A 115,343-nucleotide genomic window follows, 5' to 3' on the forward strand; every position below is an offset into this window, starting at 1 on the left:
AACCGTTTATTTCAGTTTTGTTCAGGCTTCAGCGTTACACGAGCAAACGACTTCTTGCCGGCCTGGCAAACGTGGGTTGCGCCGAGCTGGAATACAAAACCACGATCCACAACCTGACCATCAACACGCACACCGCCAGAACCCAGCAAGTCACGAGCCACCGCGGCATTTTTAACAAGCGCAGCCTTGTTAAGCACCGACGCAATAGGCATACCCTGATCGGATGTGAGCTCGATTTCCGGGAGATCCTCCGGCAACTCCCCATCCTTCATACGATTGCCCGCCGAGCGATGCGCCGCAGCCGCAGCTTCTTCACCATGGAATCGCGCAACGATCTCCTCCGCCAGCTTGATCTTGATGTCGCGAGGGTTGGCCCCACGATCAACATCCGAACGAAGCTCGTCGATCTCGGCTTGCGAGCGGAAGCTGAGCAGCTCGAAGTACCGCCACATAAGTGCATCAGGAATCGATACGAGCTTGCTGTACATGACACCCGGCAGCTCCTGGATACCCACATAGTTGCCGAGAGACTTGGACATCTTCTTCACGCCGTCCAGCCCTTCAAGCAACGGCATCGTCACCACGCACTGGGATGCCTGCCCATATGCCCGCTGCAGCTCACGCCCCATAAGGAGGTTGAACTTCTGATCAGTTCCACCCAGCTCGATATCGGCTTTGAGCGCCACCGAGTCATACCCCTGCACCAACGGATACAAGAACTCATGGATCGCGATCGGCTGATTAGTCGAGTAACGCTTATGGAAGTCATCCCGCTCAAGCATGCGCGCAACGGTGTACTGAGAGGCCAGACGGATAAAGTCAGCAGGAGTCAGCTTGTCCATCCATGACGAGTTGAAAGCCACCTCGGTAAGAGCGGGATCAAGGATCTTAAAGACCTGCGCCTTGTACGTTTCTGCGTTCTCAAGCACCTGGTCGCGCGTCAGCGGTGGCCGTGTAGCACTTTTGCCACTTGGGTCACCAATCATCCCCGTGAAATCTCCTATAAGGAAGATCACTTGATGTCCCAGCTCCTGCAGCTGCCGCATCTTATTAATGAGCACGGTGTGCCCGAGATGAAGATCCGGGGCGGTAGGATCGAAGCCAGCCTTCACACGCAGAGGTTCGCCCCGCTCAAGCTTGGCGACCAATTCCGATTCGACGAGCACCTCATCAGCGCCCCGTTTGATCACCGACAGTTGCTCTTCAACCGACTTCATGGCAAGCCCTATACCATTATGAAAAGGCGACAACCTTACAAGATCGCTGGACGATTACAAGCCACAGCGTACCGACCAGCAGGTCAGCCGCAGCGAGGGTTGCCTCCGATGGGCTTTGCTTATATTTTAGACAGTTATTTCCCGTACAAAATAATGCCAGAAGCCCAATGATGCCTTCCAAATCAAAAGCTCCGAACTACCCAAAGAGCCATCTTCTGGCTGCGAGTGGTGTAGCTGCGCTGCTGAGCCTGGCGCTCCTCGTATTTCCATCACGCGAAGTCGAGGCCAAGAAGACTTTCATCGATCTCAAGCTTGAGACTTCTTCTGGGCAGATAATCACCGAGCCCGACCACAACGAGCCAAGCCTAGCCCAGTCTCCGTTCTCCTCCGCAAGCCAGCTTCAACCTTCCGCCGAAGCCCAGCATGAAGCTCCGCTGGAAGCGGATGCGGGCCAGGAGGCAAGCACTGCAGTGGATCCTCTGACAAAAGAGGTTGTGGTCGCCAATGGGGATACGCTATCGACCGTATTCGCTAAAGTTGGCTTGCCTCCGTCGGTGATGCACGCGGTACTTGCGAGCAGCCAAGATGCGAAACAACTGTCACGACTGAAGATTGGCCAGACCCTGGAATTCAAGCTGACCGAAGATGGCGAGCTGGCCAGCCTGCGCAGCAAACTCAGCAGCCTGGAAAGCTTGGCACTCGAGAGAACGGCCGATGGATATACGTTCAAGAAAGAGCAGATCAAACCAGAGGTGAGCTCCGTTTACGCCCGGGGCGAGATTGACAGCAGTCTTTTCCTAGCAGCAAAGCGTGCGGGCCTTAGCCATAACCTGACGATGGACCTGGCCAACGTGTTCGGTTACGACATCGACTTCGCCCTCGACATTCGAAAGGGCGATAGTTTCGAGGTCATCTATGAAGAGAAGACCGTTGACGGCAATCGTGTCGGGACAGGCAATATTCTCGCCGCTCGCTTTACCAACCGAGGCAAGACCTACTCCGCCGTTCGCTACACCAGCAAGGACGGCGCTACCAGTTACTACAATGCCGATGGCACCAGCATGCGCAAGGCGTTTATTCGTACGCCAGTGGATTTTGCGCGGATCAGCTCGCGCTTTTCCAACGGACGCAAGCACCCGATTCTGAACAAGATTCGCGCGCACAAGGGTGTCGATTATGCAGCACCGCATGGAACACCGATCAAAAGCGCCGGTGACGGCAAGGTTCTGCTCGCCGGTCGCAAAGGCGGCTATGGCAACACTGTGATTATCCAGCATGGCCAACGCTACCGTACCCTTTACGCACATATGCAGGGCTTCGCAAAAGGCGTGCGTAATGGCTCAACGGTGAAGCAGGGGCAAATCATTGGTTATATCGGCACAACAGGTCTATCCACCGGCCCGCATCTGCATTACGAATTTCAGGTTGATGGCGTGCATGTTGATCCGCTGGGATTGAAGCTGCCGATGGCCGACCCGATTGCGCAGAACGAGAAACAGCGCTTCATGCAGCTGAGCCAACCGCTAATGGCACGGATGGATGAAGAGAAAGCCACCATGCTGGCCCTGAACCAGCAATAAGCATGTCTCTTTATCTGGGAGTGATGTCTGGCACCAGTCTCGACGGTCTGGACATCGCTCTCATAGAGCAGGATACCCACACTCGCCTGATCGCTACGCGCTTTCAGGGTATGCCAGCCGCACTTCGCCAAGAGCTTTTGGCGCTCTGCTCGACCGGAGCGGATGAGTTGGCACGGGCGGCGATTGCCGAGCAACGCTGGGCTACATTGGCCGCCGAAACGATCAACCAGCTACTCGCCGACCAGCAACTGTCCCCGCAGGCAGTGCGCGCCATTGGCAGCCATGGGCAAACCGTACGCCATGAGCCCCAGCTTGGCTTCACCATTCAGATTGGTAACCCAGCCCTTTTGGCCGAGCTCACCGGCATCAGTGTCGTCAGTGATTTTCGCAGACGCGACGTTGCGGCCGGTGGCCAGGGCGCACCACTCGTTCCCGCGTTCCACGAATCCGTGTTTGGCAACAAGGAACGCATCCGCGCTGTTCTCAACATAGGCGGATTCAGCAACCTAAGCCTCCTGCATCCTGGTAGCCCCACCAACGGCTTCGATTGTGGCCCCGGCAACGTGCTCATGGATGCCTGGATCCAGCGCCATCGGAACCAGGCGTTCGACCGCAATGGCGACTGGGCGGCAAGTGGCTCGATCGACGAGGAGTTGTTGGTCAGGCTGCTGAGCGAGGGATTCTTTACGACTCAAGGACCAAAGAGCACCGGGCGAGAGCTGTTCAATCTGAGCTGGCTGGACAAACACCTTACGGAGCGTGGCCACCTCAGTCCCGAGAACGTCCAGGCGACGCTGCTGGAACTGACCGCCAAAAGCGTTGCCGATTCGCTGATGACTGCCCAAGCAGAGACACAGGACCTGCTTGTATGCGGCGGCGGAGCGCATAACATTGCCTTGATGCGGCGGCTGCAGGAATTGCTCCCCAACTGCGACGTAAGAGGTACGGATAGTGCGGGTGTGCCGCCAGACTGGGTGGAAGCGATGGCATTCGCGTGGCTGGCACACTGCTGCCTGGAGCGCATACCCGCCAACCGCCCAGCGGTCACCGGGGCGCGGGGTTATCGGATCCTCGGTGCAATCTATCCGGCCTAAGCGAAAACGCCGTGCATTGCACGGCGTGTCAGGAAGCGGAAACCGTCAGATCGAGAATGACTGACCACACCCACAAGTGGTCGTGGCATTCGGGTTCTTGATGACAAAACGGGAGCCTTCCAGGCCTTCCTGGTAATCGACCTCTGCGCCGGCCAGGTATTGATAGCTCATCGGATCGACTACGAGACTCACTCCCTCGCGCTCGATAATCGTATCGTCGTCGGCTACGTCCTCGTCGAACGTGAATCCATACTGAAAACCCGAGCAGCCGCCTCCAGTGACGAAGACGCGCAACTTCAAGCGAGGGTTGCCCTCCTCATCGACCAGGCTCTTCACCTTGCTCGCTGCCCCCTGACTGAACTGGATGGCGGTGGGCGTGAAGGATTCGACACTCATTCGGTTCTCCTGGCGTGAAACGCCCTACTGCATTGACGGTGCATTATCGGCTTTCCTGACAAAACCGGTCAACTATTAGACCGGCTGCTGTTAAATCAGCACGCCAATCAGGGCAGCAGCGCCACGTTGCCGAGCCCCAGTCTTTCGTCAAGGTCGAACAGGATATTCATGTTCTGGATCGCCTGACCAGATGCGCCTTTCACAAGGTTGTCGATTACCGACAACACCACTACCAGATCGCCACCTTGCGGACGGTGCACAGCGATACGACAGACATTGGCCCCACGAACGCTGCGCGTTTCGGGGTGGCTACCTGCCGGCATCACGTCTACGAAGGGCTCGTTGGCATAACGTTGCTCGTAGAGGTGTTGAAGGTCCACGGACTTATCTTCGACGGTGGCATACAGAGTCGCGTGAATCCCGCGGATCATCGGCGTCAAGTGAGGAACGAAAGTCAGTCCGATATCGCCGCGGGCGGCGCGACGCAGCCCCTGGCTGATCTCTGGCAAGTGGCGATGCCCTTTCACCGCATAGGCCATCATGCTTTCGCCCGCCTCGGTAAACAACGAACCGATCTTAGCCGCACGCCCAGCGCCGCTTACCCCGGACTTGCAATCTGCAATCAAGCGCGAGGCATCGGCCAGTCCGTTCTCGAGCAGCGGCAGGAAACCGAGCTGCGTGGCGGTGGGGTAGCAACCGGGAACGGCAATCAAGCGTGCCTTTCTGATCTGCTCGCGATTGACCTCCGGCAAGCCGTAAACGGCTTCCGGAAGCAGCTCGGGGGCACCATGGGCCTGGCCATACCATGTTGCCCACTCATCGGCATCCTGCAGACGAAAATCGGCAGACAGGTCGATCACCCGTGTTCCGGCTGCCAACAACTCACCGGCCAATGCATGGGCAACGCCATGGGGCGTGGCAAAGAACACGACATCACAAGCACCCAGCGTCGCAGCATCCGGGACGCTGAATGCGAGCTTGTCGTAGTGACCGCGCAGGTTCGGATACATGTCGGTGACTTTGACGCCATCCTCGGAGCGAGAGGTGATAACCCCCACCTCGGCCTGCGGATGCTGGGCAAGCAGGCGCAACAATTCGACGCCCGTATAGCCTGTGCCGCCAACGATACCGACCTTGATCATGACCTGCCCTCGAATGAACATGTAAAAGCGCGATGATAAAGCTGCTTGGCCCCGGGGCCAACCGGCGGGATGACGGAGGCGATCCCAGCCACTACTATCGACGCACTCTTCTTCCCAGGATTCAACTGATGCTCTATCTCTGGCTCAAAGCCTTGCACATCATCGCCATCGTCTGCTGGTTTGCCGGCCTGTTCTATCTGCCTCGTTTGTTTGTCTATCACGCAATGAGCGAGGATCAGCCTAGCCGCGAGCGTTTCAAGGTAATGGAACGCAAGCTTTATCGCGGCATTATGCTCCCATCGATGATTGCAACCCTCGTGTTCGGGATCTGGATGGTCATCCTCAACCCCGGCTTGTTCAGCACGGGTGGTTGGCTGCATGCCAAACTGGCCTTGGTGTTGGCGCTGGTCGGTTACCACCATGTGTGCGGCGCGCAACTGAAGCGCTTTGCACGAGATGAGAACCTCCGGGGGCACGTCTTCTATCGTTGGTTCAACGAAGTACCGGTACTCTTTCTGCTGGCCATCGTGATTCTCGTCGTCGTCAAACCGTTCTGAGCCAACGGCCCTGGCCAGGCTGCCGACAAACATTGTGTTATCCGCGTCCGAGTCCCGATCGATCGCAGTTGTGTCGAGCCGGCCAGGCTTCTAATCTGCACCATCATTTATTTGTGACATGGACGCCACATGCAGGAAGCCCAATTCAAGATCGTCTTCAATGGCGAACTGATGCCCGACATGCCAATCGATACGGTCAAATCGAACCTGGCAAGGCTGTTCAAGACAGAAACAAGCAAGGTCGAACGCCTATTCGGGGGTCAGGACGCGGTGATCAAAACCAGGCTCAGCCAGCAGGAGGCCGATAAGTACCTTGCCGCGCTTCACCGTGCGGGGGCGAAGGCCCGCAAGGAGCCGGAGTGCGTCGTGCCCGCGCTGAGCCTGGTGCAAACGGACGAAGAGCGGACAGCTGCGGAGTCGGAACGACCTGCCACCGTCATGACCTGCCCGAAATGCGGACACACGCAGGGCCAGTCCAGCGAATGCTCGGCGTGCGGCATCATTATTGAAAAGTACTTGGCCCGTCAGGCGCAGCTTCGTGACGCTCCTGCAATGCAAAGCAGAAGCACAGGCCTGTCTCCTTACGCGCCGCCATCTGCAGACGTTAATGAAACCATGCCGCTCTACGGCGAGCTAAAGCCGCTTTCGATCACTGGACGCATCGGCCGACTGCGTTACCTGGCATGGTCGCTGGTAGTCATGCTTACAGCGGTGGGCTTGTTCGCGATAGCGGCGATGGTCATGCCGATCTCCAGCACGCTGGGATTTGTTTGTATGGCCGTGGTCGGCATTGGAATGCTGGTAGTGAGTGTCCAGATTGGTATCCAGCGCTTGCATGATTTTGGTTGGTCCGGCTGGCTGATCCTGCTCAACCTGGTTCCGTTACTGGGCAGCCTTTTTCCCTTCTTCATGCTGCTTATGCCGGGAAACCGGGAGGTCAACCGCTACGGCTCACCTCCACCGCCCAACAGCCGCTCGGTGAAGGTGCTCGCCGCGTTGTGGCTGTTGCTGATCATCTTCGGCCTGGTAGCGGCTTTGACCGTCCCGGCGCTGGTGGACATGCGCCGCGGAGCCGCCCTCTAACCTCTCATCCGAACCCGGCTCAATCGGCTTGCACAGTGCGCCCTTGAGCCCATGCGCGCAACGCCTCCAAACGCTCGGCCATGACGATCGACAGCGGAGATGTTGCTCGAATGCACTCGAGCAACATTGGCTGATCGACCTGCCGCTGCTGAGCCTGCGCGGCATACACAGCACTCACAACAACCTGCTCGATTTCGGCGCCAGAGAAACCGCTGGAAGCCTCTGCCAGCAACGTCACGCCCAGATCATCAGGCCGTAACTCGCGACGCGCCAGGTGAATACGGAAGATTTCTGCACGCGTCGTATCGTCTGGCAAGTCGACAAAGAACAGCTCGTCAAAACGGCCCTTGCGCAACAGCTCCGGCGGAAGCCGATCGATCGCATTCGCCGTGGCAACCATGAATACCGGGGCCGAACGTTCGGCCATCCAGGTCAGCAGCGTACCGAGCACCCGCTGACTGACACCACCATCCATATCGCCCGTCGCCAAGCCTTTTTCGATCTCGTCCATCCACAACACACAAGGCGCCATCTGCTCGGCCAACATCAGCGCCTCACGCAGATTGCGTTCGGTTTCGCCGAAATACTTGTTGTAGAGACAGGCAAAGTCGAGCCGCAGCAATGGCAACCCCCACAGCCCTGCTACGGCCTTGGCGGCGAGACTCTTGCCGCCGCCCTGCACCCCAACCAGCATCACGCCCCGCGGCACATCATCGCCCCGCCCGTTCAAAAATGCCCCCTGCCGCTCCGCCAGCCAACGCTTGAAATTGGCCAGTCCGCCCACCTCGGCAAAACGAGCGGTCTGATACTCGAAGCTCAGCACGCCATCGAGATCCAGCATCTGGAACTTCGCTCGATTAAGCTCGGGCAGATCCTCCTGGGTAATGGCACCGTCATCGCAGATCACGTTGCGCGCCAGCGCCCGCGCTTCAGCGTGACTGAGGCCACGCAGGTTTTTTACAACCTGCTGCAGGGTTCGATTGTCCGTGCGTACACGGGCGCCGCAATTGCGCTCGCTCCATAGAGTGGCCTCTTCACGAACGATGGCAAGCAGCTCCTCCTCTGCTGGTAGCGAAAGGCTGAAGCGTGCCGCATAACGCTGGACCTCCGGCGGAAGCTTGAGCGCATGCGAGACCAATACCAGGGTCGGCGCAGTGGATGCTTCTCGCATCGCGACATCCTTGAGCAGTCTCACCAGCTTCGGCTCGCTGAGAAACGGATGAAGATCGCAGAACACATACAGGTTTGCTCGGAGGTCATGCTTGACCAGCTTCAGCGCAACCTCTGGGGAACAACTGTCTTCGCCACCCTGCTGCTCGCCGTCGAACCCCAGGTGACGCAACCCGTCAGTCGCAGACCACACGTACAAGCCCAGCCCTTGGCGTACGGCGAGCCCGGTCAGGGTCTCAAGCACCCTCCGCTCATCCCATGACTCGACCATCACCAGCTTGACCCGCGAATCCAGAACCAACGCGAGATCATGTATATCGTTCTTCACCCAACCTCCTTGTACGCTCAACGGCGCATAATCGCCCTGATACACTGTGTGACCGAGTCTCCCGTGGAGAACAGTCATGGATTGCTTGTTCTGCAAGATCGTGTGTGGGGATATACCCGCACGCAAGTTCTGTGAGGACGATCAGGTTATCGCTTTCCACGACATTTCCGCGCAGGCACCGGTGCACTTTCTGGTCCTTCCTAAGAAGCACATCGCCACGCTGAATGATCTGAGCGAAGAGAACGACAAGCTGCTGGCCGGGCATATCCTCGTCACCGCCCAGAGGCTGGCACGAGAACAAGGCTGTCAGGATGGCTTCCGCGTGGTGATGAATTGCAACGACCTCGGCGGCCAGACCGTCCATCATATTCACATGCACGTACTCGGGCAGCGACAGATGCATTGGCCGCCAGGCTGAGCCACCACCCCCAGCCCTGCAGCCCAGCAACCTGCCAGCGGTCCAATCTTGTTCCGGAGGACACATGACCAGCCAACGCCACTATTCCCCAGCCGACCGCTTGCTGATGCAAGCCGATGCGGCATTGCGAACCCTGCTGCCCTTCAGCGGGCAGCCCGCACGGCCATCGCCGGCCGTACTGAAGAACGAGACCGAACTCAGCGAAAGCGAAACCCGTCATGTCGCGGGTCTGATGCGCATCAACCACACCGGTGAAGTCTGCGCTCAGGCGCTATATCAGGGGCAGGCTCTGACGGCCCGCCTGCCACAGGTGCGTCAGGCCATGGAACAAGCGGCGGATGAGGAGATCGACCACCTCGCATGGTGCGAGCAGCGCATTCGCCAACTCGGCAGCCACACCAGCGTGCTCAACCCCCTGTTCTATGGGCTGTCGTTCGGTATCGGGGCGTCCGCGGGACTGATCAGCGATCGCATCAGTCTGGGCTTCGTCGCCGCGACAGAAGATCAGGTATGCAAGCACCTGGACGATCACCTCAGCCAACTGCCGGCAGAAGACGAAAAATCCCGCGCCATTCTCGAACAGATGCGTGAGGACGAAGCACAGCACTCGACCGCCGCCATCGCGGCCGGCGGCCTGCGCTTCCCTGCGCCGATCAAGTTCGGCATGAGCCTGGTATCGAAGGTCATGACCAAGGCGACATATCGCATCTGACCATTGAAAAGGGCGCCAAGGCGCCCTTTCTGGTGATCTCGCGATGTCTGGTGACGGCTTGGCGCAATGCGCGACAGCCTGTGCGTCGCTTAGCCGAATTCGACAATCTCGTAGGCGTGGGTAATGTCGATACCGGCACGACCAAGCATGATGGAAGCCGAACAGTACTTCTCGGCCGACAGCTCGACGGCCCGCTTCACTTGCGCATCCTTCAGGGCTCGACCTTTGACGACGAAACGCAGGTGGATCTTGGTAAATACCTTGGGGTCCTCGGTAGCGCGTTCGGCCTCGACAAAGACCTCGCAACTGTCTACCGCCTGGCGCGACTTCTTCAGAATGCTGACCACGTCGAAGTTGCTGCAGCCGCCCAAGCCCAGCAGAAGCATCTCCATGGGGCGCACGCCGAGGTTGCGGCCACCGCTCTCGGGCGGGCCATCCATAACGACCACATGGCCGCTGCCGGATTCGCCAAGAAACATGGCACCGTCGACCCATTGAATGCGCGCTTTCATCGCCAACTCCAATAAAAACAGGATCGATAGCTTAACATGGGCATTCAAACCGGCCGCGACCACGCACGCGACTAAAGGTGCGTTGACCCGCACGTTTCGGTTGTCGCACCTTTGCAGCCGGTCTACCCAGGTCTGTTAAGCTGACGAAAGCTGAATGACAGCCACATATAACAATAATCAGCCTTTATTTGAGTACTTATCCGGGACCCACAGCATGGTAGCTATCACACTTACGCCCAAGATAAAGAATATCGACAAGTTGCTCGCGCACTGCCATAGACGGCGGTACACAGCAAAAAGCACGATCATCTATGCAGGCGACCGTTGCGAGTCGCTCTTCTTCATCGTCAAAGGCTCGGTCACGATTCTTATTGAAGACGATGACGGGCGCGAAATGATCATCGCCTACCTGAACGCCGGCGACTTCTTCGGAGAGATGGGGCTTTTCGAAAAGGAAGGAACGGAAAAGGAACGCAGCGCCTGGGTTCGCGCCAAGACCGAGTGCGAAGTTGCCGAGCTGAGCTATGCAAAGTTCCGCGAACTGACCCAGCAGGACCCGGACATCCTTTACGCACTCGGCAGCCAGATGGCCGAGCGTCTGCGCAATACCACCCGCAAAGTCGGCGACCTGGCCTTCCTGGACGTCACCGGCCGTGTCGCGCGCACCCTGCTGGACCTGTGCAAGCAGCCCGACGCCATGACCCATCCGGACGGCATGCAGATCAAGATCACCCGCCAGGAAATCGGCCGCATTGTCGGCTGCTCCCGCGAGATGGTCGGCCGGGTACTCAAGAGTCTGGAAGCTCAGGGTCTCGTCTACGTCAAAGGCAAGACCATGGTGGTATTCGGTACTCGCTGATCGTGTTCAGCCCGCTGCCTGTCAAACGCGGCGAGCGGGCGGTCACTCCGGATCGGCAACGACAGGAGCCACGCGGCCACGTGAACGATCAGGGTAGAACAGGCGCTGCAGTTCCACGCCTGGCTGTTCGGCACGCATGAATGCCTCGCCCACCAGAAACGCATAGACCTGATTGATCTCCATCAGCTCGACATCGGCACGATTGAAGATCCCGCTCTCGGTCACCACCAGCCGCTCCTTTGGAACCCGTGGCAACAGATCCAAGGTGGTTTCCAGATTGACTTCGAAGGTATGCAGGTTGCGGTTGTTGATACCCACCAGCGGTGTTTCCAGACGCAGCGCACGTTCGAGTTCGGCAGCGTCGTGCACCTCTACCAGCACGTCCAGCCCCTGCTCCTTCGCTACTGCCGCCAGCTCGTGCATGCGCGCATCATCCAGTGCCGCGACGATCAGCAGAATGCAGTCGGCGCCAAGCGCTCGCGCCTCGACCACCTGATACGGGTCGATCATGAAATCCTTGCGGATAACCGGCAGCGAGCACGCTGCCCGCGCCTGCTGCAGGTATTCATCGGCGCCCTGAAAGAAATCGATATCGGTCAGCACTGACAGGCAAGCAGCGCCTCCAGCCTCGTAGCTCGCGGCAATCTCGGCGGGCAGAAACGGATCGCGAATAACCCCCTTGCTTGGCGAAGCCTTCTTCACCTCGGCGATGACGGCCGGCTCCTTGCTGCGTACCCGACGCTCCAGCGCCGCGGCGAAGCCGCGTACCGGATCGGCAACAGCCGCCCGCTGCTCGAGCTCGCTCAACGCGACCTGGCGACTGCGCTGGGCAACCTCCTCGAACTTGCGAGCGATGATCTTTTCCAGCACGGTCGGCACGCTCATTTCTGGTTCTCCTGCTTGAACACTGCGGTGAAGGACACCAGTTCCTCCAGCTTGTCACGCGCCAGCCCGGTGCTGAGCGCGTCATGGGCCATCTCGACACCCTGCTTCAGGCTGCTCGCCAGATCGGCTGCGTAGAGCGCAGCGCCAGCATTGAGCACGATCATGTCGGCAGCCTTCTGACCGTTCTCGCTCTGCCGACGGCCTAGCGCATCACGGATCAAGGCCAGCGAACCCTGTGCATCCTCGACGTTCAGACCGATCAGGCTCTGGCTCTTGATGCCGAAGTCTTCCGGCTGAACGCTGTATTCGCGGATTTCACCGTCTTTCAGCTCGGCGACATGCGTCGGCGCCGCCAGGCTGATTTCATCCAGCCCATCCTGCGCATGCACCACCAGCACATGCTTGCTGCCCAGCCGCGCCAGCACTTCGGCCATCGGCCGGCACAACGCCTTGCTGAACACGCCAAGCACCTGATGACGGACGCCGGCCGGGTTGGCCATGGGGCCGAGGATATTGAACAGGGTACGCAGGCCGAGTTCGCGGCGAGGGCCAGCTGCGTGCTTCATGGCGCCATGATGGGCCGGGGCGAACATGAAGCCGACGCCCACGGTATCGACGCTGCGCGCCACCTGCTCGGGCGTCAGGTCGAGAAAGACCCCGGCCGCCTCGAGCAGGTCGGCGCTGCCGCTCTTGCCGGATACCGCGCGGTTACCGTGCTTGGCGACCTTGCCGCCAGCGGCCGCAACGACGAACGAGGCAGCAGTGGACACGTTGAAGATATTCATCCCGTCGCCACCGGTGCCACAGGTGTCGACCAGCTTGTCGGTATCGAAACGCACCGGAGCGGCCAGCTCGCGCATGACCTGCACGGCGCCGACGATCTCGTCGATGGTTTCGCTCTTCATGCGCATGCCCATGAGGAACGCACCGACCTGCGCGTCTGTGCACTGACCGGTCATGATCTGGCGCATCACCGCCTGCATCTCTTCGGTGGTCAGGTCGAGCTGACCGACGATGCGGTTGAGGGCTTCCTTGATATCCATCAGCGCACACCTCCGGTCTGCTTCAGAAAATTCGCGAACAGCTCATGGCCCTGTTCAGTGAGGATCGATTCGGGGTGGAACTGCACGCCCTCGATGTTCAGTGTCTTGTGGCGCAAGCCCATGATTTCGTCGACCGTGCCATCGTCCAGCTGGGTCCAGGCGGTGATCTCCAGACAGTCGGGTAGCGTTTCGCGCTTGACCACCAGCGAGTGGTAACGGGTGACGGTCAGCGGATTGTTGAGCCCGGCGAACACACCCTGATCATGGTGAAACACCGGGCTGGTCTTGCCGTGCATGGCCTGACGGGCGCGCACCACATCGCCACCGAAGGCCTGACCAATGCTCTGGTGGCCGAGGCAGACGCCGAGAATCGGCAACTTGTCGGCGAAATGACGAATCAGCTCCAGCGACACGCCGGCCTCGTTCGGCGTGCACGGGCCGGGCGAGACGACGATACGCTCCGGATTCAGCGCTTCGATTTCGGCCACGCTCAGTTCGTCGTTGCGCACCACTTTCACGTCAGCGCCCAGTTCGCCGAGGTACTGCACGACGTTGTAGGTAAAGGAATCGTAGTTATCCAGCATCAACAGCATGATCAGTTCTCCTGCTGGTCGCGTTCGGCCAGGGCCACCGCACGGAACATGGCGCGGCGCTTGTTCAGCGTCTCTTCCCATTCGAGCGCCGGCTGCGAGTCGGCGACGATACCGGCACCGGCCTGCACGTGCAGCTCGCCGTCCTTGATCACCGCAGTACGGATGGCGATGGCGGTGTCCATGTTGCCGTTCCAGGCGAGATAGCCGACGGCGCCGCCGTAGACACCACGCTTGACCGGCTCCAGCTCATCGATGATTTCCATGGCGCGGATCTTCGGTGCACCCGAGAGCGTGCCGGCCGGCAGGATCGCGCGCAGCGCGTCCATCGCCGTCAACGGTGCCTTGAGCTGACCGGTGACGTTGGAAACGATGTGCATGACATTCGAATAGCGCTCGATGACCATCTTCTCGGTCAACCGCACCGTGCCGGTCTCGGCGACACGACCGACGTCGTTGCGGCCCAGGTCGATCAGCATCAGGTGTTCAGCAAGCTCCTTGGCATCGCTGAGCAGGTCCTGCTCCAGCGCCAGATCAGCTTCTTCGTTGGCACCGCGTGGACGGGTGCCGGCGATGGGGCGGACCGTGACCAGGCCTTCCTCGACCCGCACCAGCACTTCCGGCGACGACCCCACCACGTGGAAGTCGCCGAAGTTGAAGAAGTACATGTAGGGCGTCGGGTTGAAGCAACGCAGCGCGCGGTAGAGATCGATCGGCGCTGCCTTGAACGGGATCGACATGCGCTGGGAAATCACCACCTGCATGCAGTCGCCGGCAAGGATGTAGTCCTTGATGCGGTTGACCGCCTGCTCGTAATCCTCGCGGCTGAAGCTGGAGCGGAAGGTCGGTTCGGCACCGTTGCTCTTTTCGAAATCCAGGCCCAGGCGCGGCGTGATCGACTGGCGCAGCTTCGCCCGCAGCGCCTGCAGGCGGGCCTGACCTGCCTCGTAGGCTTCCGCCTGCGAAGGGTCGACCAGCACGATGCAGTGCAGCTTGCCGGCGAGGTTGTCGAACACCACCACGGCGTCGGAAACCATCAGCAGGATATCCGGTGTGCCCAGCGGATCCGGGTTGGGGCAATTGCCCAGTTTGCGCTCGACATAGCGCACGCTGTCGTAGCCGAAGTAGCCGACCAGCCCGCCATTGAAGCGCGGCAGGCCTTCGACCGGCGCGACGCGGTAGCGCTGCTGGAAGGATTCGACGAAGGCCAGCGGATCTTCGACCTCGCAGGCCTCGGTCTCGATGCCATCGGTGGCCACGCTGATGCGGTGATCCTGCACGCGCAGTACCGTGCGGCATGGCAGGCCAATGATCGAATAGCGCCCCCACTTCTCGCCGCCCTGAACGGATTCGAGCAGATAGGAGTTCGGCGCATCGGCCAGTTTCAGGTACAGCGACAGCGGCGTGTCGAAGTCGGCAAGGGTTTCGAATGACAGGGGGATGCGGTTATGGCCTTCGGCGGCCAAACGCAGGAATTCTTCGCGGGTCATGTCAGCCTCGTGGTCTGAGGAGGGTTCGAACGAACAACGGCAAACGCGCCGGCCTGGCCGGCAGGAAAAAGTCAGGCGCGCCAGCGCCAACGGGCCAGGGCCTTGATGACTGTCATCCATTGTCTGCGGGTGAGCACCACGAGCGGATCTCTTCGGTGGGTCAGAAAGAGTCCGGCCACACTAGCGCAGCCCCGGAGCCGAAGCAACCAGCTCGCGCAGGTCGTCGAGCACCAGCGCCGGCTGCTCATCCGCGATGGGCTCGCCGTGGTTGTAGCCGTAGGTAAGCGCGACACAGCGTACTGTCGCGGCCTTGGCAGCCCGTACGTCGTTGAGTGAGTCACCGACGAATAGCGATTCGCCGGGCGCAACGCCCGCCTTGTCCATCACCCAGAACAGCGCCGCCGGATCGGGTTTCTGCTGCGGCAAGGTATCGCCGCCGACCAGCCAACCGAAGTAACCGGCCAGCCCCTTTTCCTCCAGCAGCGGTTCGATGAACTGCGCCGGTTTGTTGGTGATGATCGCAAGCTTCACCTCACGCTCGCGCAGCCAGTCCAGGCATTCACGAACGCCCGGATAGACAGCGGTCAGCTCGTGGCCGCCGGCGTAGGCCTGCATGAACAGCGCCAGCGCCTCGTCGGCCAACTCGTCGCCTACGCCGTCATGCTCCAGCCGATCGGCCAAGGCGCGACGCACCAGCACGCGCGAGCCATTGCCGACCCAGTCGCGTACCCGCTCGATGCCGACGGGCTCGCGACCGAGCAGCATCAGCATCTTGTCCACTGCGGCCGCCAGGTCCGGTACCGAGTCCATCAGGGTGCCGTCCAGATCGAACATCACCAGCCGTGGCAGCGTGCCGTCGAACAGTTGCTCCAGGCGGGTCATGGACGGGCCAGCGCCAGCTCGGCGCGCATCTGGTCGATCACCGCCTTGTAGTCCGGCTGGTTGAAGATCGCCGAGCCGGCGACGAAGGTGTCGGCGCCGGCTGCGGCGATCTCGCGGATGTTCTTCGGATTGACGCCGCCATCGATCTCCAGGCGAATCTCGCGGCCACTGGCGTCGATCAGCGCACGCGCTTCACGCAGCTTGTCGAGAGTATTGGGGATGAACTTCTGCCCGCCGAAACCGGGGTTGACGCTCATCAGCAGGACCATGTCGACCTTGTCCATCACGTACTTGAGCACGTCCAGCGGTGTCGCCGGGTTGAACACCAGGCCAGCCTTGGCGCCGCCGTCCTTGATCAGCTGCAGCGAACGGTCGATGTGCTCCGAGGCTTCCGGGTGGAAGGTGATGTAGCTGGCACCGGCTTCGAGGAAATCGCCGATCATGCGATCCACCGGCTTGACCATCAGGTGCACGTCGATGGGCGCGGTGACGCCATGCTTGCGCAGCGCCGAGCAGACCATCGGGCCGATGGTGAGGTTGGGCACGTAGTGGTTGTCCATCACGTCGAAATGGACGATGTCGGCGCCGGCGGCCAGCACGTTGTCCACTTCCTCGCCCAGGCGGGCGAAATTGGCGGAAAGAATCGAAGGGGCGATGGCGAACGGCTGCATGACGACCTCGGGTAGCACGGCAAGATGCCGCGCATTGTACCCGAGGGGTCAGGGTTGCGGCGCGCCTGACATCCGCCACGAATGCCGGCGCGCCAGGTCGGATCAGGTCAGCTCGTCGAAGCACTCGCCAATGATGGCCAGGCCGCGCTCGAGCAGCTCGTCTTCGACGGTCAGCGGCACCAGCACCCGCAGCACGTTGTAGTAAGTGCCACAGGACAGCAGGATCAGCCCCTTGTCCCGCGCCCGGGCGACGATCTGCGACGTGAGCGCCGCGGCCGGTCGCGCCAGGTCGCCATCCTCGAACAGCTCGATGGCGATCATCGCACCGAGCCCGCGCACCTCGCCGATCTCCTTGTGCTTGGCCTGGATCGCCTTGAGGCCGGTGGTCAGCCTCTCGGCTACCGCCTTGCAGCGGTCGAGCAGCTGCTCCTCCTCGAAGATTTCCATGACCGCCAGCGCCGCTGCGCAGGACAGCGGATTGCCGGCGTAAGTGCCGCCCAGCCCGCCGGGCGCGATGGCATCCATGATCTCGGCCTTGCCGCACACGCCGGCGATCGGGAAGCCACCACCGACGGATTTGGCGAAGGTGGTCAGGTCGGCGACCACGCCCATCTGCTCCATGGCGAAGAAGGTGCCGGTGCGCCCGGCGCCGGTCTGCACCTCGTCGGCGATCAGCAGGATGCCGTGCTCGTCGCAGAGCGCGCGCAAACGGGCCATGAAGGCCTTCGGCGCGACGTTGAAGCCACCCTCGCCCTGCACCGGCTCGATGATGATCGCGGCGATGTCGCGTGGCTCGGCGTCGTTCTTGAAGATGCGCTCGATGCTCGCGATCGAGTCATCGACGCTGACGCCATGAATCGCGCAGGGATACAGCGCACGGAAGATGCCGCCGGGCATCAGGCCCATGCCCGCCGAATAAGGCACGACCTTGCCGGTCAGGCCGAGGGTCATCATGGTGCGGCCGTGATAGGCGCCAGTGAAGGCAATCACGCCGGCACGGCCGGTGGCGGCGCGGGCGATCTTCACCGCGTTCTCTACGGCCTCGGAGCCGGTGGTGACCAGCAGGGTCTTTTTGGCGAAATCACCCGGCACCCGCGCGTTGATCTTCTCGCACAGCTCGACGTACGGCTCATAGGCCAGCACCTGGAAGCAGGTGTGGGTGAGCTTGTGCAGCTGGTCTTCCACCGCCTTGACGATCTTCGGGTGCAGGTGGCCGGTATTCAGCACGGCGATGCCGCCGGCGAAATCGATGAACTCGCGGCCCTCCACATCCACCACGCTGCTGTTCTTCGCGTGGTCGGCAAAGATCGGGTGGATCTGGCCGACGCCACGGGGAACGGCGGCGACACGGCGTTGCATCAGCGATTCGTTGGTCTTGCTCATAAGCTCCTCGGTAGCCGCTCATCGTCGGCACGGGTCATGAAGAACGCCAGGAAGCGGGTGCGGCAGCATACGATGATCGACTGCCGCACCCTCCGGAGCGTTCGGATTACAGTAAAACTCCGTGCATTATTTTGCACGCCTGATTTGAGCAGCTTGGTCAGATGCCGCCCAGGCACAGGTATTTGATTTCCACGTATTCATCCAGGCCGTACTTCGAGCCTTCACGGCCGAGGCCCGATGCCTTCATCCCGCCGAACGGCGCCACCTCGGTGGAGATCACCCCAGTGTTGATGCCGACCATGCCGTACTCCAGCGCCTCGGCGACACGGAACACCCGACTCAGGTCGCGTGCGTAGAAGTAGGCGGCGAGGCCGAACTCGGTGTCGTTGGCCTGGCGGATCACCTCGGCCTCATCGTGGAAGCGGAACAGCGGCGCCAGCGGCCCAAAGGTTTCCTCGCGCGCCACGGCCATCTCGGCGGTGACGCCGCCCACCAGCGTCGGCTCGAAGAAGTTGCCACCCAAGGCATGGGGTTTGCCGCCGACCAGCAGGGCGGCGCCCTTGGCGAGGGCGTCCTGCAGATGGCGCTGCACCTTGGCCACGGCCGCGGCGTCGATCAGCGGACCGGTGGTCACGCCCTCCTCCGCTCCGTTGCCGACCTTCAGCCGCGCGACCGCCGCGGAGAATTTGTCGACGAAGGCGTCGTAGATGCCGTCCTGCACGTAGATGCGGTTGGCACAGACGCAGGTCTGCCCGGCGTTGCGGTACTTGGAGATCATCGCGCCCTCGACCGCCGCGTCCAGATCGGCATCATCGAAGACGATAAAGGGTGCGTTGCCGCCCAGCTCCAGGGAGAGCTTCTTCAGCGTCGGCGCGCACTGTTGCATCAGCTTGATGCCCACCGCCGTCGAGCCGGTGAACGAGAGCTTGCGCACCACCGGGTTTTCACAGAGCTCGGCGCCTACTTCGCGGGACATGGCGGCATCGGCGGTGATCACGCTGAACAGCCCCGCCGGGATGCCCGCACGCTCGGCCAGTACGGCCAGCGCCAGTGCCGAGAACGGTGTCTGCGGAGCCGGCTTCAGCACCATGGCACAGCCCGCGGCGAGGGCCGGGCCGGCCTTGCGGGTGATCATCGCGCTGGGGAAATTCCACGGCGTGATCGCCGCGGTGACACCGACCGGCTCCTTCTGCACCAGGATGCGCTTGTCGCCGGCGTGGGCCGGGATCACGTCGCCGTAGAGGCGCTTGCCCTCCTCCGCGAACCACTCGAGGAAGGATGCGGCGTAGGCCACTTCGCCGCGTGCCTCGACCAGCGGCTTGCCCTGTTCGGCGGTCATGATCCGCGCCAGGTCTTCCTGGTTCTCCAGCGTCAGCTCGTACCAGCGCCGCAGGCGCGCGGCGCGCTCCTTCGCAGTCAGCGCGCGCCAGGCCGGCTGGGCTGCCTGCGCGGCTTCGATGGCGCGGCGGGTTTCGCCGCGGCCCATGTTCGGCACGGCGCCGATCAACTCGCCGGTGGCCGGATTGAAGATCTCGGTGCGCGCGCCACTGTCGGCCTCGCACCATTCGCCGTTGAGATAGGCCGTTTGGCGCAACAGATCGGGTTGCCCAAGTTGCAGAGTCATGTGCGTATTCCGTCAGGCAGGTTGTTGGGTGCGCAGCTTCTCGGCGCGGCCTCGCAGCCACTCCAGGGTCAGCAACAGAGCGATGGAGAAGCCGATCAGCAGCGTCGCCGCGGCGGCGATGGTCGGGCTGAGGTTTTCGCGGATGCCGCTGAACATCTGCCGCGGCAGGGTGATCTGCTCGGGGCCGGCGAGGAACAGCGTCACCACCACTTCATCGAACGAGGTGGCGAAGGCGAACAGCGCGCCGGAAATCACCCCCGGCGCAATCAGCGGCAGGGTCACCCGGAAGAACGCCGTCAGCGGCGAGGCGCCAAGGCTCGCCGCGGCGCGCACCAGGTTGTAGTTGAAGCCCTGCAGCGTCGCCGACACCGTGATGATCACGAAGGGCACGCCAAGCACCGCGTGCACGAGGATCAGCGACAGGTAGCTGTTGCCCATGCCCAGCGGGGCAAAGAACAGGTAGCTGGCCACACCGATGATCACCACCGGCACCACCATCGGCGAGATCAGCACCGTCATCAGCAGCGCCTTGCCGCGAAATTCCGCGCGGGTCAGGCCGACCGCCGCCAGGGTGCCGAGCACCACGGCGAGAAAGGTCGCGGCGGGCGCGATAAGCAGGCTGTTCTTCAGCGAGCGCATCCAGTCCGCCGAGGTGAACAGCGCCTCGTACCAGCGCAGCGAGAAGCCCTGCAGCGGATAGACCAGGAACGAGCCGGAGTTGAACGACAGCGGCACGATGACCAGCACTGGCACGATCAGAAACAGCAGCACCAGCGCGCAGAGGATGCGCAGCGCGTAGTACCAGGCCCGCTCGACGGGCGACATATAGGGGCTCAGCATGAACGGTTCTCCTGCCCGGCATGAAGACTCTGAAAAGGCGGCCGCGCCGCGACGTGCGTCATCTCAACCCAGCCGCAGGCGGCTGGCACCGACCAGCCAGCTGTAGATGACGTACAGCAGCATGGTGGCGAGCAGCAGCAGACCGCCCAGCGCCGTGGCCATGCCCCAGTTGATGGTGGTGTTGGTGTAGAAAGCGACGAAGTAGCTGACCATCTGGTCGTTCGGGCTGCCGAGCAGCGCCGGGGTGATGTAGTAGCCGATGGCGATGATGAACACCAACAGGCTGCCGGCACCGACACCGGCCAGCGTCTGCGGGAAGTACACCCGCCAGAAGCTGGCGAACGGGTGACAGCCTAGTGACACCGCCGCACGCATGTAGCTCGGCGAGATGTTCTTCATCACGCTGTAGATCGGCAGGATCATGAACGGCAGCAGGATATGCACCATGGCGATGTACACGCCGGTGCGGTTGAACACCAGCTGCAGCGGCTCGTCGATCAGGCCCATCTTGAGCAGCGCGCCGTTGATCAGCCCGCCCGACTGCAGCAGCACGATCCACGCCGCCACGCGCACCAGAATCGAGGTCCAGAAGGGCAGCAGCACCAGGATCATCAGCAGGTTGCTCTGCCGCGCCGGCAGGTTGGCCAGGAGATAGGCCAGCGGATAGGCCAGCAGCAGGCAGATCACCGTGATCACCAGGCCCATCCAGAAGGTCCGGGCGAAGATGTCCAGGTACACCGCCTGATCCGGCGAGACCTTGGCCAGCTCACCCAGCTCGTCGATGCGGTGATCCAGCGCCGCCAGCAGGTAATAACCGGTCACCGCACTGTCGTTACGCTGGATGATCTGCCAGAACGCCGGATCGCCCCAGCGCTCGTCGAGCGACTCCAGTGCCTCCTGATACGACGCGGGCGTCTCGCGGAACGGCAGCGCCCGCGCGGTCTTGGTCAGCAGGCTGCGATAGCCGGCCAGCTCCATGTTCAGCCGCTTGGACAGATCGCCCAGGCTCTGTTCACGGCGCGCCTGATACAGATCCTCGGCCAACGCCTGGTAGGCGGGCTCGGCCGGCAATCCGCGACCATCCCATGCGGCCAGCGCCGCCAGCGTGCGCGGCAGCGTGTTCACCACCTCGGGGTTCTCGACACTGCGCCAGAGCAGCGAGGCGATGGGCACCAGGAAGGTCAGCAGCACGAACAGCAGCAGCGGCAGGATCAGCGCCTGCGACTTGAGCTTGTTCACCCGTTCGGCCCGTGCCAGTCGCTGTTTCAGATTGGGCTCGGCGATCTCGTTCGCCGGCAGGGATATTGCTGTGGCCATGAAGACTCCGCGATTCGTTCCGATAGCTGGGACCGGCCCCGCCCATGCGGCGGGGCTCCAGGGTCAGCGTGCTGCCCAGGCGTTGAAACGCTGTTCGAGCTGTTCGCCGTAGTCGGCCCAGAAGGTCACGTCCATCGCCACCTGGTCGGCGATGTTCTCCGGCGCGGTGGGCATCTGTGCCAGGCGCTTTTCATCCAGCAACGACACGGCCTGGGTGTTCGCCGGGCCGTAGGCGATGTTCTCGGAATAAGCCTTCTGCTGCTGCGGCTCGACGGTGAAGGCGATGAACTTGCGTGCCTGCTCCTGGCTCTTGGCGCCCTTGGGGATGGCCCAGGAATCGAAGTCGTAGATGCCGCCGCTCCAGACGATCTGCAGGTTGCTCTCGTTCTGCACGGCAGCGATGCGGCCGTTGTAGGCGCTGCTCATCACCACGTCGCCGGAGGCGAGGAACTGCGGCGGCTGCGCGCCGGCTTCCCACCACTGGATATGCGGCTTGAGCTGATCGAGCTTCCTGAAGGCGCGGTTCTGGCCGTCCTTGGTAGCCAGTACCTTGTAGACGTCCTTGACCGGCACACCGTCGGCCATTAGTGCGAACTCAAGGGTGTACTTGGCGCCCTTGCGCAGGCCGCGCTTGCCGGGGAATTTCTCGGTATCCCAGAAATCCGCCCAGTTCGCCGGTGCGCTTTTCAGCTTGTCGGCGTTGTAGGCCAGCACCGTCGACCAGACGAAGAAGCCAACGCCGCAGGGCTGGATCGCGCCTTCGACGAAGTCGTCCGGATTGCCGACGAGGCCCGGGTCGAGCTCCTCGAACAGCCCTTCGTCGCAACCACGGGACAGCTCCGGCGACTCCACTTCCACCAGGTTCCACGACACGCTGTTGGTGTCGACCATCGCCTTGACCTTGGCCATTTCGCCGTTGTATTCGCCGGCGACGATGCGGCCGTGACCGGCGGCTTCCCAAGGCTGATAGAAGGCCTTGACCTGGGCCTGCTTGTTGGCGCCGCCGAAGCTCACCGCGGTGAGGCTGTTGGCAGTGGCTTGACCGGCGCAGACGAGCCCGAGCGCCAGCGCGGACAGTTTCAGGTAGTTGCTCATACCAGTTCGCTCCTTGATGCAGTTGTTTGGGTTTCTTGTTCGCTTCGCTTCAAGCCGCCTGCAGTGGATCGAGCGCGCGAACGTGCTCGACATGCCAGCCGATCGGGACCACGTCGCCGACGCGCAGGGCGCTGTCGAACTCGGCGATCGGCTGCTTGACGAAGAAATCGCTGACGCCGCAGACCTCGAGGCGGATGCGGATGTGGTCGCCCAGGTAGATGAACTCGGCAACGCGCCCGGTGAAGCGGTTCGGGCAGTTGGCACTGGCACCGTTGAGCAGCACCCGCTCCGGGCGGATCGACAGGCTGACCGGCGCTCCCGCCGCACCGACGTTGACGGCCAGCGCCTCGACGGTTTCGCCGCGGCCGAGCTTGACCGTGCAGCTGTCGCCACGCCGGTCGAGCAGATGTGCCGGCAGACGGTTGTTCTCGCCAAGGAAGTTGGCGACGAAGGTGTTCACCGGCTTTTCGTACAGGGTGCGCGGGTCTTCGATCTGCTGGATCTGGCCCTGATGGAACACTGCTACCCGATCGGACATGGTCAGCGCCTCGCCCTGATCGTGGGTGACGTACACCACGGTGACGCCGAGGCGTTCGTGCAGGTGCTTGATCTCCATCTGCATCTGCTCGCGCAACTGCTTGTCCAGTGCGCCCAGGGGTTCGTCCATCAGCACCAGCTGCGGTTCGAACACCAGCGCGCGGGCCAGTGCCACGCGCTGTTGCTGGCCGCCGGAGAGCTGCGCCGGATAGCGGTTGCGAAAGCCCTCCAGCTGGACCATCGCCAGGGCGCGCTTGACCCGTTCCTTGATGTCCGGCTTGGCCATGCCGCGCACGCTGAGGGGGAACGCCAGGTTTTCCGACACGGTCATGTGCGGGAACAGCGCGTAGTTCTGGAACACCATGCCCATGTCGCGCTTGTGCGGCGGCACGTTGTTGATCGCCCGGCCATCGAGGAGGATTTCCCCCGCGGTGGGCGTCTCGAAGCCGGCCAGCATCATCAGGCTGGTGGTTTTGCCCGAGCCGGACGGCCCGAGCAGGGTGAGGAATTCGCCGCGGCGGATGTCCAGATTCAGATCCCTGACGATCAGCGACTCACCGTCATAGCTCTTCTGGATGCCGCGAAAGCTCACCAGGATATCGTTCGCCGTTGACTCGACCATGCTGCTGCACCTGCGTAACCGTTGAACCGTGGCCACAGCGTAGAAGCGCAGCGGCGGCGGAAAAATCGGTACAGCGGAGCGATTGGCCTAGGCGTGCAGGAGAGTCGCGTGTAGGGAACGCCCTACAGACAGGTCCGCGGGAGGGAGCTCAGACCAGCTTGTGCTCCATGGCGTAGCGCACCAGATCGGCCACCGAATGCGCGGCCAGCTTCTGCATCAGGCGGGCCTTGTGGGTGCTGATGGTCTTGCTGCTCAGCGCCAGCTTGCCGGCGATGTCGTTTACCGAATCGCCCTGCACCAGCCGTTCGAACACCGAGTATTCGCGCTCGGAAAGCAATGCATGGGGCGGCCGCGAATCGGTCAGGCCAACCTCGAAGACCATGCGGTCGGCCAGCGCCGGATCGATGTAGCGGCCGCCACCGGCCACCTTGCGCAGGGCGGTGAGCAGCAGCGCCGGCTCGCTGTCCTTGGTCGCGTAGCCGGCCGCGCCGATCTTCAGCGCCCGCGCCGCCATCTGTGCTTCGTCGTGCATCGACAGCACCAGCACCGCCGGCGGCTGGGTGAGCGCGCGGATCCGGGGGATCGCCTCGAGGCCGTTGACGCCGGGCATGGAGATGTCCAGCAGCACCACATCGCAACTGATCTGGCGCAGCTGGTCGAGCAACTGCTGGCCGTTGGCGGCTTCGCCGACCACCTGCATGTCACGCGCCATGCCGATCAGCTGCTTGATGCCCTCGCGGACGATGGTGTGATCCTCGGCGACCATGACCCTGATCATGACGGCAATGCTCCAGTGCTTGCGGCTGATGGAAGCGGCAGCGGGTCCAGTGGAACCCGCGCCGTGATGGTGGTGCCCTCGCCGGGCTGGCTGTCGATTATCAGTTGCCCGCCAAGCATCTGCACCCGCTCGCGCATGCCGACCAGGCCGAACGAACTACCGGCGCCGCGCGCGGCGAGCGGAAAACCGCAACCATCGTCGCTGACGCGCAGACAGAGCATGTTGCCTTCGAGCAGCAGCTGCACACTGACCGTCTGCGCCTGGGCGTGGCGCATCACGTTGGTCAGCGACTCCTGAAGAATGCGGAACAGGCCGATGGCCTTGGCGTTGCCCAGCAGTGGGGGGCATTCCGGCACCTCGACCAGACAGGCCACGCCGCTGCGCTCTTCGAAGCGCCGCGCCTGCCATTCCACGGCCGAGGCAATGCCGGCATCGAGAATCGGCGGGCGCAGCGCGGTGGCGACATCGCGCACCCGCTGGAACAGCTGGGCGATCAGCCGCTTCATGCTTTCCAGCCGCTGCGCCAGGGCCGGATCGAGGTCGGCGAAGCCCAGCTCGCACATCGAGGTCTCGAGCTTGAGTACGGTGAGCACCTGCCCCAGCTCGTCGTGCACCTCGCGGGCGATGTGCGCCTTCTCCTCCTCGCGCACCGTCTCCAGGTGCGCGGCCAGCTCGCGCAATTGCGCCCGCGAGGCATCCAGCTCCAGCTCGATGCGCTTGTTGTCGGTGATGTCCCAGACGATGCCGTCCCACACCTGGCGGCCATCCGGCTGGCCACGCACCGAGGCTCGGATATCGGCCCAGCGCACCTCGCCATCGCGATTGAGGATGCGCCCCTGCCAGCGCCAGTCCTGGCTTTTCTCCAGTGCCAGCTGCTGACTGGCCCAGTAGCCGGCCTCGTCGTCGGCGTGCACCAGGCTGCGGATGCCCTGCCCCGGCTGCAACAGGCGCTCGGCGGAGTAGCCAACCAGGCGCTGGCTGGCTTCGCTGATATAGGCGACCCGTACCGGCGCCTGCGGCCCGTCGCGCTCCAGGCGGAACACCAGCCCCGGCACGTTGCCGGCCATGGCCTTGAGGCGCGCCTCGCTCTCCTGCAGCTGGGCGCTGGCGCGACGCCGCTCGGTGATGTCGGCAAGGAAGACCACCAGATATTCACGACTGCCGAAACGCAGGAAGCTGTAGGTGACCGCCGCCGGAAAGCGCTGGCCGTCAGCGCGCAGCCATTCACATTCGTGCACCTGGCGGTCGTCTTCGCCGGTGCGCGCGGCGCGCCAGCGCGCCAGCCAGGCATCCATGCCCAACGCCGGGTCGAAGGTTTCCAGTGGCTGATCGAGCAACCCCCCGGAGGCATGCCCGAGCAGCACCTCGGCGGCCTGGTTGGCGTAGCGCACGCGGCTGTCCCAGTTGAGCCAGAGGATGCCGACGGTGCTGTGATCGAGACAGAACTGGGTCAGTCGCTGTGCTTCCTCGGCCGCCTCGCGCAGCTCGATGTCGCGGCGGGCGGTCTTCAGCCGGCTTTCCAGCAGGCCGTGCTGGCGGCGCTGCCAGGCCAGCATCAGCAGGCAGGCCAGGAGCAGGACGCCGAGCAGCAGGCTGAGACTGCGCCAGTAGCTGACCTCACGACCGAGGTCGATGCTGCGGGTCTTGAGCCACTGCTCCTGCAACTGACTGAATTCCCGCGCCGGAAATTGCCGCAGCGCCGTATCGAGCACGGCAGCGAGTTCAGGGCTGTCACGCCGCGATGCGATTCGCAGCAGCTGCGGGTTGCCCAGATCACCAACCACCGCCAGCGAGTCGTACTCCACTTGCTGCGACAGCCGCGCGAACACCGGCTCGTCGATCACGGCATAGCTGGCCTTGGCTTCCAGCACCTGACGCAGCGCATCGGCCTGGCTGGTCGCGGTCAGCACGGTGATATTGGGATAGTTGCTGGCAAGGAACTCGGTGATCGGTCCCGGCCCGACGGCGGAAACCAGCTCGCTCGGGTGCAGGTACTCCAGGTCGATGGCGCGCGGACCGCCGCGATCACCGACGAGCAAACGCGGAATGCGCAGGAAGGGATCGCTGTAGCGCCACAGCCGCAGGCCGGCCGGCGTCTGGCGCAGGCCCGGCGCCACATCGATCAGGCCTTCGCGGGCGGCCTTTTCCAGTGCATCTTCGTCAGCGAAGCGGCGCCAGTGCAGGCGCACACCGAGATCGTCCGCCAGATGCTCGATCAGCTGCACATGAAAGCCTGACAGGCGCCGCTGGCGCTGGTCATACTCGGCATAGGGCGCGCCCATCACCACCCCCACACGCCACTCCGGATGCTGCTCCAGCCAGGCGCGGCTGTCGTCGTCGAGCGTCACGGCGCTGGCCGCTAAAGGCAGCATGAGGCTAATGAGGAGAAGGAAACGCAGGGTTGAGGCGAGCATATATTCACGCAATTGATGGGCGTGCCGACACGCTGTTGTAATGCATAACCCCTGCCGGCGCCAGCGTGGTGCCGACACCCATAGCGGAGACAATCCATGCGTCGCTTGCCTGCCCTAGTGCTTTTGTTCGGCGTCGCGCTTGGCGGCGGCGTGCCGTACATGGCCGCGGCGCAGGAACCGGAGGCGGCTCAGGAAGCACCGGCGGACGAGCCGGTAGCAACGCCACGACCCTCGCCGCACACTCGCAGCCAGGCGCTGGCAGAGGGGCTGCAACGGCAGCTCGACGCCGCCGCCCAGCTGCAACTGGGCGATGAGGACAGGTTCCTCGCACTCTGGCACCCGGCCAATACGGCAAAAGCCCGCGGCGTGCTCGTCATCGTGCCAAGCGAAGGCGAAACCGCCGATTGGCCACGCGCAATCGGCCCGCTACGGCGCGGCCTCCCCGAGCATGGCTGGCATACCCTGAGCCTGACGCCCGCCGATTCTGCCCTGACGCCCGGTCCGCGCATTCCCGCAGCGCCAGCAGCAACCGAGGCGCCTGATACGCAAGGAGCACCGGACGCAGACGAGACAGGCCAGTCTTCCGATCCCGGCAGCGCCGGTTATCTACCCGAGCAGACAGCACCTGGGGACAGCGACGAGCCAGCGACGGAACCGCCGCAAGCGGATGAGACCACAGAGCAACCAAGCCACGCCGAACGGATGCAGGCGCGTATCGACGCGGCGATCGAACACGCCCGTACGCTGCAGGCACCGATGATCGTCCTGGTCGGCCATGGCACTGGCGCCTACTGGGCAAGCCAGTATCTGGCGCAACTTCAGACGCCGGATATCGCCCAGCTGGCGCTGATCGATCCACGCACGCCGCTAGTACCGGAGCAGCCATTGGAAACCTACCTTGCGGCGCTCGCCATCGGCGTAGGCGATTTCTACATGAGCGATCGGCCGGCTGCACAAGAGCAAGCCAGGCAACGGCGCAACGCGGCGCGCCGTGCCGGCCACAAGGATTACCGACAGGTCGTGCTGACAAATCTGACCGGCGATCGGGACTACGAACAGGAACAACTGGTGCGCCGCGTACGGGGCTGGCTGGACCGCAAGCCAGCCCGGTAGGTTCGTATCAGCGAAAGCCGCGGCGCTCGCGGATCAGCGCGTAGGCGCTGTGCAGCTCGCGGGTACGCTCGGTGGCGTCGCGCACCTGAGCGGCGTTCGCACCGGCTCCGGCCTGTTTATCGGGATGATGCTTGCTCAGCAGGCGGCGATAGGCCCGCTTGATCAGCTGCGGATCGGTGTCAGAACGCACACCCAGCAACTGCATGGCCTGTTCATAAGCGCCACCCCGACCGGCCGGAGCCTCCTTGCGCCGGGTTGCGCCCGGGTCCAGCGCCGCCACTTCGGCCGCGTCCCAACCCAGCCACTTGCCCCAGAGCAGCACCAGCTCATGTTCGCGCGCGCCGATTTGTCCCTGCGCACGCGCCATGCGCCAGCAGGCCTGGATCAGGCGGCGATTCTCGTCGCGTTGGCCTCGCAGTCGCTGCAAGGTATCGCGCAGGCCATCACCGCTGGACTTGCCCCGATTGAACGCAGCGATGGCTTGCCGCTGCGCGGCGGCATCTAGACCCTGCCGGCGCATCTCGTCACGGGCAGCCTGGATATGCGCCGGGCTCACGCGTCCGCCGCTCTTGGCCAGACGCCCCAACAGGAAGAACAGCAAATCCTGCCCTAGCAGCATCGGTTTGCCAGCCAGGCGGTCACGCAGGCTGGCCCAGGAATCGAGCCCTAGCCGGCGATCCAGCACCTGTCCCAGCAAACCGCCAAGCAGGGCACCCGGAATGCTGGCCAGCAACCAGCCGATCAGCAGCCCCAACAGCGTGATGGGCCAGAACATGTCAGCGTCGCGCCTCCAGTAGTTGCTCGACTTCCGCCAGGCGCTCGTGGGTACCCACGTCGATCCAGGCTCCGTCAAAGCACTCGCCGGACACCTGCCCATCTGCCATGGCGCGGCGCAACAACGGCGCCAGCTTGAACGCACCCGGCTGGCAGCCTTCGAACAGCACAGGATGCAAGACCGAGATGCCGCTGTAGGTCAGCGCTTCACCATTGCCCTCAGGCTCTCTGACGGCCGCATTCACCAGACTGAAATCACCACCTGGGTGATGCGGCGGGTTGTTCACCAGCACCAGGTGGGCGAGCCCCTGAAGGGGTCGTCTCAGCCGGGCGAAATCGTAGTCGGTCCAGATATCGCCATTGACCACCAGAAACGGCTCGTCGCCGAGCAGCCCCAGCGCCCGGTGAATACCTCCGCCGGTCTCCAGTGGCTCACCTTCGGCCGAATAGCGGATCGCCACGCCGAAGCGGCTGCCATCGCCGAGATAGTCCTCGATCTGCTGCCCGAGCCAGGCATGGTTGATCACCAGCTCGTCGAAGCCGGCGGTCGCCAGGGCACGCACGTGATACTCGATCAGCGGCACGCCGGCGGCGCGCACCAACGGTTTGGGCGTATGCAGCGTCAGCGGGCGCAACCGCTCGCCCTTGCCGGCGGCCAGAATCATCGCCTTCATGCGTGCGGCGCCTGCGGCAGCTCGGCCAGCAGCCGCTGCAGCTCGGCCAGCTCCGGCCTGCGCGCCAGCACGGCCTCGATATAGGCGAAGAAACGCGGCACGTCGGCCAGATAACGTGGCTTGCCGTCGCGATGGCAGATTCGCGCGAAAATGCCGATCACCTTGAGGTGGCGCTGCAGTCCCATCAGGTCGCTGGCCCGCAGGAACTCGTCAAGCGATTCGGGCAGCGGCACGCCCGCAGTGCGCGCCTTGCTCCAGTAACCTTCGAGCCAGGCCTGCACCTGCGTTTCTGGCCAGCTGAGGAAGGCATCCTTGAACAGCGAGGTGATGTCATAGCTGACCGGGCCGAGCACGGCATCCTGAAAATCCAGCACCCCGGGGTTCGGCTCGCTGATCATCAGATTGCGCGGCATGTAGTCGCGATGCACCAGCACCTGCGGCTGTGCCAGCGCCGAGTCGATCAGCTGGCAGCAGACACGCTCCCAGGTGGCCTGCTGCGCCTCAGTGAAGGTATGGCCGAGATGGCGCTGCACATACCACTCGGGGAAGAGCTGCAATTCGCGACGCAGCAACGCTTCGTCGTATGCCGGCATCGGCTGTGCCACCGGATGCAGCTGGAACTTGAGCAGCGCCTCGATGGCATCATCGAACAGCTGATCGGCGTTACTCGCGTCGATGACGTCCAGGTAGGTCTGACGTCCGAGATCGGTCAGCAGCAGAAAGCCGCGCTCGAGGTCGGCCGCGAGCACCTGCGGCACATGCACACCGGCGTCATCCAGCATCTGCGCCACCTTGACGAAGGGCCGGCAGTCTTCCTGAGGCGGCGGCGCATCCATCACGATCAGGCTGCGGTCATCGGCTTGCCAGCGGAAGTAACGGCGAAAACTGGCGTCACTACTCGCCGCAGCGAGCTGCGCGACCGGCACTTCGCCCCAGCCGCAACGGGCGAAGACTTCAGGTAGTTGCTGGTCCAGCCAGGCGCTCAGGTCCAGCAGACGTTGATCTTGATGCGGCATCCAGGGGGTCTCCACGGCGCTAGCCGATAGGCGGGTCATGCTTTATTATCCTGCATCTTTCTCAGCCCATCGAGAGGCGTGCGGCCCAGCCGGCCGATGGCTCGCCGCAAGCACGGACCAAAAAACAAGATGGCAGTCAAATACCCCGCGTTTCGTAAAAAATTCCCTCTACTGGTTACTGGCGGTCTGCTTGCATTGCAACCGGTAGCTGTACCTTTTGTCTTCGCAGCCGAACAGTTTGCCTGTCAACCGGATGCATCCGGTGGCTGGAATTGCGCTTCCAATGTGCCGAGCCAGGCACTGCCGCCGCGCCCGGCACAGAGCGGTAGCGTTGCGGGCACGCCAAGCACCAGCAAGTCGACGACTGCCAAGACACAGCAGCCGACCGCCACCACCAAGCTGGTCACCGAAAGCAAGGGCCGCGCCCTCGCCTCGCGCAGCGCCGACTTCAGCCACCTCGACTGGGTGCCGCGCGATCAGCTGACCCCAGCCCAGCTCGCCGAAACCGGCCCGTACTGTGCCGGCACCTATGTCGAGCCAGATCGTCCCGGCAAGTTCGACACCACGCCGATGAGCGAAGCGCCGACCTATGTCTCGGCCAAGGCGACGCGCTACGAGCAGGAGCAGGAAATCGCCACCCTCGCCGGTGAGGTGGTCCTGCGCCAGGGCAGCATCCAGGTCGAGGCAGACGAAGCCAGCCTGCACCAGCTGGAAAATCGCGGCGAGCTGACCGGCAACGTCCGCTTCCGCGACCGCGACGCACTGCTGGTAGGCGATCGCGCCGAAATCTTCCTCGACAGCGGCGAAGCCAAGGTGGAAAACGCCGAATATGTTGTGCACTCCGGCAAGGTCCGCGGCAGCGCGCAGTACGCCAAGCGCGAAGAGACCGCGATCATCCGCCTCAAGGATGGCACCTACACCAGCTGCGAACCGGGCGAAAACACCTGGCACCTGAAAGGCAACAACGTCACGCTGAACCCGGCTACCGGCTTCGGTTCGGCAACCAACGTCACGCTGCGGGTCAAGGATATTCCGGTGTTCTACACACCTTATATCCACTTCCCCATCGATGACCGTCGCCAGTCGGGCTTTCTCGCGCCGAGCATCGGTTCGTCCAGCGACAACGGCTTCTCCGTGCAGACCCCGTACTACTTCAACCTGGCGCCGAACTTCGACGCCACGCTGTACCCGCACCTGATGACCGACCGTGGCCTGCTGATGGAAGGCGAATTCCGCTACCTGACGCGCAGCAGCGAGGGTCAGTTCGGCGCGGCGTATCTGGACGACAGCAACGACGACCGCAAGCTGCAGTCCGAGTACGAAGACCAGCGCTGGATGTACAGCTGGCAGAACCGTACCGGTCTCGACTCGCGCTGGCTCGCCGAGGTGGACTACACCGATATCAGCGATCCCTATTACTTCCAGGATCTGGATACCAACCTCAATATCAACCAGCCCGATCATCTCGACCAGCGCGGCACGCTCACGTATCGCGGGAACACCTATACTGCGCGCTTGAACATGCATGCCTACGAGCGCGCTACTGTCGCAGACATCACGCCTTACGAGCGCCTGCCACAGCTGACCCTGGACGGGCGCCTGCCTTTCCAGCCGGGCGGCCTGAATTTTGCCTACAAGACTGAGTTCGTCAGCTTCCAGCGCAGCCTGCGCAGCGGCAACTTTATCAACGAAGACGGCAATCCGGAGCAGTGGTACGACGATCGCCTGCGCGGCCTGACTCGTGCGGAAGGCGAGCGCCTGCATCTTGAGCCAGGCGTCAGCCTCCCTCTGAACTGGTCGTGGGGCTTCCTCAAGCCTTCACTCAAGTACGCCTACACCCAGTACGACCTGGACCTGGACGGCCGTGGCCAGAGCACACTGGCCAGCTACGAATCATTCGACAGCAGCCAGAATCGCAGCGTGCCCATTCTGAGTGTCGACAGTGGACTGTACTTCGACCGCGACACCCAATGGTTCGGCAAGGACTATCGCCAGACCCTCGAACCGCGCATGTTCTATCTCTACGTACCGGAAGAGGATCAGGACGACATCCCGATCTTCGATACGGGCGAGAGCAGCTTCAGCTATTCCTCGCTGTGGCGAGAGAACCGCTTCTCCGGCAAGGATCGCATCGGCGACGCCAATCAGATCTCGCTTGGTGTGACCAATCGCTGGGTCGAACCCAACGGGTTCGAGCGTCAGCGCTTCAGCATCGGCCAGGCGTTCTACTTTGAAGATCGCAAGGTGCAGCTGCGCGGTATCGATTACCGCACTCGCGCCAGCGCCACCTCGGACGTGTCGCCGTATGCGCTGGAATATATGTATCGCTACAACCGCGACTGGCGCTTCACCTCGACCTTCAACTGGGACCCGGACAGCCACAGCACTCGCTCAGGCAGCGCTATGTGGCATTACCAGCCGGAAGACAACCCAGGCAAGATCGTCAACCTCGGTTATCGCTATCGCAACGACACCATGCGCTTCGACCAAGCGACCGGCGAATGGACCTACGGCGGCGACTACGGCACGCCAGACTCGCCGGAGTACATCAAGGACTACTACAAGATCAACCAGCACGACTTCTCGGTCATCTGGCCGGTGGTCCCGCAATGGAGCGTCATCGCCCGCTGGCAGCATGACTACAGCCGCAGCCGCACCCTCGAAGCCTTCGGTGGCTTCGAGTACGACAGTTGCTGCTGGAAGCTGCGCCTGATCAATCGCTACTGGATCGACTACGACGAGACCAGCCTCAACCCCGACCGCAACGACGAGCCGGACCGCGGGATCTTCCTGCAGATTGTCCTCAAGGGACTCGGCGGTGTAGTCGGCAATGCGACCGAAACTTTCCTCGACGAAGGCATCCAAGGCTACCGTGAACGTGAAGATCAAGCTTTCTGAAGTACTGCGCCCGCTCGCGCTCGGCGCTCTGCTGCTGAGCGGTGCGACTCTCGCGCCTGCGGCCCTCGCTCAGGTGCAACCATTGGACCGCGTGGTGGCGATCGTCGATAACGACGTCATCATGCAGAGCCAGCTGCAGCAGCGGATGCGTGAAGTCCAGCAGACCATCGAAAAGCGTGGCGCCGATGCGCCACCGATGGATGTATTGCAGCAGCAGGTTCTGGAGCGCCTGATCACCGAAAATCTGCAGTTGCAGATTGGTGAGCGCTCCGGCATTCGCATCGCTGACGAAGAGCTCAACCAGGCCATGGGCACCATTGCCCAGCGCAACAACATGTCGCTGGAGCAGTTCCGCGAAGCGTTGTCGCGTGACGGTCTGAGCCTGGAAAGCGCGCGCGAGCAGATCCGCCGCGAAATGGTCATCAGCCGCGTGCGCCAGCGGCGAGTGGCCGAGCGCATCCAGGTTTCCAACCAGGAGGTGCAGAACTTCCTGGCCTCTGACCTCGGCAAGCTGCAGCTGTCCGAGGAATACCACCTGGCCAATATCCTCATCCCGGTGCCAGAAGCGGCTGATTCGGCAACCATCCAGGCTGCCGAACGTACCGCGATGGATACCTACCAGCAGCTGCAGCAGGGCGCCGACTTTGCCCGCCTTGCCGTGTCTCGCTCCGGCAGCGAGAACGCACTGGAAGGCGGCGACATGGGCTGGCGCAAGGCGGCTCAGCTGCCACCTCCGTTCGATGCCGTAGTACGCGAATTGTCGGTCGGCGAAGTGACCGAGCCGGTGCGCACGCCGCCGGGCTTCATCATGCTCAAGCTGCTGGACAAGCGTGGTGGCGAGACGCAGGTGCGTGACGAAGTGCATGTCCGCCATATCCTGATCAAGCCGAGCGCGATCCGTAGCGAAGACGAGGCCCGCCTGCTGGTACAGCGCTTGCGCGACCGCATCAGCGCTGGCGAAGATTTCGGTCAGCTCGCAAAAAGCTTCTCCGAAGACCCGGGCTCGGCGCTCAATGGCGGTGACCTGAACTGGATCGACCCGGCCTCGCTGGTACCCGAGTTCCGCGAAGTCATGGCGAACACGGCGAGTGGCGAGCTCTCTCCGGTGTTCAAGTCGCCCTACGGCTGGCACATCCTCGAGGTGCTCGGCCGCCGTGCCACCGACGCCAGCGAGCAGTTCCGCGAGCAACAGGCGCTGAGCTTGCTGCGCAACCGCAAGTACGATGAAGAGCTGCAGGCGTGGTTACGCCAGATCCGCGACGAAGCCTACGTCGAGATCAAGCTCTAAGCTGCACGCTGCACCGACAAGCAACAGGAACGCGGGGTGATGGCCGAAGGGTCGCCACCCCGTTTTCATTTCAGGCGGTTGAACGCCACACGCCATGCAGAGAGAAGCCTGATGACCGCTCCCCGCCCCTTCGTTCTCACCCCCGGTGAACCGGCCGGCATCGGCCCGGACCTCTGCCTGCTGCTGGCTCGCGAGGCCCAGCCTCAGATCCTGGTAGCCATCGCCAGCCGTTCTTTGTTGGCAGAACGCGCCTCGCAACTAGGACTGAAGATTGAGCTGCGGGACGTCGGGCCTCATGGCTGGCCAAGCCAGCCGGCGCCGGCCAACTGTCTGTACGTCTGGGATACTCCGCTGGATGCACCGGTGATCGCGGGCCAGCTCAACGCGCGCAACGGCCACTACGTACTGGAAACGCTGACTCGAGCCGGGACAGGGTGCCTCGACGGCAGCTTCGCCGGCATGATCACCGCGCCCGTACACAAGGGCGTGATCAACGAGGCCGGCATCCCCTTTTCCGGCCATACGGAGTTTCTCGCCGAGCTGACCCGCACCGAGCAGGTGGTGATGATGCTTGCCACACGCGGCCTGCGTGTCGCGCTGGTGACCACTCACCTGCCGCTCAAGGATGTCGCAGCGGCGATCACCCCGGAGCGTCTGGAGCGGGTTGCGCGGATCCTGCACCACGACCTGGTCAGCAAGTTCGGTATTACCCGTCCGCGCATTCTGGTCTGCGGCCTGAACCCGCATGCCGGCGAAGGTGGCCACCTGGGTCGCGAAGAAATCGAGATCATCGAGCCCGTGCTGGCCAGGCTCCGTGACGAAGGCCTCGACCTGAGCGGTCCGCTGCCGGCGGATACCCTTTTCACGCCAAAGCATCTCGAGCACTGCGACGCGGTGCTGGCGATGTACCACGACCAGGGCCTGCCGGTGCTCAAGTACAAAGGCTTCGGCGCTGCCGTCAACGTGACCCTGGGCCTGCCGATCGTTCGCACGTCGGTGGATCACGGCACCGCGCTGGATCTCGCCGGCAGCGGCAGGATCGACACCGGCAGCCTGCAAGTCGCGCTGGAAACGGCCTACCAGATGGTCGGCAGCCAGAGCTAGCCGGCACCGCACGCAGCTCGAACGATCTTCTGGCCGCCCTCGCCTGCTAAAATATGTGTCTTATCCGTTTCTCAGCTTCGAGCTTCAGGCTTCAAGCTGCTCCCTGGAGCCCCGATGTCCGATTATCAGCACCGCGCGCGCAAACGCTTTGGCCAGAACTTCCTGCACGACGCTGGCGTCATTCACCGCATCCTGCGGGCAATTCATGCCAAGTCGGGTGAGCGACTGGTGGAGATCGGTCCCGGGCAGGGGGCACTCACCGAAGGGCTGCTCGACAGCGGTGCGCATCTGGATGTCGTCGAGCTCGACCTCGACCTGATCCCCATCCTGCAGGGCAAATTCGCCGGGCGCGACAACTTCAATCTGCACCAGGGCGACGCACTGAAGTTCGACTTCGGCCGTCTGAGTGCGGAGCCGAACAGCCTGCGCATCGTCGGCAACCTGCCGTACAACATCTCCACCCCGCTGATCTTTCACCTGCTCGACCACGCGCATCTGATCCGCGACATGCACTTCATGCTGCAGAAGGAAGTGGTTGAGCGCCTTGCGGCTACGCCAGGTGGCGGTGACTGGGGCCGTCTTTCGATCATGGTGCAGTATCACTGCCGCGTGGAGCACCTGTTCAACGTCGGGCCGGGCGCGTTCAACCCGGCGCCGAAAGTCGATTCGGCGATCGTTCGCCTGGTGCCACATGAGACACTGCCGCATCCGGCACGCGACCACCGCCAGCTCGAGCGCGTAGTGCGCGAGGCGTTCAACCAGCGTCGCAAGACCTTGCGCAACACCCTCAAGGGGTTGCTGGACGCGGACGCCATCGCAGCGACGGATGTGGATGGCAGCCTGCGCCCCGAACAACTGGATCTGGCGGCCTTCGTTCGCCTATCCGACCAACTGACAGAACGCAGCTGAAGCTGCGGCCTCTACCTGTCTTCAACAGCGAGCAGTCTCATGTCCGACGATAACCGCTACCGCATCGACGTCAGCGTCACGCCTCGCTATCTGGCCGCGCAATCGGAGCCGGAACAAAACCGCTATGCCTTTGCCTACACCGTAACCATCGAGAACAAGGGCGAGGTGGCAGCACAGTTGCTGTCGCGGCACTGGATCATCACCGATGGCGACGGCCAGGTGCAGGAAGTGCGCGGCGCCGGCGTCATTGGCGAGCAGCCGCTGATCGCACCTGGCGAACACCACGTCTACACCAGCGGAACGCTGCTGGCCACCTGTGTCGGCAGCATGCAAGGCAGCTATGAGATGTTGGCCGAAGATGGTCACAGTTTCGATGCGCTCATTGCGCCGTTCCGCCTGGCCGTACCCGGAGCATTGCATTGACGACCTATGCCGTCGGCGACCTGCAAGGTTGCCTTGAACCGCTGACCTGTTTGCTGGAGCGCGTTGACTTCAGTCCTTCGCGCGACTGCCTGTGGCTGGCCGGGGACCTGGTCAACCGCGGCCCTCAGTCGCTGGAAGCCCTGCGTTTCGTGCGCGATCTCGAAGCCTCCGCAATCACCGTCCTCGGCAATCACGACCTGCACCTGCTGGCGGTGGCTCACAACATCGAACGCATGCGCAAATCCGATACCCTGCAATCGATCCTGGACGCCCCGGATCGGACCGACCTGATCGACTGGCTGCGCCAGCAGAAGCTCATCCATTACGACGCCACGCGGCACACCGCCATGGTGCATGCCGGTATTCCACCGCAGTGGTCGCTGGAGAAGGCGCTCAAGCGTGCCGCCGAGGTCGAGCAGGCATTGCAGGACGACGCACTGCTGATGCCGTTCCTCGATGGCATGTACGGCAATCAGCCATCGAAATGGAACAAGGAGCTGCACGGCGTACCGCGGCTGCGCCTGATCACCAACTACTTCACCCGCATGCGTTTCTGCAAAGCCGACGGCACCCTCGATCTGGAAGCAAAGGAAGGTGCCGACAGCGCCCCCGCCGGCTATGCGCCCTGGTTCAGCCATACCAGTCGCAAGACCCGCAACGTCAAGCTGATCTTCGGCCACTGGGCTGCACTGGAAGGTCAGTGCGACGAGCCGAACGTCTTCGCGCTGGATACCGGCTGCGTCTGGGGTAACGCCATGACCTTGATGAACCTCGACAGCGGCGAAATGCACCGCTGCGAATGTGAACACGGGAAACCCGCATGACAGACTTCAAACGCATCCCGCCGGAACAAGCCCAGAGCATGCGCAGCAGCGGCGCCGTGGTCGTGGATATTCGCGATCCGCACAGCTATGCCAGCGGCCATATCAGCGGATCACTGCATCTGGATAACCATTCCCTGCCGGATTTCATCGCCGCGGCCGATCTCGACCAGCCATTGATCGTGACCTGCTACCACGGCCACTCCAGCCAGAGCGCTGCAGCCTATCTGGTCAACCAGGGCTTTTCAGACGTCTACAGCCTCGACGGCGGCTTCGAACTCTGGCGCCACACCTATCCGGCCGATGTGGAACGCGGCGAACAAGCGTAAAAAATTATTTCCCGTCGATCGCCCGCCACCCGCGGGCTAGGCGCAGTTAACAGCCGAACGGCAGCGCCTAAAATCCTTCCTCGCCCTTGATCTTGCTGAATCCGAACTATCCTTGAGTTCAGGCCATCCAAATAAACGAAGCCGGGAAACGGCTGACGGATTTCAGGGTTACGACCATTAGGTGTTCGGGGGAACTCCACTGGCCGCCACTTCGGCCGGGCCCAGAGTGCCTGATGACGCGCCTATTCGTGCATCGATCGAGGTGAAGTCATGAGCATTTTCAGCCACTTCCAACAACGTTTCGAAGCGACCCGCCAGGAAGAGTATTCGCTCCAGGAATACCTCGATCTATGCAAGGCGGACCCCGGGACCTATGCCAGCGCCGCCGAGCGCCTGCTGATGGCGATCGGCGAACCCGAGCTGGTGGATACCTCCGTGGACTCTCGACTCTCGCGCATCTTCTCCAACAAGGTCATCCGCCGTTATCCCGCCTTCGAGGACTTCCACGGCATGGAGGAGTGCATCGACCAGATCGTCTCCTACTTCCGTCATGCCGCGCAGGGCCTGGAAGAGAAGAAACAGATCCTCTATCTCCTCGGCCCGGTGGGCGGCGGCAAGTCTTCCCTGGCCGAAAAGCTCAAGCAGCTGATGGAGCGCGTGCCCTTCTACGCGATCAAGGGATCACCGGTATTCGAATCGCCACTGGGGCTGTTCAATCCGGTGGAGGATGCGCAGATTCTCGAGGAGGATTACGGTATCCCGCGGCGCTATCTGAACTCGATCATGTCCCCCTGGGCCACCAAGCGGTTGCAGGAGTTCGGCGGCGACATCTCCAAGTTCCGCGTGGTCAAGCTCTATCCGTCGATCCTCAACCAGATTGCTGTGGCCAAGACCGAACCGGGCGACGAGAACAACCAGGACATCTCCTCGCTGGTGGGCAAGGTCGATATCCGCAAGCTGGAAGAATTTCCGCAGAACGATGCCGACGCCTACAGCTACTCGGGCGCGCTGTGCCGGGCCAACCAGGGCCTGATGGAATTCGTCGAGATGTTCAAGGCGCCGATCAAGGTCTTGCACCCGCTGCTGACGGCGACTCAGGAAGGCAACTACAACAGTACCGAAGGCCTCGGCGCGATTCCTTACAGCGGCATCCTGCTGGCCCACTCCAACGAGTCGGAATGGCACAGCTTCCGCAACAACAAGAACAACGAAGCCTTCATCGACCGTATCTACATCGTCAAGGTGCCCTACTGCCTGCGCGTCAGCGACGAGATCAAGATCTACGACAAGCTGCTGACCAACAGCTCGCTGGCCCACGCGCATTGCGCGCCGGACACCCTGAAGATGCTCGCGCAGTTCTCCGTGCTGTCGCGCCTGAAGGAGCCGGAGAACTCCAACATCTACTCGAAGATGCGCGTGTATGACGGCGAAAACCTCAAGGACACCGATCCGAAGGCCAAGTCGATCCAGGAATACCGCGACACCGCCGGCGTCGACGAAGGCATGAACGGCCTCTCCACCCGTTTCGCCTTCAAGATCCTGTCGAAGGTCTTCAACTTCGATCCGCACGAGATCGCCGCCAACCCGGTGCACCTGCTCTACGTGCTGGAGCAGCAGATCGAGCAGGAACAGTTCCCCGCCGAGGTGCGCGAGCGCTACCTGCGTTTCATCAAGGAGTACCTGGCGCCGCGCTACATCGAGTTCATCGGCAAGGAAATCCAGACGGCCTACCTCGAGTCCTACAGCGAATACGGACAGAACATCTTCGACCGCTACGTGCTCTACGCCGACTTCTGGATCCAGGATCAGGAATACCGCGATCCGGAAACCGGTGAGATCCTCAACCGCGTGGCGCTCAACGAGGAACTGGAGAAGATCGAGAAGCCGGCCGGCATCAGCAATCCGAAGGACTTCCGCAACGAGATCGTCAACTTCGTGCTGCGCGCGCGGGCCAACAACAACGGCAAGAACCCGTCGTGGCTGTCCTACGAGAAGCTGCGTGTGGTGATCGAGAAGAAGATGTTCTCCAACACCGAGGACCTGCTGCCGGTCATCAGCTTCAACGCCAAGGCGAGCAAGGAAGACCAGAAGAAGCACAACGACTTCGTCGTGCGCATGGTCGAGCGTGGCTACACCGAGAAGCAGGTTCGCCTGCTGTCCGAATGGTATCTGCGGGTGCGTAAATCGCAGTAAGTGGCTGAACGCCTGAGGCTGGATGCACCGCGGCACGCTCCAGCTTCAGGCCCACGGTTTCAGCCTAGCCCGGAGGGCCTATGAGCTACGTGATCGATCGTCGCCTGAATGGCAAGAACAAGAGCACGGTGAACCGCCAGCGTTTCCTGCAGCGGTATCGCGGGCATATCAAGAAAGCGGTGGAGGAAGCCGTCGGCCGGCGTTCCATCACCGACATGGAACATGGCGAGCAGATCAGCATTCCCGGTCGTGATATCGACGAGCCGGTGCTTCACCACGGCCGCGGCGGCCGGCAGACCATCGTTCACCCCGGCAACAAGGAGTTCGTCGCCGGCGAGCGCATTCCGCGGCCGCAGGGTGGCGGCGGTGGGCAAGGCGCCGGCCAGGCCAGCAACAGCGGAGATGGCATGGACGACTTCGTCTTCCAGATCACTCAGGAGGAATTCCTCGACTTCATGTTCGAGGACCTGGAGCTGCCCAACCTGGTCAAGCGTCACCTGACCGGCACCGACACCTTCAAGACGGTGCGCGCCGGTATCAGCAATGAAGGCAACCCGTCGCGCATCAACATCGTGCGCACGCTGCGCTCGGCCCATGCCCGCCGCATTGCGCTTTCGGGCAGCAGCCGCGCGCAGCTGAGGGCATTGAAGGCGGAGCTGGAGCGCTTGCGTCTGGAGGAGCCGAACAACTTCGGCGACATCAAGGCCACGGAAGAGGAGATCGAGCGGCTCACCGCGCGGATCAAGCGCGTGCCCTTCCTGGACACCTTCGACCTCAAGTACAACCTGCTGGTCAAGCATCCCAACCCCAGCTCCAAGGCAGTGATGTTCTGCCTGATGGACGTTTCCGGCTCCATGACCCAGGCGACCAAGGACATCGCCAAGCGCTTCTTCATCCTGTTGTATCTGTTCCTCAAGCGGAACTACGACAAGATCGACGTGGTGTTCATCCGCCACCACACCAGCGCCAAGGAAGTCGATGAAGAGGAGTTCTTCTACTCGCGGGAAACCGGCGGCACCATCGTTTCCAGCGCGCTGAAGATGATGCAGGAGATCATGGCCGAGCGTTATCCGGCCAACGAGTGGAACATCTACGCGGCGCAGGCCTCCGACGGCGACAACTGGAACGACGATTCACCGCTGTGCCGTGACATCCTGATCAACCAGATCATGCCTTTCGTGCAGTACTTCACCTATGTCGAAATCACCCCGCGCGAGCACCAGGCACTCTGGTACGAGTACAACCAGGTCGCCGAAGCCTTTTCCGATGCGTTCGCCCAACAGCAACTGGTGAGCGCCGCGGACATCTACCCGGTGTTCCGCGAACTCTTCCAGCGGCGCATGACCAGCTGAGGTGTGCAGCATGAAACGACAGCCCATTTCCACCGGCTCGGAATGGACCTTCGACCTGATTCGGCAGTATGACCGCGAGATCGGCCGCATTGCCGAACGCTACGCGCTGGATACCTATCCGAACCAGATCGAGGTCATTACCGCCGAGCAGATGATGGACGCCTATGCCTCGGTGGGCATGCCACTGGGCTATCACCACTGGTCCTACGGCAAGCAGTTCCTGCATACCGAAAAGCACTACAAGCGGGGCCAGATGGGCCTGGCCTACGAGATCGTGATCAATTCCGACCCCTGCATCGCCTATCTGATGGAAGAAAACACCATGTGCATGCAGGCACTGGTGATTGCCCACGCCAGTTACGGCCACAACAGCTTCTTCAAGGGCAACTACCTGTTCCGCACCTGGACCGACGCCAGCTCGATCATCGACTACCTGGTGTTCGCCAAGCAGTACATCATGCAGTGTGAGGAACGCCACGGTATCGATGCGGTGGAAGACCTGCTCGACTCCTGCCACGCGCTGATGAACTACGGCGTCGACCGCTACAAGCGTCCCTACCCCATCTCTGCCGAAGAAGAGCGACGCCGGCAGAAGGACCGCGAGGAGCATCTGCAACGGCAGATCAATGACCTCTGGCGCACCATTCCCAAAGGTGCGGACAAGGGTGACGGGCAGGCCGACAGCCAGCGTTTCCCGGCCGAACCGCAGGAGAACATTCTCTATTTCATCGAGAAGCACGCCCCTTTGTTGGAACCGTGGCAGCGCGAGGTGGTGCGCATCGTGCGCAAGATCGCGCAGTACTTCTACCCACAGCGCCAGACCCAGGTGATGAACGAGGGCTGGGCCACCTTCTGGCACTACACCCTGCTCAACGATCTGTACGACGAAGGCCTGGTCACCGACGGCTTCATGATGGAGTTCCTGCAGTCGCACACCAGCGTCATCTACCAACCCGGCTTCGACAGTCCCTACTACAGCGGCATCAATCCCTACACCCTGGGCTTCGCCATGTATCAGGACATCCGCCGGATCTGCGAGAACCCGACCGAGGAGGACAAGCGCTGGTTCCCGGATATCGCCGGCAGCGACTGGCTGACCACGGTGAAATTCGCCATGAACAACTTCAAGGACGAAAGCTTCATCCTGCAGTTCCTCTCGCCCAAGGTAATCCGCGACCTGAAGCTGTTCAGCATTCTCGACGACGATCGCAAGGATGAACTCTTGGTGCCGGCGATTCATGATGAAACTGGCTACCACACCATCCGCGAGCTGCTTGCTGCGCAGTACAACCTTGGCAACCGCGAGCCCAACGTGCAGGTGTGGAACGTCGACCGCCGCGGCGATCGCTCACTGACCCTGCGCCACACCCAGCACGACCGCAAGCCATTGGGCGGGTCCACCGAAGAAGTGCTCAAGCACCTGCATCGGCTGTGGGGCTTCGATGTGCATCTGCAGTCGATGCAGGACGACAAGCTGGTCAACACCCATCACATGCCGCCGCGCCCGAGCAGCGAGCCGGAAGCCGACAGCCGCTTTCCGGGCATGAACTTCGCCTGACAGTGGGCCGCGGCCAACCTCCGCGGCCTTTCCTCACCCGCCGCGCTGTAGCCTCAGCGCCGTTATCCTTTATCCTCCGCGCCAACGGAGGTGTGGACATGCAGATCTATAAAGTCGGCGGCGCGGTACGCGACCGCTTGTTGGGGCGCACGGTAAGCGAAGTGGACTGGTTGGTGGTTGGCGCCACGCCGGAAGAAATGCAGGCCCACGGCTTCCGCCCGGTCGGCGCCGACTTCCCGGTATTCCTGCACCCGCAAACTGGCGAGGAATACGCCCTGGCGCGCACCGAGCGCAAAAGCGGTCGTGGCTATGGTGGCTTCACCTTCCATGCCAGCCCGGACGTCACCCTCGAGGAAGATCTGCAGCGGCGCGATCTCACCATCAATGCCATCGCCGAAGACGATAATGGCCAGCTGATCGATCCCTATGGCGGCCAGAGCGATCTACAGGCGCGCCTGCTACGCCACGTCTCCCCGGCCTTCGCCGAAGACCCGCTGCGCGTGTTGCGCGTGGCGCGCTTCGCTGCACGCTACGCGGAGCTGGGCTTTCGTATCGCCGACGAAACCCTTGAGCTGATGCGGCAGCTGGCCCGCTCGGGCGAACTATCAGCGCTGACAGCCGAGCGCAGCTGGAAGGAGATTTCGCGTGCACTGATGGAGCCGCGCCCAGACGTGTTCATCCAGGTGCTGCAGGATTGCGACGCGCTGCCCGAGCTATTCCCTGAGCTGGCACCAGTCTTCGTGACCGCGGGCACCGATGCTGAGCAGCTGCTCGGCGCCCTGCACCAATGCGCAGCCCATTACCAGCCGTTACCGGTACGCTGGGCGTGCCTGCTGCTTGGCTGCGCCGCGCAGGACAAGACTCGGCAGAAACGCCTGGCCGCCATCGATGCACTCAACCAGCGCTGCAAGGCGCCGAGAGACTGCCAGGAGCTGGCGATGCTGCTCGGCAGGTATCACGATGACGCCCTCGACGCCAAGAACCTGCAGGCCGATACCCTGCTCGACATGCTGCAGCACTTCGACATCTACCGCCGCCCCGAGCGCTTCGAACAGTTCATTGCTGCCTGCGAGATGTACGCCAGGGCAGTAACGCCGGACCAGCCGTTCCCGCCAGCGGACTTTCTGCGCGGTGCGGCCAGTACAGCGAGGGCCGTAGCGGTCAAACCTCTGCTGGATCAAGGGCTAAAAGGTGCCGACCTGGGCAAGGCGCTGAGTGCCGCTCGGCTTGAGGCGGTGAAAGTTTATTGCCAGCGCAGTTCGTGACAAGCGGACTCAGGCGCTACGCGGCGGATGCTGGCCGATCAGCTCCGCCGGCGTGAGTTCCATGCCCCGCCATTGGAACGATACCGGCCAGAGCTGCTGGTCAATCGAAGAGTGCGCCCACAGGTCGGCGAAGCATTCGCCTACAGCGGGATGCTTCAGCGCTGGCGCCAGCAGTGTCAACGGCCAGAGCACGAACGCGTTCTTCAGAATCTCCGCGCGCGGCAGCAACAAACCGTGGAAATTACCGACCAATTCGTCATACAGCAGCACGTCGATATCCAGCGGCAGGCCCTTGCGATCCGGCGCGTAGCGGCCGTTGTCCGCCTCGATGAACTTGAGCCGGCGATCCAGCTCGGTCAGCGGCAGATCGGTATGACCAGCCACCACCAGGTTATAGAAGTTATCGCCCTTGTAGCCCACCGCGAGGCTCTCGAACACTGGCGAGCAACGCATATCCTGCAACAGCTCGGCCAGCGCATCGAGCCCGGCATGCAGGCGCTCGACGCGCTGCACATTGCTGCCCAGACCGAGCATGACGGGGGTCAGCGGCATCCGCGTTCGATCTCCACGCCCAGCGCTCGGGCGCGCGCATTGACGCCGGGCTTGGTGACCCGCAGGCGCAGCCAGACAATGCCGAACTCGCTCATCAGGCACTGCGCCAGGCGCTCGGCGAAGGTCTCGACCAGCTCGAAACGTGCCTCACTGGCAAATCGCTCGATGGATACCGCCACCTGGGCGTAGTCCAGGGCCTTCTCCAGTTCGTCATGCTCGGCAGCAGGACGGATGTCCCAGCCCAGCGTCAGATCCAGGTGCAGGCACTGGCGAATGCCCCGTTCCCAGTCATAGGCGCCGATTACCGTATCCACTTCCAGGCCTTCGATGAAGACTGTGTCCACGCAACATTCTCCTACGGCACGACAAGCTCGAAACGCGCCGTTAGACTCAGGGACTCCCTGCCCCGGATGGATTCCATGTTCTGGCTGCTGACCTTGCTCGCGTACCTGATCGGCTCGCTGTCATTCGCCATACTGCTCAGCCGCCTGGCCGGAATGCCCGACCCACGTGCCGGCGGCTCCGGCAATCCCGGCGCCACCAATATGCTTCGTCTGGCAGGCAAGCGACTGGCGATCTGCACGCTGTTCGGCGATCTGCTCAAGGGCCTGCTGCCCGTACTGCTGGCCGCATCGCTGGACATGTCCGTCCAGCAACAGGCCTGGATCGGTCTTGCCGCCGTCTGCGGCCATCTCTATCCGCTGTATTTCCGCTTCCGCGGCGGCAAGGGCGTGGCAACAGCCGCCGGCACCCTGCTCGCACTCTATCCACCGGCCGCCTTGCTGGCCATCGTCGCCTGGCTGCTGGTGTTCCGCCTGACCCGTACCAGCTCGCTGGCTGCCCTCATCGCACTGCCACTGTGCCTGCCATTGCTGGCCTGGCAGCAACCGGGCGCGCTGCTGCCGATGAGCCTGCTGGCCACGCTGATCGTCTGGCGCCACCGTAGCAACGTGCGCGACCTGTTGGCCGGCCGCGAGCGTCATTTCTGACCGCCCCACGCGCGTCAGATCGCCGGCAGTGTCTCCATTGACCAGCGCGGCTGCACGGTGATCGCCGGACCATCATGCTGGCCGGCGAGAAGGCGCTGACAGCCAGCGTAGGCGATCATTGCGCCATTGTCGGTGCAGAAACGTGGCCGCGCATAGAACACCTGGCCCTTGAGCTCGCCGAGCATCCGCTCCAGCGATTCGCGCAGCGACTGATTCGCGCTGACCCCACCGGCGATCACCAGTGACTTCAGGCCGGTCTGTTTGAGTGCCCGACGACACTTGATGGTCAGGGTCTCGACCACTGCCTGCTGGAAAGCCAGCGCGATATCGCAGCGGGTTTGCTCGGACTCGTCACCCGCGGCGCGGCACTGCTGCCAGGTATTGAGGGTAAAGGTCTTCAGGCCGCTGAAGCTGAAATCCAGACCGGGCCGATCGGTCATCGGCCGCGGAAAGACGAAGCGGCCCGGAGTGCCCTGCTCGGCCAGACGGGCGATTTCCGGACCACCGGGATAACGCAGGCCCATCAGCTTGGCGGTCTTGTCGAACGCCTCACCGGCGGCATCGTCCACCGACTCGCCGAGCAGCTCGTACTGGCCAATGCCATCCACGCGGACCAGCTGCGTATGACCACCCGACACCAGCAAGGCGACGAACGGGAATGCCGGCGGCTGGGCTTCGAGCATCGGCGCCAGCAGATGACCTTCCATATGGTGCACACCAACCGCCGGCACGCCCCAGGCCAACGCCAGCGCCTGGGCGCAGGAGGCCCCAACCAGCAGCGCACCGACCAGCCCCGGGCCGGCCGTATACGCCACCGCATTGATCTGGCCAGCCTCGCGACCAGCCTCCTCCAGCACCTGACGGATCAGCGGCAGCATGCGCTTCACATGGTCGCGCGACGCGAGCTCGGGCACCACGCCGCCGTAGACGCGATGCAGATCGATCTGGCTGAATAGCGCGTCGGCCAGCAGGCCCTGTTCGCTATCGTAAAGCGCGACACCAGTCTCGTCGCAGGATGTTTCCAACCCCAGCACCAGCATGGGTTCAACCTTTCCGGAGGGCGAATGAAGCCGTGCATATTAATCGTCGGGCCCTGCGACCGACCAGCGCTTTTCGATCAGGGGCTTTGCATTCCGCAATTGGAGCGGGTAACATCCGCAACCCTTAAAACCAGCGTGCTTGCGAGTCATTGCCGAAGCGCGTTGCCACCGGTAATCAAGTGAAGGTAAGTCCTGGATGCCCGCTGTCAAAGTTAAAGAGAATGAACCCTTCGACGTAGCACTGCGTCGCTTCAAGCGTTCCTGCGAGAAAGCAGGCGTTCTGGCCGAAGTCCGCTCGCGCGAGTTCTACGAGAAGCCGACTTCCGAGCGCAAGCGCAAGGCTGCCGCTGCAGTCAAGCGTCACGCCAAGAAAGTGCAGCGCGAGCAGCGCCGCAGCGTCCGCCTGTACTGATCCAGTACAGCTGACGTCGCATCAAGCCCGGCTCAGGCCGGGCTTTGCATTGCATGCATACTCCGCTTCGCCAGCCGGCGAATGGCCGGAGTTTTTTCATTTCCGGCTCATGCAATGCGAGCGTAATCTGACACCCTTATGGCCGGCCTGATCCCGCAATCCTTCATCGATGATCTGCTCAACCGCTCCGACATCGTCGAAGTGGTGGGTTCGCGCATCCAGCTGAAAAAAGCCGGCAAGAACTACAGCGCGCTCTGTCCTTTTCATAAGGAAAAGACTCCCTCGTTCAGTGTCAGCCCGGACAAGCAGTTCTACTACTGCTTCGGCTGCGGCGCCGGCGGCAACGCACTCGGCTTCGTCATGGACCACGACCAACTGGATTTCCCCCAGGCGGTCGAGGAACTGGCCAAGCGCGCCGGCATGGAAGTCCCCCACGAAGACAGCGGACGCAAGCATAAGCCGCGCCAGCCGGTCGACTCGCCGCTCTACCCACTCCTCGCTGCAGCCGCCGACTACTATCGCCAGGCACTAAAGAGCCACCCGACCCGCAAATCGGCCGTGGAGTACCTCAAGGGCCGCGGTCTGTCCGGCGTGATCGCCCGGGATTTCGGCCTGGGCTTCGCCCCGCCCGGCTGGGACAACCTGATGAAGCATCTTGGCGGCGATGCACTGCAGCAGAAAGCCCTGATCGATGCCGGCCTGCTGATCGAAAACGCCGAGAACGGCAAACGCTACGACCGCTTTCGCGACCGCGTGATGTTTCCCATCCGCGACAGCCGCGGCCGGGTCATCGCCTTCGGCGGCCGCGTCCTGGGTGACGACAAGCCCAAATACCTGAACTCCCCGGAAACTCCGGTATTCCACAAGGGCCAGGAACTCTACGGCCTCTACGAAGCCCGCCAGTCCAACCGCGATCTCGACGAAATCATGGTGGTGGAAGGCTATATGGACGTCATTGCCCTGGCTCAGCAAGGCCTGCGCAACGCCGTCGCCACCCTCGGCACCGCAACCAGCGAGGAACACCTCAAACGCCTGTTCCGCATCGTGCCCAGCGTGCTGTTCTGTTTCGACGGCGACGCGGCCGGGCGCAAGGCCGCCTGGCGAGCCCTGGAAGCGACCCTGCCGAACCTGCAGGACGGCCGTCGCGCACGCTTTCTGTTCCTGCCCGACGGCGAAGACCCCGACACCCTCGTTCGCGCCGAAGGCACCGACGCCTTCCGGGCACGCATCCAGCAGCATTCGCAGCCGCTGGCCGACTATTTCTTCCAGCAGCTGAGCGATGAAGCCGATCCACGCTCCCTGGAAGGCAAGGCCCACCTGGCTACGCTCGCAGCGCCGCTCATCGAAAAGATTCCGGGCTCCAACCTGCGCGCCCTGATGCGCCAGCGCCTGGCTGAGATCACCGGTCTCAATGGCGAAGCCCTGCAGCACATGGCGGCTGCACCCGCACCGAACCCCGGCAGCAGCACGCCTGAATACGACGACTCGGCATACTACGAAACCGGCGCGCACTATGCCGAAACGGACTACTTCGAGCCTCCGGAAGCGCCGAAACAGCAACGCAGCGGCAAGAAGGAATGGAAGAAGGACTGGAAAAAAAGCGGACAGCGACCAGACTTCAAGCCTCGCGGACCTCGTACACCAGCCACAGTCGAACCACCGACCCTGACCACACTGCGCACGCTGCTGCATCATCCCGAGCTGGCACAGAAGGTCGAAGACGTCAGCCATTTCGCAGCAGAGGACGACACCTACGCGCAGCTGCTGGTTGCCCTGCTCGGCGCGCTGCAGAAGAACCCGAAGCTACGCAGCCTGCAACTGATCGCCCGCTGGCATGGAACCGACCAAGGGCGACTTTTACGTGCACTTGCAGAGAAAGAATGGCTGATCTCTGCCGATAACCTTGAACAGCAGTTTTTCGACACCATTAATAGCCTTGCCGCCCGACAGCGGGAACGCCGACTCGAGAACCTGCTGCGCAAGGCTCGCCAGGGTGAACTCAGCGCAGAGGAAAAAGACCAACTGCGTAACCTACTGAGCCGCAATGCAATACCCACGACACCGACCTCAACTGGCGCGTGAGGTCTTAGCTCAGCTATAATGCTCAGCTTGTTTTCAGCCCGCCAGAACCTTCAGTGGATAGGGTTATATGTCCGGAAAAGCGCAACAGCAGTCCCGCCTCAAAGAGTTGATCCAGCGTGGCCGTGAGCAGGGTTACCTGACTTACGCCGAGGTCAACGACCACCTACCGGAGGATATTTCCGATCCGGAACAGGTGGAAGACATCATTCGCATGATCAACGACATGGGCATCAATGTATTCGAGGTTGCCCCGGATGCCGATGCCCTGTTGTTGGCCGAAGCCGATACCGATGAAGCCGCTGCCGAAGAGGCCGCCGCCGCACTCGCTGCGGTCGAGACCGACATCGGCCGCACTACCGACCCGGTGCGCATGTACATGCGCGAAATGGGCACCGTCGAACTGCTGACCCGCGAAGGCGAGATCGAAATCGCCAAACGCATCGAGGAAGGCATTCGCGAGGTGATGAGCGCCATCGCTCACTTCCCCGGCACCGTCGACAGCATCCTCGCCGATTACGAGCGAGTGACGACCGAAGGTGGCCGCCTGTCCGACATCCTCAGCGGCTATATCGACCCCGACGATGACGGCGCTGCCGCACCTCAGGAAGTCGAACCGGAAGCTCCGCAGACCGCGGCGAAACCGGCAGCCGACGACAAGGACGACGAGGACGAGGAAGAGTCCGACACCGAGGAAGAAGAAGGCGACGGCGGGCCGGATCCAGAAGTTGCACGCCTGCGTTTCGGCGCGGTCGCAGAGCAACTGGAAAAAGCCAACAAAGCGCTGAAGAAGCATGGCCGTGCCAGCCAGCAGGCCGTCGAGGAACTCGAAGCCCTCGCCATCCTGTTCATGCCGATCAAGCTGGTGCCCAAGCAGTACGATGCGCTGGTCGAGCGTGTACGCAACGCGCTGAATCAGATCCGCGCGCAGGAACGCGCCATCATGCAGCTGTGCGTGCGTGATGCCCGCATGCCGCGTGCCGACTTCCTGCGCCAGTTCCCGAGCAACGAGACCAACCTGGACTGGGCCGAGCAACTGGCCTCAGGCAAGGGCAAGTACGCCGAGGCCATCGGCAATCGCAAGGAAGACATCCAGCGCTGCCAGCAAAAGCTGATCGAGCTGGAGCAGGAATGCAGCCTGGCGATCGCGGACATCAAGGACATCAACCGTCGCATGTCCATCGGTGAGGCCAAGGCCCGCCGGGCGAAGAAAGAGATGGTCGAGGCCAACCTGCGCCTGGTTATCTCCATCGCCAAGAAGTACACCAACCGCGGCCTGCAATTCCTCGACCTGATCCAGGAAGGCAACATCGGCCTGATGAAGGCGGTGGACAAGTTCGAATACCGCCGCGGCTACAAGTTCTCGACCTACGCCACCTGGTGGATTCGCCAGGCGATCACGCGCTCCATTGCTGACCAGGCGCGGACCATCCGCATCCCGGTGCACATGATCGAGACGATCAACAAGCTCAACCGCATCTCCCGTCAGATGCTGCAGGAAATGGGTCGCGAGCCCACTCCTGAAGAGCTTGGCGAGCGCATGGAAATGCCCGAGGACAAGATCCGCAAGGTACTGAAGATCGCCAAGGAACCGATCTCCATGGAAACGCCGATTGGTGACGACGAAGACTCGCATCTGGGCGATTTTATCGAAGATTCGGCCATGCAGTCGCCGATCGACGTAGCCACCGTGGAAAGCCTCAAGGAAGCCACCCGCGAAGTGCTCTCCGGCCTCACTGCCCGTGAAGCCAAGGTGCTGCGCATGCGCTTCGGCATCGACATGAACACCGACCATACCCTCGAGGAAGTCGGCAAGCAGTTCGATGTCACCCGCGAGCGGATCCGTCAGATAGAAGCCAAGGCGCTGCGCAAGTTGCGCCACCCGACGAGAAGCGAGCACCTGCGCTCCTTCCTCGACGAGTAACACCAACAACCCCGGCTCAGGCCGGGGTTGTCGTTTCTGCAGCATCGCTACATCTCCAAGCCTCGCCTGCAAAGCACCAGAACAGCATGCAGCGGCCACAAACCTTGGCGCATGACAAAGCCCATCGGTATAATCCGCCGGCCTTCTGGGGGCCTATAGCTCAGTTGGTTAGAGCAGAGGACTCATAATCCTTTGGTCCACGGTTCGAGTCCGTGTGGGCCCACCACCTTCAAAGCCGCGCACTGCGCGGCTTTTTCGTTTGTTCCTCTCCGGCAATTGAAGTTTTCCGCGAAGCCTCTGCCTGCGCCAGCTTGCCCGACAACACTCACCCGGCAGCTAATAACCAGATCGAATATAAACATCAGGAAAGGTTTCTGGACTCTCTAAGCTGACGTCTCTATCGTGCGCCGCGGGGTCGTTGTTTCGACTTGCCTACTCGCCATCCTTAAGGACGTCCATGCTTCCAGAATCGCTGCCGCTGTTGTTCGTCTGCGCCTTGCTGATCTGGGTGTTGGTGGCGTTCGTCAGGGAGAGCTGGAGCCCGGATATCGTCGTCGCGATCGCGGTGGCGGTGTTGCTGGCCACCCAGCTGCTGACGCCAGGCGAGGTGCTCGGCGTGCTGTCCAACTCGGCGCCGGTCACCATTGCCTGCATGTTCATCATCTCCGCGGCGCTGGAGCGCACCGGCTGTATCGACGCGCTGGGCAACTGGCTCGGCAATCTGGTCGGCACCAGCCCTACCCGCGTCCTGTTCGGCCTAACCATCACTGCACTGGTGATCTCCGCCTGCCTGAACAACACGCCGGTGGTGGCAATCCTCACTCCGGTGGCGATCTCGCTGGCCAAGCGAGCCGGCACTACACCCTCCAAGCTTTTGATTCCGCTTTCGTACGCGACCATCCTCGGCGGCACGCTGACCATGATCGGTACCTCGACGAACATCCTCGTCGACGGGGTGGCTCGCAAGGCGGGCCTCGCCCCTTTCGGCATGTTCGAGATCACCGCGGCAGGGCTGATCATGGCGGCCGCCGGCATGGCCTATCTGCTGACCATTGGCAAGCACCTGCTACCGGAACGCGACACCCTGTCCAAGCTGCTCGGCCCACGCCTGGACCGCAATTTCATGACAGAGCTGCGCGTGCCGCTGAGTTCGCCGGTGATCGGCAAGACCATCGCCGAGGCCAACCTCAATGGCGGCAGCGGCCTGCAGGTGCTGCAGGTGAATCGTGACAGCCAGCTGTTCAGTCGCCCGGAGCACGACTTCACGCTGAACGCCGGCGATCTGCTGATGATTCACGGCCAGGTCAAGGACGTGGTGGAGCTGCGCGAAAGCGGCCACCTGACCTTCAACCGTGGCGACGCTTTCGAAACCATCAGCAGTGAAGATGTGATTCTCGCCGAAGCCATCGTCGGCCGCGGTTCGCGCTACAGCCACCGCCCGATGCGCGACCTCGACCTGTCCGCACGCTATGGCATCAGCGTGCTGGCCGTGCACCGCCAGGACGAGAACATTCAGGGCAACTTCGACGACTTCCAGCTGCAGTTCGGCGACGTGATGCTGGTTGAAGGCACGCCGGCGCAGATCAAGCGCTTCGCCGACAACGGTGAGCTGATCAGCCTCAATGCCGTGCAGGAGCGCGCCTTCCGCCGCGACAAGGCGCCGATCGCGATCATCGCCACCCTCGCGGTCATGGTACTGGCAGCCTTCGGCGTGATGCCGATCGAAGGCCTGGCGATCATTGGTGCGGCGTCCGTGCTGGCGACCCGCTGCCTGGATGTCGAGGATGCCTACAAGGCGGTTGACTGGAAGATTCTCAGCCTGATCTTTGGCATGCTGGCAATCAGCATCGCGATGGACAAGGTGGGGCTGGTGCAGCTGATCGTGCAGAACGTGACGACGCTGACGCCCTGGGCCGGGCCGTTGTTCATGCTGTCGTTCATCTATCTGCTGACCTCGCTGCTCACCGAAATGCTGTCGAACAATGCCGTGGCGGTGCTGATCACGCCCATCGCCATCGGCCTGGCGCAGCACCTGGGCGTCGACCCACGCGCCTTCGTGGTGGCGGTGATGTTCGCTGCCAGCGCCAGCTTCGCCACGCCAATCGGCTACCAGACCAACACCTTCGTCTACAACGCCGGGGGCTATCGCTTCGCCGACTTCCTCAAGATCGGCATTCCGCTGAACCTGCTGCTCTGGCTGGTCGGAACCCTGGTGATCCCGCTGTTCTGGCCGCTCACGCCGATTTGACGGCAAGGCTTGCGCTAGATCATTGACCGGCCAGGTGTTCAGTTTCATGCTCTCGGCCTTTGCCCCGACCAACAAGAAGAAAGGAGCGCGCCATGAAACTGGAAACCCTCGCCATCCACGCCGGCTACAGCCCGGATCCGACCACCAGGGCGGTGGCGGTGCCGATCTACCAGACCACCTCCTACGCCTTCGATGACACCCAGCACGGCGCCGACCTGTTCGACCTGAAGGTGCCGGGCAACATCTATACGCGCATCATGAATCCCACCACCGACGTGCTCGAACAGCGCGTCGCAGCGCTTGAAGGCGGCGTGGCGGCACTGGCCGTAGCTTCGGGCATGGCAGCGATCACCTACGCCATCCAGACCATCGCCGAAGTGGGCGACAACATCGTCTCGGTGGCCAAGCTCTACGGCGGCACCTACAACCTGTTCGCCCACACCCTGCCGCGCCAGGGCATCGAGGTGCGTTTCGCCGCCCACGATGACATTGCTGCCCTGGAAGCGCTGATCGACGGTCGCACCAAGGCCGTGTTCTGCGAATCCATCGGCAACCCGGCGGGCAATGTCATCGATCTCGCCGCCCTGGCCGAAGCCGCGCACCGCCATGGCGTGCCGCTGATCGTCGACAACACAGTCGCCACGCCGATGCTCTGCCGGCCGTTCGAGCATGGCGCGGACATCGTCGTGCATTCGCTGACCAAGTACATGGGTGGCCACGGCACCAGCATCGGCGGCATCGTGGTCGACTCAGGCAAGTTTCCTTGGGCACAGCACAAGGAGCGCTTCGCCCTGCTGAACACGCCCGATGTCTCCTATCACGGCGTCACCTACACCGAAGCCTTCGGCCCTGCCGCCTTCATCGGGCGCTGCCGCGTGGTGCCGCTGCGCAACATGGGCGCGGCAATTTCACCGTTCAACTCGTTTCTGATCCTGCAGGGGCTGGAAACGCTGGCACTGCGCATGGAGCGCCACTGCGAGAACGCGCTCAAGGTTGCCGAATTCCTCCAGGCCCACCCGCAAGTGGCATGGGTGAAGTATGCCGGCCTACCGGATCATCCCGAGCACGAGCTGGCGCGCCGCTATATGGGCGGCACGCCGGCGTCGATCCTCTGCTTCGGCATCGAAGGCGGAATCGAAGCTGGTGCACGCTTTATCGATGCGCTCAAGCTGGTGGTGCGCCTGGTCAACATCGGCGACGCCAAGTCCCTGGCCTGCCATCCGGCGAGCACCACGCACCGCCAGCTGAATGCCGAGGAGCTGGCCCGGGCCGGGGTGTCGCAGGACCTGATCCGGCTGTCCATCGGCATCGAGCATATCGACGATATCCTTGCCGACCTGGCCCAGGCGCTTAGCGCCTCGAAAGGCTGAGAGCGCACAACCGCACGCCGCGCTTGATATCCCGCGGCGAGGCTCCACATTAACGGCAAACCGCCGTGGAGCCTCGCCATGACCGAATCGCTGATCATCCCCTGCGCGCACTGCGCCAGCCTCAATCGCATTCCAACCGAGCGCCTGCACGACGCGCCGCGTTGCGGGCGCTGCAAGGCGGAGGCGCTGCCGGCCACGCCGTTCGATCTGCAACAGAGTCAGTTCGCCAACCAGATCAAGGGCGACCTGCCGCTGCTGGTGGATGTCTGGGCGAGCTGGTGCGGCCCCTGCCGCAGCTTCGCCCCGACCTTCGCCCAGGCAGCGAACCAGCTGCACGGCCGCTGCCGCCTGGCCAAGCTCGACAGCGAGGCCAATGCCCAGCTGTCGGCGCAACTCGGCATCCGCTCAATTCCCAGCCTGATCCTGTTCCGTGACGGTCGCGAAGTGGCACGACAGAGCGGCGCCATGCCGCTGCCCCAGCTGATGGCCTGGCTGGCGCAGCAGGGGATTAGATAACGGCTGCCGGACACTCTGCAAAGCGGCGAGTTCCACAACTATTGCGACCTCCCATCAGGATATGTATCGCAATGTTTGCGTAGCGTTCATGGCACTTGGATAATGCCCGCACTTTTCGAGCGGCACTTCCAATGCAAGCAATACACGGACGTCTGTACGCCGGCCTCGTCACGAGAGCCGCGCGAGCATGAGCGCAATACGCTTCGACATCGACCAATGGCAGGCCTGGGCTCCGGGCCGTACCTGCCAGGACGACTGGTCGAGCTGGGCGTGTGCGAGCCAATGGCAAGACGATCCAGAGGCGCAACCGGACGTATCCTTCCTGCCGGCAATGCAGCGTCGTCGCTTGAGCAGACTGGCACGGATGGTATTCGCTGTCGCCCGTCCACTGGCCGAAGGCCAGCCTCCGATGCCTTTTGTGTACGCATCGCGCCATGGGGAAACCACGCGCAATTTCGCCCTGCTCAGCGATCTCGCCGAACAGCAGCCGCTGTCACCTACCCAGTTCAGCCTCTCCGTGCACAATGCCATCGTCGGACTCTGGTCAATATTCCAGAGCGACACCAGTGAGATGACCGCTATTGCTGCGGAAGGTGATGGGCTGGAGCACGCGGTGCTCGAAGCCGGTATGCTGCTGAATGAAGGCGCGCCGGCCGTCCTGCTGGTGATCGCCGAAGAGTCGCCCCCCGATGCCTATCGTCCCTGGATCGACGAAAACACACCCTATGCGCTGGCGCTGCGACTTACCAAAGGCAATAGCTGGCAACTGCAACTGCAGGCTTCCGAGGATCTGGCGCCGCAGCCGCACGAGCCCCATGCTCTGCAACTGATCCGGGCCTTGCTCCACGACCATTCCCAATTCACGCATCACTGGAAGACGCGCAAATGGAACTGGCAGCGGACACGCTGAAGCGCCCCAACGCGCCGTGGCTGTGGCGCCTGATCGCCACCGGGCTGTCGTTTGCCCTGTTCGGCATCGGCGGCCTGTGCCTGCGGCTGATCATATTCCCGCTGCTTTCGCTGCTTCCGGGGGATGCCGCTACCCATCGTCGCCGTGCGCGGCAGACGGTAAGCAAGCTGTTCTGGCTGTTCGTGCAGTTCATGTACCACAGCGGCGTGCTGACCTATGAGGTCGAAGGCGCCGAGCGGCTGGGGCGTCCCGGCCAGCTGATCATCGCCAATCATCCTTCGCTGATCGACGTGGTAGTGCTGATCGCGCTGATCCGCGACGCCAACTGCGTGGTCAAGCAGAGTCTGTGGGACAACCCGTTCACCCGCGGCCCGATTCGCGCCGCGCAGTACATCAGCAACAACGGCAGCGCCGAGATGCTCGACGAAGCCGCCGAATCCCTGCAGCAGGGCCAGACGCTGATCATCTTTCCCGAGGGCACCCGCACCACGCCCGGCCAACCGCCGCAGTTCCATCGCGGAGCGGCGGCCATCGCCCTGCGCGGCGCGCGGCTGGTGACGCCGGTGGTGATCAGCGTGACACCGACCACCCTGACCAAGGCCGAACCCTGGTACCGCATCCCCTCGCGGCGCTTTCACTTTCATCTGCGTGTGGGCGACGACATCGACCCGCAGGCATTCGCCGCCCTGGGCGCCGCGCCGATCGCCTCGCGCCGCCTTAATGACCATCTGCACCGACACTTCATAAAGGAGCTCGCACTCGATGAGCCAACTGACGCTTGAAATCAAGCAACTGATCATCGACGCCCTGGGTCTGGAAGACCTGGGCCCGGACGACATCGCTGCCGACCAGCCCTTGTTCGGCGAAGGCCTTGGCCTCGACTCGGTGGATGCCCTGGAACTCGGCCTGGCGATTCAGAAGCGCTTCGGTATCAAGATCGACGCCGACGCCAAGGACACCCGCAAGCATTTCGCCAGCGTCGACAGCCTGGCAGCTTTCGTCAGCGCCAGCCGCGCCATCGCCTGAGGAGTATCTGCCGTGAACAGCCGTAACGAGATTTTCCAGACCCTGCGCGACGCCCTGGTGGAACTGTTCGAACTCGAACCCGAGCGCATCACCCTCGAGGCCAACCTCTATCAGGACCTGGAGATCGACAGCATCGACGCCGTCGACCTGATCGACCATATCAAGCGCCAGACCGGCAAGAAGATCGCCGCCGAGGAGTTCAAGGCCGTGCGCACCGTCGGTGACGTCGTGGAGGCGGTCTATCGCCTGACCAGCGCGGAAACCGCCTGACCGGCATCGCGCCTGCCCCGCAGCACAACCACGGTTTTTCGGACTCCTGATGCTTCCACGCTCATCCACCATCCCGCCCGGCCTGGCCCGCATGGCCGGCCTCGCCCTGCTGCTCGCCGGGCTGGCCTATCCGTTCGCCGTCTACTTCGGTATCGAGCACCTCTCGCCGCGGGTATTCGCCGCGCTACTCGGGGCGCTCTGGCTTGCCCGCCTGCTGAGCAGCGGGCGCGCCGCCAGCCGCGCGACGGCTGCTGTCGCCCTGCTGTTCTGCCTTGCCCTGGCGTTGCTCGACGACGATGTCCTGCTGCGCTGGTATCCGGTCCTGATCAACGCCGCCATGCTCGCGCTGTTCGCCGGTAGCCTGTTCGTCGGCATGCCGGTGATCGAGCGTCTGGCCCGGCTACAGGAGCCGGATCTGGCGGAAGCCGGCGTGCGCTATACGCGGCAGGTGACCAAAATCTGGGTGGGCTTCTTCGTCATCAACGGCACCATAGCCGCCGCCCTGACGCTCTGGGCGCCGCTGGCCTGGTGGACGCTGTACAACGGGTTGATTGCCTATCTGTTGATGGGCCTGCTGTTCGCCGGCGAGTGGCTGGTACGTCAGCGGGTCAGAGGCCGCACATGAGCTGGATTGCCCTGTGTGAACTGCTGACTTCAGGCGAATCGCGGCAGGTAACCGATGCCCCCGCGCTGTTGCTCGGCCAGGTGCAACAGCAGGCGTTGCACCTGGCCGGTGGGCTGCAGCGACGCAATGTGCGCAGCCTGGCCGTGCACCTGGAGGATGCCGCGCAGCTGGCGATCGCCCTGCTCGGTGCCTGGCGCGCCGGCGCGCGCGTGCTGCTGCCGGCGGACCTGCAGCCGGCGAACCGTGAGCGCCTGGACGCGCAGGCCGAGCTGTGGCTGACCGATCAGCCTGGTGATCACAGCCTGATGGATCTGCTGGGCGAACCCTTGAGTGCCGCCGAACTCGATCCGCAGCTGCTCGGCCTGACGCTCTGCACCTCGGGCTCCAGCGGCCAGCCCAAACTGATCGACAAGCGCCTGGCGCAGCTCGCCCGTGAGATCGAGACGCTGGAAGCGCTGTGGGGCGCCGACCTCGGAGCTGCCAGCGTGATCGGTAGCGTCGCCACGCAACACATCTATGGCCTGCTGTTCCGTGTGCTCTGGCCGCTGTGCGCCGGCCGTCCCATGCTGCGCCGCCCTCTGCCGTTCGCCGAGGACATGCAGCGGGCCAGCCGTGAACAACCGGCGTTCTGCTGGGTGGCCAGTCCCGCCCTGCTCAAGCGCATGGGCGACAACCTCGACTGGCCGGCGCTGCGCCAGGTGCGTCGGGTGTTCTCCTCTGGCGGGCCACTGCCGGCCGAGGCCGCACAACTGCTGCGGGAGCGCCTCGGCCAGTGGCCGACGGAGATCTATGGCAGCTCCGAAACCGGCGGCATCGCCTGGCGCCAGGGCGGCGAACTGTGGCAGCCACTACCGGGCGTCGAGCTCGGCCAGGACGAGCAGGGCGCGCTGCGCGTGGCCTCGCCCTGGCTCGCCAGCGGGCACGTCGAACAGACCGCCGATGGCGCCGAGTTGCACGCCGATGGCCGTTTCGCCCTGCGTGGCCGGCTGGACCGCATCGTCAAGCTGGAAGAGAAGCGGATCTCGCTACCGATGCTGGAAAGCGCCCTGGCCGAGCACGCCTACGTCAGCGAGGCTCGCCTGGGCGTCATCCAGGACCAGCGGGCCTATCTCGGCGCGTTGGTGGCGCTGAGCGAGGCTGGCATATTCGCCCTGCGCAACCAGGGCCGGCGCGCCGTCACCCAGACTCTGCGCCAGCATCTGAACGACCACTGCGAAGCATTGGCCCTGCCGCGGCGCTGGCGACTGCTGCATCAGCTACCAGGCAATGCCCAGGGCAAACTGCCTCAGGCCGAACTCGACGCTCTGCTGCTGGCGCCGCGCCCGCGCGAACCGGAGCGTCTGCAGCAGCAGTGGCAGGACGATCACTGGCAGATCGAGCTGCGCGTGCCGCTGGACCTGGCGCACTTCAGCGGCCATTTCCCGTGTACGCCGGTCCTGCCTGGCGTCGTTCAGATCGAGTGGGCGATGAACCTCGCGCGCGAACTGATCGACGACCTGCCGCCACGTTTCGGTGGCATGGAAGTGCTCAAGTTCCAGCAGCTCGCTCGCCCGGGCGATCACCTGAAGCTGAGCCTGCGTTTCGATCATGCCCGCGGCAAGCTGTACTTCGCCTATCACAACGCCGGCAAGCCTTGCTCGTCCGGCCGCATCCTGCTGGGAGCTCGTCCATGACCACGCTGAATCCCTTGCCGCCCGTCGAGGAGCAGCCGATCGCTAGCGTGGCGCCCGCCCTGCCCAACGAAGAGGATTGGTTCAAGCCCTGCGCGCTGATCCCGGTTTACAACCACGAGCGCAGCCTGCCGGCAGTGGTCGCCGCGCTGCGGGCGGCGGACCTGCCCTGCGTGCTGGTGGATGACGGTTCCTCCTCTGCCGCGGCAACGGTTATCGACCGACTGGCGGAGCAAGACGGCGTCTTCCTGCTCCGCCATCCGCGCAATCAGGGCAAGGGCGGTGCGGTAATCAGCGGCCTGCGCGAGGCGCGGCGACTGGGCTTCAGCCATGCGCTGCAGGTCGACGCCGACGGCCAGCACGACCTGTCCGGTGTCGAGCTGTTCCTCGACCGCGCCAGCCAGGCGCCGGACGCGGTGATCTGCGGCTATCCGCGATACGACGCCAGCGTGCCCAAGGGGCGCCTGTATGCCCGCTACCTGACCCATGTCTGGGTCTGGATCAACACCCTGTCGCTGGCGATCCGCGACTCCATGTGCGGCTTTCGTGTCTACCCGCTGGAGCCGACGTTGGCATTGCTCGACCGCGTGCGCCTGGGCCGGCGCATGGATTTCGACACCGAGATCCTGGTGCGCCTGCACTGGCAGCAGCAGCCGATGGTCTGGCTACCGACGCGGGTGCATTACCCGGCCGATGGCGTCTCGCACTTCCGCCTCTGGCTGGACAATGCACTGATCTCCGCCATGCATGCCCGGCTGTTCTTCGGCATGCTGCTGCGCGCGCCAAAACTGCTCGCCCAGCGCCTGCAGCGATGAGCGAAGCCCCGATGCCCTCCCACTGGGCGGCGCAGCGCGAGCGCGGAAGTTTCGCGCTGATGCGCCTGACCGCCTGGGCGGTACGGCTACTTGGTCGGCGCACCATGGCGCCGCTGCTGTATCTGATCGTGCTGTATTTCTATCTGTTCGGCCGCAGCGCCCGTGACAGCGCGCGCCAGTATCAGGGCTACCTGGCGCGCTGGAGCGGTCGCGCCGAACTGCAGCCGAGCACGCGCTCGGTCTATCGCCAGTTCATGAGTTTCGCCGAAGCGCTGTTGGACAAGCTGGATGTCTGGAGCGGGCGCGTCGGACGGGAACGCCTGGTGATCCACGACCCGGCCAACCTGCACGCCAGCCTCGCCGGGGCGCGCGGTCAGCTGCTGGTCGGCTCGCACCTGGGCAATCTGGAGATCTGCCGGGCGCTGGCGGAAATCGGCGGCGAAGTGCGGATGAACGTGCTGGTGCACACCCGTCACGCCGAGCAGTTCAATCGCCTGCTGGACCAGTCCGGCGCGGACAACCTGCGGCTGATCCAGGTCAGCGAACTGGACCCGGCGACCATGCTGCAGCTGTCCCAGCGTCTGGAGCGCGGCGAGTGGCTGGCCATCGCCGGTGATCGGGTGCCGCTGCACGGTGGGCGCACCGCCGTGGCGGACTTCCTCGGTCAGCCGGCAGCCTTTCCCCAGGGGCCCTGGCTGCTCGCCGGCCTGCTGGAATGCCCGGTGAATCTGCTGTTCTGTCTCAAGCATGACGAGCGCTTCCATGTGCATCTCGAGCCCTTCGCCGAACGCATCCGCTGGCGCCGCGCCGACCGCGATGCGGTGATCGCGCAGGCAGTGCAGCGCTACGCCGACCGCCTCGCCGCGCGCTGCCTGGAGGCGCCGCTGCAATGGTTCAACTTCTATCCCTTCTGGAACACACAGGACCCGCGTCGTGACTGAGCCCGTGATCTTTGGCGAACACCTTCTGCGCATCGAGGACGTGCTGGCTGTGGCGCAGCGCCGTGCGCCGGCACGGCTGCAGGCGGACGAGACCTTTCGCAGCCGCATCACCCGCGGCGCGCAGTTTCTCGACACCCTGCTGGACCGCGAGGGCGTGATCTACGGCGTTACCACCGGCTATGGCGATTCCTGCGTGGTGGCGGTGCCGCTGCACCAGGTCGAGGCGTTGCCGCAGCACCTGTTCACCTTTCACGGCTGTGGCCTCGGCAAGTTGCTGGACGCCGAAGCCACCCGCGCCGTGCTCGCCGCGCGCCTGCGTTCGCTTACCCATGGCATGTCCGGTGTACGCATCGAGCTGCTGGAACGCATGCAGGCATTCCTCGAACACGATGTGCTGCCGCTGATTCCTGAGGAAGGCTCGGTCGGCGCCAGCGGCGACCTGACCCCACTGTCCTATGTCGCTGCCGCCCTCGCCGGCGAGCGCGAGGTACTGTATCGCGGCGAGCGCCGCAGCGCCGCCGAAGTGCATCGCCAGCTCGGCTGGCCACCCTTGACCCTGCGCCCCAAGGAGGCGCTGGCGTTGATGAACGGCACCGCGGTGATGACCGGCCTCGCCTGCCTGGCCTACGCCCGCGCTGACTACCTGCTGCAGCTGGCGACCCGCATCACCGCGCTGAACGTGATCGCCCTGCAGGGTAACCCCGAGCACTTCGACGAGCGCCTGTTCGCCGCCAAGCCGCATCCTGGGCAGGTTCAGGTCGCCGCCTGGATTCGTCAGGACCTGGCCATCGACGCGCCCGCTGCGCCGCTGCATCGATTGCAGGACCGCTACTCCATCCGCTGCGCGCCCCATGTGCTCGGTGTGCTGGCCGACAGCCTGGGCCTGCTGCGCCAGTTCATCGAGACCGAACTGAACAGCGCCAACGACAACCCGATCATCGATGCCGACAACGAGCGCGTGCTGCACGGCGGGCACTTCTATGGCGGGCATATCGCCTTCGCCATGGACAGCCTGAAGAATCTGGTGGCCAACGTCGCCGATCTGCTCGACCGCCAGCTCGCCCTGCTGGTCGACACGCGCTACAACCACGGCCTGCCGAGCAACCTCTCCGGCGCGCCGGCCGCCACGGCGATGATCAACCACGGCTTCAAGGCGGTGCAGATCGGCGCCAGCGCCTGGACCGCCGAAGCGCTGAAGAACAGCATGCCGGCCAGCGTCTTCTCGCGCTCCACCGAATGCCACAACCAGGACAAGGTGAGCATGGGCACCATCGCCGCCCGCGACGCGCTGCGCAGCCTGGAGCTGAGCGAGCAGGTCGCCGCGGCCACGCTGCTCGCCGCCCAGCAGGGCGTCTGGCTGCGCCAGCGCCTGGACGACGCGCGCCCGCTGCCCGCACCACTGGCGGCCATGCACAGCGAACTGGCGGCGACCTTCCCCCCGCTGATCGAAGACCGGGCGCTGGAAGGCGAACTGCGCCTGTGCCTCGAACAGATCCGCAACCGCCACTGGAGGCTTTATGCGTAAGGACGGCGTACTGCAGGCCGAGGTCGAGTTGCTCGTGCCGTTCTTCGACGTCGACTCCATGGACGTGGTCTGGCACGGCCACTACGTCAAGTACTTCGAGGTCGCCCGCTGTGCGCTGCTCGAGCGTATCGGCCACAACTATCAGCAGATGCGCGATGCCGGCTATGCCTGGCCGATCATCGACGTGCAGCTGCGCTACATGCGCGGCGCGCGCTTCAACCAGCGCATCGTGGTGCGCGCCGACCTGGTGGAGTGGGAGAACCGCCTGAAGATCAACTACCTGATCCGCGATGCCGAAACCGGCGAGCGCATGACCCGCGGCAGCACCGTGCAGGTCGCCGTGGAGATCGCCAGCCGCGAGATGCTGCTGGCCTCGCCACGAGTGTTCGTCGACGCGGTGGAGCGCGCACTGGCATGACGCCGCCCGTCAAGAAATGGCTGGCCGCCGCCGTCCTGCTGATGGTCACCACCATCGCCATGGCGCAGCCCTTCGACCTGCCACAGCTCGCCGAACAACTGAGCGGGCCGGCCGTGGTACGTGGCGATTTCATTCAGGAAAAGTACCTGAGAGCCTTGCCGCAGCCGCTGACCAGTCACGGCCAGTTCACCCTGTCCCGCGACCACGGCCTGCTCTGGCTGCTGCAACAGCCGATCCGCCAGGACTATCGCATTACGCCTCAGGGGATCGCGCGGCGCGGCGAACAGGGCTGGCAGGCGGTCGACCCGCAGGGCGGTTCGGCCCGACAGAACCAGCTGTTCCTCGCCGTGCTGAGCGGCGACACCCAGGCTCTGCAGCGCGACTTCCAACTCGAGCTGAGCGGTGCAGCCACGGCCTGGCGGTTGCAACTGACGCCACGCGGCGCGCTGCTCAAGCAGATCTTTGCCGACATCGAGATCCAGGGCGGTGAGACGGTGACTCGAATCGAGCTGCACGAAACCCAGGGTGATCGCACGCTGATCCGTCTGCTCGACAGCCAGACCGACCTCGCCCTCACGGCCAGCGAGCAACGCGATCTTGCCGACTGAGCGCCTGCAGACCCGGCGCTGGCCGGCCGCGCTGTTCTGCCTGGCGCTGCTCGGCCTGCTGGCGCTGAATGCCTGGCAATGGCGCGACGGCCCGCCGCTGAGTGCCAACCTGCTGCAGCTCCTGCCCGACGCGAGTCACGACGCGCTCGAAGGGCTGGCGACCGAGCGCATGCAGGAGCCGCTCAAGCGCGACCTGATGCTGCTGATCCGGCATGACGACGAGCGTGAAACCTGGCGCCTGACTGAAAGCCTGGCAGCCGAACTGCGTGGCAGCGGCCTGTTCGCCCAGGTGCGCGAGCGGGTACAGCCCGATCTGCCGGCGGTCGCGCGACAGCTGCGCGAGCAGTCCCTCGGATTGCTTGGCGATACCGAGCGCCAGCAGCTCATCGAACAGCCCGTGCGGTTCGTCCAGCAGCGCATCGAGCGCCTCTACGACCCCTTCGCCGCCAGCCCGCTGCCGCTCGAACAGGACTGGTTCGGCATCGCCGGCCTGGCCCTGCAACGGATGCCGCAGCCGGGCAGCCTTCGCACCGGTGGCGATGGCCGTCTGATTGCCGAGCACGCCGGCCAGCGCTGGGCCGTCGTGCACGCGCGCACGCAGGGCGATGCGTTCGATGAGCGCCTGCCACAACAGGTAGCCGCACTCGTCGAGGCCGCCCGCAGCGCTGTCGAAACCGCCGGCGGCGAACTGCTCGCTGCCGGCGGCGTGCTGCATGCCGCCCATGGTCAGCGCTCGGCCCGCGCCGAGGCGAGCCTGATCGGCAGCCTGTCGCTGGGTGCCACCCTGCTGCTGTTGCTCTGGCTGTTCCGCACGCCGCGCATCCTCCTCGCCGCCTTGCCGGTGCTGGTCGGCGCGCTGTCAGGGGCGGCCGCCTGCGTCGCGCTGTTCGGCCAGATGCACGTACTGACGCTGGTGCTCGGCGCCAGCCTGATCGGCGTCAGCCTGGACTTCCCGCTGCACTACCTGTCCAAGAGCTGGACCCTGCAGCCCTGGCACGGCCGGCGCGCGCTTGGTCTGATCCTGCCGGGGCTGGCGCTGGCCCTGTTAACCAACCTGATCGGCTATCTCGCGCTGGCCTTCACGCCCTTCCCGGCACTGACCCAGGTGGCGGTCTTCTCTACAGCCGGATTGCTCGGCGCCTTCCTCTGCACCACCTGCCTGCTGCCGCTGCTGTTCAATGGTCGCCTGCAGCCCTGGCCACGCCCATTGGGTTGGGCGCAGCGCTGGCTGCAGATGCGCCAGGCCCTGCTTGCACGCGTCGGCTCGCCCTGGCTGCTGGCCGTGTTCGGACTGTTCTGCGTAGGCGGCGTGCTGCAGCTGTCATTCGAGGACGACCTGCGCCAGTGGGTCAGCCGCGCGCCGGCACTGCAGCAGCAAGCCGAGCGTATCGGCACGATCACCGGCTTCCAGCCCACCAGCCAGTACCTCCTCGTGCGCGCCGCCGATGCTGACGCGCTGCTCGAACGCCAGGCCAAGCTCAGCCGCCGGCTGTCCGCCCTGCAGGCCGAGCAACGCCTGGGCGGGCACCTTGCCCTGAGCCAGCTGGTTGCACCGACTGCCGAACAGGACCGCCTGCGCGCCGCCCTGCCGCAACTGCTCGAAGCCAGCCAGCCGCTCGCCGCGCTGGGTGCCGCGACGAGCAACCTGCAGGCGGAGATCGAGCGCCTGCAGGCACAGCCACCGGTGACCATCGAGGCGGCGCTGGCAGGCCCGTTGGGCGAGCCCTGGCGCGCGCTCTGGCTCGGCGCGCAGAACGACGGCGTCGCCGGGCTGATCAGCCTGCAGGGCCTGCGCGACGGAGCCGCCCTGGAACACATCGCTGATGACGTGCCCGGCACGACACTGGTCGACCAGCCGGCCCGCCTCAACCAGCTGTTTGCCGCGACCAAGCTTCAGGCCGGCGAACTCAAGCTGCTCGCCAGCCTGCTGATCTTTGCCCTGCTCTGCTTTCCCTTCGGGCCGAGCGGCGCCCTGCGTTGCCTGGCCGTGCCGCTGCTGGCCGCCCTGGCGAGCCTGGCCAGTCTCGGCTGGCTCGGTCAGCCGCTGACGCTGTTTGGCCTGTTCGGCCTGCTGCTGGTCACGGCGATCGGCGTGGATTACGCCATTCTGATGCGCGAGCAGGTCGGCGGCGCCGCGGTCAGCCTGGTCGGCACCCTGCTGGCGGCCACCACCACCTGGCTGTCGTTCGGCCTGCTGGCGGTGTCCAGCACGCCGGCGGTGAGCAACTTCGGCCTCACCGTCAGCCTCGGCCTGGCATTCAGTTTCTTCCTGGCCCCCTGGGCCATCCACCAGCAAGACACACCACCACAGGCAGGGAGGCCGTATGGCGCCGCTTGAGACGCAACACCGCGAAGTCGTGATCATCGGAGCCGGCCCGTCCGGCGCAATCGCTGGCGCGCTGCTCAAGCGCCAGGGCCACGACGTGCTGATCGTCGAACGCCAGCGCTTTCCGCGCTTCTCCATCGGCGAGAGCTTGCTGTCGCACTGCCTGGACTTCATCGAGGAAGCCGGGATGCTCGAGGCGGTGCGCGCGGCGGGGTTCCAGACCAAGCACGGCGCGGCCTTCGGCTGGGGCGAGCGCTACACGGAATTCGATTTTCGCGACAAGTTCACCGCCGGCCATGGCAGCACCTACCAGGTCCAGCGCGCCGACTTCGACAAGCTGCTGGCCGACCAGGCCGAGCTGCAGGGCGTGGAAATCCGCTACGAGGAAGAAGTCACCGCGGTGGATTTCACCGGCGCGCAACCCTGGCTGCAGATTCGTCGGGCAGATGGCAGCGAGTACCGCGTCGATGCCGCCTTCGTGCTCGATGCCAGCGGCTATGGCCGGGTACTGCCGCAGCTGCTGGATCTGGAAGCGCCGTCGGGCTTCCCGGTGCGCCGGGCGATATTCACCCATATCGAGGACCGTATCGACGATCCACGCTTCGACCGCGAGAAGATCCTTATCACCACCCATCCCGAGCTGCGGGACGTCTGGTACTGGACCATCCCGTTCAGCAACGGCCGCTGTTCGCTGGGTGTGGTCGCCAGTGCCGAGCGCTACGAAGGCCGGCCGGTGAACCTCGATGCCTGCCTGCGCGAATTCGTCCAGGAGGCACCGAACCTCAGGCGCATTCTCGCCAATGCCGAATGGGACACCCCGGCGCGCCTGATCGGCGGCTACTCGGCCAACGTCAAGAGCCTGCACGGTCCGGGCTTCGCCCTGCTGGGCAACGCCGCCGAGTTCCTCGACCCGGTGTTTTCCTCCGGCGTGACCATCGCCATGCGCTCGGCACACATGGCCGCCGCCGTGCTGCATCGCCAGCTGAGCGGCGAAACGGTGGATTGGGAACGCGAGTTCGCCGCGCCGCTCAAGCGCGGCGTCGATACCTTCCGGACCTACGTGGAGGGTTGGTACGATTGCAGCTTCCAGGACGTGATCTACTACGAACACGCCCAGCCGGAGATCCGCCGGATGATCAGCTCGATCCTTGCCGGCTATGCCTGGGACGAAAAGAACCCCTATGTCGCCGAACCCAAACGCCGCCTGCGCGTACTGGCCGAACTCTGCGCGGCCGGTGCCGACGCGTGAGCGCGCGGCGATGAGGCGACTGCTGCTGGGCCTGTGTCTGGTCTTGCTGGCCGGTTGCGCGGCGCGCCTGCCGCTGCCTGCCGGCACACCCGAATTGCAGGTACCGCTGCAGCTGCATGTGCAACGCCAGGGCAGCGAGCCGGCCGACTGGTTGCTGGTGATCCAGCGCGAAGGGGCGTCGCTGCGCTGGTCGCTGCTCGACCCGCTGGGCATTCCACTGGCGCGGCAGCAGTTGCGCGACGGCGCCTGGCAGGCTGATGGGCTGCTTCGACCCAATCCGGAGGCGCGCGAGCTGTTCGCCGCCCTGCTGTTCGCCCTGACCGACCGCGACCAGCTGGCCGCGCTGTATGGCGCCGCAGCCGAACAGCCAGGTGCTGGCGAGCGCCGGCTGCGCCAGGGCGACGACCTGCGCTGGCAGGTCCGCTATCGCGCGGCACAGCGCTTCGAACTCGACGTGGCGCCAGGGCTGACCTATCGTGTCGCCCCCTTGCCCGACTCGCCCGGAAGCCAACGATGACCGCCTACCTCGACGCCCTTGGCGTGATCTGCGCGCTCGGCAGTGGCAAGGCCGAGGTGGCTGGGCGGCTGTTCGCCGGCGACACCTCCGGCATGCAGCCCCATACGCAGCCGGTGGCCGGTCGACGCTTACCGGTAGGCGCGGTCCGCTCAGCGTTGCCGGCAATGCCTGATGACGATCCACGCCATGCCACCCGCAACAACCAGCTGCTGCTGGCCGCTGCACTGGAGATCGAAGGCGATATTCGCCAGGCCATCGCCCGCCACGGCCGGCATCGCATCGGTGTGGTCCTGGGCACCAGCACCACCGGCATCCAGGAAGCCGGAGAAGGCATCGCTGGCTTGCTGCACAATGGCAGCTTTCCGCCGGGCTACCATTATGGGCATCAGGAACTGGCGGCGCCGGCGAGCTTTCTCGGCCAATGGCTGCAACTGGGCGGCCCCTGCTATGCCATCTCCACCGCCTGCACCTCCAGTGCCCGCGCCCTGCTCAGCGCCAAACGCCTGCTCGACGCCGGCATTTGCGATGCAGTGCTGTGCGGCGGTGTCGACAGCCTGAGCGACCTGACCCTGCAAGGCTTCACCGCGCTGGAAGCCACCAGCGAGTCGCTGTGCAATCCCTTCTCGCGCAACCGCAACGGTATCAACATCGGCGAGGCGGCGGCGCTGTTTCTGATGACCCGCGAGCCCGCTGATGGCGCCATCGCCCTGCTTGGCGGCGGCGCCAGTTCCGACGCCTACCATATCTCTGCCCCCGAACCGGAAGGCCGCGGCGCGCTTGCCGCCATGCGCCAGGCGCTGGCCACTGCCGGCTGCACACCGGAAGAGGTCGATTACCTCAACCTGCACGGCACAGCCACCGCGCACAACGACGCCATGGAAAGCCAAGCCGTTTCCACGCTGTTTCCTCAGGGTGTCGCCTGTTCTTCGAGCAAGCCGTTGACCGGCCATACCCTCGGCGCCGCTGGCGCGCTGGAGGCGGCGTTCTGCTGGCTTGCGCTATCGCGCTTCAACGCCGACCAGCAGTTGCCACCGCATCGCTGGGACGGCCAGCCGGATCCGGAGCTGCCACCGCTGCGCCTGGTGACCGCCGAACTGCGAATGGGTAGAACCTCGCCGCGCCGAATGATGAGCAACTCCTTCGCCTTCGGTGGCAACAATATCAGCCTGATCCTGGGAGACGCGCCGTGATCGACTGGCCCCTCGCCGAACTGCTACCCCACGCTGGCGACATGATCCTGCTCGACGCTGTCGAGCGCTTCGATGAAGACAGCGTGGAGACACACCTGCAGGTACGCGCCGACGGCCTGCTCAGCGCCGCCGACGGCAGTCTGCCTGCCTGGGTCGGCGTCGAGATCATGGCGCAAAGCGTCGCGGCCTTCGCCGGCTGCCATGCGCGTCAGGCCGGTCAGCCGGTGGAGCTGGGCTTCCTGCTCGGCACCCGTAGCTACCAGTGCAATGTCGAAACCTTCCCGGTCGGCGCTCGGCTGCGCGTCCGTGCCACTCGTTCGCTGCAGGACGACAACGGCATGGGCGTGTTCGAATGTCATCTCGACGGCCCCGGCATCCATGCCGAGGCGCGTCTGAACGTGTTCCGCCCGCCCGAAATGGCGAGTTACCTACAAGAGTCTGCCCCATGAGTGAAACCGTCCTCGTCACCGGCTCCAGCCGAGGCATCGGCCGCGCCATCGCGCTGCGCCTGGCCCGCGCCGGCCATGACATCGTGCTGCACTGCCGCTCGCGCCGCGACCAGGCCGAAGCGGTCCAGGCCGAGATCCAGGCGATGGGGCGCAGCGCGCGCATCCTGCAGTTCGACATCGCCGACCGCGTCGCCTGCCGGCGCGAGCTGGAAGCCGATGTCGAAGCGCATGGCGCCTACTACGGCGTCGTCTGCAACGCCGGCCTGACTCGCGACGGTGCCTTCCCGGCCCTGAGCGACGATGACTGGGACCAGGTACTGCGCACCAACCTGGACGGTTTCTACAATGTGCTGCAGCCGCTGACCATGCCGATGATTCGCCGCCGCCAGCCGGGGCGCATCGTCTGCATCACCTCGGTATCCGGCCTGATCGGCAACCGCGGCCAGGTCAACTACAGCGCGTCCAAGGCCGGCGTCATCGGTGCGGCAAAGGCGTTGGCGGTGGAGCTGGGCAAGCGCAGGATCACCGTCAACTGCGTTGCCCCCGGACTGATCGATACCGAGATGCTCGATGCCGAACTGCCCATCGAAGAAATGCTGAAGATGGTTCCGGCACAGCGCATGGGCACCCCGGAAGAGGTCGCCGGTGCGGTGAATTTCCTGATGTCCGCCGAGGCGGCGTATATCACCCGGCAGGTGATCGCCGTCAACGGAGGGCTGTGCTGATGAACAGCAGACGCGTGGTGGTCACCGGCATGGCCGGCATCACCTCCCTGGGCAGCGACTGGACGAGCATCGAAGCCAATTTCAGTGCCAACCGCAGCGGCATCCGCCGCATGGCCGAGTGGGACCGCTTCACGGAGCTCAACACCCGCCTGGCCGGCCCGGTGGACGACTTCAGCGTGCCGCCGCACTGGACGCGCAAGCAGCTGCGCAGCATGGGCCGCGTGTCACGACTGTCGGTGCTGGCCGCCGAACGCGCGCTCGCCGACGCCGGTCTTTTGGAAGACGCCTCGATACGCGACGGCCGCATGGGTGTGGCCTGCGGTTCGTCCACCGGCAGCACCGAGGAGATCAAGGCGTTCGGCAACATGCTGCTGAACTCGGTGGCCGACGGGCTGAATGCCAACTCCTACATTCGCATGATGCCGCACACCACCGCGGCCAATATCAGCATCTTCTTCGGCCTTACCGGGCGGGTTATCCCCACCTCCAGCGCCTGCACCAGCGGCAGCCAGGGCATCGGTTACGCCTATGAGGCGATCAAGTTCGGCCGTCTGCCACTGATGCTGGCCGGCGGCGCCGAGGAGCTCTGCGCCACCGAGGCCATGGTCTTCGATGCGCTCTATGCCACCAGCCTGAAGAACGACGCACCGCATACTTCGCCGCGCCCCTACGACAGCGGCCGTGATGGCCTGGTGATTGGCGAAGGCGCCGGCATGCTGGTGCTCGAGGAACTGGAGCACGCACTGGCCCGCGGCGCGACGATTCACGCCGAGCTGGTCGGCTTCGGCAGCAACGCCGATGGCCAACATGCCACCAAGCCGGAACAGCTGACCATGCGCCGCGCCATGGAACTGGCCCTGGAAGATGCCGGGCTCGCACCGGCGGCCATCGGCTACGTGAATGGCCACGGCACTGCGACCGAACAGGGTGACATCGCCGAAACCCAGGCGACCCAGGCGCTGTTCGGCAGCGGCATGCCGATCAGCTCGCAGAAGTCCTTTCTCGGCCATACCCTGGGTGCGTGTGGCGCGCTGGAGTCCTGGTTCAGTATCGAGATGATGAACCGCGACCGCTATATCCACACGCTCAACCTGGACGAGGTCGACCTGCGCTGCGGCGATCTGGACTACCTGCGGGATGCGCCGCGCACCATGCAGCACGAGTACGTGATGAATAACAATTTCGCCTTTGGCGGGATCAACACCTCGCTGATCTTCCGTCGCTGGGCCTGAGTTTCACCCACAACCGCAAGGAAAACGCCGATGAAAACAACCGCATGGATAGGCACAGCGCTGACGCTTCTGGTGCTGCCCGGCATCAGCCAGGCCCGTGACACCACCCACTACCTGCCCTTCGATGCCGTGGTTGCCGAAGCGACCCAGGCCGGTCGACTGGATGGCAGCGTCAAGTTCTACCTGGCCGGCAAGACGCCGGGCAATGCCACGATCGTGCGCAGCGGCGTTACCACCAGCAAGAAGACCAATGCGTTCAACAAGACCGACGAAGGCGCCTGCAGCTGGGCGCTGCAATCGGCGCTGATCGGCATGCAGCAGGCTGCCAAGGCCGCCGGTGCCAATGCGGTGGTGAACATCGCCAGCAACTACAAGCATGTCGAATACAAGGACAGTCAGAAGTACGAGTGCCACGCTGGCGCCATCATGGCCGGCGTTGCCCTCAAGGGCGATCTGGCCAACGTCAAGTAAGCGTCCCCGCCGATGCGCAGGCCAAGGCATCGGCTCTACCGCGGCCCGACCGTCTGCCGGAACGTTTGCCGTTGCCGTCGAGTCCACTGAACATCAGTGACCTCCACAGGAGCGGCTCATGTTCGGCAAGTCTTCGCACACCTTCGAAGTCAACTACATCTACCAGAACGACCCGCGCGCCGAGACCTATGACGCCGACGTCGATAGCCTGTCCCAGGGCGAGGCGGCGCGTCACCTCATCGAGCTGCACAATGCCGACGCCGAGAACAGTCTGGTGATGCCGAAGGCCGATGCCGACGAGGCGCAGCTGCTGGAGCAGGCCGAAGTCCTGGGCATCACCGACATTCGCGTGACCCGTGTTCCGAAACAGGACAAGGGCGAAACGCCTGCTCATCACAAGCAGCCCTGATTCACCGTTGCGGTTCGCGCGTTAAGGCTGACTCAACGCCTCGCGCGTCACCAGCTCCATGAAGGCCTGCGCCAACGGCGACTGCTCCTGCCGGCGTTTGACCAGCCAGACCGCGGTGGTCGCATCCTTGTCCAGCAGAGTGCGAAAGCACACGCCGTCGATGCGGATGCGCTGGAACGATGCCGGCAGCACCGAAACCCCCAGCCCGGCGGCGACCAGTCCGATGATGGTCAGCGCCTCGTTCGCCTCCTGGGCGATGCGGGGGTTGAAGCCCGCACGGCGCGCCAGGCTGAGCAACTGGTCGTACAGCCCCGTACCGTAGCTGCGCGGGAAGAACACGAAGGGCTCGTCGGCCAGATCGGCCAGTGTCAGCCCCTCGTCCCCGGCATCCGCCAGCCGGTGTCCCGCATGCATCAGCGCCACCAGCGGCTCACTGAACAGCTCGACGGTCTGCAGGCCCGCCGGCAACGCGAACGGGCGAATCATGCCGACTTGCAGCGTCTCGTCCTGCACGGCATCGACCACCTGCTTGCTGGTCATCTCCTGCAAATCCAGATGCACCGCAGGAAAGGTGCGGCGAAAGGCCAGAATCGCCCGCGGCAGGATCGAGGTGAACGGCGCCGATGAGGTGAACCCCACCTTGAGCTCGCCGATCTCGCCCTGTTCGGCGCGCCGGGCCACGTCCACCGATTTGTCGACCTGCGCGAGCGTGCGCCGCGTTTCCTCGAGAAACAGCCGGCCCGCGTCGGTCAGCGCCACGCGCCGGTTGGTCCGATCGAACAGCCGCACGCCGAGTTCCTGTTCCAGCGCCTGGATCTGTTGGCTCAAGGGCGGCTGTGAAATGCGCAGCTGTTCGGCGGCGCGACCGAAGTGCAGTTCCTCGGCGACCGCCACGAAGTAGCGAAGATGGCGCAGCTCCATGAGGGCTCCTTATGAGTCGCAGAACATATCATTCAGGTCGAATAATATATTGGATAGCTTAAACAAAGCTTCCTATCATTTCGCCCATAAACCCGAACAACAGCAATCGCGCCCGTCGATCGAAAAAGCGATCACAGGCGTAACGGGCCGCTTTTGGCCGGAAGAAAGCGAATCGGACAGAGGTCTTCATCGTGAGCAGTACGCACGACGCCAACGGCGCGTCAGCAGAGATACCGGCGCCTGGCGCGCCCATCAGCCATACCGAGAAAGGCACCCCGCGCTTCGCGCGCACCGCCCTGGCCCTGTTCGCCGGCGGCTTCGCTACCTTCGCCCTGCTCTACTGCGTGCAACCGATGATGCCCATGCTGTCGCAGGCATTCGGCATCAACGCAGCGCAGAGCAGCCTGATCCTTTCGCTCTCGACGCTGACCCTGGCCGTCGGCCTGCTGATCACCGGGCCGATCTCCGATGCCATCGGCCGCAAGCAGGTGCTGGTCGCCTCCCTGCTCGCTGCCGCGGTGTTCACCGTCGGTAGCGCACTGGCGCCCAGCTGGCATGGCGTTCTGCTGATGCGCGCACTGGTCGGCCTGGCGCTCAGCGGTGTGGCTGCAGTGGCCATGACCTACCTGAGCGAGGAGATCCATCCCCACCATCTCGGCCTGGCAATGGGGCTGTACATCGGTGGCAACGCCATTGGCGGCATGAGCGGACGCTTGCTGAGCGGCGTGCTGGTGGACTACCTGTCCTGGCATAGCGTGCTGGGACTGATGGGCGGGCTGGCGCTGCTGGCGGCGCTGCTGCTCTGGCGCTTTCTACCCGAATCGCGGCACTTCCGTCCGCGACCACTGCGCCCGCAGGGGCTGCTGCAGGGCTACAGCCTGCACTTCCGCGATGCCGGCCTAGCCTGGCTGTTCCTGCAGGGCTTCCTGCTGATGGGCAGCTTCGTCACGCTGTACAACTACATCGGCTATCGGCTGATTGCCGAGCCGTTCCACCTCAGCCAGACCATGATCGGTTTGCTGGCGGTGCTTTACCTGTCGGGCATCTACAGCTCGGCTAAGGTCGGCGCGCTGGCCGACCGCTTCGGCCGGCGCCGGGTATTCTGGCTGGTGATCGCCCTGATGCTGGCAGGCGTGGGCCTGACCCTGTTCGACCGGCTGCCGCTGGTGCTGCTGGGCATGCTGCTGTTCACCTTCGGATTCTTCGGCGCCCATTCGGTCGCCAGCAGCTGGATTGGCCGCCGTGCCCGGCAGGCACGCGGCCAGGCCGCCTCGCTCTATCTATTCAGCTACTACCTGGGCTCCAGCGTCGCCGGCACGCTGGGCGGGGTCTTCTGGCACGCCGCCGGCTGGGATGGCGTCGGTCTGTTCATCGTCTCGCTGCTGCTGATCGCCTTCGCCGTGGCGCTGCACCTGGCACGCCTGCGTCCGCTGCCGGAGCCGCAGACGGCACACTGAGCCCGCAATGCAAAACGCCCCGCGGATGCGGGGCGTTTCGTCTCGAGCCGGTGAAAAGTCAGGCGTGGTATTGCGCGGACAGCTCGTGCACCGACTCGATGAAGGCGCCGGCATGGGCTGGATCGACTTCCGGCGTGATGCCGTGGCCCAGGTTGAACACGTGGCCATTGCCATGACCGAAGCTCGCCAGGATGCGCGCTACCTCGGCGCGGATGGCGTCGGGCTTGGCATAGAGCACGCTCGGGTCCATGTTGCCCTGCAGTGCCACCTTGTCACCGACGCGGCGGCGCGCCTCGCCGATGTCGCAGGTCCAGTCCAGCCCCAGCGCCTCGGCGCCGACCTCGGCCATGGACTCCAGCCACAGCCCGCCACCCTTGGTGAACAGGATCACCGGCACGCGGCGGCCGTCATGTTCGCGGATCAGACCGTTGACGATCTTGCGCATATAGGCCAGGGAGAACTCCTGATAGGCCGCGGCCGACAGGCTGCCACCCCAGGAATCGAAGATCTGCACCGCCTGGGCGCCAGCCAGGATCTGGCCGTTGAGGTAGCTGGTGACCGACTGGGCCAGCTTGTCCAGCAGGGCGTGCATCGCCTGCGGGTTCTCGTAGAGCATCGCCTTGGATTTGCGGAAGTCCTTCGACGAGCCGCCCTCGACCATGTAGGTCGCCAGGGTCCAGGGGCTGCCGGAGAACCCGATCAGCGGCACGCGGCCGTTGAGTTCACGGCGAATGGTGCGCACCGCGTCCATCACGTAGCCCAGGTCCTTCTCCGGATCGGGAATCGGCAGCGCCTCGATGTCCGCTGCACTGCTCACCACCTTCTTGAAGCGCGGACCTTCGCCGGTCTCGAAGTACAGGCCGAGCCCCATGGCGTCCGGCACGGTGAGGATATCGGAGAAGAGGATCGCGGCATCCAGTGGATAGCGATCCAGCGGCTGCAGGGTCACCTCGCAGGCGAGCTCAGGATTCATGCACAGGCTCATGAAGTCACCTGCCTTGGCGCGGCTGGCCCGGTATTCGGGCAGGTAGCGGCCGGCCTGGCGCATCATCCACACCGGGGTGACGTCGACAGGCTGCTTGAGCAGGGCACGAAGGAAACGGTCGTTCTTCAGGGCAGTCATGGCAGGGTTCCAGCGTAAAAGTGCCGTGCATTGTCGCAAAGCGGAAAAAAAAAGGCACGGCGAGCGCCGTGCCATTTAGCTATGGGCTTGATTCAAATCAGGCCGCCCCGGGTGCCTGTCGACACCCGGCAGCGCCGGATCAGACGCCGAGATAATCCATGATCCCTTCGGCAGCCTGACGACCTTCGAAGATCGCCGTCACCACCAGGTCGGAGCCGCGGACCATGTCGCCACCGGCGAAGATCTTCGGGTTGCTGGTCTGGTGCTTGAACTTGCCCACTTCGGGCGCAACAACGCGGCCCTGGTTGTCGATCTGGATGCCCTGGGCTTCGAACCATGGCGCCGGGCTAGGACGGAAACCGAAGGCGATGACCACCGCATCGGCCGGCAGCACCTGCTCGGAACCCGGGATCGGCTCGGGGCTGCGGCGACCGCGTGCATCCGGCGCGCCGAGACGCGTCTCGACCACCTTCACACCTTCCACCTTGCCTTCGCCGACGATGGCGATGGGCTGGCGGTTGAAGAGGAACTTCACGCCCTCCTCCTTGGCGTTCTTCACTTCACGGCGCGAGCCCGGCATGTTCGCCGCATCACGACGGTAGGCGCAGGTCACGCTCTTGGCACCCTGGCGGATGGAGGTGCGGTTGCAGTCCATCGCGGTATCACCGCCGCCCAGTACCACGACCTTCTTGCCCTTCATGTCGATGAAGTCTTCGGCAGACTTCTCGAAGCCGAGGTTGCGGTTGACATTGGCGATGAGGAAATCCAGCGCGTCGTACACGCCCGGCAGATCCTCACCGGGGAAGCCGCCCTTCATGTAGGTGTAGGTGCCCATACCCATGAACACGGCATCGTAATCAGCCAGCAGCTGGTCGATGGTGATGTCCTTGCCCACCTCGGTGTTCAGGCGGAACTCGATGCCCATGCCGCCGAAGATTTCGCGACGACGGCTGAGTACGGTCTTTTCCAGCTTGAACTCGGGGATGCCGAAGGTCAGCAGGCCACCGATCTCGGGGTTCTTGTCGAACACCACCGGAGTCACGCCGTTGCGCACGAGGATATCCGCGCAACCGAGGCCGGCCGGGCCGGCGCCGATGATGGCGACCTTCTTGCCGGTCGGCTTGACCTTGGACATGTCCGGCCGCCAGCCCATGGCGAAGGCGGTATCGGCGATGTACTTCTCCACCGAGCCGATGGTCACTGCGCCGAAGCCGTCGTTGAGAGTGCAGGCGCCCTCGCAGAGACGGTCCTGCGGGCAGACGCGACCGCAGACTTCCGGCAGGGTGTTGGTCTGGTGCGCCAACTCGGCAGCGGCGAGGATGTTGCCCTCGGAAACCAGCTTGAGCCAGTTGGGGATGTAGTTGTGGACGGGGCACTTCCACTCGCAATAAGGGTTGCCGCAACCCAGGCAGCGATGGGCCTGTTCGCACGCCTGCTGCGGCTTGAAGGGTTCGTAGATCTCGACGAACTCCTTCTTGCGCTGGCGCAGCAGCTTCTTCTTCGGATCCTTGCGCCCGACCTCGATGAACTGGAAGTCGTTATTCAGACGTTCAGTCATTTCAAAACCTCTCAACAGCAGCCGTAGGCAATACATACGGCCGCAAGACAATCAGGGTAAGCGGCGGCCCCGCCAGGGCTGGGGCCGCCGCCTGAAGCGGCTTCTTGTTATTGCGGGTTGGCCCGGGTGCTCGACAGCAGCGAAGCCAGGTTGGCCGCCTTGGGCTTGACCAGCCAGAATCGACGCAGGTAATCGTCGAGATTATCCAGCAGTTCAGCCCCCCACTCACTCGCGGTTTCCGCAACGTACTCACGCAGCACGCCCTGCAGATGGCTGCGATAGGCTTCCATCGCCTCGCCGGTGATGCGCTGCAGGTTGACCAGTTCGTTGTTCACGCGGTCGACGAAACTGTTGTCCATGTCCAGCACGTAGGCGAAACCACCGGTCATGCCGGAGCCGAAGTTGTGCCCGGTCTTGCCCAGTACGCAGACAAAGCCGCCGGTCATGTATTCGCAGCAATGGTCGCCCGTGCCCTCGACGACCGCGTGGGCGCCGGAGTTGCGTACCGCGAAACGCTCACCTGCGGTGCCGGCGGCGAACAGTTTGCCGCCAGTGGCGCCATATAGACAGGTGTTACCGATGATCGCCGAATCCTGCGAGCGGTAGGCCGCGCCCTGTGGCGGTGTGACCACCAGCTTGCCGCCGGTCATGCCTTTGCCGACGTAATCGTTGGCGTCGCCTTCCAGATACAGGTGGAGGCCGCCGGCGTTCCAGACGCCGAAACTCTGGCCCGCTGTCCCCTTGAAGCGGAAGGTGATCGGCGTGCCAGCCATACCCTGGTTGCCATGCTGGCGAGCAATTTCGCCGGACACACGGGCACCGATGGAACGGTCGCAGTTGCAGATCTCCAGCTCGAACTCGCCACCGCTCTTGGTATCGATGGCGGCCTTGGCCAGCTTGACCATTTCTTCTGCCAGCAACCCTTGGTCGAACGGCGGGTTCTTTTCCACCTGGCAGAACTGAGGCTTGTCGGCCGGGATGTTGCTGCCGCCGAGCAGCGGTGTCAGGTCGAGGTTGTTCTGCTTGGCGGTGTCGCCCGGCAGCACTTCGAGCAGATCGGTACGGCCGATCAGCTCACCGAGGCTGCGTACGCCCAGCCTGGCCAGCCACTCGCGGGTTTCTTCGGCAACGAACTGGAAGAAGTTGACCACCATGTCGACGGTGCCGATGAAGTGATCCTTGCGCAGCTGTTCGTTCTGGGTCGCGACGCCGGTGGCGCAGTTGTTCAGATGGCAGATGCGCAGGTACTTGCAGCCTAGGGCGATCATCGGCGCAGTACCGAAGCCGAAGCTTTCGGCGCCGAGGATCGCAGCCTTGATCACGTCCAAACCGGTCTTCAAACCGCCATCGGTCTGCACCCGGACCTTGCCACGCAGGTCGTTGCCGCGCAGGGTCTGGTGGGTTTCGGCGAGGCCGAGCTCCCACGGCGAACCGGCGTAGCGGATCGAGGTCAGCGGCGAAGCCCCAGTACCGCCGTCGTAGCCGGAAATGGTGATCAGGTCGGCGTAGGCCTTGGCCACACCGGCGGCGATGGTACCCACGCCCGGCTCGGCCACCAGCTTGACCGATACCAGCGCCTGGGGGTTGACCTGCTTGAGGTCAAAGATCAGCTGCGCAAGGTCCTCGATGGAATAGATGTCATGGTGCGGCGGCGGGGAGATCAGGGTCACGCCGGGCACGGCATAACGCAGACGCGCGATCAGACCATTGACCTTGCCACCGGGCAGCTGGCCGCCTTCACCGGGCTTGGCGCCCTGGGCGACCTTGATCTGCAGCACTTCGGCGTTGACCAGATATTCCGGGGTCACACCGAAGCGGCCGGTTGCGACCTGCTTGATCTTCGAGCTGCGCTCGGTACCGTAGCGGGCCGGATCTTCGCCGCCTTCACCGGAGTTCGAACGCGCACCGATGCGGTTCATCGCTGCGGCAATGGCTTCGTGAGCTTCCGGCGACAAGGCGCCGAGCGAGATACCAGCGGAGTCGAAGCGCTTGAGGATGGCATCCAGCGGCTCGACTTCTTCCAGCGCCAAGGGCTGCTCAGCCAGCTTGACCTTGAGCAGATCACGCAGCATCGCCACCGGGCGCTGATCGACCAACGCGGTGTATTCCTTGAAGCGGCTGTAATCACCGCTCTGCACCGCCATCTGCAGCGCACTGACCACGTCGGGGTTGTAGGCGTGATATTCACCGCCGTAAACGAACTTCAGCAGCCCGCCCTGCTGGATCGGCTTGCGGCTGCTCCAGGCTTCAGCGGCGAGCGCCTTCTGCTCGGCCTCGAGATCCTCGAAGCGGGCGCCCTTGATGCGGCTGGCGACGCCGCGGAAGCTCAGTTCGACGATCTCATCGGAAAGACCAACGGCCTCGAACAGTTGCGCGCCACGGTAGGACGCAATGGTCGAGATGCCCATCTTGGAGATGATCTTCATCAGCCCCTTGGAGATGCCCTTGCGATAGTGCTTGAACACTTCGTAGAGATCGCCGAGCACTTCGCCAGTGCGGATCAGGTCACCCAGCACCTCGTAGGCGAGGAACGGGTACACCGCCGTCGCGCCGAAGCCGATCAAGACCGCGAAGTGATGCGGGTCGCGTGCGGTGGCGGTCTCCACCAGGATGTTGCAGCTGCAGCGCAGGCCGGTGTCGACCAGGCGGTGGTGCACCGCACCGACCGCCAGCGAAGCATGCACCGGCAGCTTGCCCGGGGCGATATGACGGTCGCTGAGAACCAGCAGCACCTTGCCACCGCGCACGGCTTCCTCGGCCTGGTCGGCGATGTTGCGGATCGCCGCTTCGAGACCGATGCTCTCGTCGTAGTTCAGGTCGATGACCAGGCGCTCGAACCCCGGGCGTTCCAGGTTCATGATCGTGCGCCACTTCGCTGGCGAGATCACCGGTGTGGTCAGGATTGCACGGTTGGCGTGCTCGGCGGTTTCCTCGAAGACGTTGCGCTCAGCACCCAGACAGGTTTCCAGCGACATCACGATGGCTTCGCGCAGCGGGTCGATCGGCGGGTTGGTCACCTGGGCGAACTGCTGGCGGAAGTAGTCGTAGGGCGAACGCACACGACGCGACAGCACGGCCATGGGCGTATCGTCGCCCATCGAGCCGACCGCCTCCTGGCCCTGCTCGGCCAGCGGGCGCAGCACCTGGTCACGCTCCTCGAAGGTGACCTGGTACATCTTCATGTACTGCTTGAGCTGGTCGGCATCGTAGAAGGCCGAACCGTGATCGTTGTCATCCAGCGTCGACTGAATGCGCAGTGCGTTCTGCCGCAGCCACTTCTTGTAGGGCTGCTGTGCTTTCAGATGATTGTCGATGTCGTCGGTGTGCAGCACCTTGCCGGTAAGGGTATCGATGGCAAGAATCTGCCCCGGGCCGACGCGCCCCTTGGCCAGCACATCTTCCGGCTTGTAATCCCAGACGCCGACTTCGGACGCCAGGGTGATGTAGCCGTTCTTGGTAGTCACCCAGCGCGCCGGACGCAGCCCGTTGCGGTCGAGCAGGCAAACCGCGTGGCGGCCATCGGTCAGCACCACGCCGGCCGGGCCATCCCATGGCTCCATGTGCATGGAGTTGAATTCGTAGAAGGCACGCAGGTCGGGGTCCATGGTCTCGACGTTCTGCCAGGCCGGCGGAATGATCATGCGCAGGCCACGGAACAGATCCATTCCGCCGGTGACCAAGAGCTCGAGCATGTTGTCCATGCTCGAGGAGTCGGAGCCGGTGCGGTTGATCAGCGGCGACAGGCTTTCGAGATCCGGCAGCAATTCGTTGGCGAACTTCAGGCGGCGCGCCTGGGCCCAGTTGCGGTTGCCGGTGATGGTGTTGATTTCGCCGTTGTGAGCAAGAAAGCGAAACGGCTGAGCCAGCCGCCACTGCGGCATGGTATTGGTGGAGAAACGCTGGTGGAACACGCAGATCGCGGTCGCGAGGCGCTCGTCACCCAGGTCCGGGTAGAACTGGGCGAGGTCGGCCGGCATCATCAGGCCTTTGTAGATGATGTCCTTGTCCGAGAGGCTGCAGACGTAGAAGGCGCTGTCGTCCGCCAGTGCGACTTCGGCGCGGCGGCGGGCGAAGAACAGCTTGATGCCGAACTGACGCTCGTCGAGCCCCTCGCCGGAAACGAACACCTGCTCGATGCGCGGCAGACGCTCGAGCGCCAGCTGCCCGAGAACGCTGGTGTCCACCGGAACCTCACGCCAGCCAACCAGCGTAAGCCCCTGTGCCTGAATTTGTTCGCTCAGCTGAGCACGAGCGCGATCCGCCTTGCTGGCGTCCTGATCGAGGAAGACCATGCCAACCGCGTACTGGGCCGGCAGCTCGGCGTTGAAATGCTCCAGCGCCATCGCGCGCAGAAAGGCATCCGGCTTCTGCATCAGAAGACCACAGCCATCACCGGTTTTGCCGTCGGCGTTGATGCCGCCACGGTGAGTCATGCAGGTCAGGGACTGAATGGCAGTCTTTAGCAGGTGATGGCTTGCCTCGCCCTGCATGTGGGCAATCAGACCGAAGCCGCAGTTATCCTTGAACTCTTCAGGACGAAACAGACCTGCTCTCATAGGCACTCCACCAGCTAAATGCGTTGTAAATCAACCCCTTATTGACGGCGCAGCGACTCACCCCGTCATTCACGTGGGCAAAAGGGGGAGCAGTTTACAAAGCCCGCTAGATCGGCACAATTTATTTTTGCAAGCCCCAAAAAGGTGCATTGCGCACTTTTTTGGGGCATTTTTTAACGAGACTGCGCTATTTCCTGCTGAACACTCGCAAGACTTCGCACCCAGGGCTTACCCGCCTGCAGCGAAGCGGGTAGCGACTTGACCGCTGCGACGGCCGCCGCTCGATTAGCAAAATTACCGTAGGTGACGACGTAGAGCGGCTTGCCTTCATGCTGCTTGGCAAAATAGCGGTAACTACCACCATGCTGCTGCACAAGCGCCTGAGCATTCTTCTCGACGCGCGTACCCAGGATCTGAACCAGATAGTTGCTTCCCGGCTGGCTCGCATACCACGCGCCATGACCTGAGCTGGCCGGTGCGGCGGCAGAGGCCGGAGCACGCTCTGCGACATTCGGCCGCACCGGCGCCGTGGGAGCAGGAGCAGGAGCGGCGACGGGTGGAGCAGGAACCGGTTGAGCACGCTCGACGGGGGCTGGGGCTGGGGCTGGGGCTGGTGCTGGCATGGTCGGCGCAGTCACCCCCGGAACGGAAGCTTCGCGGTCGTCCTCACCCCCGGCGGCCGCCGCAAGCGGCTCACGGATCACGGGCTGCGCATCGCCGCCCAACGGCAACGACAGCGGACGCTCCTCACCATCGAACTCGATTGCCGTCTGCCGATCCTGGCCAGCAGAGCCATCGGCCGACGAGCTATTGAGGGGCAGGCTGGTAACTGCTGGCGGAAGGGCTGGCTGTTCGTCGCCACCACGCAGAGCCAGGTAGCCAACCGCGACAACCACAATCACCGCGAGAGCTGCCAGCAGGTGTCGTTTAGGGAGAGGAAAGGCTATTCCGCCCGCCTTACGGCTGCCACGGCGACTCTGCATTGCAGCAAGCAACTCATCACGCGCGACCTGATTGATTGCGCCTGGCCAGCCACTCGACTGCTCATGGATGCGGACGATCTGCTCCTCGCTCAGGCACTCGATTCCGCTGCCAGCTCCCTCGAGCCGCAGCGCAAGATATTCTCGCGTCTCGTCTTCCTCATAGGGCTGCAGAGCGATGGCGTGATAACGCTCTTCCCCCTCGCTCAGGGCCTCCAGACGCGCGGCAAGCGCGGGTTCGCCGAACAGGAAAACGTGCGGGCGCGCCTCGGGACTGCCAGCGGCCAGGCGCAAGAGAGTCTCAACTGCGGCCCCGGTCAAACACTCAGCGTCATCTACCAGCAGATAAACTTCCTGACCCGTGAGGGCCAACTGCGTCACTTGCGCCATGATGCCATCGAAATCGGCAACCGGACTGTTCAACGCCTGGGCGATCTGTGCGAGCAACACGCTGGCGTCCATAGTGCCCTGTGGCGTGATGACCACACTCTGCACCGACTGCTTGTTGCTGCTGGCCACCAAGGCCTGACGCAACAGGGTTTTACCACTGCCTTCCGGCCCGGTTACCAACAGCAGTAACTGGCTGTACCGAGCAAGATGATGCAGCTGCCCAAGCACCGGTTTGCGCTGCGCAGGGAAAAACTTGAAGCCCGGAACGCGAGCAGCGAAGGGATCATGGCTAAAGCCATAATGATTCAGAAACGCGTCGTCCGCAGACAAGCTGGTCATGGAAATCTTCTTATGCTCCCAAAGGTTCCGTCATTGCGCCGTAATCGGCATTCAAGGTCGTCTCTAGCACGGCGCGCGGGAAGTCGCCTGTCACAACCGCCTCACCGAGCTGTCGCAGCAGTACAAGACGAAGCCGGCCATCCAGTACCTTTTTGTCGACGGCCATGTGCTCCAGGAAGTCCCGCGGCTGCATTTGCGCCGGCGGAACGACGGGCAGCGCCGCGCGCTGCAACAAGCGGATAGCGCGATCACGTTCTGCCGCGCCTATCCAGCCAAGCTGACATGACATCTCCAATGCCATCACGGTTCCTGCTGCGACAGCCTCACCATGCAGCCATACGCCATAGCCCATATGAGTCTCGATCGCATGACCAAAAGTGTGACCCAGATTCAGGATGGCCCGCACCCCGGACTCGCGCTCATCGGCGTTGACCACTTTCGCTTTTGCGGCACAGGAACGCTGGATAGCCTCGGTCAGTGCCACAGAATCAAGCGTTCGAATCAGATCGATGTTGTCTTCCAGCCAACTGAGAAACGGCTCGTCGCAGATCAATCCGTACTTGATCACTTCGGCCAGCCCTGCCGACAACTCGCGCACAGGCAGGGTAGCCAGCGTGGTCGTATCGATAATCACCGCACGTGGCTGATAGAACGCACCGATCATGTTCTTGCCCAGCGGATGGTTGATGCCAGTCTTACCGCCGACCGAAGAGTCCACCTGCGACAACAATGTAGTGGGCACTTGAATGAAGTCGACGCCACGCTGATAGCTGGCCGCCGCGTACCCAGCCATGTCGCCGACAACGCCACCACCCAGCGCAATGATCGTGGTGTTGCGGTCATGTCTCGCCCCGAGCAGGGCGTCGAAGATCAGCTGGAGCGTCTGCCAGTTCTTGTGCTCTTCCCCATCGGGAAGAACCACTGGCGTGACAGCGTAATTGGAAAGAGTGCGAGTCAATCGGTCGAGATACAGCGGCGCAACCGTCTCGTTAGTGACAACGGCAACCTGCCGACCGCGAATCTTGTCGCTGAACAGCTCCAGGCGATCGAGCAACCCTTCGCCAATATGGATGGGATAGCTACGCTCGCCGAGATCGACCTGAAGAGTCTGCATGGGGCCCCCAAGAATAAAGGGGGCTAGGATAGCGCAGATTCATCGTGGCTTTCACGGGGCGGTAGTGACGCGAGCCGATCGAGAATTTCCATAACAACAAGCCTCGGCGGGCGCTCGTCGGTCTCGATGATGATATCCGCAATGGATCTATATAGAGGGTCGCGAACCGCCATCAAAGCAGTCAGCACGCTGCGAGGATCGCTAGCCTGCAACAACGGCCGATTGCGATCGCGCGACGTACGCTCGAGTTGCTGATCAACCGACGTACAGAGATAGATGACTCGACCGCCCGCACGAAGCGCCCGCCGATTATCGTCCCGCAACACCGCGCCACCACCGGTCGCGAGCACCACGCCTTCAAGCTGACAAAGCTCCGCAATAGCCGCTCGCTCACGCTCACGAAAGCCTGCCTCCCCCTCGACATCGAATATCAGCGGGATGCTGGCTCCGGTCCGCTGCTCGATCTCCTTGTCGGAGTCTTTGAACGGCAGACGCAGCTCTTTGGCAAGCAAACGCCCGATGGTGCTCTTTCCAGCACCCATCGGGCCTATGAGAATAATATTCTTCAACGACGTCAACGACTCACGGCGACAGCCTGATGGTTGAGGATCTTGGGAGTGAGGAAGATCAGCAACTCGGATTTCGAGTCAGCCACAATGTCTCTCCGGAACATGCGGCCAAGATAAGGTAGATCGCCAAGGAAAGGAACCTTATCAACGGATCGACTCTGGGTGTTAGAGAAAACTCCGCCAATCACCACCGTCTCGCCATCATTGACCAGGATCTTTGCGTTCACCTCGTTCTTACGAATCGTAGGGGTGCCATTCACATCGTTCGCAAAATCGGGCTCATCCTTGGTGACCTTTACCTCCATGATGATTCGATTGTCGGGCGTGATCTGGGGAGTAACCTCCAGTGAGAGCGCCGCCTCTACGAACGTAGTGGACGTAGCACCACTGGAACTTGCTTCCTGATATGGGATTTCGGAGCCCTTCAGGATCTTTGCTGTTTCCTTATCGGCCGTCATCACCTTCGGCTGGGATACAACCTCTCCATTGCCAGACTTCTCCATCGCCGACAGCTCAAGATCGAGGATAAGATTGTCAGTTATGTATCCGATGCCAATCCCAGCAGTGCGGTTGGTCACTCCCATATCGACGAAAGGAAAGTTACCACTGCTTTCGTCGCCCGAGTTTCCACCCTCGTCACCGAAGTCATCGTTGCCGTACACCGCGCCGCGTCCGTTCGCGAACAACTGCGTCCCACCCCAACGCACCCCCAGCGCCTTGTCGTAGTCTACGTTGGCTTCAACGATACGAGCCTCGATCATCACCTGCCTTACTGGAATATCTAACTGCGCCACAATGCGGCGCAGCTCATCCAGGCGCTCCTGGGTCTGATAAGCAATAATATTGTTCGTTCGATCATCAACAGCCATCGAGCCGCGCTCGTCGGTTTGCCCTTGTGTATTGGTCACCGATTGAAACAGCCGAGCAATGTCAGCTGCTTTGGCGTAATTGACCTGCACCACTTCCCGGCGCAGCGGCGCGAGCTCGGCGATCTGGCGCTGCGATTCCAGCTCTTGGCGCTCACGCGCTGCGATTTCGTCAGCAGGAGCCACCAGCAGCACGTTTCCAACCTGACGTTTATCCAGCCCCTTGGTCTTCAGCACCAGATCCAGCGCCTGATCCCATGGCACGTTCTGCAGGCGCAAAGTGATGTTGCCGCTGACTGTGTCGCTCGCCACCAGGTTGAGATCAGTGAAATCAGCGATCAGCTGCAGCACGGAGCGGACGTCGATATCCTGGAAATTGAGCGACAGCTTTTCGCCCGAATAGGCAAAACGATCGGCCTTGCGCTTATCGGCTTCATCTTCGGTGAGAGGCTTGATACTAATGGTCAGCTTGTTATCGGTCTGATAGGCCAGATAGTCATAGCGCCCAGTTGGCTCGATAGCGATGCTAGCCTTACCTGATTGAGCAGTCGAGTCGACGAACCGTACAGGTGTTGCAAAATCCTGGACGTCGAGGCGAACCCGCAAAGATTCCGGCAACTGCGTCTTGTCGAAGATAACGCGAATCTTGCCGCCCTGTTCTTCGATCGTTGGACTTATCGACGGATCAGAAAGACTGATAATGACGTTTCCGGCACCGTCGTCACCGCGACGAAAGTCGATGTTCTCGATTGCCTTACCGACTGGAGCGACCTTTACAGGCGCAGACACCGCCACGGGCGCTGCAGTCGCCGCCGGCACAGCTGCAGCCCCCCCAGCCCCGGCGCTTTCGCCAAGAACTACAAAAAGATTTTTGCCATCCACTCGCGTGGAGTAAGGCACAAGTGACGTCAGATTAACAATGAGCCGCGTGCGCCCCTGCGCCTCGACAACCGTCACGCTTCGTGCGTTACCAACACCCAGCTCACGATTCTTGGCACCCAGATTATTCGAAACGCCAGGAAGATCGAGCGCAATGCGCGCAGGCTGATCCAATGTGTAGCCACGCGGCGATGCTACAGGCTCGTCAAAAGCGAGCTTCAACTCAACACGATCACCAGGCAGTGCAGCGACATCGAGGGCATTGAGCTTGGCCGCAAGCAGTGCAGGCGAAATAAACGCAGCCAGCAGAGAAACGCCCAGACGTGAAAGGGTAGTGTTCATAAATTGCTTCCGTTGTGCAGACCGGTAAAGGTTTTCCATGCTGTTGCCCCGCGCTAGGCGCGCTCTTTCAAAGTCAGACTGCGCGGGCGCTCAAGCCACCCACCCTCTCCATCAGGAACGATTTCCACTACGTCCACCCCGGCTTCACTGATCTCGACTATCCGGCCGTGATTGCGCCCTAGATAGTCACCAATCTTCACGCGATGAACTCCATCACCACCCTTGATAAGCGCGTATCTGCCCCCCCCATTGGTCAGCGTACCGACCATGGTGAAGTTCTCGATATTGAAGCCTTCAAGGAACTGCTTAACGCGCGACTCATCAGGCTGGATATCCTTTGATCCTCTTTGTCGCTGCGCCAGATCAAGCTTTACTGGCGGCTGAAAGGGATGACGCAAAGCCGCCGCGCTATAGGTAAAGGCCTCGTAAGGTATAAATGCGGGGAGCGGTTCGATCGTGCCCTTTGGCTTAGCCCTTACCTCATCCATGTATTGCTGCAGATCGCTGAAGTCAGCATTCCCTACACAGCCCGAAAGCGCCGCCAGGCTTAAACCCAGCGCAATGAGTAGCGCGCCCCTCATTTCTGCAGCCCCTTGTCGTTATAGCGATAAGTCTTGGCAACGATACTCATGCGCAGCTTTGACGTAGCATCGTTCTTATCTGGCTTTATCTCGAAATCATGCAGCGTTACGATTCGAGGAAGGCTCGACACTCCGCTCACGAAAGTAGCCAAGTCGTGATAACCACCGACAACTTTAATATTAATTGGCAACTCGATATAAAACTGCTGAGCTACTTCCGGCTGGAGCTTGATTTCCTCGAACTCCAACCCGCTCCCCAAGCCCGTACGAGTAATGTCTTCCAACAACCCTGGGACTTCAGTATCGCTTGGTAACTGCCGAAGCAAAGCGCCGAACGAAGTCTCCATCTCAGCCATCTGTTCCTTATAAGCTTCCAAATTGGCCGCCTGGAATGCTTTAGTGGAGAATTGCTGCTTCAACGACACTTCCTGAGCCCGCTGCTGTTCCAACTGAAGCTGCATGTCCTGCAAATGAAAGTAATAACCCAAGGCAAGAACTGCAGCGAGCAAAAAAGCTCCTGCAATAAATTTAACCGGCCCCGGCCAAGAGCCGAGATTATTTAGGTCAAGATCCGCAAAGTCGACTTTACGAAGACTATCCAGCGACTCAGCTAAACTCATGGCTTCGCTCCTTCCGTAGAGACACCCGGCTGCGTCTGCTGCACCGTCAGCTGGAACACGTTCTCTTGATCCACAGCGCCAGCGGTGACTGCTTTAACTTCGTTCAGGTTAGGCGCCTGAAGCCAATCGGAACCGTCGAGATTTCTCATTAGATTTGAAACACGATTATTGGATTCAGCGGCGCCGACGATTGCAATGTTCTTGCCGGTCATCTTCAGCGACGTGAAGTAGACCCCGTCAGGCAGCGTTCTGACGAGCTGATCAAATACCCGCCCAATAATTGGCCGATTCCCCTGGAGGTCTTGGATAATCTTCATGCGCTCCAGAAGCTGTTGCCTGCGCTCTTTCAGCTCCTTGATCTCCTTTATCCGCGCATCAAGTACCGCAATTTCCTTTTTGACGAACTCGTTTCGCGCATTTTGGTGTTCTATAGCGCCTTGGAAATAGCGATCAGCAAGAAACACCAAGCCCGCTGCGACAACAAGCACACCGACGAGAGACGCGAGAAAGCGCTGCTTTCGCTCTTCTCGCAACTGTTCACGCCAAGGGAGTAAGTTGATCTGCGCCATCAGTCGAAGCTCCTCAGCGCCAAGCCACAGGCAATCATCAATGCCGGCGCATCACTAGCCAGCGCCCCCGCGTTGACCTTGCTACTCAAAGCCATATCGGCGAAGGGATTAGCCACTAAAGTGTGGGTACCGATCTTCTGCTGAATCATGTGATCGAGACCGGGGATGGATGCAGTACCACCCGCAAGCAGAATGCAATCGACATCATGGAATTGCCCGGCCGCGAAGAAGAATTGCAACGAGCGGGACACCTGCTGTACGACAGCCTCCTTGAACGGAAGAAGCACCTCGCTGTCATAGTCATCTGGAAGACCACCCTGCTTCTTGGCGAGGCCGGCCTCCTCCTGAGAGAGGCCGTAACGTCTCTGTATCTCCTCGGTCAGCTGCCGCCCACCAAAAAGCTGCTCGCGCGTGTAGATCGTGCGACCGTTGTGCAACACGCTTAGCGTCGTCATCGTCGCGCCGATATCCACAACTGCCACAGTCAACTCACCATGCCCTGAGCCCAACTGAGATGAGAGCAGGCCGTACGACCGCTCCAATGCATAAGCTTCGACGTCTACCACTTTTGCGGTGAGCCCAGCCAACGCTAGCGCAGCCTCTCGAATCTCGACGTTTTCTTTACGACAGGCAGCCAACAGCACCTCGACTCTGCCCGGAGCACGAGGAGCAGGCCCTTGAACTTCGAAGTCGATCGCAACTTCTTCAAGCGGGTATGGAATGTACTGGTCGGCTTCAATCTTAAGCTGATTTTCCAGCTCTTCGTCGGACAGCCCAGCATCCATCTCGATCATCTTGGTGATGACCGCAGACCCCGAAACAGCCACAACGGCCGACTTGCATCCCGTTTTGGACTTGGCGACCACGCGCTGCAAAGCCTGACCAACACCCTCGAGTTCGGCGATGTTCTTTTCGACCACGGCATTCGGCGGAAGCGGCTCGACGGCATAGGCCTCAACACGGTACCGATTACCCGATCGACTTAATTCGAGGAGCTTGACTGAGGTCGAACTGATATCGATCCCAAGCAGCGTGTTCGCTTTCTTAGTGAAGAGCCCTAGCACGACCGATTTCCTATCTTTATCCGCAACTTACGGATTAATTATGTTTATCCACATTAGATAACAGCCTTGACAGAAGCGCAAATGGCTACCCGGCAAAAAAAACGCATATAATGTGAACGGTTTTCCCTTTCAGCATCGCCGCCGCTCCTCCCCTCAAAATCCTGGATTCCAAGAACCCCGATGCGTTTTTTGAAATTTCTTCTCTGGTCGTGCTTCGCAGTTTTTTGCGCCCTGCTGCTCAGCATCAGCGGTGCTTTTCTCTACCTCAGCCCAAACCTTCCTTCGGTCGACTCACTTCGCAGCATACAGCTACAGATTCCACTGCGCGTCTACAGCGCTGATGAAAAGCTGATCGCAGAGTTCGGCGAGATGCGACGCTCGCCGATTCGTTTCGAAGACATTCCCCCAGAGTTCATCCAGGCGTTGCTCGCCGCAGAGGATGACAATTTCGCTAATCATTATGGCGTCGACATAACCGGCCTGATGCGCGCTGCCACGCAATTATTGAAAAGCGGGCAGATTCAGACCGGTGGCAGCACCATCACGATGCAGGTAGCAAAGAACTACTTCCTCACCAGTGAACGAAGCTTTTCACGCAAGATCAACGAGATCCTCCTGGCACTGCAAATCGAGCGCGAACTCAGCAAAAACGAGATTCTCGAGCTGTACGTCAACAAGATCTACTTGGGTAATCGGGCCTACGGTATCGAGGCGGCGTCCCAGGTCTACTACGGCAAACCCATTTCCGAACTGAGCGTGGCGCAGCTCGCGATGATTGCGGGCCTCCCCAAGGCACCCTCCGCATTCAACCCGGTGGTCAACCCGGCCCGCAGCAAAGAGCGGCGCGACTGGATCCTGGGGCGCATGTTCAGATTGGGCTCACTGGATGATTCTAGTTATCGGCAGGCGTTGGCTGAACCTGAGACCGCTCGATACCACGGCGCCGCGCCCGAACTGGATGCGTCGTATATAGCCGAAATGGCCCGCGCAGAGATGGTCGGACGCTTCGGCAGCGCTGCATACACGGACGGATTCAGGGTGCAGACCACTGTTTCGAGCGAGCGCCAGGTAGCTGCAAACAACGCACTCAACAGCGGACTCATCGAGTACGACCAGCGCCATGGTTATCGCGGACCAGAGGCTCGCCTTGCCGATGTGCCGCGCGATAACTGGGCGCAAGAACTCGCCAAGTACCGAGGCCTATCCGGCCTGCAGCCGGCCGTTGTGACGCAGGTCGACGCTGGCGGCATCCTTGCCCTAACCCGGGACGGTAAAGAGCAAGCGGTGAGCTGGGACAGCATGAAGTGGGCCCGCCCTTATCTCGGGATCAACAGCATGGGGCCCAGACCGCAGCGCCCGGCAGACGTGGTCAAGGTAGGCGATGTCATACGCATTCGCTGGCAGGATGAGGCAGCCCTGTTCAGCCAGGTGCCGCAGGCACAGGCAGCTCTGGTTTCCCTCGATCCACAAGATGGTTCGATCGAAGCCTTGGCGGGCGGTTTCTCTTTTGGTCAGAGCAATTACAACCGCGCCATTCAGGCCAAGCGCCAGCCCGGCTCTAGCTTCAAGCCCTTCATATATAGCGCGGCACTGGATGCGGGCTACACCGCCGCGAGCCTGGTCAACGACTCCCCCATCGTCTTCGTCGAGCAGGGCATGGATCGTATCTGGCGCCCGAAGAACGATAACAACACTTTCCTCGGTCCAATCAGGATGCGGGAGGCACTTTACAAATCGAGGAACCTGGTTTCGATCCGTCTGCTGCAGACAATGGGCATCGACCATACGGTCGATTACATCAGCCGCTTCGGCTTCAATCCGCAGGACCTGCCGCGCAACCTTTCGCTAGCCCTGGGAACTGCGACCCTGACGCCGATGGAGATAGCCACCGGCTGGACGACCTTCGCCAATGGCGGCTACAAGATCGAGCCGTACCTGATCCAACGCATCGAAGACCGCGAGGGTAATCTGGTATTCGAGGCCAACCCGGCAAGAGTCCCACCACACGATGACCAGCCTGCGGATGCGGACGCCGCCACCTTTGCTGCGCCGGCTAGCGGAGTGCTCGACACAGACGAGCCGACGGACGCCGGACCGCGCTTTGCCGAGCAAGTGCTGGATGAGCGCACCGCCTACATCATGACCAGCATGCTGCAGGACGTTATCAAGCGAGGCACGGGCCGGCGCGCGCTGGCGATGGGCCGAAATGACATTGCTGGCAAAACCGGCACCACCAACGACTCGATAGACAGCTGGTTCTCCGGCTATAACGCCGACATCGTCACCACGGTGTGGGCTGGCTTCGATCAGCCGCAGAGCCTCGGTCGCAACGAGTACGGCGGCACGGTGGCACTGCCGATCTGGATGAACTATATGAGCGCGGTGCTCAAGGACATGCCCGAGCATCCACCGGCGGAGCCGAACGGACTGCTCAAGCTGCGTATCGACCCGATTAGTGGCCGAGCGGCCACGCCGGGCACACCCGATGCCTACTTCGAGGTGTTCAAAAGCGAAGACTCGCCGCCACCGATGGGCGAGTTCGATCCGGGGTATCAGGCACCCGGCAGCCCGCTGCCCGCCGACGAAGCGGCGCCGCTCGATCTGTTCTGATCGCCCACCCATTTATTCAGCCCATAAAAAACCCCGCCAAGGCGGGGTTTTTATTCAACTCAACGCTGGTCAGCCGTTGAACACGTCCTGTACCGACTGCAGCGGGTAGTGCGACGGATAAGGCAGGGTTGCAACGCCACTCTCAATCGCCGCCTTCGCCACGGCATCAGACACCAGCGTGATCAGGCGCGGATCCATGGGCTTCGGGATGATGTACTGGCGGCCGAACTCCAGGCTGTCTACCCCATAAGCGGCGGCCACCTCAGCCGGCACCGGCAGCTTGGCAAGATCGCGCAACGCGATGGCGGCAGCGATTTTCATCTCCTCGTTGATGCGCTTGGCGCGAACGTCCAGGGCGCCACGGAAGATGAACGGAAAGCCGAGTACGTTGTTGACCTGGTTCGGATAGTCAGAACGACCGGTGGCCATGATCACGTCGGAACGCGTCGCATGCGCCAGCTCGGGACTGATCTCCGGATCAGGATTGGAACAGGCGAAAACAACCGGGTTGGCCGCCATGCGCTTGAGCCCCTCAGGGCTCAGCAGGTTGGCACCGGACAGGCCGACGAAAACGTCGGCGCCTTCGAGGGCATCATCCAGGGTGCGCTTGTCGGTTTCGTGAGCGAACACAGCCTTGTACTGATTCAGATCGTCACGGCCGGCGTGAATCACGCCCTTCCGGTCGATCATGAAGATGTTTTCGATCTTCGCACCCATGCTGACCAGCAGCTTCATGCACGAAGTTGCAGCTGCACCAGCGCCGAGGCAGACGATCTTCGCCTGCTCCAGTGTCTTGCCGGCAATTTCCAGTGCGTTGAGCATGCCTGCCGCGGTAACGATGGCAGTGCCATGCTGGTCATCGTGAAACACCGGAATGTCGCACTGCTCGATCAGCGCACGCTCGATCTCAAAGCACTCGGGCGCCTTGATGTCCTCGAGATTGATGCCGCCGAAAGTGATGGAGATACGCTTGACCGTATCGATGAAAGCCTGAGGGCTTTCGGCATCCACTTCGATGTCGAAGACGTCGACACCGGCGAATCGCTTGAACAGCACGCCTTTGCCTTCCATCACCGGCTTGGATGCCAGTGGACCGAGGTTGCCCAGGCCGAGAATAGCGGTGCCATCGGAGATAACCGCCACCAGGTTGCCTTTGCCGGTGTAACGGTAAGCCAGCTCCGCATCACGCGCGATTTCACGTACCGGCTCGGCGACACCCGGGCTGTACGCCAGAGACAAATCACGAGCGGTAGCGGTGGGCTTGGTCAGCTCGACGCTCAGTTTTCCCGGACGGGGTTGGGCATGGTATTCGAGCGCGGCAGTTTTCAGGTCAGTCATGTGGCATTTCCGCTTATTTTACTGGGACAGACAGGCGGTCGAGCATACGCCAAGAACAAGCGCAGTCACAAGCCAGTCGGCAAGCTGGCTGTCAAGCCCGCGCCAATACGACTTTCCGGGTAGACGCGCAGCGCGACCAGCAGACAAAAGAAGAGTCTCAGCGAAACCGGCCAAGCATGGCCGGATGCGTGATCCGCAGCATCCAGCGAGCCTGGCCAGCCGCGACCCGCCCACGGCGATCGACCACCCAACCCCTTGGCTCGAGCCGCTTCCCGATGAGCGCATCCAGCGTGCGAAGATCGAACGCATCGAATGCCTGCGCAGGTATATGCACCACCAGTGGACCGTCCATCTCCAGCCAGTAACCGCTGCGATTGCGCTCTACCCGCGCCACCTTGGCGTCGATCAACGTGAAGCCACCCTGCCTGAGTGACTGCGGGGAGCGCGGCGTCTGCTTGCGCCAGACACCCAGACGCTCATGACGCCCATGCTGCTCCGCCCGCTGATGGCAGGCCACCAGCGCGGTGTTCGGCGCAAGCGCGACCATGAACCCAAGCCCCTCGGCAAGCAGCGACGCCTCGAGATTGATGCCGTTGGCGTCATAGGCGTGAGCCAGGACGCGCCCGTAGCGATCCTTACGCTCCCGCCCCACGACCAGCCCGACCCGGCCATCACTGGCATTCACCAATGCCTGCAGCCTTCGCTGTGCCGCTACAGCGTACGGCTCCGCCCTGCGCCCGTCACGCCCCAGCTCGGGCGTATTGATGCCGATCAGCCGGACGCTGCGGCCATCGGCCAGGCGCAGCGTGTCGCCATCGATCACTCGCGCCACGTCCACCAGCGGCAGACGCCCCGGGGGCGGGCAGAAGAACGCCAGTGTTGACACGTGCCAGAAGACGGAAACGAAAAAGGCGCCCACCAGGGACGCCTTTTTCATGTGCTCGGAAAATCCCATCGGATTCCCGGTACGCCAGATTACTTGGCGCCGAACACACCGAAACGCTGCTTGAAGCGATCGATACGGCCGCCGGTATCCAGAACCTTCTGCTTGCCGGTGTAGAACGGGTGGCACTCGGAGCACACGTCGAGGCTCAGGTTCTTGCCCAGCGTGGAACGGGTCTTGATGACGTTGCCACAGCTGCAGGTGGCCTCGATTTCTACGTAATTCGGATGGATATCGGCTTTCATGATGAAACCTCTAGGATTGTGTGCCGCCACCCGACCCTATGTCGAGTACCGCACGAAGTAGGGCGCGAATCATACCAGAGCGCTAGGGTGATGCAAGCGCAGGCGACCAGCGCAACGCCCGGCCGAAGAGGTGCTTCGCCTCGGCGGCAAACGGTACGATCGTTTACCATCTGCGCTCATTGCCAAGGAACACCGCTTGCCTTCCAGCATCCTCCGCCTGGCGTTACCCTCGCCCTTGCGCCGTCTGTTCGATTATCTGCCGCCGGCAGGCGTGTCGCGCGCCGCCCTGCAACCAGGCGTGCGCTTGCGCGTGCCCTTCGGGCGACGCGAGGTGGTCGGCATTCTGGTCGAGCTGAGCGACCAAAGCGAAGTGCCGGTGGAAAAGCTCAAGCCGGCGCTGGAATTGCTGGATGCCAAGCCACCGCTGCCCGCGCCACTGTTCAAGCTTTGCCTGTGGACCGCGCAGTACTACCAGCACAGCCTGGGCGACACCCTCAGCTGGGCACTGCCAGCCCTGCTGCGCCAGGGCGAGCCGGCCGAGGCGCGCCAGGAGCGCTACTGGCGCCTGGCCGAAGGCGCCAGCCCGGACGATCCACGCCTGGCCCGCGCACCTCGACAGCGCGAAGCCCTGAAAACCATCGCCCAGCATGCTCACGGCGTGCCGCATGCACTGCTCAGCAAACTGCAGCTGAACAAGGACAGCCTCGATCTGCTGCTGGAGAAGGGGCTGGTGCATATCGAATCACGCCGCAGCAAGCCGTCCCGCGGGCACAGTGGCAGCTGGCTGCTGCAGGCCGAACTCACCCTGAACACGCAGCAGCGCGCGGCCTTCGAAGCCGTGAGTGCCGGCCTCGGAGGATTTCAGGCGTTCCTGCTGGCCGGCGTAACTGGCAGTGGCAAGACCGAGGTTTATCTGCAACTGATTCATCGCGTACTGGAAGCCGGCAAGCAGGCCCTGGTGCTGATCCCGGAGATCAACCTTGGGCCACAGACACTTGCCCGCTTCGAGCAGCGCTTCAATGCCCGGATCGCGCTGCTGCACTCCAACGTCAATGATCGTGACCGACTCGATGCCTGGCTTGCCGCCCGCGACGGCGAAGCGGACATCATCATCGGTACCCGCTCGGCGCTGTTCACGCCGATGAAGAATCCGGGACTGATCATCATCGACGAGGAGCACGACGCCTCCTACAAGCAGCAAGAGGGCCTGCGCTATCACGCCCGCGATCTGGCCCTGCTGCGCGCACGCCAGGAAAACCTGCCGATCGTGCTCGGCTCCGCCACACCGTCGCTGGAGAGTCTGCACAACGCCCACAGTGGGCGCTATGCGCTACTCAAACTTACCCAACGTGCCGGCAATGCCCAGTCCCCGCGCTTCTTGCGCCTGGACGTGAAGAGCCGCCCACTGGATGCCGGCATTTCCGGTCCGCTGCAACAGGCCATCGGCCAAACCCTTGCTGCCGGGCAGCAGGTACTGATCTACCTCAACCGACGCGGTTTCGCCCCCACCCTGCTCTGTCATGACTGCGGCTGGCTCAGCCAATGCCCACGCTGCGATGCGCGGATGACCCTGCATCAACGCCACAACGAACTGCGCTGCCACCACTGCGGGCACGTCGAGCGCCCACCGCGCAACTGCCCGGACTGCGGCAAGGTCGACTTGCGCCCGGTAGGGGCCGGGACCGAGCGCGCCGAGGAGCGCCTGGGCATTCTGTTCCCCGACTACCCGGTGTTGCGCATCGACCGCGACAGCACCGCGCGCAAGGGCGCGATGGAACAGATGATTGGCACCATCAACCGCGGCGAACCCTGCCTGCTGGTCGGCACGCAGATGCTCGCCAAGGGGCACCATTTCCCCCGCGTCACGCTGGTGGCGATACTCGACGCAGACGGTGGACTGTTCTCCGCCGACTTCCGCGCCAGCGAACGCATGGCCCAACTCATCGTCCAGGTCGCCGGGCGCGCCGGGCGGGCAGAAGAACCTGGCAAGGTCATCATCCAGACGCATCTGGCCGATCATCCGCTGTTGGTCCAGCTGACCGAGCAAGGCTATTTCGCCTTCGCCGAGCAGGCGCTTTCCGAACGCCGCGCCGCCGGCCTGCCGCCGTTCAGCCACCTGGCGCTACTACGCGCCGAAGCGCAGAAACCGGGCCAGGCCGAAGCCTTTCTCGACGACGCCTGCAGCCTCGCCGAACAGCTGCTCGACCAGCTGCAGCTCAACGGCATCGAACTGCTCGGGCCGGTTCCCGCCCCAATGGAGCGGCGCGCCGGACGCTATCGGGCCCAGTTGCTGCTTCAAGGCAACGCCAGGGCGACGCTGCACCGCCTGATGGGCGTCTGGACCCCCATGCTCGAACAACTGCCCGGTAGCCGAGCGGTACGCTGGAGCCTGGATGTCGACCCGATCGACCTGTTCTGATCGCCCCGCATTGACGGCACTTTTCCCGGCTTGGGTGCTACGCACCTTGAAGCCACACCCATCGCACCCCGATAATGCCGGGTTTTCGCGCACTCTTGCGGACCGAGCCGACCATGAAAGACAGCATTCGCCACCTGATCCAGCAAGCCCTTGTTCGTCTTACCAGCGAAGGCGTGCTGCCCGAAGGCCTGACACCTGCTATTCAGGTGGAAAACACCAAGGACAAGAGTCACGGTGATTTCGCCAGCAACATCGCCCTGATGCTGGCCAAGCCGGCCGGCCTGAAGCCGCGCGACCTGGCCGAGAAGCTGATCGCCGCACTGCCGCAGGATGCACAGGTCAGCAAGGTGGAAATCGCCGGACCGGGCTTTCTGAACTTCTTCCAGAACAGCGACGCCCTGGCCGAGCGCCTCGAAACCGCCCTGGCCGACCCACAGCTGGCCGTGCGCAAGGCAAGCGCTACGCAACGCGTGGTGGTTGACCTGTCCTCGCCGAACCTGGCCAAGGAGATGCACGTCGGGCATTTGCGCTCGACCATCATTGGTGACGCGGTGGGCCGTGTTCTGGAGTTTCTCGGCGATGAGGTGATCCGGCAGAACCACGTCGGCGACTGGGGCACCCAGTTCGGCATGCTGCTGGCCTATCTCGAGGAGAAGCCGGCCGCCGCCGAGAGCGAGCTGGCCGACCTCGAGCAGTTCTACCGCGCCGCCAAGCAGCGCTTCGACGAGTCGCCCGAGTTCGCCGATCGTGCCCGTGAGCTGGTGGTCAAGCTGCAGGCGGGCGATGCCCAGTGCCTGAGTCTCTGGACGCGCTTCAACGATATCTCGCTGTCGCACTGCCAGAAGATCTATGACCGCCTCAACGTCAAGCTGACGCCGGCTGACGTCAAGGGCGAAAGCGCCTACAACGCCGACCTGGCCGACATCGTCGAGGCCCTGCGCGAAAAAGGCCTGCTCACCGAGGACAATGGCGCCCAGTGCGTCTTCCTCGATGAATTCAAGAACGCCGAAGGCAACCCGCTGCCGGTGATCGTGCAGAAGGCCGGTGGCGGCTATCTCTATGCCACCACCGACCTGGCCGCCATGCGCTATCGCAGCCAGCAGCTGCACGCCGACCGCGCGCTGTATTTCGTCGATCAGCGCCAGGCGCTGCACTTCCAGATGGCCTTCGAAGTGGCCCGCCGCGCGGGCTTCGTCCATGAAGGCATGCAGCTGGAACACATGGGCTTCGGCACCATGAACGGCGCCGACGGCCGCCCGTTCAAGACCCGCGATGGCGGCACGGTCAAGCTGATCGATCTGCTCGACGAAGCCGAGCAGCGCGCCTATGCCCTGGTCAAGGGCAAGAACCCCGAGCTCGACGAGACGGACCTGCGCCAGATCGCCCGGGCGGTGGGCATCAGCGCGGTCAAGTACGCCGACCTGTCCAAGCATCGCACCAGCGATTACCGCTTCAACTTCGAGCTGATGCTCAGCTTCGAAGGCAACACCGCACCCTACCTTCTTTATGCCTACACCCGTGTGGCCAGTGTTTTCCGCAAGCTGGGCAAGGGCATCGACGAAACCACCGGGCACATTCGCCTGGAAGCCGAGCAGGAGCTCGCCCTGGCCGCCAAGCTTGCGCAGTTCGGCGAGGTGCTCAACAGCGTCGGCGAGAAAGGGGAACCGCACCTGCTGTGCGCTTACCTGTACGATCTGGCCGGTCTGTTCTCCAACTTCTATGAGCACTGTCCGATTCTCAGTGCCGAACAGGAAGAACAGAAGCAAAGCCGGCTGCGCCTGGCCGCCCTGACCGGCAAGACCCTCAAGCAGGGCCTGGAACTTCTCGGCCTGGAAACTCTGGAGCGCATGTAAGTGGCTGCAAGGAAGAAAGCCGCGCCCAAGCGGGGCGCCAGTCGCTATCAGGCGCCAGCGAAACAAGCCGTGCCAGGCTGGATCTGGCTGGTCTGCGGCCTGGTGATTGGCGGCTTCATCGTGTTCCTGATGAGCCTCGAGCCGGGCGGCGAAGAAGTCAAACGCGCCAAGGAAGCCCCCAAGACCGCGATCAAGGAACAGCCCAAGCGCACGCCGACCAGCGAGCAGCCAGCCAAGCCGAAGTATGACTTCTATACCCTGCTGCCCGAGTCCGAAGTGATCCTGCCGCCGGAGGCCAAGCAGCCCGAGCCGCCGACTGCGCCGGTCACACCGGAAGAAGCGGCGAAGATTGAAGAAGCCCGCGCCCAGGCCGCCCTCAATGGTCAGGTGCCACCGCCACCACCCACCGTGGCCAAGGCACCGGTGACCCAGTTCTTCCTGCAGGCCGGCTCCTTCCGCCAGCAGGCCGAGGCCGATCGCGTTCGCGCGCAGATCATCCTGCTCGGCCAGGATGTACGCGTGGAGAGCGTCAAGGTGCGCGACGAGCCCTGGTATCGGGTGCTGGTCGGACCGTTCAGCAGCCGCGAGCAGCTGAATGCCGCGCAGAAGACGCTGGCTGCAAGCGGTTACAAGAACCTTCTGCTACAGCAGCGCCAGGCGCGCTGAGCGCACTAAACGAAAACGCCGGGCTTTCGACCCGGCGTTTTTCGTTCTGGCGAAGCGAATCAGCTTTCCCGCGGCGCGTAGGCAAACACATCCGCGCGCATCTGATGAGGATCCATCCCCGCCTCCACCAGTGCATCGAGCGTGCCGTAGACCATCGACGGCGAGCCGCTGGCATAGACGCGCAGCGGTTTGAGATCGCTGAAATCCTCGCGAATCGCCTCGTGCAGCATGCCGCAGCGCCCTTCCCAGCCACAGACATCACTGACCACCCGGTGCAGATGCAGATTGCTCATGCCCTGCCACTCTTCCCAGTGCGGCAGCTGGTAGAAATCCTCCGGCCGCCTCACGCCCCAGTAAAGATGTACCGGATGCGCGAAGCCCGCGGCGCGGCAGTATTCGATCAGGCTGTGCATCTGCGCCATGCCGGTGCCGGCGGCGACCAAGACCAGCGGGCCATCCGGCAGCTCGGCCAGGTGCGTATCGCCAAAGGGCATCTGGATTCGGGCGAAGCCCTGGCGGCGCAGGAACGCCAGCAGCTCGATGGCGGACTCCTCGCGAGCCAGCACGTGCAGCTCGAGCTCCCGACCGCTCCCAGGCGCCGAGGCGAGGGAAAACGCCGACCACTCGCCATCCTCCCGCTGCAGCAGCAGGTACTGGCCGGCGTGATAGCGCGGTTGCCGGCCAGCGGGCAGGCGCAGGCGCACACGCACCACATCGCCACCGACCTCTTCATAACTACTCAGCTGACAGCTCAGCTCACGCACCGGCAGCTCGCCTGGTGCCAGCACGCCATCCCAGAGCAGCACACAGTCTTCCAGCGGTTCGGCCAGGCAGGCCAACAGCTCGCCATGATCCCGAATCTCGCCGGACTGGCGCACGCTCCCCTCGACCAGCAGCGAGGCGCAGATATGGCAGTTGCCATTGCGGCAGCTCTGCGGGCATTCGTAGCCCAGACGCCTGGCGGCATCGAGAAATCGTTCGCCGGGCCGTACATCGAGCACGGCGCCGGATGGCTGCAAGGTAACTTTCATGTGCACGTCTTATCAGTGAACGGGAGGACCCGCCAAGGCTTCGGGCGAGCTCGGGCTCGCCTCTTCGGTTATGTCAGTCGATACCCAGCTGCGACCAGAGTTCATCGACCCGCTGCTTCACCGCCGGATCCTGAACGATGGCCCGCCCCCATTCGCGGTTGGTCTCGCCTGGCCATTTGTGGGTGGCATCCAGCCCCATCTTCGAGCCCAACCCGGAGATCGGCGAGGCGAAATCCAGGTAGTCGATCGGTGTATTGTCGATCATCACCGTGTCGCGTTTGGGGTCCATGCGTGTGGTGATGGCCCAGATCACGTCGTTCCAGTCGCGAGCATTGATGTCGTCGTCGGTGACGATGACGAACTTGGTGTACATGAACTGACGCAGGAAGCTCCATACGCCCAGCATGACCCGCTTGGCGTGACCGGGGTACTGCTTCTTCATGGTCACCACCGCCATGCGGTAGGAACAGCCTTCAGGCGGCAGGTAGAAGTCGACGATCTCCGGGAACTGCTTCTGCAGAATCGGCACGAACACCTCGTTCAGCGCCACACCAAGAATCGCCGGCTCATCTGGCGGCCGCCCGGTGTAGGTGCTGTGGTAGATCGGATTTCTGCGCTGCGTGATGCGCTCGACGGTGAATACCGGGAAACGATCTACTTCGTTGTAGTAGCCGGTGTGATCGCCGTAGGGGCCTTCGTCGGCCATCTCGCCTGGGTGGATATGCCCTTCCAGGACGATCTCGGCATAGGCCGGCACCTGCAGATCGGAGCCGATCGCCTTGACCAGCTCGGTGCGCGAGCCGCGCAGCAGGCCGGCGAAGGCATATTCGGAGAGCGAATCGGGAACAGGCGTGACCGCGCCGAGAATGGTCGCCGGATCGGCACCCAGCGCCACTGCCACCGGGTAGGGTCGATCAGGGTACTTCTCGCACCATTCGCGGAAATCCAGCGCTCCGCCGCGGTGGCTCAACCAGCGCATGATGACCTTGTTGCGGCCGATCACCTGCTGACGGTAGATGCCGAGGTTCTGCCGCTCCTTGTTCGGCCCCTTGGTGATGGTCAGCCCCCAGGTGATCAGCGGCGCAGCGTCGCCCGGCCAGCAGTGCTGCACCGGAATCTTCGTCAGGTCGACGTCGTCGCCCTCGATGATCACCTCATGACAAGGCGCATCCTTGAGCACCTTGGGCGCCATGCTGATGACCTTCTTGTAGATCGGCAGCTTGTTCCAGGCGTCCTTCAGCCCCTTGGGTGGCTCCGGCTCCTTGAGGAACGCCAGCAGCTTGCCAATCTCGCGCAGCTCGGAGACATCCTCGGCGCCCATGCCCAGGGCGACCCGTTGCGGCGTGCCGAACAGGTTGCCGAGCACCGGCATGTCGAAACCGGCCGGGTTCTCGAACAGCAGCGCCGGGCCCTGCTTGCGCAGGGTGCGGTCGCAGATCTCGGTCATTTCCAGAACGGGAGAGACGGCAGTGGTGATGCGCTTGAGCTCGCCACGTTTTTCCAGGCCGCTGATAAAGTCGCGCAGATCGCGATACTGCATGCTTGAGCCTCGCATGGGCCGGCAGGGTCGGGGCGCAAAGTTTAGCCCCAGCGCGGGATTTTCCAAAACCTGCAGACAGACGAAGGCCGGGTTTCCCCGGCCTTGTGGGTAACGACGAGTCGCTTACTTGCGCTTCATGGACATGAAGAATTCGTCGTTGGTCTTGGTGTCCTTGAGCTTGTCGAGCAGGAACTCGATGGCCGCGCTTTCATCCATCGGGTGCAGCAGCTTGCGCAGAATCCAGATGCGCTGCAGCTCTTCTTCGCTGGTCAGCAACTCTTCGCGGCGGGTACCCGAGCGATTGATGTTGATGGCCGGGAACACGCGCTTCTCGGCAATGCGGCGATCGAGCTGAAGCTCCAGGTTACCGGTGCCCTTGAATTCCTCGTAGATCACCTCGTCCATCTTCGAGCCGGTTTCCACCAGCGCAGTGGCGAGAATGGTCAGCGAACCGCCTTCCTCGATATTGCGCGCGGCACCGAAGAAGCGCTTGGGTTTTTCCAGCGCATGGGCGTCGACACCACCGGTCAGCACCTTGCCGGAGCTCGGGATCACCGTGTTGTAGGCACGCGCCAGACGGGTGATGGAGTCGAGCAGGATGACCACATCCTTCTTGTGCTCGACCAGGCGCTTGGCCTTCTCGATCACCATTTCGGCAACCTGCACGTGCCGGGTCGGCGGTTCGTCGAAGGTTGAGGCAACCACTTCGCCGCGCACGGTGCGCTGCATTTCGGTCACTTCTTCCGGGCGCTCGTCGATCAGCAGAACGATCAGGTGGCACTCGGGATTGTTACGGGTGATGTTGCTGGCAATGTTCTGCAGCATGATCGTCTTGCCCGCCTTCGGCGGCGCGACGATGAGACCGCGCTGGCCCTTGCCGATCGGTGCACAGAGGTCGATCACACGACCAGTGAGGTCTTCGGTGGAGCCGTTGCCGGCTTCCATCTTCAGGCGCTCGTTGGCGAACAGCGGGGTCAGGTTTTCGAAGAGGATCTTGTTCTTCGCGTTCTCCGGCCGATCGTAGTTGATCGAGTCGACCTTGAGCAGGGCGAAGTAACGCTCGCCTTCCTTGGGCGGGCGAATCTTGCCGATGATGGTGTCACCGGTACGCAGATTGAAGCGACGAATCTGGCTGGGCGAGACGTAGATGTCGTCCGGGCCGGCCAGATAGGAAGAATCCGCGGAGCGCAGGAAGCCGAAACCGTCCTGGAGAATCTCCAGCACGCCATCACCGGAAATTTCCTCGCCGCTTTTCGCGTGCTTCTTCAGCAGGGAGAAAATCACGTCCTGCTTGCGCGAACGGGCCATGTTGTCGATGCCCATCTGTTCGGCCATTTCCAGCAGTTCGGTGATGGGCTTTTGCTTGAGTTCAGTCAGATTCATAGAGAGAGTCAGGAAGGATGTAGAAAGCGATTAGCTTGAGAAGCCGCGCAGCAAGAGACGAACAGGTTCGTTGTGCTTTATGAGGCTGAAGTGCGTCGGCGACGGCGTGCAGAGGGCGACGGAAGAATGCGTCGCGAGGCCGAATTTAGCACCGTGCAGACGAAGCGTCCACCCTGCCGATAAAAAAAGCCCCCGCTTGTGCGGGGGCTTTGGAAGAGAACGTCGGCGAACTCAGATGTTGCTGTCGAGGAAGGCTGCCAGCTGCGACTTGGACAATGCGCCCACCTTGGTGGCTTCGACGTTGCCGTTCTTGAACAGCATCAGCGTCGGAATGCCACGCACGCCATACTTTGGCGGCGTTTCCTGGTTCTCGTCGATGTTGAGCTTGCAGACCTTCAGACGGCCTTCGTATTCCTTGGCGATCTCGTCGAGTACCGGCGCGATCATCTTGCAGGGGCCACACCATTCAGCCCAGTAGTCGACCAGTACGGGACCGTCGGCCTGGAGGACGTCCTGCTCGAAACTGCTGTCGCTGACATTGTTGATGTAGTCGCTCATGGATTTTCTCCAGGGTCGGAACGGAAAGGTCGCCATCATAGCCCTACTGTGAACGGATCGAAAGCAGCAGACCCGCCAGCAGGCGACGAGCGCCCGCCCGCAGCAGGCCGCTGCTGCGATGACTGCGTTGGCGGATGGGGACGATCGTGTCAGGATGTCGGGGTTTTGCATCGAGACCGCCCAATGCGCCAGAACACCGCCGATACCTTCCCCATGATCGCCGCCCTGGATCTGGGCTCGAACAGCTTTCATATGGTGCTCGCCCGCACCGCCAACGGCGAAATGCGCATCCTCGAACGGCTCGGCGAGAAGGTCCAGCTGGCCGCGGGCATCGACGAGAACCGCCTGCTCGACGAGGCCGCCATGCAGCGCGGATTGGACTGTCTGCGGCGCTTCGCGCAGATGGTCAACCACCTGCCGCAGGGCGCCGTGCGCATCGTCGGCACCAACGCCCTGCGCGAGGCGCGCAATCGTGCCACCTTCATCCGCCGGGCCGAAGAGATCATCGATCATCAGGTGGAAGTCATTTCCGGCCGCGAAGAAGCACGCCTGATCTACCTCGGCGTGTCGCACACCATCCCCGCCAGCCAGGGCCGCCGTCTGGTCGCTGACATCGGCGGCGGAAGCACCGAATTCATCATCGGCGAAGGCTTCGAGTCGCAGCTGCGCGAAAGCCTGCAGATGGGCTGCGTGAGCTATACCCAGCGCTTCTTCCGCGACGGCAAGATCACCCCGGCGCGCTACGCCCAAGCCTACACGGCGGCGCGCGTCGAGCTGATGGGCATCGAGCACGGCCTGCGCCGGCTCGGCTGGCAGGAATCCATTGGAGCATCCGGCACCATTCGCGCCGTCGGTCTGGCGATCAAGAGCGGTGGCTTCGGCAACGGCGAAGTCAATCTCGAAGGTCTGGGCTGGCTCAAGCGCAAGCTGTTCAAGCTCGGCGATGTGGAAAAGATCGATATCGACGGCATCAAGCCGGATCGCCGCGGGGTGTTTCCGGCGGGTCTGGCGATTCTCGAGGCGATTTTCGATGCCCTCGAGATCAGCAGCATGACCCACTCCGAAGGCGCGCTGCGTGAAGGCGTGCTCTACGACCTGCTGGGCCGCCATCACGACGAGGACATCCGCGACCGCTCGCTGAGCTTTCTCATGGAGCGCTACCACGTCGACATGGAGCAGGCCGCACGGGTCGAGGCCAAGGCGCTGGAGGCCTTCGACCAGGTGGCCGAATCCTGGAACCTCGATCAGGACTGGCATCGTGAGTTGCTCGCCTGGGCTGCCCGGGTACACGAAGTTGGGCTGGACATCGCTCACTATCATTATCACAAGCATGGCGCCTATCTGATCGAACACTCCGACCTGCCGGGCTTCTCTCGTCAGGATCAGTTGATGCTGGCGCTGCTGGTACGCGGCCACCGGCGCAATATTCCGCAGGACAAGTTCGGTGAGACCGGGGCCGACGCCGATGCCCTGGTTCGCCTGTGCATCCTGCTGCGCTTTGCGATTCTGTTTCACCACATCCGCGGCGCCAATGCCGTCTCCGATGTGCAACTGAAGGCCGACGAGCGCAGCCTGGAGCTGATCTTCCCGACCGACTGGCTGAACGCCAACCCGCTGACCCGCGCCGACTTCGAGGCCGAAGCCGCCTGGCTCGCACGGGTGGGTTACGAACTGCGCATGAAATGAAACAAGGGCCCGCAGGGGCCCTTGTTCATTCAGCTAACCGCCAGCCAGTCGCGGACTCAACGCGTCCCGACCTGCGGTCCGGTGAGACGCTCGAGCAAGGTGCTCTGCACGTTGCGCGCGTTCTGGTTGCCGGTCGGGCTGTTGCGCACGTAGCTGCCGTCCGGCTGCAGGATCCAGCTCTGGGTGTTGTCGCTGAGGAAGCCCTCCAGCTCCTTCTTCACCCGCGTCACCAGCTTCTTGCCCTCGACCGGGAAGCAGGTTTCCACCCGCCGATCGAGATTGCGCTCCATCCAGTCGGCGCTGGAGAGATAGAGCTTCTCGTCGCCATCGTTCTGGAAGTAGAAAACCCGGCTGTGCTCGAGGAAGCGGCCGATGATCGAGCGCACGTGAATGTTGTGCGAGACCCCGGCGATGCCGGGGCGCAGGCAGCACATGCCGCGCACGATAAGGTCCACACGCACGCCGGTCTGGCTGGCCTTGTACAGCGCCTTGATCATCTTCGGATCAGTCAGTGCATTGATCTTCAGGATGATGTGCGCCGGCCGGCCCTCGGCCGCATGCTGGGTTTCCTGGGCGATCAGGTCGAGCAGCGTCTTCTTCAGCGTGAAGGGCGCGTGCAGCAGCTTCTTCATGCGCATGGTCTTGCCCATGCCGATCAGCTGGCTGAACAGCTTGGAGACGTCCTCGCAGAGCGCGTCGTCCGAGGTCAGCAGGCTGTAGTCGGTGTACAGCCGCGCGTTGGCCGCGTGGTAGTTGCCGGTGCCCAGGTGCGCGTAACGGCAGAGTTCGCCGTTCTCGCGACGCAGGATCAGCATCATCTTGGCGTGGGTCTTGTAGCCGACCACGCCATAGATCACCACCGCGCCGGCCTGCTGCAGGCGGCTGGCCAGCTGCAGGTTGGACTCCTCGTCGAAGCGGGCGCGCAGTTCGATCACCGCGGTGACCTCCTTGCCGCTGCGCGCCGCGTCCACCAGCGCATCGACGATCTCCGAATTGGCGCCGGAGCGGTACAGCGTCTGTTTGATCGCCAGCACGCAGGGATCCTTGGCCGCCTCGCGCAGCAGGTCGACCACCGGCGTGAACGACTCGAACGGGTGCAGCAGCAGGATGTCCTGCTTGTTGATCACGCTGAAGATCTTGTCGCTGTTCTGCAGCAGCTTCGGAATCGACGGGGTGAACGGGCTGTATTGCAGCTCCGGATGGCTGTCCAGACCGGTGATGCTGAACAGTCGGGTCAGGTTGACCGGACCATTGACCCGGTACATCTCGCTCTCGCCGAGGCTGAACTGCTTGAGCAGGAAGTCGGCAAGATGCTGCGGACAGGTGTCGGCCACCTCGAGACGCACGGCGTCGCCGTAACGCCGCGAGATCAGCTCGCCACGCAGCGCGCGGGCCAGGTCCTCGACGTCCTCGGTGTCCACCGAGAGGTCGGCGTTACGGGTGAGGCGGAACTGGTAGCAGCCCTTGACCCGCATGCCATGGAACAGATCGTCGGCGTGGGCGTGGATCATCGACGAGAGGAAGACGAAATTGTCGCCCGGACCACCGACCGACTCCGGCACACGAATCACCCGCGGCAGCAGCCGTGGCGCCGGAATGATCGCCAGACCGGAATCGCGGCCGAACGCATCGACGCCCTCCAGCTCGACGATGAAGTTCAGGCTCTTGTTCACCAGCAGCGGGAACGGGTGGGTCGGGTCCAGCCCGATGGGCGTGACGATCGGTGCGATCTCGTCGCGAAAATAGCGGCGCACCCAGGTCTTGAGCTTGGCCGTCCAGTGCCGGCGGCGGATGAAGCGGATCTGGTGTTCGGCGAGCGCCGGCAACAGCACGTCGTTGAGGATCGCATACTGGCGGTCGACCTGCTCATGCACCAGCTCGGAAATGCGCGCCAGCGCCTGATGCGGCTGCAGACCGTCGGCGCCGGCCTGCTCGCGGGCGAAGGTGACGCGCTTCTTCAACCCGGCGACGCGAATCTCGAAGAATTCGTCGAGATTGCTGGAAAAGATCAGCAGGAACTTCAGCCGTTCCAGCAGCGGATAGGACTCGTCCAGCGCCTGTTCCAGCACGCGGATGTTGAACTGCAGCTGGGAAAGCTCGCGGTGAATGTACAGCGCGCTGTCATCCAGATTGGTCACCGGTGCGACCGGCGCCTCCTCGACGACTTCCGGCGGCGCGGAAGGCACCGCCACCGCTTCCGGCTCGACCACCTCCAGCACCTCGCTGACGACGGCGTCCTGCAGTTCCTTTTCGCTGAGTCCCTGGTTGATCATCGCTTTGCCTCGAAAGGGCTCACTGGCCCCGTTTTAATTGTTGTGCCGCCTGTTTGGCGAAGTAGGTGAGGATGCCATCGGCCCCGGCGCGCTTGAAGCCGACCAAAGACTCAAGGATGACGGCCTCGCTCAGCCAGCCGTTCTGGATGGCGGCCATGTGCATGGCGTACTCGCCACTGACCTGATAGACGAAGGTCGGCGCCTTGAAGGCCTCCTTCACCCGCCAGACGATATCCAGGTACGGCAGGCCGGGCTTGACCATCACCATGTCGGCGCCCTCTGCCAGGTCGGCGCCCACCTCGTGCAGCGCCTCGTCGCCGTTGGCCGGGTCCATCTGGTAGGTGTTCTTGTTGCTCTTGCCGAGGTTCGCCGCCGAACCGACCGCATCGCGGAACGGGCCGTAGTAGGCACTGGCGTACTTGGCCGAATAGGCCATGATGCGCACGTTGTGGTGCTCGGCCACTTCCAGCGCCTCGCGGATCGCCTGAATGCGGCCGTCCATCATGTCCGACGGCGCGACCACCTGAGCACCGGCCTCGGCATGGGAAAGCGCCTGCTTGACCAGCGCATCGACGGTGACGTCGTTCTGTACGTAGCCGTTGTCGTCGAGGATGCCGTCCTGGCCGTGAGTGGTGAACGGATCGAGCGCGACGTCGGTGATGATGCCCAGCTCAGGGAAACGCGCACGCAGCGCACGGGTGGCGCGCTGGGCAATGCCGTCCGGATTCCAGGCTTCGGCGGCATCCAGGGATTTCTTCTCCAGCGGCGTCACCGGGAACAGCGCCAGCGCCGGAATGCCCAGCGCCACCAGCTCCTCGGCCTCCTCGAGCAGCAGGTCGATGGACAGCCGCTCCACGCCGGGCATCGACGGCACGGCTTCGCGACGGTTTTCGCCATCGAGCACGAACACCGGCAGGATCAGGTCATCGACCGTCAGCACGTTCTCGCGCACCAGGCGGCGGGAAAAATCATCGCGACGGTTGCGACGCAGGCGAGTAGCAGGGAACAACCGGCTGGCAGGAACGAAACTCACGACGGACTCCTGGCCCGCAAAACGGGCGAATGTGACGTTTATAGGCCTGGCGCATGACGAAATGATGACAACGGCACGCCGCCGGGCCTGCGAAATCACCCCATTGTCGCCAGCCATGCCGGTGACTGCCAGTCCTTTGATCAAGCGCAAACCGGCGTGCCAGACCTGTGGCAATGAACACCGACAGCTCCGACGCATCCAAGAAACATGCGGGGCTTACCTGAAGCCGTCTCAGGCATTAGCATCGAACGCATCCGCAGCGCCCATCGCAGGGCCGTTGAACTTGACCAGGAGTATCGCTATGAACAAGAAAGTCGCCGTGATCCTATCCGGCTGTGGCGTCTACGACGGCTCGGAGATCTATGAGAGCGTCATCACGCTGCTGCGCCTGGACCAGCGAGGCGTCAAGGTGCAGTGCTTCGCACCGAACATCCCGCAGATGCACGTGATCAATCACCTGACCGGCGACGAGATGCCGGAATCGCGCAATGTGTTGACCGAATCGGCCCGCCTGGCCCGTGGCGAGATCAAGGACCTGCGCGAAGCCCGCGCCGAGGATTTCGACGCCTTGATCATCCCGGGCGGCTTTGGCGCCGCGAAGAACCTGTCGACCTTTGCCACCGAAGGCGTTGCCAGCAAGGCGCTGCCGGAAGTGATCGCACTGGCCCAGGCCTTCGCCGAAGCGCGCAAGCCGATCGGCATGATGTGCATCGCACCGACCATGGCCGCGCAGATTTTCGGGGCTGGCGTGGTCTGCACCCTGGGCAGCGACGACGCCGATGCGGCCAAGGCGGTCGGCCAGATGGGCGCCGAGCATCAGGCCTGCGAAGTCAGCGATATCGTCGTGGACGACAAGCACCGACTGGTCACCACCCCGGCATACATGCTGGCGCAGTCCATCAGTGAGGCCGCGTCGGGCATCTACAAGCTGGTCGACCGCGTTCTGGAAATGACCACCGAGAGCTGACCTGCTCCACAGTGCTGATAAGAATCCCGGGCCAGCCCGGGATTTTTTTTGCGCGAAAGCCGCCAAAGCCGCGGCTGCTCATGCCGCTGCCCTGTTCAGCGGAGGCGGGGTCGGGCAGCTTGGTCGCTCAGCCACAGGAACGCCGATCATGAATCAAGACGATGAACTGCTCGCCGAGCAGGCCCAGGCAGTACGCCAGATGTTCGAGCGCATCCCGTTCAATCAGGCACTGGGCATCGAACTCGACGAAATCTCCACTACCCGGGTGATGATGCACCTGCCGATGAAGCCCGAGCTGGTCGGCAATTTCGTCCACGGCATTCTTCACGGCGGGGTCATCGCCTCGCTGCTGGACGTCGCGGGCGGGGCCATGGCGATGCTCGGCGCCTTCGACAAGCATCGTCACCTGACAACACAGGAGCGTGCCGCGCGGCTTTCCCGGCTGGGCACCATCGACCTGCGCATCGATTACCTGCGCCCGGGCCGCGGCACGCGCTTCAGTGCCAGCGCCATGTTGCTGCGCTCGGGCAACAAGGTCGCGGTGGTGCGTTCGGAGCTGCACAACGAAACCGGTGTGCTGGTAGCCGTAGGCACCGGGACCTACCTGTGCGGCTGATCGCTTAGCGGCTTCTCGACAGCTGCGTCAGCAAGCGATCCAGTGCATTGGCGAAGGCCTGCCGGTCGCGCTCGCTGTATGCCGCCTGGCCGCCACCTACCTGCCCCTGCTCGCGCAGATCGGTGAACAGATTGCGCACTGCCAGGCGCTCCCCCATGTTGCGCTCGTCGAACTCGCGCCCGCGCGGGTCCAGCGCCGCGACGCCGTTCTTCACCAGCCGATCGGCCAGGGGGACGTCGCTGCAGATCACCAGATCGCCGGGCTCGGCATGCTCGACCAGGTAGTCGTCGGCCGCATCCGGCCCGCTCGGCACCACGATCAGCCGCACGCAGGCGAACGCCGGCTTGATCTGGCTCTGCCCGGCGACCAGCAGCACCTCGAACTTGCGCTTGAGGGCGAACTTGATCACCTGATCCTTCGCCGCACGTGGACAGGCATCGGCGTCGATCCAGACGCGCATCGAAGTCGGCTCGCTCATACGACCGCGCGCCGAACCGTTGCCAGCAGCGCTGCCGCGCCGGCAAATGCCGCGGCAAAACTGCGATTGATCAGGCGCTGCTGACGCGGCGTGCGCAATAACCGCAGCACTTTCGCCGCCAGCCCGGTGTAGCCGGCCATGACGATCAGATCGACCACCACCATGGTTGCAGCCATCTCGCTGTACTGCAGCAGCAGCGGCCGCTGCGGGTCGAGGAACTGCGGCAGCACCGCAAGGATGAAGACGATCGCCTTGGGGTTGCTGGCGTTGACCACGAACCCACGGAGAACCAGGCTCAGCGGTCTGCCAATGGGGCGCGGCGCGGCGGAGTCGTCCAGTGCTTGCGGCTGCGCCTGCCATTGCTTCCAGGCCAGCCACAGCAGATAGCCGACGCCGAACCACTTGATCAGGCCGAACGCCAGCTCCGAGGTCGCCAGCACGGCGCCGACACCGGCAGCAACCACCGCGATCTGCAGCACCAGTGCCAGCTGCAGCCCGATGGCGTTCCAGTAGCCACGCCAGAAGCCGTACTGCAGGCCGCAGGACATCGATGCGATGGCACCGGCGCCCGGCGACAGGCTGATCACCCAACAGGCGACGAAGAAAGCGAGCCAGGTTTCCAGTGACATTTGAATTTCTCCGTTCAGGCGATTGCGCCGCGCCCGGCGCTTCGATTCAGTCCGGCAAGCCCTTGCCCAGCTTCACCGGTTCCTTGAGCTTGCGCTTCATGGCCTTGCGCATGCGAATGTTCAGCGCCTCGACGCCCAGCGAGAATGCCATGGCGAAGTAGACGTAACCCTTCGGCACATGCACATCGAAGGCTTCGGCGATCAGCAGCGTACCGACCACGATGAGGAAGGACAGCGCGAGTATCTTCAGCGTCGGGTGCTTGTCGATGAAGTCACTGATGGTGCCGGCAGCCAGCATCATCACCAACACGGCGATGACGATCGCGGCAACCATCACCGGGACGTTCTGCACAAGGCCTACCGCCGTGATCACCGAGTCGAGCGAGAAGATGATGTCGATCACCGCGATCTGCAGAATGATGCCCATGAAGCCGGCCTTCACCGCGCCGCCGCCGGCTGCGCCCTGCTCTTCCTCGCCCTCGACGCTGTGCCAGATTTCCAGGGTGCTCTTGAACAACAGGAACAGGCCGCCGAAGAACAGGATCAGGTCGCGTCCGGAAACGCCCTCGCCCAATACGGTGAACAGATCATTGGTAAGACGCATCACCCAGGCGATGGAAAGCAGCAGCAGGATTCGCGTGCCCATCGCCAGCGACAAGCCGAAGAAGCGCGCCTTGGGCTGCTGTTCCTTGGGTAGCCGGCTGACCAGAATCGAGATGAAGATGATGTTGTCGATGCCGAGGACGATTTCCAGGGCGGTCAGGGTCAGAAAAGCGACCCAGATTTCAGGGTTGCTGAGCCATTCCATGAGGACTGTTACTCGTTGGGGTTACGGTGGTAGAGCTGGACTTCGCTGCCACGCCAGCGGCGCACGGCCTTCTGGAAAAACAGACTGTTGGGCACCTGAACGATGGCGCCAGTGCCCGCCTCGGCCACCTCTTCCAAGGTGGTGTAGACCAGATTGATGTCGATCACACGACCCTTGACGATCGGCTTGTCGAACGCCTCGACGATTTCCACGACGTCACCCAGCCGGAACGGTCCCACGGTGAGAATCAGCACCGCACACAGCAGGTTGGACAGCACGCTCCAGATGGCAAAGAAGGCGATCGCCGCCACCGCGACGAACCCGGAAATGGCCGTCCACAGCACCGTGGCAGAAACACCGAAGCGCTCCAGCACCATGATCAGCGCGCCGCCGATGATGAACCAGCGGATGCCGCCGCGCACCGGGATCAGCAACTCCGGCGGCAGCGGATAGCGCGACGAAACCCGCGTCAGACCGCGTACCACCAGCCGTTGCAGCACGTAGGCCACCAGCAGGATCAGCAATACCTGCAAGCCCAGCATCCACTGCAAGCGCCACTCTTCGACCAGGCTCAGCCAGGGTTCGCTCATGCGCTGGCCTCCAGTTGCGCCTGCAAGGCTTCCAGCGTTTCCAGCGCCTCCAGCCAGGCCTCCTCAAGCTCGCCTTCGCGAACCTTCAACTCGGCCTGTCTGGCCAGCAGCTGGCGCAACTCATCCTTGCGCGCCGCCTCGTAAAGCGCGCTGTCGCCCAGGCTCGTTTCGAGCTCGGCCAGTTTTTCGTGCACCGTCGCCAGATCCTTCTCCAGCTTGTCCGCCTGGCGCTTGTGTGGCGCCAACTGCTGACGCAGCGCCGCCGCCGCCTGGCGCTGGGCGCGCTT

The 115,343-nt window shown here is 63.1% G+C and carries 105 protein-coding genes and 1 tRNA gene (1 of these 106 running past the window's edge); 55 read left to right on the forward strand and 51 right to left on the reverse strand.

What is annotated here, in order from left to right:
• Positions 1–11: 11 nt before the first annotated feature.
• Positions 12–1,217, reverse strand: a complete 1,206-nt coding sequence (tyrS, locus tag EA798_RS08670) for a tyrosine--tRNA ligase (protein ID WP_122098686.1) — start codon at positions 1,215–1,217, stop codon at positions 12–14.
• 167 nt (positions 1,218–1,384) lie between these two features.
• Between tyrS and EA798_RS08675 the strand changes: the two genes are divergently transcribed.
• On the forward strand, positions 1,385–2,797 hold the full coding sequence (locus EA798_RS08675) for a peptidoglycan DD-metalloendopeptidase family protein (RefSeq protein ID WP_122098687.1): 1,413 nt from the start codon (positions 1,385–1,387) through the stop codon (positions 2,795–2,797).
• 2 nt (positions 2,798–2,799) lie between these two features.
• Positions 2,800–3,891, forward strand: a complete 1,092-nt coding sequence (locus tag EA798_RS08680) for an anhydro-N-acetylmuramic acid kinase (RefSeq protein ID WP_122098688.1) — start codon at positions 2,800–2,802, stop codon at positions 3,889–3,891.
• A 45-nt stretch (positions 3,892–3,936) separates the two neighbouring features.
• On the opposite strand, the gene erpA is transcribed toward EA798_RS08680, so the two are convergent.
• Positions 3,937–4,287, reverse strand: coding sequence for an iron-sulfur cluster insertion protein ErpA (gene erpA / locus EA798_RS08685; RefSeq protein WP_003285497.1), 351 nt, complete (start codon positions 4,285–4,287; stop codon positions 3,937–3,939).
• A 107-nt stretch (positions 4,288–4,394) separates the two neighbouring features.
• On the reverse strand, positions 4,395–5,429 hold the full coding sequence (gene argC / locus EA798_RS08690) for an N-acetyl-gamma-glutamyl-phosphate reductase (RefSeq protein WP_122099114.1): 1,035 nt from the start codon (positions 5,427–5,429) through the stop codon (positions 4,395–4,397).
• A 128-nt stretch (positions 5,430–5,557) separates the two neighbouring features.
• On the opposite strand from argC, the gene hemJ reads away from it, so the two are divergent.
• Complete coding sequence (gene hemJ, locus EA798_RS08695) at positions 5,558–5,986, forward strand: protoporphyrinogen oxidase HemJ (RefSeq protein WP_106155930.1); 429 nt, start codon at positions 5,558–5,560, stop codon at positions 5,984–5,986.
• A 129-nt stretch (positions 5,987–6,115) separates the two neighbouring features.
• The gene (locus EA798_RS08700) at positions 6,116–7,069 is read left to right on the forward strand and encodes a DUF805 domain-containing protein (RefSeq protein WP_122098689.1); all 954 of its coding nucleotides are present in this window, start codon (positions 6,116–6,118) and stop codon (positions 7,067–7,069) included.
• A 19-nt stretch (positions 7,070–7,088) separates the two neighbouring features.
• Here the strand turns inward: EA798_RS08700 and EA798_RS08705 are convergent, their stop codons facing one another.
• Complete coding sequence (locus EA798_RS08705; RefSeq protein ID WP_122098690.1) at positions 7,089–8,567, reverse strand: AAA family ATPase; 1,479 nt, start codon at positions 8,565–8,567, stop codon at positions 7,089–7,091.
• A 76-nt stretch (positions 8,568–8,643) separates the two neighbouring features.
• Between EA798_RS08705 and EA798_RS08710 the strand changes: the two genes are divergently transcribed.
• Both EA798_RS08710 and coq7 read left to right on the forward strand, forming a co-directional pair.
• Positions 8,644–8,985: a histidine triad nucleotide-binding protein gene (locus EA798_RS08710; RefSeq protein ID WP_122098691.1), complete on the forward strand. Its 342-nt coding sequence runs from the start codon at positions 8,644–8,646 to the stop codon at positions 8,983–8,985.
• Positions 8,986–9,049: 64 nt separating this feature from the next.
• Positions 9,050–9,697: a 2-polyprenyl-3-methyl-6-methoxy-1,4-benzoquinone monooxygenase gene (gene coq7, locus EA798_RS08715; protein WP_122098692.1), complete on the forward strand. Its 648-nt coding sequence runs from the start codon at positions 9,050–9,052 to the stop codon at positions 9,695–9,697.
• An 89-nt stretch (positions 9,698–9,786) separates the two neighbouring features.
• On the opposite strand, the gene EA798_RS08720 is transcribed toward coq7, so the two are convergent.
• Entirely contained in the window at positions 9,787–10,209 is a 423-nt protein-coding gene (locus tag EA798_RS08720) for an OsmC family protein (RefSeq protein WP_122098693.1), read from the reverse strand.
• A 214-nt stretch (positions 10,210–10,423) separates the two neighbouring features.
• Between EA798_RS08720 and crp the strand changes: the two genes are divergently transcribed.
• On the forward strand, positions 10,424–11,068 hold the full coding sequence (gene crp, locus EA798_RS08725) for a cAMP-activated global transcriptional regulator CRP (protein WP_122098694.1): 645 nt from the start codon (positions 10,424–10,426) through the stop codon (positions 11,066–11,068).
• A 42-nt stretch (positions 11,069–11,110) separates the two neighbouring features.
• Here the strand turns inward: crp and trpC are convergent, their stop codons facing one another.
• The 14 genes from trpC to EA798_RS08795 form a co-directional block, all read right to left on the reverse strand.
• Positions 11,111–11,953 carry an indole-3-glycerol phosphate synthase TrpC gene (gene trpC, locus EA798_RS08730; RefSeq protein WP_106155937.1) on the reverse strand — a complete coding sequence of 281 codons (843 nt, stop codon included), beginning with the start codon at positions 11,951–11,953 and terminating at the stop codon, positions 11,111–11,113.
• Positions 11,950–12,996: an anthranilate phosphoribosyltransferase gene (gene trpD / locus EA798_RS08735; RefSeq protein WP_106155938.1), complete on the reverse strand. Its 1,047-nt coding sequence runs from the start codon at positions 12,994–12,996 to the stop codon at positions 11,950–11,952. Before trpD ends, trpC begins: the two co-directional genes overlap by 4 nt.
• Positions 12,996–13,589 (reverse strand): aminodeoxychorismate/anthranilate synthase component II, encoded by a 594-nt coding sequence (locus EA798_RS08740; protein ID WP_122098695.1) that lies wholly within the window; start codon positions 13,587–13,589, stop codon positions 12,996–12,998. Before EA798_RS08740 ends, trpD begins: the two co-directional genes overlap by 1 nt.
• A gap of 2 nt (positions 13,590–13,591) precedes the next feature.
• The gene (gene trpE / locus EA798_RS08745) at positions 13,592–15,076 is read right to left on the reverse strand and encodes an anthranilate synthase component I (protein ID WP_122098696.1); all 1,485 of its coding nucleotides are present in this window, start codon (positions 15,074–15,076) and stop codon (positions 13,592–13,594) included.
• A 180-nt stretch (positions 15,077–15,256) separates the two neighbouring features.
• Complete coding sequence (locus EA798_RS08750) at positions 15,257–15,958, reverse strand: phosphoglycolate phosphatase (protein ID WP_122098697.1); 702 nt, start codon at positions 15,956–15,958, stop codon at positions 15,257–15,259.
• Positions 15,955–16,629 (reverse strand): ribulose-phosphate 3-epimerase, encoded by a 675-nt coding sequence (rpe, locus tag EA798_RS08755; protein WP_015278319.1) that lies wholly within the window; start codon positions 16,627–16,629, stop codon positions 15,955–15,957. The genes EA798_RS08750 and rpe overlap by 4 nt, the downstream gene beginning before the upstream one ends.
• Positions 16,630–16,731: 102 nt before the next feature.
• Positions 16,732–18,012 (reverse strand): 4-aminobutyrate--2-oxoglutarate transaminase, encoded by a 1,281-nt coding sequence (gabT, locus tag EA798_RS08760; RefSeq protein WP_122098698.1) that lies wholly within the window; start codon positions 18,010–18,012, stop codon positions 16,732–16,734.
• 157 nt (positions 18,013–18,169) lie between these two features.
• On the reverse strand, positions 18,170–19,630 hold the full coding sequence (gene gabD / locus EA798_RS08765; RefSeq protein WP_276330362.1) for an NADP-dependent succinate-semialdehyde dehydrogenase: 1,461 nt from the start codon (positions 19,628–19,630) through the stop codon (positions 18,170–18,172).
• A gap of 18 nt (positions 19,631–19,648) precedes the next feature.
• A complete protein-coding gene (locus tag EA798_RS08770; RefSeq protein ID WP_063539666.1) occupies positions 19,649–20,476 on the reverse strand; it encodes an ABC transporter permease in 828 nt (275 codons plus the stop codon).
• A 63-nt stretch (positions 20,477–20,539) separates the two neighbouring features.
• Positions 20,540–21,793, reverse strand: a complete 1,254-nt coding sequence (locus tag EA798_RS08775; RefSeq protein WP_122098700.1) for an ABC transporter permease — start codon at positions 21,791–21,793, stop codon at positions 20,540–20,542.
• 63 nt (positions 21,794–21,856) lie between these two features.
• Complete coding sequence (locus tag EA798_RS08780; RefSeq protein ID WP_122098701.1) at positions 21,857–22,888, reverse strand: ABC transporter substrate-binding protein; 1,032 nt, start codon at positions 22,886–22,888, stop codon at positions 21,857–21,859.
• Positions 22,889–22,937: 49 nt separating this feature from the next.
• Complete coding sequence (locus EA798_RS08785; protein WP_122098702.1) at positions 22,938–24,047, reverse strand: ABC transporter ATP-binding protein; 1,110 nt, start codon at positions 24,045–24,047, stop codon at positions 22,938–22,940.
• Positions 24,048–24,195: 148 nt separating this feature from the next.
• Positions 24,196–24,825: a response regulator gene (locus EA798_RS08790; protein WP_122098703.1), complete on the reverse strand. Its 630-nt coding sequence runs from the start codon at positions 24,823–24,825 to the stop codon at positions 24,196–24,198.
• Positions 24,822–27,239 carry a PAS domain-containing sensor histidine kinase gene (locus EA798_RS08795; protein WP_122098704.1) on the reverse strand — a complete coding sequence of 806 codons (2,418 nt, stop codon included), beginning with the start codon at positions 27,237–27,239 and terminating at the stop codon, positions 24,822–24,824. Before EA798_RS08795 ends, EA798_RS08790 begins: the two co-directional genes overlap by 4 nt.
• A 96-nt stretch (positions 27,240–27,335) precedes the next feature.
• Here EA798_RS08795 and EA798_RS08800 point away from each other — a divergent pair, with 96 nt between their 5' ends.
• Positions 27,336–28,352 carry a DUF3530 family protein gene (locus tag EA798_RS08800; protein WP_122098705.1) on the forward strand — a complete coding sequence of 339 codons (1,017 nt, stop codon included), beginning with the start codon at positions 27,336–27,338 and terminating at the stop codon, positions 28,350–28,352.
• Positions 28,353–28,359: 7 nt separating this feature from the next.
• Here EA798_RS08800 and EA798_RS08805 read toward each other — a convergent pair whose 3' ends face one another.
• From EA798_RS08805 to EA798_RS08815, 3 genes are read right to left on the reverse strand one after another with little or no spacing between them, the layout of a single operon-like run.
• Positions 28,360–29,127 (reverse strand): TerB family tellurite resistance protein, encoded by a 768-nt coding sequence (locus tag EA798_RS08805; protein WP_122098706.1) that lies wholly within the window; start codon positions 29,125–29,127, stop codon positions 28,360–28,362.
• A gap of 1 nt (position 29,128) precedes the next feature.
• A complete protein-coding gene (murU, locus tag EA798_RS08810; RefSeq protein ID WP_122098707.1) occupies positions 29,129–29,800 on the reverse strand; it encodes an N-acetylmuramate alpha-1-phosphate uridylyltransferase MurU in 672 nt (223 codons plus the stop codon).
• Positions 29,797–30,816: an aminoglycoside phosphotransferase family protein gene (locus tag EA798_RS08815; RefSeq protein WP_122098708.1), complete on the reverse strand. Its 1,020-nt coding sequence runs from the start codon at positions 30,814–30,816 to the stop codon at positions 29,797–29,799. Before EA798_RS08815 ends, murU begins: the two co-directional genes overlap by 4 nt.
• Before the next feature lie 129 nt (positions 30,817–30,945).
• Between EA798_RS08815 and EA798_RS08820 the strand changes: the two genes are divergently transcribed.
• The 11 genes from EA798_RS08820 to EA798_RS08870 all read left to right on the forward strand — a co-directional run bounded on the left by EA798_RS08820 (position 30,946) and on the right by EA798_RS08870 (position 44,956).
• On the forward strand, positions 30,946–33,714 hold the full coding sequence (locus EA798_RS08820; protein ID WP_122099115.1) for an LPS-assembly protein LptD: 2,769 nt from the start codon (positions 30,946–30,948) through the stop codon (positions 33,712–33,714).
• Positions 33,695–35,002, forward strand: a complete 1,308-nt coding sequence (locus EA798_RS08825; protein WP_122098709.1) for a peptidylprolyl isomerase — start codon at positions 33,695–33,697, stop codon at positions 35,000–35,002. Before EA798_RS08820 ends, EA798_RS08825 begins: the two co-directional genes overlap by 20 nt.
• Before the next feature lie 111 nt (positions 35,003–35,113).
• On the forward strand, positions 35,114–36,106 hold the full coding sequence (gene pdxA / locus EA798_RS08830) for a 4-hydroxythreonine-4-phosphate dehydrogenase PdxA (protein ID WP_122098710.1): 993 nt from the start codon (positions 35,114–35,116) through the stop codon (positions 36,104–36,106).
• A gap of 114 nt (positions 36,107–36,220) precedes the next feature.
• Positions 36,221–37,015, forward strand: a complete 795-nt coding sequence (rsmA, locus tag EA798_RS08835; protein ID WP_122098711.1) for a 16S rRNA (adenine(1518)-N(6)/adenine(1519)-N(6))-dimethyltransferase RsmA — start codon at positions 36,221–36,223, stop codon at positions 37,013–37,015.
• 39 nt (positions 37,016–37,054) lie between these two features.
• Entirely contained in the window at positions 37,055–37,438 is a 384-nt protein-coding gene (gene apaG / locus EA798_RS08840) for a Co2+/Mg2+ efflux protein ApaG (protein WP_003300973.1), read from the forward strand.
• Positions 37,435–38,262, forward strand: coding sequence for a symmetrical bis(5'-nucleosyl)-tetraphosphatase (locus EA798_RS08845; RefSeq protein WP_106155954.1), 828 nt, complete (start codon positions 37,435–37,437; stop codon positions 38,260–38,262). The genes apaG and EA798_RS08845 overlap by 4 nt, the downstream gene beginning before the upstream one ends.
• The gene (glpE, locus tag EA798_RS08850; protein WP_106155955.1) at positions 38,259–38,588 is read left to right on the forward strand and encodes a thiosulfate sulfurtransferase GlpE; all 330 of its coding nucleotides are present in this window, start codon (positions 38,259–38,261) and stop codon (positions 38,586–38,588) included. The genes EA798_RS08845 and glpE overlap by 4 nt, the downstream gene beginning before the upstream one ends.
• Positions 38,589–38,858: 270 nt before the next feature.
• On the forward strand, positions 38,859–40,781 hold the full coding sequence (locus EA798_RS08855; protein ID WP_038663503.1) for a PrkA family serine protein kinase: 1,923 nt from the start codon (positions 38,859–38,861) through the stop codon (positions 40,779–40,781).
• Positions 40,782–40,861: 80 nt separating this feature from the next.
• The gene (locus EA798_RS08860; RefSeq protein ID WP_122098712.1) at positions 40,862–42,133 is read left to right on the forward strand and encodes a YeaH/YhbH family protein; all 1,272 of its coding nucleotides are present in this window, start codon (positions 40,862–40,864) and stop codon (positions 42,131–42,133) included.
• Between the two features lie 10 nt (positions 42,134–42,143).
• Positions 42,144–43,691 (forward strand): SpoVR family protein, encoded by a 1,548-nt coding sequence (locus tag EA798_RS08865; protein WP_106155958.1) that lies wholly within the window; start codon positions 42,144–42,146, stop codon positions 43,689–43,691.
• A gap of 98 nt (positions 43,692–43,789) precedes the next feature.
• Positions 43,790–44,956: a multifunctional CCA addition/repair protein gene (locus tag EA798_RS08870; protein ID WP_122098713.1), complete on the forward strand. Its 1,167-nt coding sequence runs from the start codon at positions 43,790–43,792 to the stop codon at positions 44,954–44,956.
• Between the two features lie 9 nt (positions 44,957–44,965).
• Here EA798_RS08870 and folK read toward each other — a convergent pair whose 3' ends face one another.
• Positions 44,966–45,508, reverse strand: a complete 543-nt coding sequence (folK, locus tag EA798_RS08875) for a 2-amino-4-hydroxy-6-hydroxymethyldihydropteridine diphosphokinase (protein ID WP_122098714.1) — start codon at positions 45,506–45,508, stop codon at positions 44,966–44,968.
• Positions 45,499–45,852, reverse strand: a complete 354-nt coding sequence (gene folB / locus EA798_RS08880) for a dihydroneopterin aldolase (RefSeq protein WP_106155961.1) — start codon at positions 45,850–45,852, stop codon at positions 45,499–45,501. The genes folK and folB overlap by 10 nt, the downstream gene beginning before the upstream one ends.
• Before the next feature lie 75 nt (positions 45,853–45,927).
• On the opposite strand from folB, the gene plsY reads away from it, so the two are divergent.
• On the forward strand, positions 45,928–46,497 hold the full coding sequence (gene plsY, locus EA798_RS08885) for a glycerol-3-phosphate 1-O-acyltransferase PlsY (RefSeq protein WP_122098715.1): 570 nt from the start codon (positions 45,928–45,930) through the stop codon (positions 46,495–46,497).
• 14 nt (positions 46,498–46,511) lie between these two features.
• On the opposite strand, the gene tsaD is transcribed toward plsY, so the two are convergent.
• On the reverse strand, positions 46,512–47,537 hold the full coding sequence (gene tsaD / locus EA798_RS08890; RefSeq protein ID WP_106155963.1) for a tRNA (adenosine(37)-N6)-threonylcarbamoyltransferase complex transferase subunit TsaD: 1,026 nt from the start codon (positions 47,535–47,537) through the stop codon (positions 46,512–46,514).
• A gap of 196 nt (positions 47,538–47,733) precedes the next feature.
• Between tsaD and rpsU the strand changes: the two genes are divergently transcribed.
• From rpsU to EA798_RS09025, 27 genes are all read left to right on the forward strand, one after another.
• Positions 47,734–47,949, forward strand: a complete 216-nt coding sequence (rpsU, locus tag EA798_RS08895; protein ID WP_003296736.1) for a 30S ribosomal protein S21 — start codon at positions 47,734–47,736, stop codon at positions 47,947–47,949.
• Positions 47,950–48,087: 138 nt separating this feature from the next.
• Entirely contained in the window at positions 48,088–50,031 is a 1,944-nt protein-coding gene (dnaG, locus tag EA798_RS08900) for a DNA primase (protein ID WP_122098716.1), read from the forward strand.
• Between the two features lie 67 nt (positions 50,032–50,098).
• Positions 50,099–51,952, forward strand: a complete 1,854-nt coding sequence (gene rpoD / locus EA798_RS08905) for an RNA polymerase sigma factor RpoD (protein WP_122098717.1) — start codon at positions 50,099–50,101, stop codon at positions 51,950–51,952.
• A gap of 149 nt (positions 51,953–52,101) precedes the next feature.
• Positions 52,102–52,178, forward strand: a tRNA-Ile gene (locus tag EA798_RS08910).
• A gap of 192 nt (positions 52,179–52,370) precedes the next feature.
• Positions 52,371–54,200, forward strand: a complete 1,830-nt coding sequence (locus EA798_RS08915; protein WP_338068767.1) for an SLC13 family permease — start codon at positions 52,371–52,373, stop codon at positions 54,198–54,200.
• Positions 54,201–54,292: 92 nt separating this feature from the next.
• A complete protein-coding gene (locus EA798_RS08920; RefSeq protein WP_122098719.1) occupies positions 54,293–55,570 on the forward strand; it encodes a bifunctional O-acetylhomoserine aminocarboxypropyltransferase/cysteine synthase in 1,278 nt (425 codons plus the stop codon).
• 78 nt (positions 55,571–55,648) lie between these two features.
• Positions 55,649–56,086, forward strand: coding sequence for a thioredoxin TrxC (gene trxC, locus EA798_RS08925; RefSeq protein WP_122098720.1), 438 nt, complete (start codon positions 55,649–55,651; stop codon positions 56,084–56,086).
• Positions 56,087–56,273: 187 nt separating this feature from the next.
• Positions 56,274–56,996: a beta-ketoacyl synthase chain length factor gene (locus EA798_RS08930; RefSeq protein WP_122098721.1), complete on the forward strand. Its 723-nt coding sequence runs from the start codon at positions 56,274–56,276 to the stop codon at positions 56,994–56,996.
• Positions 56,972–57,778: a lysophospholipid acyltransferase family protein gene (locus tag EA798_RS08935; RefSeq protein ID WP_122098722.1), complete on the forward strand. Its 807-nt coding sequence runs from the start codon at positions 56,972–56,974 to the stop codon at positions 57,776–57,778. Before EA798_RS08930 ends, EA798_RS08935 begins: the two co-directional genes overlap by 25 nt.
• Entirely contained in the window at positions 57,759–58,022 is a 264-nt protein-coding gene (locus EA798_RS08940) for a phosphopantetheine-binding protein (RefSeq protein ID WP_048328508.1), read from the forward strand. The genes EA798_RS08935 and EA798_RS08940 overlap by 20 nt, the downstream gene beginning before the upstream one ends.
• 12 nt (positions 58,023–58,034) lie before the next feature.
• Entirely contained in the window at positions 58,035–58,292 is a 258-nt protein-coding gene (locus EA798_RS08945) for an acyl carrier protein (protein ID WP_015278355.1), read from the forward strand.
• Between the two features lie 49 nt (positions 58,293–58,341).
• Positions 58,342–58,917 (forward strand): COG4648 family protein, encoded by a 576-nt coding sequence (locus tag EA798_RS08950; protein ID WP_122098723.1) that lies wholly within the window; start codon positions 58,342–58,344, stop codon positions 58,915–58,917.
• Positions 58,914–60,590 (forward strand): ApeI family dehydratase, encoded by a 1,677-nt coding sequence (locus EA798_RS08955; RefSeq protein ID WP_122098724.1) that lies wholly within the window; start codon positions 58,914–58,916, stop codon positions 60,588–60,590. The genes EA798_RS08950 and EA798_RS08955 overlap by 4 nt, the downstream gene beginning before the upstream one ends.
• Entirely contained in the window at positions 60,587–61,402 is an 816-nt protein-coding gene (locus tag EA798_RS08960; RefSeq protein ID WP_122098725.1) for a glycosyltransferase family 2 protein, read from the forward strand. Before EA798_RS08955 ends, EA798_RS08960 begins: the two co-directional genes overlap by 4 nt.
• Positions 61,399–62,343 carry an LpxL/LpxP family acyltransferase gene (locus EA798_RS08965; RefSeq protein WP_106155974.1) on the forward strand — a complete coding sequence of 315 codons (945 nt, stop codon included), beginning with the start codon at positions 61,399–61,401 and terminating at the stop codon, positions 62,341–62,343. The genes EA798_RS08960 and EA798_RS08965 overlap by 4 nt, the downstream gene beginning before the upstream one ends.
• Positions 62,336–63,868 carry an HAL/PAL/TAL family ammonia-lyase gene (locus tag EA798_RS08970; protein WP_122098726.1) on the forward strand — a complete coding sequence of 511 codons (1,533 nt, stop codon included), beginning with the start codon at positions 62,336–62,338 and terminating at the stop codon, positions 63,866–63,868. The genes EA798_RS08965 and EA798_RS08970 overlap by 8 nt, the downstream gene beginning before the upstream one ends.
• Complete coding sequence (locus EA798_RS08975; RefSeq protein ID WP_102839604.1) at positions 63,861–64,286, forward strand: acyl-CoA thioesterase; 426 nt, start codon at positions 63,861–63,863, stop codon at positions 64,284–64,286. Before EA798_RS08970 ends, EA798_RS08975 begins: the two co-directional genes overlap by 8 nt.
• Positions 64,283–64,894: a LolA family protein gene (locus EA798_RS08980; protein ID WP_122098727.1), complete on the forward strand. Its 612-nt coding sequence runs from the start codon at positions 64,283–64,285 to the stop codon at positions 64,892–64,894. The genes EA798_RS08975 and EA798_RS08980 overlap by 4 nt, the downstream gene beginning before the upstream one ends.
• Positions 64,884–67,232 (forward strand): MMPL family transporter, encoded by a 2,349-nt coding sequence (locus tag EA798_RS08985; protein WP_122098728.1) that lies wholly within the window; start codon positions 64,884–64,886, stop codon positions 67,230–67,232. Before EA798_RS08980 ends, EA798_RS08985 begins: the two co-directional genes overlap by 11 nt.
• Positions 67,219–68,469, forward strand: a complete 1,251-nt coding sequence (locus EA798_RS08990) for an NAD(P)/FAD-dependent oxidoreductase (protein ID WP_106155979.1) — start codon at positions 67,219–67,221, stop codon at positions 68,467–68,469. The genes EA798_RS08985 and EA798_RS08990 overlap by 14 nt, the downstream gene beginning before the upstream one ends.
• A 10-nt stretch (positions 68,470–68,479) precedes the next feature.
• Complete coding sequence (locus EA798_RS08995; protein ID WP_122098729.1) at positions 68,480–68,986, forward strand: DUF3261 domain-containing protein; 507 nt, start codon at positions 68,480–68,482, stop codon at positions 68,984–68,986.
• Positions 68,983–70,176 (forward strand): beta-ketoacyl-[acyl-carrier-protein] synthase family protein, encoded by a 1,194-nt coding sequence (locus EA798_RS09000; RefSeq protein WP_122098730.1) that lies wholly within the window; start codon positions 68,983–68,985, stop codon positions 70,174–70,176. The genes EA798_RS08995 and EA798_RS09000 overlap by 4 nt, the downstream gene beginning before the upstream one ends.
• Complete coding sequence (locus EA798_RS09005) at positions 70,173–70,625, forward strand: hotdog family protein (RefSeq protein ID WP_122098731.1); 453 nt, start codon at positions 70,173–70,175, stop codon at positions 70,623–70,625. The genes EA798_RS09000 and EA798_RS09005 overlap by 4 nt, the downstream gene beginning before the upstream one ends.
• Positions 70,622–71,350, forward strand: a complete 729-nt coding sequence (gene fabG, locus EA798_RS09010) for a 3-oxoacyl-ACP reductase FabG (protein WP_122098732.1) — start codon at positions 70,622–70,624, stop codon at positions 71,348–71,350. Before EA798_RS09005 ends, fabG begins: the two co-directional genes overlap by 4 nt.
• Positions 71,350–72,582, forward strand: coding sequence for a beta-ketoacyl-ACP synthase (locus tag EA798_RS09015; RefSeq protein ID WP_122098733.1), 1,233 nt, complete (start codon positions 71,350–71,352; stop codon positions 72,580–72,582). Before fabG ends, EA798_RS09015 begins: the two co-directional genes overlap by 1 nt.
• 30 nt (positions 72,583–72,612) lie before the next feature.
• Positions 72,613–73,053 carry an excinuclease gene (locus tag EA798_RS09020; RefSeq protein ID WP_106155985.1) on the forward strand — a complete coding sequence of 147 codons (441 nt, stop codon included), beginning with the start codon at positions 72,613–72,615 and terminating at the stop codon, positions 73,051–73,053.
• 118 nt (positions 73,054–73,171) lie between these two features.
• Positions 73,172–73,462: a hypothetical protein gene (locus EA798_RS09025; RefSeq protein WP_122098734.1), complete on the forward strand. Its 291-nt coding sequence runs from the start codon at positions 73,172–73,174 to the stop codon at positions 73,460–73,462.
• A gap of 21 nt (positions 73,463–73,483) precedes the next feature.
• Here the strand turns inward: EA798_RS09025 and EA798_RS09030 are convergent, their stop codons facing one another.
• A complete protein-coding gene (locus EA798_RS09030) occupies positions 73,484–74,383 on the reverse strand; it encodes a LysR family transcriptional regulator (RefSeq protein ID WP_122098735.1) in 900 nt (299 codons plus the stop codon).
• A 230-nt stretch (positions 74,384–74,613) separates the two neighbouring features.
• On the opposite strand from EA798_RS09030, the gene EA798_RS09035 reads away from it, so the two are divergent.
• Positions 74,614–75,840 carry an MFS transporter gene (locus tag EA798_RS09035; RefSeq protein WP_244221272.1) on the forward strand — a complete coding sequence of 409 codons (1,227 nt, stop codon included), beginning with the start codon at positions 74,614–74,616 and terminating at the stop codon, positions 75,838–75,840.
• 58 nt (positions 75,841–75,898) lie between these two features.
• Here the strand turns inward: EA798_RS09035 and hemE are convergent, their stop codons facing one another.
• The 11 genes from hemE to EA798_RS09090 all read right to left on the reverse strand — a co-directional run bounded on the left by hemE (position 75,899) and on the right by EA798_RS09090 (position 91,390).
• Entirely contained in the window at positions 75,899–76,963 is a 1,065-nt protein-coding gene (gene hemE / locus EA798_RS09040; protein WP_122098737.1) for a uroporphyrinogen decarboxylase, read from the reverse strand.
• 139 nt (positions 76,964–77,102) lie between these two features.
• Positions 77,103–78,521 (reverse strand): FAD-dependent oxidoreductase, encoded by a 1,419-nt coding sequence (locus tag EA798_RS09045; RefSeq protein ID WP_106155990.1) that lies wholly within the window; start codon positions 78,519–78,521, stop codon positions 77,103–77,105.
• Positions 78,522–78,628: 107 nt separating this feature from the next.
• Positions 78,629–83,077 carry a glutamate synthase large subunit gene (gene gltB, locus EA798_RS09050; protein ID WP_122098738.1) on the reverse strand — a complete coding sequence of 1,483 codons (4,449 nt, stop codon included), beginning with the start codon at positions 83,075–83,077 and terminating at the stop codon, positions 78,629–78,631.
• Positions 83,078–83,250: 173 nt separating this feature from the next.
• Positions 83,251–84,786, reverse strand: a complete 1,536-nt coding sequence (locus tag EA798_RS09055; RefSeq protein WP_122098739.1) for an AAA family ATPase — start codon at positions 84,784–84,786, stop codon at positions 83,251–83,253.
• Between the two features lie 10 nt (positions 84,787–84,796).
• Positions 84,797–85,900 (reverse strand): 3-dehydroquinate synthase, encoded by a 1,104-nt coding sequence (aroB, locus tag EA798_RS09060; RefSeq protein ID WP_122098740.1) that lies wholly within the window; start codon positions 85,898–85,900, stop codon positions 84,797–84,799.
• Between the two features lie 23 nt (positions 85,901–85,923).
• Entirely contained in the window at positions 85,924–86,469 is a 546-nt protein-coding gene (gene aroK / locus EA798_RS09065; protein ID WP_122099116.1) for a shikimate kinase AroK, read from the reverse strand.
• Between the two features lie 5 nt (positions 86,470–86,474).
• Entirely contained in the window at positions 86,475–88,556 is a 2,082-nt protein-coding gene (locus EA798_RS09070) for a type IV pilus secretin PilQ (RefSeq protein ID WP_122098741.1), read from the reverse strand.
• 53 nt (positions 88,557–88,609) lie between these two features.
• Positions 88,610–89,137: a type 4a pilus biogenesis lipoprotein PilP gene (gene pilP, locus EA798_RS09075; RefSeq protein ID WP_122098742.1), complete on the reverse strand. Its 528-nt coding sequence runs from the start codon at positions 89,135–89,137 to the stop codon at positions 88,610–88,612.
• Positions 89,134–89,757, reverse strand: coding sequence for a type 4a pilus biogenesis protein PilO (pilO, locus tag EA798_RS09080; protein WP_122098743.1), 624 nt, complete (start codon positions 89,755–89,757; stop codon positions 89,134–89,136). Before pilO ends, pilP begins: the two co-directional genes overlap by 4 nt.
• Positions 89,754–90,326, reverse strand: a complete 573-nt coding sequence (gene pilN, locus EA798_RS09085) for a type 4a pilus biogenesis protein PilN (protein ID WP_106155997.1) — start codon at positions 90,324–90,326, stop codon at positions 89,754–89,756. Before pilN ends, pilO begins: the two co-directional genes overlap by 4 nt.
• The gene (locus tag EA798_RS09090) at positions 90,326–91,390 is read right to left on the reverse strand and encodes a pilus assembly protein PilM (protein WP_122098744.1); all 1,065 of its coding nucleotides are present in this window, start codon (positions 91,388–91,390) and stop codon (positions 90,326–90,328) included. The genes pilN and EA798_RS09090 overlap by 1 nt, the downstream gene beginning before the upstream one ends.
• A 180-nt stretch (positions 91,391–91,570) precedes the next feature.
• Between EA798_RS09090 and EA798_RS09095 the strand changes: the two genes are divergently transcribed.
• Positions 91,571–94,000: a penicillin-binding protein 1A gene (locus EA798_RS09095; RefSeq protein ID WP_122098745.1), complete on the forward strand. Its 2,430-nt coding sequence runs from the start codon at positions 91,571–91,573 to the stop codon at positions 93,998–94,000.
• 69 nt (positions 94,001–94,069) lie between these two features.
• Here EA798_RS09095 and EA798_RS09100 read toward each other — a convergent pair whose 3' ends face one another.
• From EA798_RS09100 to rpmE, 3 genes are all read right to left on the reverse strand, one after another.
• Positions 94,070–95,338, reverse strand: a complete 1,269-nt coding sequence (locus EA798_RS09100) for a malic enzyme-like NAD(P)-binding protein (RefSeq protein ID WP_122098746.1) — start codon at positions 95,336–95,338, stop codon at positions 94,070–94,072.
• 157 nt (positions 95,339–95,495) lie between these two features.
• Positions 95,496–96,293, reverse strand: coding sequence for a thermonuclease family protein (locus EA798_RS09105; RefSeq protein ID WP_122098747.1), 798 nt, complete (start codon positions 96,291–96,293; stop codon positions 95,496–95,498).
• Between the two features lie 20 nt (positions 96,294–96,313).
• A complete protein-coding gene (rpmE, locus tag EA798_RS09110) occupies positions 96,314–96,526 on the reverse strand; it encodes a 50S ribosomal protein L31 (protein WP_014821726.1) in 213 nt (70 codons plus the stop codon).
• A 196-nt stretch (positions 96,527–96,722) separates the two neighbouring features.
• On the opposite strand from rpmE, the gene EA798_RS09115 reads away from it, so the two are divergent.
• The 3 genes from EA798_RS09115 to EA798_RS09125 all read left to right on the forward strand — a co-directional run bounded on the left by EA798_RS09115 (position 96,723) and on the right by EA798_RS09125 (position 101,464).
• Positions 96,723–98,945, forward strand: a complete 2,223-nt coding sequence (locus EA798_RS09115) for a primosomal protein N' (protein ID WP_122098748.1) — start codon at positions 96,723–96,725, stop codon at positions 98,943–98,945.
• Between the two features lie 113 nt (positions 98,946–99,058).
• The gene (gene argS / locus EA798_RS09120) at positions 99,059–100,798 is read left to right on the forward strand and encodes an arginine--tRNA ligase (RefSeq protein WP_122098749.1); all 1,740 of its coding nucleotides are present in this window, start codon (positions 99,059–99,061) and stop codon (positions 100,796–100,798) included.
• The gene (locus tag EA798_RS09125) at positions 100,799–101,464 is read left to right on the forward strand and encodes an SPOR domain-containing protein (protein ID WP_106156004.1); all 666 of its coding nucleotides are present in this window, start codon (positions 100,799–100,801) and stop codon (positions 101,462–101,464) included.
• A gap of 59 nt (positions 101,465–101,523) precedes the next feature.
• Here the strand turns inward: EA798_RS09125 and EA798_RS09130 are convergent, their stop codons facing one another.
• The 4 genes from EA798_RS09130 to trxA all read right to left on the reverse strand — a co-directional run bounded on the left by EA798_RS09130 (position 101,524) and on the right by trxA (position 105,976).
• Entirely contained in the window at positions 101,524–102,495 is a 972-nt protein-coding gene (locus EA798_RS09130; RefSeq protein ID WP_106156005.1) for a CDP-6-deoxy-delta-3,4-glucoseen reductase, read from the reverse strand.
• 73 nt (positions 102,496–102,568) lie between these two features.
• Entirely contained in the window at positions 102,569–104,035 is a 1,467-nt protein-coding gene (ubiD, locus tag EA798_RS09135) for a 4-hydroxy-3-polyprenylbenzoate decarboxylase (RefSeq protein ID WP_122098750.1), read from the reverse strand.
• A 123-nt stretch (positions 104,036–104,158) separates the two neighbouring features.
• Positions 104,159–105,418, reverse strand: coding sequence for a transcription termination factor Rho (rho, locus tag EA798_RS09140; protein WP_014821732.1), 1,260 nt, complete (start codon positions 105,416–105,418; stop codon positions 104,159–104,161).
• Positions 105,419–105,649: 231 nt separating this feature from the next.
• Positions 105,650–105,976: a thioredoxin TrxA gene (trxA, locus tag EA798_RS09145; RefSeq protein WP_015278393.1), complete on the reverse strand. Its 327-nt coding sequence runs from the start codon at positions 105,974–105,976 to the stop codon at positions 105,650–105,652.
• Positions 105,977–106,159: 183 nt separating this feature from the next.
• On the opposite strand from trxA, the gene ppx reads away from it, so the two are divergent.
• On the forward strand, positions 106,160–107,662 hold the full coding sequence (gene ppx, locus EA798_RS09150; protein WP_106156007.1) for an exopolyphosphatase: 1,503 nt from the start codon (positions 106,160–106,162) through the stop codon (positions 107,660–107,662).
• A gap of 56 nt (positions 107,663–107,718) precedes the next feature.
• Here ppx and ppk1 read toward each other — a convergent pair whose 3' ends face one another.
• Positions 107,719–109,935 (reverse strand): polyphosphate kinase 1, encoded by a 2,217-nt coding sequence (ppk1, locus tag EA798_RS09155; RefSeq protein ID WP_106156008.1) that lies wholly within the window; start codon positions 109,933–109,935, stop codon positions 107,719–107,721.
• A 19-nt stretch (positions 109,936–109,954) separates the two neighbouring features.
• Positions 109,955–110,968 carry a porphobilinogen synthase gene (gene hemB, locus EA798_RS09160; protein ID WP_122098751.1) on the reverse strand — a complete coding sequence of 338 codons (1,014 nt, stop codon included), beginning with the start codon at positions 110,966–110,968 and terminating at the stop codon, positions 109,955–109,957.
• Positions 110,969–111,269: 301 nt separating this feature from the next.
• Here hemB and elbB point away from each other — a divergent pair, with 301 nt between their 5' ends.
• Entirely contained in the window at positions 111,270–111,935 is a 666-nt protein-coding gene (elbB, locus tag EA798_RS09165) for an isoprenoid biosynthesis glyoxalase ElbB (RefSeq protein ID WP_106156010.1), read from the forward strand.
• A gap of 148 nt (positions 111,936–112,083) precedes the next feature.
• Positions 112,084–112,551, forward strand: a complete 468-nt coding sequence (locus EA798_RS09170; protein WP_106156011.1) for a thioesterase family protein — start codon at positions 112,084–112,086, stop codon at positions 112,549–112,551.
• Positions 112,552–112,555: 4 nt separating this feature from the next.
• Here EA798_RS09170 and EA798_RS09175 read toward each other — a convergent pair whose 3' ends face one another.
• The 5 genes in view from EA798_RS09175 to EA798_RS09195 are tightly spaced (at most 46 nt apart) and all read right to left on the reverse strand, a layout consistent with a single transcriptional unit that may run on beyond the window.
• The gene (locus EA798_RS09175) at positions 112,556–113,011 is read right to left on the reverse strand and encodes a YaiI/YqxD family protein (protein ID WP_122099117.1); all 456 of its coding nucleotides are present in this window, start codon (positions 113,009–113,011) and stop codon (positions 112,556–112,558) included.
• A gap of 14 nt (positions 113,012–113,025) precedes the next feature.
• Positions 113,026–113,658: a LysE family transporter gene (locus EA798_RS09180; RefSeq protein ID WP_102826252.1), complete on the reverse strand. Its 633-nt coding sequence runs from the start codon at positions 113,656–113,658 to the stop codon at positions 113,026–113,028.
• Between the two features lie 46 nt (positions 113,659–113,704).
• The gene (locus EA798_RS09185) at positions 113,705–114,466 is read right to left on the reverse strand and encodes a TerC family protein (RefSeq protein WP_106156012.1); all 762 of its coding nucleotides are present in this window, start codon (positions 114,464–114,466) and stop codon (positions 113,705–113,707) included.
• An 8-nt stretch (positions 114,467–114,474) separates the two neighbouring features.
• Positions 114,475–115,056 carry a mechanosensitive ion channel domain-containing protein gene (locus EA798_RS09190; RefSeq protein ID WP_106156013.1) on the reverse strand — a complete coding sequence of 194 codons (582 nt, stop codon included), beginning with the start codon at positions 115,054–115,056 and terminating at the stop codon, positions 114,475–114,477.
• A protein-coding gene (locus tag EA798_RS09195) for an ATP-binding cassette domain-containing protein (RefSeq protein ID WP_122098752.1) crosses the window boundary here: on the reverse strand, positions 115,053–115,343 show its final stretch. The gene runs 1,620 nt beyond the window's last position; 291 of the gene's 1,911 nt are visible here — the last part of the coding sequence; its start codon lies off the right edge, out of view — the gene reads right to left on this strand; it ends in the stop codon at positions 115,053–115,055. The genes EA798_RS09190 and EA798_RS09195 overlap by 4 nt, the downstream gene beginning before the upstream one ends.

It is taken from the genome of Pseudomonas songnenensis, assembly GCF_003696315.1.
Taxonomy (GTDB): Bacteria; Pseudomonadota; Gammaproteobacteria; order Pseudomonadales; family Pseudomonadaceae; genus Stutzerimonas; species Stutzerimonas songnenensis.

Coding starts and splice junctions, on each gene's coding strand:
- tyrS (WP_122098686.1), bottom strand. CDS start 1,217: ATGAAGTCGGTTGAAGAGCAACTGTCGGTGATCAAACGGGGCGCTGAT.
- EA798_RS08675 (WP_122098687.1), top strand. CDS start 1,385: ATGATGCCTTCCAAATCAAAAGCTCCGAACTACCCAAAGAGCCATCTT.
- EA798_RS08680 (WP_122098688.1), top strand. CDS start 2,800: ATGTCTCTTTATCTGGGAGTGATGTCTGGCACCAGTCTCGACGGTCTG.
- erpA (WP_003285497.1), bottom strand. CDS start 4,287: ATGAGTGTCGAATCCTTCACGCCCACCGCCATCCAGTTCAGTCAGGGG.
- argC (WP_122099114.1), bottom strand. CDS start 5,429: ATGATCAAGGTCGGTATCGTTGGCGGCACAGGCTATACGGGCGTCGAA.
- hemJ (WP_106155930.1), top strand. CDS start 5,558: ATGCTCTATCTCTGGCTCAAAGCCTTGCACATCATCGCCATCGTCTGC.
- EA798_RS08700 (WP_122098689.1), top strand. CDS start 6,116: ATGCAGGAAGCCCAATTCAAGATCGTCTTCAATGGCGAACTGATGCCC.
- EA798_RS08710 (WP_122098691.1), top strand. CDS start 8,644: ATGGATTGCTTGTTCTGCAAGATCGTGTGTGGGGATATACCCGCACGC.
- coq7 (WP_122098692.1), top strand. CDS start 9,050: ATGACCAGCCAACGCCACTATTCCCCAGCCGACCGCTTGCTGATGCAA.
- EA798_RS08720 (WP_122098693.1), bottom strand. CDS start 10,209: ATGAAAGCGCGCATTCAATGGGTCGACGGTGCCATGTTTCTTGGCGAA.
- crp (WP_122098694.1), top strand. CDS start 10,424: ATGGTAGCTATCACACTTACGCCCAAGATAAAGAATATCGACAAGTTG.
- trpC (WP_106155937.1), bottom strand. CDS start 11,953: ATGAGCGTGCCGACCGTGCTGGAAAAGATCATCGCTCGCAAGTTCGAG.
- trpD (WP_106155938.1), bottom strand. CDS start 12,996: ATGGATATCAAGGAAGCCCTCAACCGCATCGTCGGTCAGCTCGACCTG.
- EA798_RS08740 (WP_122098695.1), bottom strand. CDS start 13,589: ATGCTGTTGATGCTGGATAACTACGATTCCTTTACCTACAACGTCGTG.
- trpE (WP_122098696.1), bottom strand. CDS start 15,076: ATGACCCGCGAAGAATTCCTGCGTTTGGCCGCCGAAGGCCATAACCGC.
- EA798_RS08750 (WP_122098697.1), bottom strand. CDS start 15,958: ATGACCCGCCTGGAGCAACTGTTCGACGGCACGCTGCCACGGCTGGTG.
- rpe (WP_015278319.1), bottom strand. CDS start 16,629: ATGCAGCCGTTCGCCATCGCCCCTTCGATTCTTTCCGCCAATTTCGCC.
- gabT (WP_122098698.1), bottom strand. CDS start 18,012: ATGAGCAAGACCAACGAATCGCTGATGCAACGCCGTGTCGCCGCCGTT.
- EA798_RS08770 (WP_063539666.1), bottom strand. CDS start 20,476: ATGCTGAGCCCCTATATGTCGCCCGTCGAGCGGGCCTGGTACTACGCG.
- EA798_RS08775 (WP_122098700.1), bottom strand. CDS start 21,793: ATGGCCACAGCAATATCCCTGCCGGCGAACGAGATCGCCGAGCCCAAT.
- EA798_RS08780 (WP_122098701.1), bottom strand. CDS start 22,888: ATGAGCAACTACCTGAAACTGTCCGCGCTGGCGCTCGGGCTCGTCTGC.
- EA798_RS08785 (WP_122098702.1), bottom strand. CDS start 24,047: ATGGTCGAGTCAACGGCGAACGATATCCTGGTGAGCTTTCGCGGCATC.
- EA798_RS08790 (WP_122098703.1), bottom strand. CDS start 24,825: ATGATCAGGGTCATGGTCGCCGAGGATCACACCATCGTCCGCGAGGGC.
- EA798_RS08795 (WP_122098704.1), bottom strand. CDS start 27,239: ATGCTCGCCTCAACCCTGCGTTTCCTTCTCCTCATTAGCCTCATGCTG.
- EA798_RS08800 (WP_122098705.1), top strand. CDS start 27,336: ATGCGTCGCTTGCCTGCCCTAGTGCTTTTGTTCGGCGTCGCGCTTGGC.
- EA798_RS08805 (WP_122098706.1), bottom strand. CDS start 29,127: ATGTTCTGGCCCATCACGCTGTTGGGGCTGCTGATCGGCTGGTTGCTG.
- murU (WP_122098707.1), bottom strand. CDS start 29,800: ATGAAGGCGATGATTCTGGCCGCCGGCAAGGGCGAGCGGTTGCGCCCG.
- EA798_RS08815 (WP_122098708.1), bottom strand. CDS start 30,816: ATGCCGCATCAAGATCAACGTCTGCTGGACCTGAGCGCCTGGCTGGAC.
- EA798_RS08820 (WP_122099115.1), top strand. CDS start 30,946: ATGGCAGTCAAATACCCCGCGTTTCGTAAAAAATTCCCTCTACTGGTT.
- pdxA (WP_122098710.1), top strand. CDS start 35,114: ATGACCGCTCCCCGCCCCTTCGTTCTCACCCCCGGTGAACCGGCCGGC.
- rsmA (WP_122098711.1), top strand. CDS start 36,221: ATGTCCGATTATCAGCACCGCGCGCGCAAACGCTTTGGCCAGAACTTC.
- apaG (WP_003300973.1), top strand. CDS start 37,055: ATGTCCGACGATAACCGCTACCGCATCGACGTCAGCGTCACGCCTCGC.
- glpE (WP_106155955.1), top strand. CDS start 38,259: ATGACAGACTTCAAACGCATCCCGCCGGAACAAGCCCAGAGCATGCGC.
- EA798_RS08855 (WP_038663503.1), top strand. CDS start 38,859: ATGAGCATTTTCAGCCACTTCCAACAACGTTTCGAAGCGACCCGCCAG.
- EA798_RS08860 (WP_122098712.1), top strand. CDS start 40,862: ATGAGCTACGTGATCGATCGTCGCCTGAATGGCAAGAACAAGAGCACG.
- EA798_RS08865 (WP_106155958.1), top strand. CDS start 42,144: ATGAAACGACAGCCCATTTCCACCGGCTCGGAATGGACCTTCGACCTG.
- EA798_RS08870 (WP_122098713.1), top strand. CDS start 43,790: ATGCAGATCTATAAAGTCGGCGGCGCGGTACGCGACCGCTTGTTGGGG.
- folK (WP_122098714.1), bottom strand. CDS start 45,508: ATGCCGCTGACCCCCGTCATGCTCGGTCTGGGCAGCAATGTGCAGCGC.
- plsY (WP_122098715.1), top strand. CDS start 45,928: ATGTTCTGGCTGCTGACCTTGCTCGCGTACCTGATCGGCTCGCTGTCA.
- tsaD (WP_106155963.1), bottom strand. CDS start 47,537: ATGCTGGTGCTGGGGTTGGAAACATCCTGCGACGAGACTGGTGTCGCG.
- rpsU (WP_003296736.1), top strand. CDS start 47,734: ATGCCCGCTGTCAAAGTTAAAGAGAATGAACCCTTCGACGTAGCACTG.
- dnaG (WP_122098716.1), top strand. CDS start 48,088: ATGGCCGGCCTGATCCCGCAATCCTTCATCGATGATCTGCTCAACCGC.
- rpoD (WP_122098717.1), top strand. CDS start 50,099: ATGTCCGGAAAAGCGCAACAGCAGTCCCGCCTCAAAGAGTTGATCCAG.
- EA798_RS08920 (WP_122098719.1), top strand. CDS start 54,293: ATGAAACTGGAAACCCTCGCCATCCACGCCGGCTACAGCCCGGATCCG.
- trxC (WP_122098720.1), top strand. CDS start 55,649: ATGACCGAATCGCTGATCATCCCCTGCGCGCACTGCGCCAGCCTCAAT.
- EA798_RS08930 (WP_122098721.1), top strand. CDS start 56,274: ATGAGCGCAATACGCTTCGACATCGACCAATGGCAGGCCTGGGCTCCG.
- EA798_RS08935 (WP_122098722.1), top strand. CDS start 56,972: ATGGAACTGGCAGCGGACACGCTGAAGCGCCCCAACGCGCCGTGGCTG.
- EA798_RS08940 (WP_048328508.1), top strand. CDS start 57,759: ATGAGCCAACTGACGCTTGAAATCAAGCAACTGATCATCGACGCCCTG.
- EA798_RS08950 (WP_122098723.1), top strand. CDS start 58,342: ATGCTTCCACGCTCATCCACCATCCCGCCCGGCCTGGCCCGCATGGCC.
- EA798_RS08955 (WP_122098724.1), top strand. CDS start 58,914: ATGAGCTGGATTGCCCTGTGTGAACTGCTGACTTCAGGCGAATCGCGG.
- EA798_RS08960 (WP_122098725.1), top strand. CDS start 60,587: ATGACCACGCTGAATCCCTTGCCGCCCGTCGAGGAGCAGCCGATCGCT.
- EA798_RS08965 (WP_106155974.1), top strand. CDS start 61,399: ATGAGCGAAGCCCCGATGCCCTCCCACTGGGCGGCGCAGCGCGAGCGC.
- EA798_RS08975 (WP_102839604.1), top strand. CDS start 63,861: ATGCGTAAGGACGGCGTACTGCAGGCCGAGGTCGAGTTGCTCGTGCCG.
- EA798_RS08980 (WP_122098727.1), top strand. CDS start 64,283: ATGACGCCGCCCGTCAAGAAATGGCTGGCCGCCGCCGTCCTGCTGATG.
- EA798_RS08990 (WP_106155979.1), top strand. CDS start 67,219: ATGGCGCCGCTTGAGACGCAACACCGCGAAGTCGTGATCATCGGAGCC.
- EA798_RS08995 (WP_122098729.1), top strand. CDS start 68,480: ATGAGGCGACTGCTGCTGGGCCTGTGTCTGGTCTTGCTGGCCGGTTGC.
- EA798_RS09000 (WP_122098730.1), top strand. CDS start 68,983: ATGACCGCCTACCTCGACGCCCTTGGCGTGATCTGCGCGCTCGGCAGT.
- fabG (WP_122098732.1), top strand. CDS start 70,622: ATGAGTGAAACCGTCCTCGTCACCGGCTCCAGCCGAGGCATCGGCCGC.
- EA798_RS09015 (WP_122098733.1), top strand. CDS start 71,350: ATGAACAGCAGACGCGTGGTGGTCACCGGCATGGCCGGCATCACCTCC.
- EA798_RS09020 (WP_106155985.1), top strand. CDS start 72,613: ATGAAAACAACCGCATGGATAGGCACAGCGCTGACGCTTCTGGTGCTG.
- EA798_RS09025 (WP_122098734.1), top strand. CDS start 73,172: ATGTTCGGCAAGTCTTCGCACACCTTCGAAGTCAACTACATCTACCAG.
- EA798_RS09030 (WP_122098735.1), bottom strand. CDS start 74,383: ATGGAGCTGCGCCATCTTCGCTACTTCGTGGCGGTCGCCGAGGAACTG.
- hemE (WP_122098737.1), bottom strand. CDS start 76,963: ATGACTGCCCTGAAGAACGACCGTTTCCTTCGTGCCCTGCTCAAGCAG.
- EA798_RS09045 (WP_106155990.1), bottom strand. CDS start 78,521: ATGACTGAACGTCTGAATAACGACTTCCAGTTCATCGAGGTCGGGCGC.
- gltB (WP_122098738.1), bottom strand. CDS start 83,077: ATGAGAGCAGGTCTGTTTCGTCCTGAAGAGTTCAAGGATAACTGCGGC.
- EA798_RS09055 (WP_122098739.1), bottom strand. CDS start 84,786: ATGACCAGCTTGTCTGCGGACGACGCGTTTCTGAATCATTATGGCTTT.
- aroB (WP_122098740.1), bottom strand. CDS start 85,900: ATGCAGACTCTTCAGGTCGATCTCGGCGAGCGTAGCTATCCCATCCAT.
- EA798_RS09070 (WP_122098741.1), bottom strand. CDS start 88,556: ATGAACACTACCCTTTCACGTCTGGGCGTTTCTCTGCTGGCTGCGTTT.
- pilP (WP_122098742.1), bottom strand. CDS start 89,137: ATGAGGGGCGCGCTACTCATTGCGCTGGGTTTAAGCCTGGCGGCGCTT.
- pilO (WP_122098743.1), bottom strand. CDS start 89,757: ATGAGTTTAGCTGAGTCGCTGGATAGTCTTCGTAAAGTCGACTTTGCG.
- pilN (WP_106155997.1), bottom strand. CDS start 90,326: ATGGCGCAGATCAACTTACTCCCTTGGCGTGAACAGTTGCGAGAAGAG.
- EA798_RS09095 (WP_122098745.1), top strand. CDS start 91,571: ATGCGTTTTTTGAAATTTCTTCTCTGGTCGTGCTTCGCAGTTTTTTGC.
- EA798_RS09100 (WP_122098746.1), bottom strand. CDS start 95,338: ATGACTGACCTGAAAACTGCCGCGCTCGAATACCATGCCCAACCCCGT.
- EA798_RS09105 (WP_122098747.1), bottom strand. CDS start 96,293: ATGGGATTTTCCGAGCACATGAAAAAGGCGTCCCTGGTGGGCGCCTTT.
- rpmE (WP_014821726.1), bottom strand. CDS start 96,526: ATGAAAGCCGATATCCATCCGAATTACGTAGAAATCGAGGCCACCTGC.
- argS (WP_122098749.1), top strand. CDS start 99,059: ATGAAAGACAGCATTCGCCACCTGATCCAGCAAGCCCTTGTTCGTCTT.
- EA798_RS09130 (WP_106156005.1), bottom strand. CDS start 102,495: ATGAAAGTTACCTTGCAGCCATCCGGCGCCGTGCTCGATGTACGGCCC.
- ubiD (WP_122098750.1), bottom strand. CDS start 104,035: ATGCAGTATCGCGATCTGCGCGACTTTATCAGCGGCCTGGAAAAACGT.
- rho (WP_014821732.1), bottom strand. CDS start 105,418: ATGAATCTGACTGAACTCAAGCAAAAGCCCATCACCGAACTGCTGGAA.
- trxA (WP_015278393.1), bottom strand. CDS start 105,976: ATGAGCGACTACATCAACAATGTCAGCGACAGCAGTTTCGAGCAGGAC.
- ppx (WP_106156007.1), top strand. CDS start 106,160: ATGCGCCAGAACACCGCCGATACCTTCCCCATGATCGCCGCCCTGGAT.
- ppk1 (WP_106156008.1), bottom strand. CDS start 109,935: ATGATCAACCAGGGACTCAGCGAAAAGGAACTGCAGGACGCCGTCGTC.
- elbB (WP_106156010.1), top strand. CDS start 111,270: ATGAACAAGAAAGTCGCCGTGATCCTATCCGGCTGTGGCGTCTACGAC.
- EA798_RS09170 (WP_106156011.1), top strand. CDS start 112,084: ATGAATCAAGACGATGAACTGCTCGCCGAGCAGGCCCAGGCAGTACGC.
- EA798_RS09175 (WP_122099117.1), bottom strand. CDS start 113,011: ATGCGCGTCTGGATCGACGCCGATGCCTGTCCACGTGCGGCGAAGGAT.
- EA798_RS09180 (WP_102826252.1), bottom strand. CDS start 113,658: ATGTCACTGGAAACCTGGCTCGCTTTCTTCGTCGCCTGTTGGGTGATC.
- EA798_RS09185 (WP_106156012.1), bottom strand. CDS start 114,466: ATGGAATGGCTCAGCAACCCTGAAATCTGGGTCGCTTTTCTGACCCTG.
- EA798_RS09190 (WP_106156013.1), bottom strand. CDS start 115,056: ATGAGCGAACCCTGGCTGAGCCTGGTCGAAGAGTGGCGCTTGCAGTGG.